Source organism: Streptomyces sp. NPDC015171 (assembly GCF_043079545.1).
In the GTDB taxonomy this organism is placed as follows: Bacteria; Actinomycetota; Actinomycetes; order Streptomycetales; family Streptomycetaceae; genus Streptomyces.
On sequence record NZ_JBIBUO010000003.1, the window covers coordinates 1 to 114,675 of the forward strand.

The window sequence follows — 114,675 nt, forward strand, 5'->3', positions numbered from 1 at the left end:
ACCCCCCCCCCGCGCCCCGGCCCCCTCCCCGCCCCCCCGCCCGGCGGGCCGCCCGCGCGGCGGCGCGGGGGGGGGGGGGGGGGGGGGGGGGGGGGGGGGGGGGGGCCCGGTGGCGCGCGGCATCAGCGGCGCCCCGTCCCCTGCCTAGGCGGAAACCTCGGAGCGGTCCCCGCCCCACAGCGTGTGGAACGAACCGTCCCGGTCCACCCGCCGGTAGGTGTGCGCCCCGAAGAAGTCCCGCTGCCCCTGCGTGAGCGCGGCGGGCAGCCGCTCGGCGCGCAGCGCGTCGTAGTAGGCCAGCGCCGCCGAGAAGCCGGGGACCGGCACGCCCTGGCGGGTCGCGGCGATGACCACCTCGCGCCAGTCGTCCTGCGCCCCGGCGATCTCCCGCGCGAACGTCTCGTCGGACAGCAGGCTCGGCAGGTCGGGCCGGGCGTCGTAGGCGGCCCGGATCCGGTCGAGGAAGGCGGCGCGGATGATGCAGCCGCCCCGCCAGATCGCGGACACGGCGCCGAGGTCGATGTCCCAGTCGTACTCCTCGCTGCCCGCCGCGATCTCGTGGAAGCCCTGGGTGTACGACACGATCTTCGAGGCGTACAGCGCCTGCTCCACCTTGTCGGCGAAGACCGCCGCCTCCGACTCGCTCAGCGCCGCCGGCTTCGGCCCGGCGAGTTCCCGCGAGGCCTCGCGCAGCGCGGCGTGGCCGGACAGCGAACGGGCGAACACCGCCTCGGCGATACCCGACACGGGTACCCCCAGGTCGAGGGCGATCTGGACCGTCCAGCGGCCGGTGCCCTTCTGCTCGGCCTGGTCCACCACCACGTCCACGAACGGCTTGCCGCTGGCCGCGTCCACGTGGGACAGGACCTCGGCGGTGATCTCGATCAGATAGGAGTCGAGGCGGCCCTGGTTCCAGGTGCGGAAGATCTCCGCGATCTCGGCGGGGGAGTATCCGGCGACATCGCGCAGCAGCTGGTACGCCTCGCCGATCAGCTGCATGTCGGCGTACTCGATGCCGTTGTGGACCATCTTCACGAAGTGTCCGGCACCGTCCGGACCCACGTGGGTCACACAGGGAGCGCCGTCCTTCGCCTTCGCCGAGATCTTCTCCAGCATCGGGCCCAGCGACTCGTACGACTCCTTCGGGCCGCCCGGCATGATGCTCGGCCCGTGCAGGGCGCCCTCCTCGCCGCCGGACACACCCATGCCGACGAAGTGGATGCCCTGCTCACGCAGTGCCTTCTCGCGGCGGCGGGTGTCCGCGAAGTGCGCGTTGCCACCGTCGATGATCATGTCGCCGGGCTCCAGCAGCGGGGCGAACTCCTCGATCACCGCGTCCGTCGGACCGCCCGCCTTGACCATGATGACCAGCCGGCGTGGCCGCTCCAGCGCCGCCACGAACTCCTCGGCGGTCTCGGCCGCGATGAAGTCGCCCTCGCCGCCGAACTCCTCCACCAGCGCCTTCGTCCGCGACACCGTACGGTTGTGCACGGCGACCGTGTAACCGTTGCGCGCGAAGTTCCGGGCGAGATTGCGGCCCATGACCGCGAGGCCCGTGACACCGATCTGCGCTGAAGTGCTCATACCGCCTGCTCCCTGGTTGCCTCGTGACTACGGCTCCGTCAGTACGGGTCCCTGCCCATCCTGACGTGCCGCTACGGCGAGCGCACATTCGACCCGCCACGCATGGGTACGCGGCGGGACCGCGTTCCGCCTCAGTCTGCCGCCCTCCTGGATCAAGCAGGGGCCGTTCCCGGCCACTTGACCGATGCGGGAGGCCGATTTCCTGTCTTGTCATGGCCTGTTCGGGGCGCTTACTTTTTCCCCTCCTGACGCATGCCGAGGGGAATTCGGACATGGCCGTACGCGGCCGGCACCGCCGGTACCAGCCGAACAGGATCAACCGCGCCTCACTCACCGTCACGGCTGGCGGTGCCGGCCTCGCGATCCCGCTGGTCGCCGCCGGCACCGCGAACGCCGCCGACGCGGCGACCTGGAACAAGGTCGCCGCCTGCGAGTCCAGCGGCAACTGGAGCATCAACACCGGGAACGGCTACTACGGCGGGCTGCAGTTCACCCGGTCCACCTGGGAGGCGTACGGCGGCACCCGGTACGCGCCGCGCGCCGACCTCGCCACCCGGGCCGAGCAGATCGCCGTCGCCGAGAAGGTCCTGGACGGGCAGGGGCCCGGCGCCTGGCCGGTCTGCTCGGTGCAGGCCGGACTGGGCCGGGGCGGGCCCGGCCCGGACGTGCACCCGGACTCCGGGGCCCCGCGCCCGGCGAAGTCCACCGCCCCGAGATCCGCGTCCGCCAAGGACGTGCAGCCGCAGAGCACCCCGCAGTCCCGTGCGGGCCGGGCCGAGATGTACACCGTGGTCCACGGCGACACCCTCTCCGGCATCGCCGGCGACCAGCGGGTGGCCGGCGGCTGGCGCACGCTGTACGCGGGCAACCGCACGACGATCGGCCCGGACCCCGACCTGATCATGCCCGGCCAGCGGCTCAGCCTGAACGGCCACGCCAAGGCCGCACCGCCCAGGACCGCACCCAAGGCCCCGAAGAAGAAGGCCCCTTCGGAGCACCCCGCCACGCACCACACCCCGGCCCCGGCCCGGCACGCGCGGGTCGCCCCGGTGACCGCCTCCATCGGCACCGGCTACCGCGTGGCGGGCTCCCACTGGTCGAAGGGCTACCACACCGGCGTCGACTTCCTGGTGCCGACCGGCACCTCCGTGAAGGCGGTGGCGGCCGGGCACGTGGTGGCCGCGGGCTGGGGCGGCTCGTACGGCTACCAGGTGGTGCTGCGGCACGCCGACGGCCGGTACACCCAGTACGCCCATCTGTCCGCCATCTCCGTCCGCGTCGGCCAGAGCGTCACCGAGGCCCAGCGCATCGGGCGCTCGGGCTCCACCGGGAACGTCACGGGCCCGCATCTGCACTTCGAGGTGCGCACGGGACCCGGCTTCGGCTCGGACATCGACCCGCTCGCCTACCTCCGGGCCGGCGGCGTCAGGATCTGACGCGCGGCCGGCGCAGGTCCGGCAGCGGCACGTGGAAGCTCACGGACAGCGGAACGTACGACACGGGGAGGGCGGCGGCGGGCGGTTCGGCGCCCGCGCCCGGCCGGGTCCGGGCCGCACCCGGCACGAGCAGCGCCCGCGCCGCGGGTGCCGCCGGTCCGGCGGCGGGGCCCGCGGCCCGGTCCGCCCCCCGTTCCGTTCCGCTGCGCGCGCTCTCGCGCTGCCGCGGCACACCGGGGCGGGTCAGCGTGGCGGCCCGCACCGCCTCGGCGACGACCCACGACGGGGCGGCCGGAAAGACCCCGGTCGGCGAGGCGGCGGCCTGCGGCGGAACCGTCGGCCATGCCTTGGCCGGCGACAGGACAGCCGCGGAGGGAACGGCCGCCGGTGTCCTGAGGGCCGTCAGGAGGAACGGGGAGAAGGCGGCCTGCGGCGGGAGGGCCGGCGCGAAGACGGTTGGCGGCGCGACGGCGGCGGCGGCCTCGGCCACGGGCGCCGCCAGGGGCTCCGCCGGTGCCGCCGCCGGGTCCGGTTCGGCTGCGGCCGGAGCCGTCGTACGCTCCAGCCGCTCCGACGTCAGCATGATCAGGCCGCCCGCCGCCACCACCCCGCAGCCCAGGGCGAGCACGGTGCCCGTGCCGCCGTAGCGGAACGTCTCTCCGAACATCAGGATGCCGACCGCGGCGGCCAGGACCGGATTGACCACCGTCAGCGTGGCCAGCGGGGCGGCGAGGCCGCCGCCCCGGTAGGAGGCCTGGGAGAGCAGGACGCCGGCGGCCGCGAACAGGGCGATCAGCGCGAACGAGGGCAGGTCGCCCAGGTCGATGCCCCGGCTCCAGTCGACGGCGACGGTCTTCGTGAACACCGACGACATGCCGAACGCGATGCCGGAGGCGGTGGCGAGCAGCATGCTGCGCACCGCCGGATGCCGCTGCGCGGCCAGACCCGCGCACATGAGCGCCACCACCGCCCCGCCGGTGACCAGCGCGCTCAGGAGCCGCTGCGCCGCGTCGGGAGAGTGCGCGGAGGAGGAGCCGACCAGGGACAGCAGGCCGGCGAGGCCCACCGTGGCCGTCAGGGCCCCGCGCCAGGCGGTGGCACCGGCCCGGCGGCCGACGCAGAGCGCCGCCATGGGCAGCGCGAAGACGATGGTCAGCGCGCCGAGCGGCTGGACCAGACTGAGCGGTCCGAAGGCCAGCGCCACGACGTGCAGCACACCGCCGAGACCGTTGAGCGCCAGGGCGCCCCACCAGCCGGCGCGGCGCAGCGGGAGGTACGCGCTGTCGGGGGAGGAGATCGCGACCTGCTCCTGCACGATCGCTCCGCCCGCGTAGGCGAGTGCGGAGACGACAGACAGGAGCACGGACATCGCCAGAGCGCTCATCGGCGTCTCCTCGGCGTGCGGCGGACGTCCTGAACCCGGCGCGGCGTACGGTCGGCTGTCATGGTCATCACTCTGCCCGCCCCGGTCCCTCCCGTCGTCGTACCTGAGCACGCAATGCGTCCTACTGCCGATGGAGTACACGGGCCGCGTGATCATCCTTTGGAGGGGTGACTCCGGATGCACACCCGGCCGCTCCCGGCGGCGACGCGCCTGGTAGTAGTGCCTGTCGTGGACCTCGACCCCGAACTCGCCGCACTGCGCCCCCTCGGCGGCTTCTTCGTGCTGCGCACCCTCCCGGACGCGGCCGGTGCCGGCGGCGCCGGTGCCCGGCGGCTCCCGTCCCTCGCGGACGCCTACGCGGGCATGACCTCGGACGTCTGCCCGGATCCGGTCACCGCGCGGGTGACCGCCGTCGCGGAGCGGCTGCGCACCGCCGAGCCGCGGGTCGCCGCCTCCATCGCCCAGCAGGGACTGGCCGCCCGGCTCTGGTCGGCGGCCCTGGGCTGCGCCGTCCTGTACGGCGCGCTGCCCGATCTCGACCCGCGCCTGCTGCGCTGGGACGCCCTCGCCGCCGTCCCCGACGATCTGTGGCTCACCGAGCTGCGCCCGCTGCCCGGGGACGCGGCCACCCTCGCCGACACCGTGCTGCACGGCCATCTGGAGCCCCTGGCGGCGGCCCTGGGGGCCCGCTACGGCGTCGCGGCGGGCCTGTTGCGGGGCAACGCGGGCTCCGCGCTCGCCGCCGCCGCCCGGGAGCTGAGCCGCTGGGCCCGCGCCCATGGCCGTACCGACGTCGCCGCCCGCACCCGCGGCCTCACCGACCGGCTCTTCGCCCACCCGCAGCTGTCCGCCACCGGTGTCCGCACCGGGCCGGCCTTCCGGCGCCGCAGCTGCTGCCTGTACTACCGGGTGCCCGGCGGCGGGCTCTGCGGCGACTGCTGCTTCACGCGCCCGCCGCGCTCTTCCCCGGGCGCCGCATCTGGGTGACCATGGGGGAACCTGCCGCGGATACCAGGGGGTTGTCGGGTGCGAGTGGGACTGCTGACCCGGGAGTACCCCCCGGACGTGTACGGCGGCGCCGGTGTCCATGTGGAGTTCCTCGCCCGCGAGCTGGCCGCCCTGGTGGACCTGGAGGTGCACTGCTGGGGCGAGGGACGCGGCGTCGGCGTCGTACGGCACCGCCCCTGGTCCGCGCTGGACGGCTCCAACGACGCGCTGCGCACCTTCTCCGTGGACCTCGCCGTCGCCGCCGCGCTGGAAGGCCGCGAACTCGTCCACTCCCACACCTGGTACGCCAATCTCGCCGGCCATGTCGCCAAGCTGCTGTACGGCATCCCGCACGTGGTCACGGCCCACTCGCTGGAGCCGCTGCGCCCCTGGAAGGCCGAGCAACTGGGCGGCGGATACGCCCTGTCGGCCTGGGCCGAGCGCTCCGCCGTCGAGGCCGCCGACGCGGTGATCGCCGTCTCGGGCGCCATGCGGGAGGACGTCCTCGCCTGCTACCCGGCGCTGGACCCGGCCCGCGTCCACGTCGTCCACAACGGCATCGACACCCGGCTCTACCGGCCCGACCACGGCACCGACGCGCTCACCCGGCACGGCATCGACCCCGCCCGCCCGTACGTGCTGTTCGTCGGCCGGATCACCCGGCAGAAGGGCGTGCCCCAACTGCTGCGCGCGGTACGGGACATCGACCGCGGCGTGCAGGTGGTGCTGTGCGCGGGAGCGCCCGACACCCCGGAGATCGACCGGGAGTTCCAGGAGCTGTTCGAGGCGGTGCGCCGGGTGCGGGCGGGCGTGTTCTGGATCCCGCAGATGCTGCCGCGCCCGGAGGTCATCCAACTGCTCACCCGTGCGGCCGTGTTCGTCTGCCCCTCGGTGTACGAGCCGCTCGGCATCGTCAACCTGGAGGCGATGGCCTGCGGCACGCCGGTCGTCGCGTCCCGGGTGGGCGGCATTCCCGAGGTCGTCGACGAGGGGCGTACCGGCCTGCTGGTCGACGTGGACGACGCCTTCGAGTCCGGGCTCGCCCGGGCGCTGGACACCGTGCTCGGCGACCCGGACGCGGCCCGGCGGATGGGCGAGGCCGGACGGGAGCGGGCGGTCGGCGAGTTCGGCTGGGACACGGTGGCCCGCCGCACGGCGGGGCTGTACGAGGAGACCCTCAAGCAGGCTTAGCACGGCCCGCTCGGGGCAGCCATGGTTCGACCGGGGTGAGGGGAGCGGCCATGCGGCGTGGAGGACCTTCCGTACTGGGGATCGTGCTGGCGGGCGGCGAGGGCAAGCGTCTGATGCCGCTCACCGCCGACCGCGCCAAACCCGCCGTCACCTTCGGCGGGACGTACCGCCTCGTCGACTTCGTGCTGTCCAACCTCGTCAACGCCGACGTGCTGCGCATCTGTGTGCTGACCCAGTACAAGTCGCACTCGCTGGACCGGCACATCACCACCACCTGGCGGATGTCCAGCCTGCTCGGCAACTACGTCACCCCGGTCCCCGCGCAGCAGCGCCTGGGACCGCGCTGGTACCTGGGCAGCGCCGACGCGATCCTGCAGTCCCTGAACCTCGTCCACGACGAACAGCCCGACTACGTGGCCGTGTTCGGCGCCGATCACGTCTACCGCATGGACCCGCGGCAGATGCTCCGGCAGCACATCGAGGGCGGCGCGGGGGTGACGGTGGCCGGCATCCGGGTGCCCCGTGCGGAGTCCTCCTCGTTCGGGGTGATCACGCCGGGTCCGGACGGCCGCGCCGTGGAGCGGTTCCTGGAGAAGCCCGCCGACCCTCCGGGACTGCCGGACGACCCGGAGCGCGTGTTCGCCTCGATGGGCAACTACGTCTTCACCACCAAGGCCCTGATCGAGGCGCTGCACCGGGACGCCGAGGACGGCGGGTCCGTGCACGACATGGGCGGCTCGATCCTGCCCCAGCTGACCGCGCGCGGCGAGGCCCGGCTGTACGACTTCAGCGACAACCACGTGCCCGGCGAGACCAGCCGCGACCAGGGCTACTGGCGGGACGTGGGCACCCTGGACGCCTACTACGAGGCGCACATGGACCTGATCGCCGAGCGCCCCGCGTTCAACCTCTACAACCGCCAGTGGCCCGTCTACACCCACTCCGGCCAGCTCTCCCCGGCCCGCTTCAACGCGGGCGGCATCGCGAGCGAGTCCATCATCAGCCCGGGCTGCCTGATCCGCGGCCAGGTCACCCGCTCGGTGCTCTCCCCGGGCGTCCGCGTCGACCCCGGCGCCGTCGTCCAGGGCTCGGTCCTGCACGACAACGTCCGCATCGGCCGGGGTGCGGTGGTCCGCGGCGCGGTCCTCGACAAGAACGTGGACGTCCCGCCGGGCGCCACGATCGGCGTCAACCCGGAGCGGGACGCCGAGCTGTACACCGTCTCAAGGGGCGGTGTGATCGCGCTGGGCAAGGGTCAGCGGGTGCCCTGACGGACCCGCCGTCAGCGGCCCCCGCGGCGCGACGCGTCGCACGTCGATCGCGGGGAATGCCCGGGTTCGCACCGTTCGCCGTTCAGGATGCAGGCAACGATGTGCAACCTGCGGAGGTCATCCGACATGAGAGGGACCCGGCGCACAGGGCTGTGCCTGGCCGGGGTGATGGCAGCGTCCGCGCTGATCGCCGCCCCCGCCGCACGCTCCGCCGAGCGGACCGACGGCCACCTCACCGACCTGGTCAACCCGTTCATCGGGAGCCAGAACGAGGGCAACACCTTCCCCGGCGCGGCCGTGCCCTTCGGCATGGTGCAGCTCTCCCCGGACACCGGGCACAGCACCGGCTACGACTACACGCAGAACCGTATCCGCGGCTTCTCCCTGGTCCACCTCTCGGGCGTCGGCTGCCGGATCGGGGGCGACCTGCCCGTGCTGCCCACCACCGGTGACGTCACCCAGACCGACTACGCCCAGTACGCGGCGGCCTTCTCGCACGAGGACGAGGAGGCGAGCCCCGGCTACTACCGGGTCGGCCTCGCCTCCGGCATCCGCGCCGAGCTGACCGCGACCGCCCGCACCGGAGTGCAGCGCTACACCTTCCCGGCCACCGACAAGGCCAATGTCCTGCTGAACGCGGCCCAGGCCCTGCACAAGCCGGTGAGCAGCGCGGTGGAGATCCTGGACGACCGCACCGTGCGCACCGAGGTCACCGGCCACGGCTTCTGCCGGGACACCGGCCCCTACACGGTCTACACGATCACCCGCTTCAGCCGGCCCTTCACCGCCTACGGCACCTGGGACGGCCGGACCGTCACCCCCGGCGCCCGGACCGGACCCGGCGGCGCCTACGTCCGCTTCGACACCACCCGGGACCGCACGGTCGAGGCGACCACCGCCCTGTCGTACGTGGACTCGGGCGGGGCCGCGACCAATCTGCGGGCCGAGGGCGGCCGGTCCTTCGGCGCCGTGCGCCGCCGGGCCCGCGAGGCATGGGAGCACCGGCTCGACGACGTCCGCGTGCAGGGCGGCACCCCCGCGCGCCGCCGGACCTTCTACTCCTCGCTGTACCGGTCGTACCTCGCGCCCAGCATCGGCAGCGACGCCGACGGCCGCTACTTCGGCTGGGACCGCCGCACCCATCGCGCCCGGGGCTTCACCTACTACCAGAACTGGTCCCTGTGGGACACCTACCGCACCCAGGCCCAGCTGCTCGCCCTGCTCGCGCCGCGCGAGGCCCGGGACATGGCCCGTTCGGTGGTCGCGATCGACGAGGACGGCGGGTGGCTGCCCAAGTGGGGCTACGGCCCGGTCGAGACGAACATCATGAGCGGCGACCCGGTCACCCCGTTCCTGACCACCGCCTACCAGTCGGGGCTGCTCAAGGGCTTCGAGGAGCGGGCCTACCGGGCGCTGAGGAAGAACGCCGACGGCGTGCCGCCCGCCGAGAACCCGGGCGTCGGCCGGGAGGCGAACGCCGAGTACCTCGCGCACGGCTTCGCGCCCTACATCAAGGGCCGCCCGTACGCGAAGGCGGGCGACTCCGACTACCACCACGGGGCCTCCGTCACGCTGGAGTACGCGCTCGCCGACGCGATGCTCGCCCAGATGGCGCGCGGTCTCGGGCATCAGGAGGACGCGGACCGCTACGCCGCCCGCTCGCGGAACTACCGGAACGTCTTCGACCCGGCCATCGGCTTCTTCCGCGCCCGCGACGCCTCCGGCGCCTTCACCGGCCCGGCCGACCCGGCCCGCGGCATCGGCTTCCACGAGGGCACGGCCTGGCAGTACCAGTGGCTGGTCCCGCAGGACGTCCCCGGCATGGTCCGGCTGATCGGCGGCACCCGCGCGGCCAACGAGCGCCTCGACACCTTCTTCGCCTACGGCCCGCTGCTCGCCGACCCGGAGAAGACCGCCCGCGAGGTGTGGGTGCACGGCGACCCGTACGGGTACTACAACGCCGCCACCTACAACCCGATGAACGAGCCGGACCTCATCGCCCCCTACACCTACCTCTCCACCGGGCAGCCCTGGAAGACCACGGACGTGGTGCACGCGGCGCTGACCCTGTTCACCGACAGCCCCGCCGGGATGACCGGCAACGACGACCTCGGCACGATGTCCGCCTGGGACGTCCTGTCGTCCATCGGGCTCTTCCCGGTCCAGCCGGGCTACGGCACCTGGGGTCTGACCACCCCGGTCTTCGACCGTGTCGAGCTGGACCTGGACCGGCGGTACTGGCCGAGCGGCGGGCTGACGGTACGGGCGCCCGGCACCTCGGCCACCGACCGCTACGTCCAGGAGGTGCGCGCGGACGGCGCTCCGCACGCCCGTACCTATCTGACGACCGGCGCCCTGCGCTCACTGCGCTCCCTGGCGTTCACGGTCGGCCCGCGCCCGTCGGAGTGGGGTACGTCACCCGAAGCGGCGCCGCCCGTCCTGAAATGACCTCAGCCGCCTCTTGAGCCCCGCCTCTTTCGGCGGGGACGGGACTTAACCTGGCGTTAACTGTACGTAGCCTGATCGTACTTGACCGTAATCAGTTGTCGGCGATTGACTGCTGGTCCACCCGTCTCCGACGCGTGAGGCAAGACCTTGACTTCCGATCTGCTCGCCCCGCTCGACCTGGCCTTCTGGAACATGGAGTCCGACCGGTACCCGATGCACCTCGGCGCGCTCGGTGTCTTCGCCGCGCACTCGCCGACCGCCGGGGCACACGCCGCCGATCTGCTCGCCGCCCGCGCCGCCGCCGTACCCGGCCTGCGCCTGCGCATCCGCGACCTCTGGCAGCCGCTCGCCTTCGGCGGCGCCGCCCGCGAGACCGATCCGGACTTCGACCCGCTGAACCACGTCCGGCTGCACGCCCCCACCGACGACTTCCACGCGGTCGCCGGGCGGCTGATGGAGCGCCCGCTGGAGCGCGGCCGGCCGCCCTGGGAGGCGCATGTGCTGCCCGGCGCCGACGGGGTGTCCTTCGCGGTGCTCTTCAAGTTCCACCACGCCCTGGCCGACGGGCTGCGCGCGCTCAAGCTCGCCGCCGGCGTCCTGGACCCGGTCGACCTGCCCGAGCGCGCGCCCCGCCCCGCCGCGCCGCCGCGCGGCCTGCTCCCCGAGGTGCGCCGGCTGCCCGCCCTGCTCCCCGGCCTGGTCAGGGGCGCGCTGTCCGACGTGGGCCGGGCCCTGGACATCGGGGCCTCGCTCGCCAGGTCCACCCTCGGGATGCGCCCGACCGCCGCGCTGGCCTCCGCGCCCAGCGGCACCCGCCGCACCGCCGGGGTCGTCCTCGACATCGACGATGTGCACCGGGTGCGCAAGAGCGCGGGCGGCACCGTGAACGACGTCCTCATCGCCGTCGTCGCCGGTGCCCTGCGCCGCTGGCTCGACGAGCGCGGCGACGGCAGCACGGGCGTGGCGCCGCGCGCCCTGATCCCCGTCTCCCGGCGCCGCCCGCGTACCGCCCAGCCACCGGGCAACCGGCTCTCCGGCTACCTGATACGGCTCCCGGTGAACGAGCCCGACCCGCTCGGGCGCCTGCACGCCGTGCGCACCGCGATGGTCCGCAACAAGGACGCGGGCGCCGACCGGGGTGCCGGCGCGGTCGCCCTGCTCGCCGACCACGTCCCGGCCCTCGGCCACCGGCTCGGCGGGCCGCTGGTCGGCCAGGCCGCCCGGCTCTGGTTCGACATCCTCGTCACCAGCGTGCCGCTGCCCGGCCTCGGCCTCCGGCTCGGCGGCCACGAGCTGACCGAGGTGTATCCGCTGGCCCCGCTCGCGCCCGGCCAGGCCCTCGCGGTCGCGATCTCGACGTATCGCGGACGGGTCCACTACGGGCTGGTCGCCGACGCCCAGGCCGTGCCGGACCTCGACCGCTTCGCGCACGCGGTGTCGGCCGAGGTCGAGACGCTGCTGTCGGTCTGCGAGTACTGACCGCGCGGACCGCACCGGCTGCCGCCGCCCGGCCGACCGTGGCCCGGTGCGGCTGGGACCGGTGCGGCTGGGACCCGTGGGGCGGATGTGACTCTGGGGGCCGCCGGTGCCGGAGGGGCACGACGGCCTGTCGGTGCCTGCCGGGACCCCTGCGGAACGCGGTTTGGATCCAGGGCCCGGCGCTCCGTAAAATTCCCTGTTCGAGGGCGGGCGCGAGTCGGAGCGCTGCGCGGGTGATCAGGGAAGCGGCAGCGCGATGACGGTGACAGAGGACGGCTCGGCGTCCATGGACGAGATGGTCTACGGGCCCGGTATCGACCCGGAGCGGCTGGCCGTCTGCCTCGGCGTGCTGGCGGAGCTGGACGAGCTGGAGGTGGACCACCCCGACGCGATCAAGGTGCGCCGGGCCACCGCGGGCATCTACCGCACGGTCAAGCAGCGCCGCCGCCAGGAGCGCCGGGCCGCCAAGACCGCCCATGACCGCACGGTCACGGAGACCACCGCGACCGGCTCCGCCGAGCGCATCGACGACGAGACCGAGGGCATCCTGCCCTCCTCCAAGGTCGACTCCGGCCGGATCGCCGGGATACTCCAGCGCCCGCGCTCCTGCTACGTCTGCAAGCAGCGGTATGTCGAGGTCGACTACTTCTACCACCAGCTGTGCCAGAAGTGCGCCGACGAGAACCGCGCCAAGCGGGAGGCGCGGGCCGACCTCACCGGCAAGCGCGCCCTGCTCACCGGCGGCCGGGCCAAGATCGGCATGTACATCGCGCTGCGCCTGCTGCGCGACGGCGCCCACACGACCATCACGACGCGGTTCCCCAAGGACGCCATCCGCCGCTTCAAGGCGATGGACGACTCGGCGGACTGGATGCACCGCCTGGAGGTCGTCGGCATCGACCTGCGCGACCCGGCCCAGGCCGTCGCGCTGGCCGACCAGGTCGCCGAGGCCGGCCCGCTGGACATCCTGATCAACAACGCCACGCAGACCGTGCGCCGGCTGCCCTCCGCCTACGCCGCCCTGGTCGAGGGCGAGAGCGCCCCGCTGCCCGCCGGCGAGCTGCCCGCCCACCAGGTCATCGGCGCCTTCAACTCCGGTGCGGTCGACGGTCTCGCCGCGCTGCCCGTCGGCATCAGCGGCCTGGACGCGCAGGAGGTCGCCGATCTCGCCCTGGTCGCGGGCAACGCCAGCATCGCCCGGCACCTCGACGGCACCGCCATCGACGCGGGCGGCCTGGTCCCCGACGTCGTCGACACCAACACCTGGGTGCAGACGATCGAGCAGATCTCGCCGGTGGAGCTGCTGGAGACCCAGCTGTGCAACTACACGGCGCCGTTCATCCTGATCAGCAAGCTCCGCCCGGCCATGGCCGACGCGGCGCGGAAGGCGGCGAGCGGCCGGGCGTACGTCGTGAACGTCTCCGCCATGGAGGGCGTCTTCAGCCGCGGCTACAAGGGCGCGGGACACCCGAACACCAATGCCGCCAAGGCCGCCATGAACATGGTGACGCGGACCAGCGGCGAGGAGATGTTCCGGAGCGACGGCATCCTCATGACCTCGGTCGACACCGGCTGGATCACCGACGAGCGGCCCCACTACGACAAGCTGCGGCTCGCCGAGGCCGGCTTCCACGCACCCCTCGACCTGGTCGACGGCGCCGCCCGCGTCTACGACCCGGTCGTGCGCGGCGAGGCGGGCGAGGACCTGTACGGCGTCTTCCTGAAGGACTACGCGCCCGGCAAGTGGTGACCCGCCGGACGGGTGACGTCCGGGTCGCGGCGGCAGGCGGCGGCCGGCTCTCAGTCGACCGCGCCGAGCCGCGCGTGGCGGGCCGCCACCAGCTCCAGCACGGTGCGCCAGTCCTCCAGCACGCCCGCGTCGAAGCCGGCCGCGCGACCCTCCTCGTCGGCCTGGCGCAGCCGCAGCATGTCATCGCCGTCGGGATCGGCGTCCCCGCCGGCCAGCCGGAACACCCGCTCTCCCAGCAGCGGGCGCACCGCCTCGGCCGCCCTCCGCGCCCGGGCCCTCTCATCGCCCGGGCTCAGCACCGGCCCGATGCCCCGGACCAGCCCCGCCACCTGGAGCTCCTTGTCGGCGGGCCGCCCGCGGCGCAGCAGCGCCGCGGTCCGCAGCGCGTGCTGGTGCCGGCCGGCGCTCAGCAGATCCATCAGCTCCTCGACGCTGCGCAGCTCCATGCGTCAGTCCTTCCGCGAGACAGCCGTTGCCGCGTCAGCAGACCATGGGCAGGTTGCCTTGCGGCCAACGGCACTTGAACTGAGCCGGGTCCGCGGGCAGCCGTCGAAGCGACTCGAAGAGATGTTCGCCTGAATAGGCCGAGTGGGTGATTCATCTCGTCGCGCGAGTGAGCGTTTTATTTCAAAAAGCCCCATATTAGGGGGTATTGAGGGGCTCAAGGAAGCGTATCGGTTACAGCTTGTTTGCATTCCCTATCGAGCGGATGGCTGCTCATTTGGTTAACCTGGAGCGGACGGACAGCAGTACGGGGTCCCACCCACACCCATCGTCCGTTCTGGGGCGAGCCGGTTGACCACGGCCTGCTCTGGCAGAGGTACCGGCGCCACCGCGTCCGAACTGGCTATGCATCCAGACCCGAGCGGGCGTCGAGCGCCGAAGCGCAGACTGTCCGGTACGCCCCGAGGGTGACCCGACACATAAGGAGTGCGCGGTGACACCGGAGAAGACGAATCGCGAACAGCGCCCCAAGGAACGCACGGAGCGCGGAGGCCGCCGCCCCGGCGAACTCGGCAGCCTCGAAGTGTGGGCCCGGTCCGCCCCGATCCGCCTTGCGGGATACGAGGACGACCTCGCCGAGCCCCACATCCTGCCCAGCGTGGACTGACCCGCGCGGCGGGATCGTCGCGATCGCCAAGCGCATGGGCGTGACGGACCCACGCCCATGCCGACCAGAGAAGCCGCGGCAGGACACCGGCCGCGGCTCCGGCTTTTCCCGGCACCGGATCCGCTGCCGCCGGTCCGCTACCGCCCGTCCGCCATCGGCGCCGTCCGCTGCCACGGGCTCAGCCGCTCCAACTCCTGCGCCACCTCCAGCAGCACGGGCTCCGCACCCGGCCGGCCCACGAGCTGGACCGCGCACGGGGCGCCCGAGGGCAGGGCGCCCACCGGGACGGACATCGCGGGCCAGCCGGTCAGGTTCCATGGCGGGGTGAAGGGCGAATACGCGGTGTTGGCGAGCACGTTGCGCAGCCAGCCGCGTTCGTGCCACGGGCCGGCCTGCGGGGAGCGGCGGGCCAGCGCCGGGGTGAGCAGCACGTCGTACTCGGTGAAGAACGGCGTCAGCCGGGCGCGCAGCCGGTCCCGGGCGGCACCGCCGCGGACCGGGCGCAGGAAGCGGCGGCCGACCGACGCGTGCACCCGGGTCCGGCGGGCCAGCCGCGCCCGGTCCAGGCCCTCGGCGTCCACCGCCGTACCCGCCGTCCAGTGCTGGAGCGCCGTCACGCCGATCGAGAGCGGGTACGGCGGCTCGGCCTGCCGCACCCGGTGCCCGGCCCCGGCCAGCGCCCCGGCCGCCCGCCGCACCGCGTCCGTATACGGCCGGCTCACGCTCACCCCGGCCACCGGGCTGCGCAGGGCGACCGCGATCCTCCGGGGGCCGGGGTCCTCCCGGCGACCGAACTCCGTGTCCGCGAGGACGGCCAGCACGAGCCGCAGATCCTCGACCGTCGTGGCCAGCGGTCCGTTCTCCGACATGCCGAACCAGTCGCCGTTGCCGATCCCGGCCGGCACCACCCCGTGCCCCGGCTTCAGCGTGACCAGCCCGCAGTTCGCCGCCGGGATGCGCAGCGAGCCCATCCCGTCGTTGCCGAGCGCCAGCGGCACCAGCCCCGCGGCCACCGCCGCCGCGCTGCCGCCCGAGGAACCGCCCGCCGTCCGGGACGGATCCCACGGATTGCGGGCGATGCCGTACGGGCCCTCCGTGGTGGCGAAGACGCACAGTTCGGGCACGTTCGTCAGGCCGACGACCACCGCACCGGCCGCCCGCAGCCGGGCCACCGTCACATGATCCTCGGCGGCCGGGGCGTCCGGGGTGGCGGCGGAGCCGGTGCGGCACGACTCGCCGCGCACCGCCAGATTGTCCTTGACCGCCACCGGCACGCCGGCGAGGGGCAGTTCGGCCAGCCCGGCCCGGGAGGCCACCTCGTCGGCCTCGGCGAGCGCCGCCTCCGCCCGGACCTTCCGGAACGCGCCGATCCGGCCGCCGAGCCGCTCGATCCGCGCGAGATGGCCGGCCACCACCTCCCGGGGTGTGACCCGCTTCTCGCGGACGGCGGCGGCGATCTCGGCGGCACTGCGGCCGGCCCAGTCGGTCACGGGCACTCCTCGGCTAGTCGACGGCTCCGCGCCCGCAGGTACACCGACTACTCGCCGGTATGAATCAAGGCGCGTAGGGAGAACTGTGCACGGCGGAGCCCGTCACGTCGAGAACCCGGGTCCGCCCGGACGCCGGTCAATCGATCATCGCGCCAAGTTCCGCCCACCGCCGCCCCGTTGGCGGTCGCGCGGCCACCCCGCCAGCACCACGCACCCGTGACGTGCGGCGGACCTGCGGTGCTCAGGGCGCGGGCACCACGGGCCCGGCGGAAGGGGAGGCCGCCGCGGGGCCGGTGCTGCCCCGGCCCGTCAGACGGGGTACCGGCACACCCGCCGCACGGGCCGGGTCGCCGTCCAGCAGGGCCAGCAGCGCGCGCGCCGCCGTACGGCCGAACTCCGCGCTGTCCCGGGACAGCGCGGACAGCCGCGGTGTGACCATGCGGCACAGCGCCGAGTCCTCCCAGGAGACGACCGACACGTCCTGCGGCACCCGGAAGCCCAGCTCGAAGGCGGCGGCCACGCCGGCCACGGCCATCACGTCGTTGTCGTAGATGAGCGCCGTCGGCGCCGGGGAGCCGCCCAGCACCCGGCGGGTCACCGCGGCTCCCTCCGTGTCGGAGTAGTCCGTGGTCACCGAGCGGACCTCGGTGAGGCCGCGCCGTTCCGCCTCGGCGCGCAGGGTGGCGATCCGGCGCCGGGTGTGGGCCAGGTCGGGCAGGCCGGCGATGTGCACGATCCGCCGGTGGCCGAGGGCCGTCAGCTCGTCCACGACCGAGGCCATCGCACCGGCGTCGTCCGCCCAGACCGTGGACAGACCGGGGCGGCGCACATCGGGTTCGCCGCCGATCACCACGGCGGGCAGGCCGAGTTCGTCCAGCAGCTCGGGCCGGGGATCCGCGGCCCGGGGGTCGGCCACCAGCACGCCGTCCACCCGGTGCTCCGCCCACCAGCGCCGGTACACCGCGCATTCGTCGGCCACGTCCTCGGCCATCTGGAAGAGCAGACCCAGGTGGCGCTCGGCCAGGACCTCCTGGATGCCGGAGACGAGCTGGAGGAAGAACGAGTCGACGCCCAGTGTGTGCGCGGGCCGTGCGAGGACGAGGCCGACCGTCGCGGCGCCCTCGCCGGACAGCGCGCGGGCCGCCGTGCTGGGACGCCAGCCGAGCTGCTCGGCGACCCGGCGGACCCGGGCGCGGGTGGCCTCGGAGACACCGGGGCGGCCGTTGAGCGCGAAGGACACGGCGCTCTCGGAGACTCCGGCACGCCGGGCGATGTCCTTCATCGTGGGCCGGCGGGCGGGGGACCGTCTGGTCGGCACGTTTCTCCCCCTTCCGCAGGGTGCTAGCTAATGCGCTTGAGTGTCAAGACCCTAAAGCGCATTAGCAATTGACCGCAAGTTCTCGGCCAGACCTCTCTGACCTGCACTGATGAAAGACCATTTGCTTTAGTTCAGCCGAATGCATTGACTTCCTCCGAAGGCCCCGGGCAAGGTCGCTGACGCCACCCCGCAGCCCGACACAGCAAGGGAGCCGTGTCACCGTGCCCATGTCCCGCAGAGCCCTCGCCGCCGCTGCCGTCGCCCTCGTCCTGCCGCTGAGCGCCTGCGGCTCGGGCGGTGACGACGGCCCCGCCGCCGACGCCTCAGGCAAGGTGGAGGGCGACATCACCTTCCAGACCTGGAATTTGCGCGCCAACTTCAAGCCGTACTTCGAGGGCCTGATCGCCGGCTTCGAGAAGAAGTACCCGGGCACGAAGGTGAAGTGGATCGACCAGCCCGCCGAGGGATACCCCGACAAACTCAGCGTGGACGCCGGCGGCGGCACCCTGCCCGACGTCGTCAACGTCTCCCCGGACCTGGTCGCCCCGCTGGCCCGGGCCGGCCTCGCCCTCGACCTCGACAAGGCGGCCGGCACGTACAAGCCCGACTATCTGCCGGGCGCCTGGGCCAGCCATCAGATACCGGGCCTGAACGGCACGTACGCCTTCCCCTGGTACCTGAACACCGGCCCGCTCTTCTACAACAAGGCCCTGTTCCGCAAGGCCGGACTCGACCCCGACCAGCCGCCGAGGACGTACGACGACCTCTTCTCCGACGCCCTGAAGATGGCGAAGGACAGCGACGGCAAGGTCGCCACCCTCGCCAACGTGCCCACCATCGAGGACTTCGGCCGCTACGGCGTCCCGCTCATGAACCGGCAGGGCACCGCATTCGCCTTCAACGACGCCAAGGGCGTCGAGCTCCTCACCAGGTACAAGCAGCTGTACGACGCCAAGGCCCTCGATCCGCAGGCGCTGACCGCCACCCCGGAGTCCACCGGGAAGAAGTTCCTCACCGGCGCCGTCGCCATGAACCCCGGCAGCGCCCTGGATCTCGGCAACTTCAAGAAGAACGCGCCGAGCCTGTACCGGGACATCGGCATCACCGACCAGATCACCAGCACGGGGCACGTCAACATGTACGTGATGGGTGTGATGGTCAACTCCCGCACCAAGCACACCCCGGCCGCGGTCGCCTTCGCCCACTTCGTCACCGACGCCCGCAACCAGATGTCCTTCGCCAAGAAGGTCGCCATCTTCCCGAGCACCGCCGGCTCCCTGGACGACCCGTACTTCACCAAGGAGGACGGCACCGACGAGACCCGGGTGCGGGTCGCCGCCGCCAAGTCGCTGAAGAACGCCGTCAACTACACGCCCGTACTGTTCAGCGACCAGATGAAGACCGCGCTGCGCAACGAGGTCGCCAAGGCGCTGCAGGGCAGGCAGAGCCCGAAGACAGCCCTCGACAACGCTGTCAAGGCCGCCGACCGGCTGCTCCAGCAGGGCTGACCCGCCATGGCCGCGCCCTTCCGCATCAAACGCCAGCTGCCCACCAGCCCCTGGCTGTTCGCCGCCCCCGGACTGCTGATCGCCGGCGTCTTCGTGCTCTACCCCTTCGTCTCCACCCTGGTGAACTCCCTCACCGACCGCCGCACCCTGGTCCCCGGCCGCTTCGTGGGCCTCGCCAACTTCCGCGAGCTGCTGCACGACGACATGTTCTGGACCGGCCTGCGCAACAGCACCCTGTACGTGCTGGTCGTCGTACCCGCCCTGGTCGTGCTGCCGCTGCTGCTCGCCCTGCTGGTGCAGAAGAACATCCCGGGGATCACCTTCTTCCGCTCGGCCTTCTACACCCCGGTCGTCGCCTCGATCGTGGTGGTGGGGCTGATCTGGGTGTGGCTGCTGGACGAACGCGGCCTGGTCAACTCGCTGCTGGAGACCGTGGGGATCGGCCGGATCGGGTTCCTCAGCGACCAGTGGCTGCTCCTGCTGAGCGCGATGGCCGTCACGGTGTGGAAGGGCCTCGGCTACTACATGATCATCTATCTCGCCGCGCTGGCGAACGTGCCGCGCGAACTGCACGAGGCCGCCGCCGTGGACGGCGCAGGACCGGTCCGCCGCTTCCTCTCCGTCACCGTGCCCGCCGTGCGCTCCACGATGGTGCTGGTCGCCGCGCTCTCCTCGGTCGCCGCCTTCAAGGTGTTCTCCGAGGTGTACCTGATGGCGGGCCCGAGCGGCGGCCCGGCGGGCGAGGACACCACCCTCGTCATGCTCGTGCAGCGCACCGGCACCGGCCTCACCGGCCGGGTCGGCTACGCCTCCGCCCTCTCCGTCGTCGTGTTCGCCGTCACCGTCGTCCTGATGCTGCTCGTGCTGCGCGCCGACCGCGGGGAGGAGTCATGAGCGTCCTGGAGAAGGCGAGGCCCGCCCGGCCGGCCCCAGCCGACCGGGAGCCGCGCGTCACCGACGAGCACGGGCGCCGGATCCGGGCCGGCGAACTGGCCCTGCGCTACCTGCTGCTGCTGGCCGTGCTGGCGCTCACCGTCGGCCCGTTCCTCTGGCAGCTGTCCACCTCCCTCAAGGGCCCCACCGAGGACATCTACAGCTCACCGCCGCGCTTCCTGCCCGGCCACCCCACCCTGCACAACTACACCCGGGTCGCCGACACCATCCCGGTCTGGGACTACGCCCTGAACTCCCTGAAGGTCGCCGCCGCCAACGTCGTGACCAACTGCGTCGGCTCGGCCCTCGCCGGGTACGCCCTGGCCCGGCTGCGCTACCCCGGGCGGCGCGCGACCACGCTCGTCTTCGTGCTGGCGATGCTCGTGCCCGTCGAGGGCATCGTCATCGCCCAGTTCACCACCATGCGCGAACTCGGCCTGAACAACACGCTCATCGGGGTCGTCCTGCCCGGCGCGATCGGCGCGATGAACGTGCTGCTGATGCGCAACGCCTTCCGCAATCTGCCCTACGAGATCGAGGAGGCGGCCTACGTCGACGGCGCCAACGCCTGGCAGCGCTTCCTGCGCGTCGCGCTGCCCTCGGTGAAGGGCACCCTCGCCGTCGTGGCGATCTTCGCCTTCATGGGCGCCTGGGACGACTTCCTGTGGCCGCTGATCGTGCTCAGCGATCCCTCCAAGTTCACCCTGACCATCGGCCTCAACTACCTGCACGGCACCTTCGCGAACGACGAACGCCTCGTCGCCGCCGGCACCGTGATCGCCGTGGCGCCCCTCATCGTCCTCTTCGCCTGCCTCCAGCGGTACTTCTTCCGCGGCGTCGGCGAGGGCGCGGTCAAGGGCTGAACGACGTCAACCTCTTCCAAGGACGGTCATGTCTCCTGCCGTGCGCTTCGGCGTCAACTACACGCCCAGCGAAGGATGGTTCCACCACTGGCTCGACTTCGACCTCGACCCCGTACGCGCCGACCTCGACGCGATCGCCGCGCTCGGCCTCGACCACATCCGGGTCTTCCCGCTCTGGCCGTACTTCCAGCCCAACCGCACCCTGATCCGCCCGCGCGCCGTCGACCAGCTCGTCGCCCTGGCCGACGCGGCCGCCGAACGCGGACTCGACGTCAACGTGGACGGTCTGCAAGGGCACCTCAGCAGCTTCGACTTCCTGCCCGCCTGGACCCGCACCTGGCACCGCCGCAACCTCTTCACCGACCCGGACGTCACCGCCGGCCAGGCCGCCTATCTGCGCACCCTCGCCGCCGCCCTCGCCGACCGGCCCAACTTCATCGGAATGACCGTCGGCAACGAGGTCAACCAGTTCGCCGCCGGACCCCACCCCGACCCCGACCGCGCCACGCCCGAGGAAGCCGGGCGGTGGCTCATCCGGATGCTCGACGCCTGCGCCGAGGGCGCCCCGGGCCGGCTCCATCTGCACGCCTCCTACGACGCCGCCTGGTACCAGGACGACCAGCCCTTCACCCCCGGCCACTCCGCCCGGCTCGGCGAGATCACCGCCGTGCACTCCTGGGTGTTCAACGGCACCGCCCAGCGCCACGGCCGCGCCTCCGTGCCCGCCGAGCACCACGCCGCCTATCTGGTCGAGCTGAGCAAGGCCTGGGCACAGGAGCCGCACCGGCCCGTGTGGCTCCAGGAGGTCGGCGCCCCCGCGCCCCTGGTGCCCGCCGAGCACGCCGCCGCCTTCGCCGCGGCCACGATCGGGAACGTCCTGGACTGCCCGGACCTGTGGGGCGTCACCTGGTGGTGCTCCCACGACGTCTCCCGCACCCTCGCCGACTTCCCCGCCCTCGAATACTCCCTGGGCCTGCTGACCAACGAACGGCAGCCGAAGGAGATCGCCCGGGTACTCGCCGACGCCGCCCGCGCCACCCCGCACACCCCGGCGGTGCGCACCACGGCCCTCGCCGTCCCCGCCGAGCCCGCCCACCGCTCCCGCTGCGCGCCCGGCGGCGATGTCTTCGACGCCTTCTTCCGGCTCGTCGCCGACGGCGCCCGCCCGGCCACCGTGCTCGACACGCGCGCCGACGACAAGGACCACCTCGCCGCGCGCGGCATCACCGACGTCGTCACTCCCGACCAGGTACTCCCCACCCCCCAAGGAGGCACCCGCTCGTGAACCCCACCAGACGCACCGTCCTGACCGCCGCCGGCACGGCCGCCCTGGCCCCCGCCCTGGCCCCCGCGACGATCGCCGCCGCCGCCGCCCCGCGCGCCGCGGCGGCGACCCCGCCCTACGCCTCGTACTGGTACCCGGACTCGCTGCCCGCCGGCAGCCCCGGCCCCGGCATCACCTGGCGCAGCCTGAAGACCTGGCGCCCGGCCGACGACGCCGACCTCGACTGCAACGCCGCGTCCGTACCGCTCGCCGCCCGCTTCACCCCGACACCGGCGAACACCACCGCCCGCTCCGGACAGGCCCGCGTCCAGGCCCTGGTCTCCTTCGGGCCGACCTCCGCCAACCCCTCCCAGGGCTCGGCCACCGCCGACTACTACGCGCTGACCCACTGGGCGTACCTGGACGAGCTGGTGTTCTGGGGCGGCTCGTCCGGCGAGGGCCTGATCCTCGCGCCGAACGCGCCCGTCGTGGACGCGGCCCACCGGCACGGCGTCCCCGTCCTCGGGAACATCTTCCTGCCCCCGGTGGCCTACGGCGGGCAGCTCCAGTGGACCCGGGACCTGGTGCAGAAGGACGCCGGCGGCCATTACCCGCTCGCCGCGCAACTCGTCGCGGTGGCGGCGGCGTACGGCTTCGACGGCTGGTTCGTGAACGCCGAGACGAGCGGCGGGAACACCGCGCTCGGCACCGCCATGCTGGGCTTCGTCAAGGAGCTGAAGGCGCTCGCCGCGGCCAAGGGGCAGCGGGTGACCTGGTACGACGCGATGACCGTGAACGGCACGGTCAGCTGGCAGGGCGCCCTCGACAGCCAGAACCAGGCGTTCTTCCAGGCCGCCGACGACATGTTCGTGGACTTCCGGTGGAGCACGGGCACCCTGGCGTCGTCCGGCACCAGGGCGGACCAGCTGGGGCGCAGTCGCTACCAGCTGTGGGCGGGCGTCGACGTCGAGTCCGGCGGATCGGGCTCGTCGGTCGACTGGGACGCGATCGTGCCGGCCGGCAAGCCGCACATCGCCTCGATCGGCTTCTACCGGCCCGAGTGGACCCGCAACCACCTGCCCGCCGGCCAGCGCGCCCCCGAGACCTTCCACGCGGCCGACGACCGGTTCTGGACCGGGCGCTCGCTCGACCCGGCGCGGCCCGACGCGAGTGATCCCTGGCGGGCGCCCGCGGTGTCCGTGGCGGACCGCTCCACGGTGACCTCGGTGCCGTTCGCCGGCGTGTTCAACACCGGCCACGGGCTGCGCTGGTACGAGGAGGGGGCCGTCACCTCGGACGCACCCTGGAACCACCTGGGCCTCCAGGACCGGCTGCCGTCGCGGCGGTGGGTGGTCCGCACGGCGGGGACGCGGCCGGCCGTCTCCTTCGACTTCGCCGACGCGTGGCGGGGCGGGAGCAGCGTGCTGGTGGCGGGCGCACTGGACAAGCCGGCGGTGCTCGACCTGTACGCGACCCGGCTGCCGGTCGGGACGGACACGGTGGTCGACCTGACGTACCGGAGCGAGTCCGGGACCGTGAACGTCGAGCTGGCGGTGGCGACCGCGGAACCGAGCGCGCCCGGGGCGACACCGCCGTACACCTATCGGGCTGTGAACCGGGTCGACGGGGCAGCGGCCGGGCGGTCGGACACCGGGGACACCGCCGTGCACTCGGGCAGCGAGAGCCCGCGTGTGAAGTCGGTCAACGGCTGGCAGACGGTGACCGTCCCGCTCACCGGGCTCTCCGGCACCGTCCGCGCCCTCGGCGTGCGGCTCACCGCCACCGCGGGCCCCGTGCGCTGGCGCCTCGGCGGTATCGCCGTCCGCGCCGGCGGCACCCCGCCCGCCCCCGCCGCCCCGACCGGCGCCCGCGTCACCGCGGCCAGTGGCGGCGACCTCCGCCTCGCCTGGAACGCCGCACCCGGCACCGTCCGCCACTACACCCTCCACCGCCTCCTCCCCGACGGCACCCGCCGCTTCCTCGGCGCCACCGGCCAGCGCGCCTACTTCGTCCCCGGGCTGCGGCCCGAACAGGGTGAGACCTCCGCACGGTTCGAAGTGCGTGCCGTGGGGGAGCTCTACAACGCCTCGACCGCCGTGACCGTCACCCACCCCTGGTAATCATCCGGAACCCCACAGGGAGCACCCCGCATGCATGACGACCGCACTCTGGTGGAAGCCCGCCTCAGGCGCGTCCTCGACGAACGCATCCGTCCCGCCGTGTACCCCGAGTCCGTGCCGCTGCGGATCGCGGTGTGGCACGCCCCCGGCGAGCCCGTGCCGGTCGCGGAGGGACTCGCCGCCGAGCCCGAGCCGATCGAGGTGGGCGCCCGGTGGGGTGCTCCCTGGGGCACCAGCTGGTTCCGGGTGACCGGGACCGTGCCCGAGGCGTGGGCCGGACGGACCGTCGAGGCGCTGCTCGACCTGGGCTTCGACGAGAACATGCCCGGATTCCAGTGCGAGGGCCTGGTGTACCGGCCCGACGGCACACCGGTGAAGGGCCTCAACCCGCGCAACCAGTGGGTGCGCATCGGCGCCCCCGTCGCGGGCGGCGAGGAGGTGCGCCTGCACATCGAGGCCGCCTCCAACCCGGTCATCCTGGACTACCACCCCTTCCGGCCCACCTGGCTCGGCGACAAGGACACCGCCGGGCGGGATCCCCAGTACACGCTCACCCGCATGGATCTCGCCGTCTTCGACGAGAGCGTGTGGCAGCTGGTCATGGACCTGGAGGTGCTCGGCGAGCTGATGGCCGAGCTGCCGGCGGACTCGGCGCGACGGCACGACATCCTGCGCGCGGTCGAGCGGGCCCTGGACGCCGTCGACCTCCAGGACGTGAACGGCACGGCCCAGGCGGCCCGGGAGCGGCTCGCCGGGGTGCTGGCCGCCCCCGCGGTGCCCTCCGCGCACCGGATCAGCGCCGTCGGGCACGCGCACATCGACTCGGCCTGGCTGTGGCCGCTGCGCGAGACGGTCCGCAAGGTGGCCCGTACGACGGCCAACATGACCGCGCTGATCGAGGACGAGCCGGAGTTCGTGTTCGCCATGTCCCAGGCCCAGCAGTGGGCCTGGGTGAAGGAGCACCGGCCCGAGGTGTGGGCGCGGGTGAAGAAGGCCGTGGCGGAGGGGCGGTTCGTGCCGGCCGGCGGGATGTGGGTGGAGTCGGACACCAACATGCCGGGCTCGGAGGCGATGGCCCGTCAGTTCGTGCACGGGAAGAGGTTCTTCCTCGACGAGTTCGGCATCGAGAACGAGGAGGCCTGGCTGCCCGACACGTTCGGCTTCGCGGCGGGCCTGCCGCAGATCATCAAGGCGGCCGGTTCCAAGTGGCTGCTGACCCAGAAGATCTCCTGGTCGCAGACGAACAAGTTCCCGCACCACACCTTCCACTGGGAGGGCATCGACGGCACCCGGATCTTCACCCACTTCCCGCCCGTCGACACCTACAACTGCTCGATGCGGGGCAGCGAACTCGCCCACGCGGAGCGCAACTTCAAGGACAAGGGCCGGGCCCGGCACTCGCTCGCGCCCACCGGGTTCGGCGACGGAGGCGGCGGCACGACGCGGGAGATGGTCGCCAAGGCGGCCCGGGTGCGCGACCTCGAAGGCGCCCCGGCCGTGGTCTGGGAGACACCGCGGGCGTTCTTCGAACAGGCCGAGGCCGAGTACGCGCAACCGCCCGTCTGGGTCGGCGAGCTGTACCTCGAACTGCACCGCGCCACCCTCACCAGCCAGGCGAAGACCAAGCAGGGCAACCGGCGCTCCGAGCACCTGCTGCGCGAGGCCGAGCTGTGGGCGGCCACCGCGGCGGTGCGCACCGGATTCCCCTACCCCTACGAGCAGCTGGACCGCATCTGGAAGACGGTCCTGCTGCACCAGTTCCACGACATCCTGCCCGGCTCCTCCATCGCCTGGGTGCACCGCGAGGCCCGCGCGACCTACGCGCGGCTGGCCGGCGAGCTGACCGCGGTCATCGAGGGCGCCCAGCGCGCGCTGGCCGGCGAGGGCACGACCCCGCTGGTCTTCAACGCGGCCCCGCACGCCCGCCACGGCGTCCCGGCCGGCGGTGCCGCCACCCCGGACGCGGTCGCCGGCACCGCGCTCGCGGCCCGCGAGGACGGCGCTTTCACGCTGGACAACGGCCTGCTGCGGATCACCGTCGACGCCCGGGGCCTGGTCGTCTCCGCCTACGACCCCGCGGCGGACCGGGAGTCGGTCGCCCCCGGCGAGGCCGCGAACCTCCTCCAGCTCCACCCCGACTTCCCGAACATGTGGGACGCCTGGGACGTCGACTCCTTCTACCGCAACTCCGTCACCGACCTCACCGACGCCGAGTCGGTCACGGCCGGCCAGGACGGTGCCTCGGTGCGGGTCGTACGGGCCTTCGGCGCCTCCCGGGTCACCCAGGTGCTGTCGCTGCCGCCGGGCGAGCGGCGGCTGCTCATCGACACCGAGGTCGACTGGCACGAGACGGAGAAGTTCCTGAAACTGGCCTTCCCGCTCGATCTGCACGCCGAACGGTACGCGTCCGAGACCCAGTTCGGGCACTTCTTCCGGCCCACCCACACCAACACCTCGTGGGACGCGGCCAAGTTCGAGGCGTGCAACCACCGCTTCCTGCACCTGGAGGAGCCCGGCTGGGGCGTGGCCGTCGTCAACGACTCCACGTACGGCCACGACGTGAGCCGCGCGGTACGCGGTGCGGGCGCTCCCGGTACGACCACCACGGTCCGGGTCTCCCTGCTGCGCGCCCCGCGGTTCCCCGACCCCGAGACCGACCAGGGCGTCCACCGTTTCCGGCACGCCCTGGTCCCGGGTGCCTCGATCGCCGACGCGGTGCGCGAGGGCTGGCGGATCAACCTGCCGGAACGGGCCGCGACCGGGGCCCGCGAGGTGGCACCGCTGGTCACGGTGGACAACGACGCGGTGGTGCTGTCGGCGGTGAAACTCGCCGACGACGCCAGCGGCGATGTGATCGTCCGCTTCCACGAGGCGCACGGCGGCCGGGCCCGGGCGACGCTGACGGCCGGCTTCCCGGTCGCCGACGCCACGGTCACCGATCTGCTGGAACGGCCGGTCGCCGGCGCGGAGCCGCCGGCGCGCGACGCCGGGGGCATCGCCGTACGCCTGCGGCCGTTCGAGCTGATGACCCTCCGGCTCCGCAGGAGCTGACCGCACGGCCGGCACCGCTTCAGGGCAAGGGACACGTCAGGCGTCCTTGAGGCGGGGAGGCTTCACCGTCGGCCACCATGCCGTGGTCCGGGGCCTGTTGGGCATCAGGAACACGGCGGTGGCCGAGGGCTTTCGCCGTGCCCGCCCGGACCGAGGGGCCGCTGTCAGGGCCTGAGGTGCTTGAGGGTGAACTCGGGCAGCGCGTACGGGCCGGCCTGGGGCGAACCCGGGTCGGCCGGTTCGTCCGCGCCGGGAACGCCGCCCGCGTGGCGTTCGGCGTCGTCGACGGGGGAGTAGTCCAGCACCGCCGGGTCGGGGAGTTCCCAGAACCGGCGGGTGTTGCCGGAGACCGCGTACACGGTGGCGAAGCGGGTGGAGGGCGGAGCGGTCAGCGCGGCCCGGACATGACCGACGGTGTCGCGCGGGCTCAGCCAGGTCGCCAGGTGCCGGCGCTCGGTGGGCGCGTCCTCGAAGCTGCCGATGCGCAGGCAGATCACGGACAGACCGAACTTGTCGGCATACAGCCGCCCGAGGGCCTCGACGGCCGCCTTGCTCACACCGTAGAGACCGTCGGGGCGCACCGGCTCGTGCGGAGCCGTGCGATGTCCGGCGGGATAGAAGCCGGTGACGCGGTTGCTGCTGGCCAGCACCACGCGCCCGATGCCCGTGCGGCGGGCCGCCTCCAGGACGTGGTGGGTGCCGAGCACGTTGGCTTCGAGGAGCTGCGGCAGCGGCGCCTCGTCCGGCACACCACCGAGGTGGAGCACGCGGTCCGCGCCGGCGAGGGCCGACTCCACGGCGTCCGCGTCCCGCAGGTCGACGACGTGCACCTCCTCGTTCTCCGTCTCCGCTCGCACCGGTACACGATCGAGCAGGACCAGCCGCGCCACCTCGCCGCGCAGCGCCCTGCGCACCACGGATCCGATGTTCCCCGCGGCACCGGTGACCGCCAGCGTCCCCATCCCCGTCATGTCCCCGCCTCACATGGTCGCGTTCTCCGTCGAGAGGCAGTGCCGGAAGGCCTCCCGGACCGCGGCGGGCAACTCCTCCTTGCCGCCGGCCACGGCATGGGTGAACACGTCCCGCACTTCCCCCTCCGCGACGAGCCGCTCGCCGGCCTGAATCGCGGGCACACGATCGTACTCGCCGTGCCGAGGCGGATGAGGGGCGGCTCGCTGTCCGCCAACCCGTCGAAGCGGGCGCCCTGGCGGCACACGATCCGCGCCTCCGCCACGACGAGGTCCGCCGTACCGATGAGCGAGTGTCAGGCGGGTGCCCGGCCGCCCAGCTGTGCCCGCAGCCACTCCTCCACCTCGCCCACATGGGCCGCTGCCGCCGCCCGCGCCGCCTCCGGATCGCGGGCGGCGAGGGCGCGGTGGATGGCGGCGTGCTCGCGGCGGGTGCGGGCGAAGGCGCCCTCCTCCTGGTAGCCGCGCCAGACGCGGGCGCGGAACGTGCGTGAGGACAGGCCGTCCAGGATGGCCGCCATGGTCTCGTTGCCGGCGGCGGAGGCGATCTCGTGGTGGAAGGCGAGGTCGTGGGCGATGATCTCCTCGGGGTCGTCGGTGGCGTTCATCGCCGCCAAGTGCTTCTCCACGGAGGCGAGTTGCTCGTCCGTGATGCGTGCGGCGGCCAGCGCGGTCGCCGTCGACTCCAGGATCCGGCGCACCTCCAGCAGCTCCACCAGCCGCGGCCCCCGGGACAGGTCGGCGACCACCCCGAAGGTCTCCAGCAGATCGCCTGCCTCCAGCGCGGTGACGTAGATCCCGGAGCCGTGCCGGGCCTCCAGGACCCCGAGGACCGTGAGCGCGCGGATCGCCTCCCGCATCGAGCTGCGCGAGATGCCGAGCCGGGCGGCGAGTTCCCGCTCGGTCGGCAGCCGCTCGCCCGGTTCGAGCCGGCCCTCGGCGATCATCGCCTTGATCTCCTCGATGGCGCGCTGGGGCACCGTGCCCTTCTGCGGGGCTGCCTCGTCCACGCACTCCTCCAGTCACCGGGTGCGTGGCAGTCTAACCAGCCAAGTGGTCGGACCACTACGGCTCGAATCCGCGATTTTCCGCTGCACGAGGGTATTCCGGCGGCAGAGTGGTCTGATAAGTATGCGGTCGTCTGCTCGAAGACGCTCGACCTCGAACCCCCTCGACGAGGAGCCGCGAGATGCCCGCCAGCCCAGTGAGGAAACGCAGCAGGTCCCGGATCACCGGCGCGGCGGCCCTGGCCGTCAGCGCCTCGCTCCTACTCGCCGCCTGCGGCAGCACCAAGGACACCGCGAGCGCGACAAGCGGCGGCACCGGCAAGGTCGGTGTGATCCTGCCGCTGCTGACCTCGCCGTTCTGGCAGTCGTACAACGACTACGTGCCCGAGATGGCCTCGGCCGAGGGCGTCGAGGTGCTGAAGACGGTCAACTCCAACAGCGACCCCTCCCAGCAGATCACCGACATCAACAACGAGCTGAACCAGGGCGTGAGGGGCCTCGTCGTCGCCCCCCTCGACAGCGCCGCCGTCGAGGCGGGCCTCGACCAGGCCGAGCGCAAGGGCGTCCCGGTCGTCGCCGTCGACGTGGCACCCGACAAGGGCAAGGTCGCGATGGTCGTACGGGCGGACAACGTCGCGTACGGCCAGAAGGCCTGCGACTACCTCGGACAGCACGTCACCGGCGGCAAGGTCGTCCAGATCATGGGCGACCTCGCCTCGGTCAACGGCCGGGACCGCTCCGAGGCCTTCCGGACCTGCGTGCGCGAGAAGTACCCCGCGCTCAAGGTCCTGGAGATCCCCGCCAAGTGGGAGTCGGACACCGCGGCCTCCAAGCTCGACACGCTGCTGAACGCCCACCCCGACATCAAGGGCATCTACCTGCAGGCCGGCGGCGTCTACCTGGCGCCCACCCTGCAGACCCTGAAGTCCAAGAACATGCTCAGGACGGCAGGGCACGAGGGCCATATCGCGATCGTCTCCAACGACGGCATCCCGCAGGAGTTCGACGCCATCCGCAAGGGCCAGATCGACGCCACGGTCTCCCAGCCCGCCGACGCCTACGCCAAGTACGGCATGTACTACATCAAGGCCGCGATGGAGGGGAAGACGTTCAAGCCCGGCCCCACCGACCACGACTCCACGATCGTCAGGCTGCCCAGCGGCATCCTGGAGGACCAGCTCCCCGCGCCCCTCGTCACCAAGGACGACGTCGACGACCCGAAGCTGTGGGGCAACACGGTCAAATGAGCACGCCACTCGTTCAAGCAGAGGGGATCGTCAAGCGGTACGGCCCCACCGTCGCCCTCGCCGACGGCCGGCTCACGGTGCTGCCCGGCGAGTCCCACGCCCTGGTCGGCCGCAACGGCGCAGGCAAGTCCACCCTCGTCACCGTCCTCACCGGCCTGCAGGCCGCGGACGCCGGCACCGTCCGCTTCGACGGCGAGCCCGCGCCCCCGCTCGCCGACCGGGACGCCTGGCGCTCCAGGGTCGCCTGCGTGTACCAGAAGCCCACGGTCGTACCGGAGCTGACGGTCGCCGAGAACCTCTTCATCAACCGGCAGCCGCTGCACCGGGGGTTCATCACCTGGCGCGGGCTGCGCCGCCGGGCCGCCGAACTCCTCGACACCTGGGACGTCCGCGTCGACCCCGGGGCGCGCACCGCAGATCTCACCGTCGAGGACCGGCAGATGGTGGAGATCGCCCGGTCGCTCAGCCTCGGCGCCCGGTTCATCGTCCTGGACGAACCGACCGCCCAGCTCGACAAGCGGGAGATCGAGCGGCTGTTCAGCCGGATGCGGGCCCTGCAGGACTCCGGGGTGACCTTCCTGTTCATCTCACACCATCTCCAGGAGGTCTACGAGGTCTGCCAGACCGTCACCGTGCTGCGCGACGCCCGCTGGATCACCACGGCTCCGGTCGCCGACCTGCCCAGGGCGGCCCTGGTGGAGGCCATGGCCGGCGCGTCCCTCACCGAGCACACGGCCACGCGCGCCCCGGTGACCGCCGCCGCCCCGGTCGTGCTCGACGTCCGCGGCCTCACCTCCGCCGCCTACCGGGACATCGACCTCACCGTCCGCCGCGGCGAGGTCGTCGGACTCGCCGGGATCAGCGGCAGCGGCAAGGTCGAGCTGGCCGAGACCCTGGCCGGACTGCGCACCCCGGCCGGCGGAACGGCGCAGCTCGACGGCGACCGGCTGCCGTTCGGCGACGTGCGGGCGGCGCTGGACGCGGGCGTCGGCTGCGTGCCCCGCGACCGGCACGAGCAGGGCCTCGTCCCCGGCATGACCGTCGGCGACAACGCCACCCTGAGCGTCCTGGACCGGCTGGGCCGCTACGGGTTCGTCGGCACCGCCCGCAGAAGCGCCTTCGCCGCCGAGCTGATCGACCGCCTCGGCATCCGCACGGAGGGCCCGGGACAGCCCGTCTGCGACCTGTCGGGCGGCAACGCCCAGAAGGTCGTCATGGCCCGCGCCCTCGCCTCCGACCCCCGCCTGCTCGTCCTGATAAACCCCACGGCGGGCGTCGACGTGAAGTCCAAGGAGTCCCTGCTGGCCCGCGTGGACAGCGCCCGCGAGGACGGCACCGCCGTGCTCGTCGTCTCCGACGAACTCGACGACCTGCGCCGCTGCGACCGCGTCCTCGTCCTCTTCCACGGCCGGATCGTCGCCGAGCACCCGGCGGGCTGGCGCGACCACGAGCTGATCGCCTCCACCGAAGGAGTGGACCATGGCTGACACCAAGGCCCCGCCGCTCGCCCCGCGCCGCGTCCCCGACCAGCGGGCCGCCCGGGCGGTGCTGCTCCGCCGGGCCAGGGAACTCGCCCTCGTGCCCGCCCTGCTGCTGCTCATGGTGCTGGGCGCGGTGGTCAACGACTCGTTCCTGACCGAGCGCAACCTCATCTCCATCCTGGGCGCCTCCGCCGCCCTCGCCATGGTCGTGCTCGCCGAGTCCCTGGTGCTCATCACCGGCAAGTTCGACCTGTCCCTCGAATCGGTCGTCGGCATCGCGCCGGCCGTCGGCGCGCTCCTCGTCCTGCCCGCCGCGCAGTCCGGCTGGGGCGCCGGGTTCCCGGCGCCCCTCGCCCTGCTCGCCGTCCTCGTCGCGGGCGCGGCCGTCGGCGCCTTCAACGGCGTCCTGGTCGTGAAGTTCAAGCTCAACGCGTTCATCGTCACGCTGGCCATGCTGATCGTGCTGCGCGGGCTGCTGGTCGGCGCGACCAAGGGCAAGACCCTGTTCGGCATGCCGGACAGCTTCTCCTCCCTGGCCACCACCACCTTCCTGAGCGTCCCGATGTCGGTGTGGCTCGCCGCCGTCGCCTTCGCCGTCGCCGCAGCCGTGCTCAAGTACCACCGTGTCGGCCGCGCCCTGTACGCCATCGGCGGCAACGCGGACGCCGCCCGCGCCGCCGGCATCCGCGTGGAGCGCGTGATGCTCGGGGTGTTCGTGGTCGCGGGCGTCCTCGCCTCGGTCGGCGGCATCATGCAGACCGGATACGTCGGCGCGATCAGCGCCAACCAGGGCCAGAACATGATCTTCACCGTGTTCGCCGCCGCGGTGATCGGCGGCATCAGCCTGGACGGCGGCAAGGGCACCATGTCCGGCGCCCTGACCGGTGTCCTCCTGCTGGGCGTCGTACAGAACCTGCTCACCCTCGCCCAGGTGCCGTCGTTCTGGATCCAGGCCATCTACGGCGGCATCATCCTCGTCGCCCTCATGATCGCCCGGGTGACGACGGGCCGGGCCCAGGACTGAAGCGCGCGCCACCCACCGCCCCCCGACGGAAAGGACTTCCGTGTCCGAGGCCCCCGCCCGCGTCATCGCGGTCGACACCCACGACATCCGCTTCCCCACCTCGCGCGAGCTGGACGGCTCCGACGCGATGAACCCGGACCCCGACTACTCCGCGGCCTACGTCGTCCTGCGCACCGACGCCGCCGACGGTCTGCGGGGACACGGATTCACCTTCACCATCGGGCGGGGCAACGACGTCCAGGTCGCCGCGATCGACGCCCTGCGGGGCCATGTGCTGGGCCGCGACGCCGAGGAACTCTGCGCCGACCCCGGCTCGCTCTTCCGGGACCTGATCGCCGACAGCCAGCTGCGCTGGCTCGGCCCCGAGAAGGGCGTGATGCACATGGCGATCGGCGCCGTCGTCAACGCCGTCTGGGACCTCGCCGCCCGGCGGGCCGGCAAACCGCTGTGGCAGCTGCTCGCCGACGCCGAACCCGAGTGGCTGGTCCGGCAGATCGACTTCCGGTACCTCACCGACGCCCTCACCCCCGAGGAGGCCCTCGGCCTGCTCCGGCGGGCACGGCACGGGGCCGAGGAACGCCGGGCCCGGCTGCTGGATCGCGGCTACCCCGGCTACACCACCTCCCCGGGCTGGCTCGGCTACGACGACGCCAAGCTCGCCCGGCTCGCCGCCCAGGCCGTCACCGACGGCTTCTCCCAGATCAAACTGAAGGTCGGCGCCGACCTCGCGGACGACATCCGCCGCTGCCGGGTGGCCCGCGCCGCCGTCGGCCCCGGCATACGCCTGGCCGTCGACGCCAACCAGCGCTGGAACGTCGACGAGGCGATCCGCTGGACGCGGGCCCTCGCCGAGTTCGAGCCGTACTGGATCGAGGAACCCACCAGCCCCGACGACGTCCTCGGCCATGCCGCGATCCGCCGCGCCGTCAGCCCCGTGAAGGTCGCCACCGGCGAACACGTGCACAACCGGATCGTGTTCAAACAGATGCTGCAGGCCGGCGCCCTCGACATCGTGCAGATCGACGCGGCCCGCGTCGCCGGGGTCAACGAGAACCTCGCCATCCTGCTCCTCGCCGCCAAGTTCGGCGTCCCCGTCTGCCCGCACGCGGGCGGCGTCGGCCTGTGCGAACTCGTCCAGCACCTCTCGATGTTCGACTACCTGGCCGTCTCCGGCAGCACCGAGGACCGGGTCATCGAGTACGTCGACCACCTCCACGAGCACTTCGTCACCCCGGTCGTCATCCGCGACGGCCACTACACGCCACCCACCGCGCCCGGCTTCTCCGCCGCCATCCGCCCGGAGTCCCTCGCGCGCTACAGCTTCCCCGGCGGCACCTACTGGGCCGCCGACCCCGACACCCGGAAGGGACGGGCCGCATGAACGACTTCGCGGGCCTCAGGGCCCTCGTCACCGGCGGCGCCTCCGGCATCGGCCGGGCCACCGCCGACCTCCTCGCGGCCCGCGGCGCCCGGGTCGCCGTACTCGACCTCGCCCCGGCCGCGGTCGCCGAGCCCCTGCTCGCGGTGCTCGCCGACGTCACCGACGACACCTCGGTGCGCACGGCCGTCACCGAGGCCGCCGAGGCGCTGGGCGGCCTCGACATCCTGGTGAACAACGCGGGCATCGGCGCCCAGGGCACCGTCGAGGACAACGACGACGCCGAGTGGCGGCACGTCTTCGACGTCAACGTCCTCGGCATGGTCCGCACCGCCCGCGCCTGCCTGCCGCACCTGCGCCGCTCCCGGCACGCGGCGATCGTCAACACCTGCTCCATCGCGGCCACCGCCGGCCTGCCGCAGCGCGCCCTGTACAGCGCGACCAAGGGCGCCGTCCAGTCCCTGACCCTCGCCATGGCCGCCGACCACGTCCGCGAGGGCATCCGCGTCAACTGCGTCAATCCCGGTACGGCGGACACCCCGTGGGTCGGCCGGCTGCTGGAGGCGGCCCCGGACCCCGCTGCCGAACGCGCCGCCCTCCAGGCCCGCCAGCCCACCGGACGCCTCGTCGCCGCGAGCGAGGTCGCCGGCGCCATCGCCTACCTGGCCAGCCCCCTGTCCGGCGCCACCACCGGCACCGCGCTCGCCGTCGACGGCGGCATGCAGGGCCTCAGGCTGCGGCCGGCGGCGGACCGGTGACCCGCGCGGCCCGCACCGGTGTGACCCGCCTGGGCCGCAGCGCCGTCGAGGTCACCCCGCTGGGCCTCGGCGCCGCCCCCCTCGGCAACCTCTACACCCCGGTCACCGACGAGCAGGCGCACGCGGCGGTCCACGCCGCCTGGCAGCGCGGCATCCGCTACTTCGACACCGCGCCCCACTACGGCCTCGGCGCCTCCGAACGCCGCCTCGGCGCGGCCCTGCGCGCCTACGACCGCGCCCGGTACACCGTCTCCACCAAGGTCGGCCGCCGCCTCGAACCGGCCGACGGCACCGGCGACGACCTGGCGAACGGCTTCGCCGTACCCGCCGACCAGCGCCGGGTGTGGGACTTCAGCGCCGACGGCGTCCGGCGCACCCTGGAGGCGAGCCTGGCCCGCCTCGGCCTCGACCGCGTGGACGTCGTCTACCTCCACGACCCCGACGACCACGCCGAACAGGCCCTCCGCGAGGGCTACCCGGCCCTGGAGAAGCTCCGCTCGGAAGGTGTCGTGGGCGCGATCGGCGCGGGCATGAACCAGGCGGAGACGCTCACCCGCTTCGTCCGCGACACCGACGTCGACGTGGTGCTCTGCGCGGGCCGCCACACCCTGCTCGACCAGAGCGCGGCAGCCGCCCTGCTGCCCGAGGCGCGGCGGCGGGGCGTGTCGGTGATCGCCGGGGGCGCCTTCAACTCCGGCCTGCTGGCCGATCCGGCGCCGCACTCGACGTACGACTACACCCGCGCCCCCGAGGAACTGCTGCACCGGGCGCTGCGGCTCAAGGAGGTCGCCGAGCGCCACGGCGTCACCCTGCGCGCCGCCGCCCTGGCCTTCGCCGCGGCGCCCCCGGCCGTGGCCAGCGTCCTGGTCGGTGCCCGCAGTGCCGCCGAAGTCCACGACTGCGCCGAGCAGTTCGCGACGCCCGTGCCGGACGCGTTCTGGCGCGAGCTGCGCGACACCGGCCTGCTGCCCCCGCAGGAGCCGTCATGAGAACCGTCCCGCGCACCAGGTCCCGCACGGACCGGACCGCCGCCTCCGGCGCGCGTGCGGACGCGGCCCCGCCCGCCGCCCGGGAGCTGCCGTGACCGTCGACGCCCACCACCACGTCTGGGACCTGGACGTCCGCGACCAGGACTGGATCCAGGGCCCCGGACTCCGGCCGCTGCGCCGCAACTTCACCCTCGCCGACCTGGAACCCGAGGCCCGTGCCGCCGGCGTCGACCGTACCGTCCTCGTCCAGACGGTCACGGCGGCGCAGGAGACCCCGGAGTTCCTCGCGCTGGCCGCCGGGCACGACCTGATCGCCGGTGTGGTCGGCTGGACCGACCTCACCCGCCCCGGCGTCGCCGAGGAACTGGCCCGGCTGCGCGCCCTGCCCGGCGGCTCCCGGCTGAAGGGCATCCGGCACCAGGTGCAGAGCGAACCCGACCCCGAGTGGCTGCTGCGGACCGACGTCCGGCGCGGCCTGGCCGCCGTGGCCGACGCCGGCCTGGTCTACGACCTCGTGGTGCTGCCCCACCAGCTTCCGGCCTGCGCTGCCGCCGCGGCAGCCCTGCCGCAGCTCACCTTCGTCCTCGACCATCTGGGCAAGCCGCCCATCGCCGCCGGGGAGCACGCGTCCTGGGCCGCGGACCTGCGGGCCTTCGCCGCCCTGCCCAACACGGCCGGCAAACTCTCCGGCCTGGTCACCGAGGCGGGCCCGGCCGCCAGGACCCCCGCCGGTCTGCGCCCCTATGTCGACACGGCCCTGGACGCCTTCGGACCCGCCCGGCTGATGGCCGGCTCGGACTGGCCGGTGTGCACGCTGGCCATGACGTACGCCGAAGTCCACGCGCTCACCCGGGAGATGACCGCGGGACTCGGCGAGGCGGAGCGCACCGCCGTGTTCGAGGGCACCGCGACCCGTGTCTACGGCCTCTGAGACCGCTGTCCACGGCCGTCTCGGGGACCGGCGCCCACGGCCTGCGCGACGGGTGCCTACGGCCTGCGCACCGTGCCCGCGAGGCGGGTCGGCGGCAGATACTCGCGCACGTACGTCCGCTCCCAGCACGCCCCCGTCTCCCGCAGCTCCCGCCAGCTCGTGTACCGGTACCGGAACAGGCGGGCCCGGACGTAGCGCGGCGGGGTGCCGGGCGGGAACGGCGAGCGGCCGAGCAGCTTCAGCGTGTCCCGGTCATCCTCCAGCAGGCGCTCCACCAGAGCGCCGAACCACTCCCCGGCGTAGCCGGGCGACAGCGCGGCGAACCACATCAGCCAGTCCAGGCGCAGATGGTAGGGGGCGAACTGGCGCGGCCAGCGCCGGGGATCGCCGGGCTTGCCCTTGAACGCGTACTCCCGCCAGTCCGAGTCCTCGCGCGGTACGGCGTCCAGGGTGCCCTCGACCACCACCTCGTGCCGGACCCGGCTGACGCTGCCGAACGCGCCGTAGGTGTTCACCAGGTGCAGCGGGTCGAAGGACCGGTTCATCACCTGGCGGCGGGAGATCATGTTCATCACCGGGTGGTAGCTCAGGAAGAGCAGCAGCGCGGCGACCGCGAGCACCAGCACCTCGTACCACAGCGGCGCCGGCGGCACGGGCGGCGCGGTCGTGGGCAGCCGGAGCGCGGACAGTGCCAGCACGATGGTGATCCAGTTCAGCCAGGAGAAGTTGCCGGAGAGCACCAGCCACAGCTGGGTGACGATCATCAGGGCGGCGGCGGCCGAGGCGATCGGCTGCGGGGTGAACAGCAGGACCGGCACGACCAGCTGGGTGACGTGGTTGGCGGCGGCCTCCACCCGGTGCAGCGGCCGGGGCAGATGGTGGAAGAACCAGCTCAGCGGGCCCGGCATCGGCTGGGTCTCGTGGTGGTGGTAGAGGCAGGTCAGCTTCCGCCAGCAGGCGTCCCCGCGCAGCTTGATCAGCCCGGCGCCGAACTCCACCCGGAACAGGATCCAGCGCAGCAGGAACAGCACGACGACCGGTGGCGCCACCTCGTCGTTGCCGAGGAACGCGGCCAGGAACCCCGTTTCCAGCAGCAGTGACTCCCAGCCGAAGGCGTACCACGTCTGGCCCACGTTGACGATCGACAGGTACAGCGCCCACGGGACCAGCCACAGCAGGATCCCGGCCCACAGCGGCAGCGCGGAGTCCGCCCCGCCCAGCAGGGCCGCCGACACCGCGCAGCCCGCCCAGGCGCAGCCCGCGAAGAAGCGGTCGGAGTAGCGCAGATGGAACAGGCTCGGGGCACGCCGGAACGGCACCCGGGCGGTGAAGCGGGGGACGGGCAGCATCCCGCGCTCGCCGAGCAGCGCCCGGAACTGCAGGGCCGCCGTCAGGAACGCGACCAGGTACACGGCGGCCAGGGCCCGCTGGAGAACCAGCCGGCTCAGCCAGTCGCCGGGTGCGGTGAACCAGTCCACGGCTTGCGCACGCCCTCCTGCGCGGCGGCACCGGCGCCGCGCTCCTCACGACGTTCCCCGAGTTGCCAGCCAAACCTGTGCAATGCCAACAATAGGGCGTAATCACCCATAGTGATCCGGAGTGTGCGGTGCGGATACCCACCGGAACCATCGTCGTGGCGTACACGCTCTTGGCGGCGTTCCTCGCCACCGGCTGCGCGGGCACCGGCGTGAAGCAGGCCCGGACGGGCGAGATGGTCTACCTGCAGCCCGCGACCGAGCGCGGGCCGGAACCCTTCACCGACTCCACCGTCAACGCCGCCGCCGCGAGGTCCTCCCGTCCCACCACCTCGGCCTCGCCCGGTGAGCCCGAGGCGCCACTGCGTGCGGCCCGCACCCTGTCGGGGGCCACGCCCGGCCTGTACCGCGGCACCCCGCGGGTCGCGGGCTGCGACGTCGAACGGCACGTGGGCTATCTGACGGCGGACGAGGCCAGGGCCGACGCCTTCGCCCGGGTGGCCGGGGTCTCCCGCGCGGAGCTGCCGGGCTATCTGCGCGGCCTGACCCCGGTCGTCCTCGGCGCCGACACACGGGTCTCCAACCACACCTACCGCGACCGGCGGGCCTCCCGCTACCAGGCGGTGCTCCAGGCCGGCACCGCCGTCCTCGTCGACGACCGCGGCGTGCCCCGGGTGCGCTGCGCCTGCGGCAACCCGCTGACTCCGCCCGCGCCGACGCGCGGCGGGGCCGCCGCCCGCGGCACCCCCTGGTCCGGCTACCGGGCGAACGGGGTGGTCGTGGTGACCCCGGCACCCCGGGCCGTCACCAGCATCACGATCGTCGACGAGGAGACCCGTACCTGGACCCGGCGCCGGGTCGGCCCCGACGTCCGCCGCGACCAGGTGGTGCCCGCGCCCCCGGGAGCCACCGCCGTCCCGTCCCCGCCGGGCCCGTCCTCGTCGTCGTCCGCGTCGTCGCCCTCCGCGTCCTCGCCCGGCCAGTCCGCGCCCGTTCCGCCGGAGACGGCTCCGCCGGGCGCCGGTCCGCAGGAGGCCGGCGGCGAGGGTGCCGGTCTGCAGGAGGCCGGCGGCGAGGGTGCCGGTCTGCCGGACGCCGATTCGTCGGACGCCGGTCCGTCGAGTACCAGTCCGTCGAGTACCGGTCTGTCGGGCGCGGGTCTGTCGGGTGCGGGTCGGTTGAGTGCCGGCTTGTCGGGCATCGGTGCGTCGGTCGTAGGGCGTCCGCTCGCAGAGCTGTCGGGTGCGGCCCTGCCGGATGCCGGTGCGTCGGATACCGGCCGGGCCGGCGAGGGCCGCTCGGAACTGTCGGAATCCGGTCCGAGGGAGTCCGGCCCGGCGCGCACCGGTCCGCCGGCCGCAGGGCGCCCGGTCGCAGACCCGTCGGACAGGGACCTGTCGGTCATGGGGTCGCCGGGCGCAGACCCGTCGGACACGGGCCTGTCGGTCATGGGGTCGCCAGGCACGGGATCGCCAGTCACGGACCCGTCGGACACGGGCCTGCCCGGCACCGGGCCGTCGGTCGTCAGCCGGTCGGGTGCCGACCGGCCGGGTGTCGGCCAGATGGACGCGCGTCAGCCGGGCACGGGGCCGCCCGAAGACGTCCCGCCGGTCGGAGCGGGACCGGACCCCCGGCCGCCCCGGACGGACGAGAGCGACCCCGCCGCCGCGGACCGGACCGGCACGCCCCACCCGGACGGCCGTACGCCCCCGGACCGGCGGACCGGCACCCCGGACGACGCCGCCAGTCGCGCCGACCGGCACACGGCGACCCCCGCGGCACCGCCGCGATCCACCGCCCCACCCGCGGCCCCCTCCGAGGCGGTGCCGGGGCAGGAAGGCCGCGTTCCCGGCGCTGCCGGCGGACCCGTGAGCTGACCCCGGGCCCGGCGCCGTACCGGCCGCCGGGCCACGACGGCGGTTCCCGCCGATCAAGCCGATCAAGTCGAAGAATCAGCCGGATCCTGGCAAGGTGGCCCCATGGCCGATCGGGGAGCGAGCGACCTGTCACTCCCGGAGGACTGGCCCGCACACCCGGACCCGATCCTCGCGCTCAACCGCATGGGCAGCTTCGACTGGGACCTGGACACCGGTCTCATGGACATGGACGCCCAGGCCTTCGAGGTGTTCGACCTGCTGCCCGAGGAGTACGACGGGCGCCCGGAATCCCTCACCCCGCGGGTGCCGCCGCCGGAGGCCGCCCGGCTCGACGCGGTGGTCTCCCAGGCCATCAAGGACGGCAGCGAGAACTACGGCGCCTACTTCCGCATCCGCTGCCGCGACGGCGCCATGCGCTGGACCCACACCCAGGGCTACATCCGGCGCGACGGGACCGGCCGCCCGCGCCGGGTCGTCGGCATCGTCCGCGACGCCACCGAGGAACTGGCCGACAGCGCCGCACGCAGCCACAGGGCGGCGCAGGACGAGGCCTTCCGGCAGCAGACCGGCGTCGTCCAGGTCATCTCCGCCGCCCTCGCGCACGCCCGCAGCGTCCAGGACGTGATCGACGTCCTCAAGGACACCCACGGCGTGCGCCACCTGGGCGCGACCAGCCTGGTGATGGGACTGGTGGAGGCGGGCCGGATCCGGCTGGTAGCCGAGGGCCCGGTGGGCAGCTTCGTGCCCGGGACCCGGGTCACCCGGATCGACGAGCCGTACCCGATGAGCGAGGTCGTCCGTACGCTCACCCCCCGGTTCATCGAGTCCCCGGAGGAGTTCGCCGAAGGCTATCCGATCCTCTGGCCGCACATCACCGACCTGAACATCACCTCGGCCGCCTATCTCCCGCTGATCGCCCAGGCCCGCCCCATCGGCGCGATGGGCCTGCTCTACGACGACCGGCGCGGCTTCTCCGCCGAGGAGCGCGCCGTCCTGGTCGCGCTCGGCAGCAGCATCGCGCAGAGCCTCATGCGGGCCATGCTCTACGAGCAGGAGAAGGACCTCGCCCAGGGGCTCCAGCAGGCCATGCTGCCCCGCACCATCCCCAGCGTGCGCGGCGCCGACGTCGCGGTCCGCTACCGCTCGGCGGCCCTCGGCCGGGACATCGGCGGCGACTGGTACGACCTGATCCCGCTGCCCGGCGGCCGGGTCGGCGCGGTCATCGGCGACGTCCAGGGCCACGACACCCACGCGGCGGCCGTCATGGGCCAGCTGCGGATCGTGCTGCGCGCCTACGCCGCCGAGGGCCACACCCCGGCCACCGTGATGGCCCGAGCCTCCGTCTTCCTCCACGAACTCGACACCGACCGGTTCGCCACCTGCCTGTACGCCGAGGCCGACCTGTCCACCGGCGTGGTCCAGGTGGTCCGCGCCGGGCACATCGACCCGCTGGTCCGGGACGCCGACGGCCACTGCGAACGGGTCTGTGTGCCGGGCGGGCTGCCGCTCGGCCTGTCCGCCGAGTTCGGGCGCCTCGAGTATCCCGTCGCCACCCTCGAACTCGACCCCGGCCACACCCTGCTGCTGTGCACCGACGGCCTGGTCGAGCAGCCGGGCACCGACCTGGACGAGGGCATGCGCGGCATCGTCGCGCTCGTCGCCGAGGGGCCCGAGGAGGTGCGCGAACTCGCCGACCGGCTGATCCGGCTGGCCGAGGAACGCGGCGGCGACGACGACGTGGCGCTGCTCCTGCTGCGCCGCCGCAGCCGGGAGGCCACCCGGGCCGGCGGCCGGCTCCAGCAGCATGTGGCGCCCGGCGACCCGGAGGCCCTCACCCAGGCCCGGCACATGATCCGCGCCGCGGTCCGCGCCTGGGGCGCCCGCGACCAGGCCGACGAGATCGAGCTGGTCGCCGACGAGCTGATCACCAACGCCCTGATGCACACCGAGGGATCCGCGATCGTCACCTTGCGCGCCCTGGACGCCGCCGACCGCAGACTGCGCATCGAGGTCGAGGACTCCTCCAGCGCCCTGCCCAGGCGCCGGGACGCGGGCCAGGACGGCGTCTCCGGCCGTGGGCTGCTGCTCGTGGACCTGCTCGCCGGCAGCTGGGGCGTGGAGGCGCGCGGCGGCGGCAAGGCGGTGTGGTGCGAGTTCCGGCTGCCGAGGCCGGAGGACGGCTGACAAGGGCGCGCGTTCGCCTGTGGCCGCCGATACCGGATGGCACCCTGTACGTATGCCGGAACTGCCCGAGGTAGAAGCGCTGACGGACTTCCTCACCGAGCACCTGGTCGGACTGCGCGTGGTGCGGGTGCTGCCCGTGGCCGTCAGCGTCCTGAAGACGTACGACCCTCCGGTCACCGCCGTCGAGGGCGCCGGGGTGACGGCCGTGCACCGGTACGGCAAGTTCCTGGACATCGAGACGGACGGCGGGCTGCACCTGGTGACCCATCTGGCCCGCGCGGGCTGGCTCCACTGGAAGGACCGGCTGCCGGACGGACCGCCCAAGCCGGGCAAGGGCCCGCTCGCCCTGCGCGTGGCACTGGAGACCGGGGAGGGTTTCGACCTGACCGAGGCCGGCACCCAGAAACGGCTCGCCGTGTACGTCGTCCGCGACCCGCACGAGGTACCGGGCATCGCCCGGCTGGGCCCGGACCCGCTCGCCGACGACTTCGACGAGGGCCGTTTCGCCGCCCTGCTGAAGGGCGAACGGCGCCGCCTGAAGGGCGCCCTGCGGGACCAGTCGCTGATCGCGGGCGTCGGCAACGCCTACAGCGACGAGATCCTGCACGCCGCGAAGATGTCCCCGTTCAAGCTCGCCGCCTCCCTCACCCTGGACGAGACCCACCGCCTGTACGAGGCGCTGCGCACCACGCTGACCGAGGCGGTCGAGCGTTCCCGGGGCGTGGCCGCCAGCCGGCTGAAGAAGGAGAAGAAGAGCGGTCTGCGCGTGCACGGACGCACCGGCGAACCCTGCCCGGTCTGCGGCGACACCATCCGCGAGGTCTCCTTCAGCGATTCCTCGCTCCAGTACTGCCCGACCTGCCAGACGGGCGGCAAGCCGCTGGCCGACCGTCGTCTCTCCCGGCTGCTGAAGTGAGCCCGGGGCCCGGTCCCGGGCCGCGCCCGCTCACCGCGGGTCGACCGTGACCAGCAGCTTCCCGTCCGACGTGCGGATCTCGTAGCGGAGGATCTGGTCCGGGTGGAGCGCGGCGGCGCCCAGCGCGGTGGCGGGCCGGCTGCCGTCACCGGCATTGGTCCAGCCGGCGACGACCTGTTCCGTGCCGTCCCGGCCGACCGCGACCAGCCGGCAGGTGTGCGCCCCGGAGGCGTCCTTGACCTCCAGCCGCAGATCGCTGCCCCACTCCCGGTCGGCGGAGGTGACCTGCGCCCACACCCCGGTGTGCGGATCGGTCGCCGCGGTGACGTGGGCCGTCTCGTCCGCATGGCCGGCGAGGGCCACGATGCCGGGACCGGCCACGGCCAGCGCCACCGAGGCGGCCAGGCCGTACAGCAGCCGGCGGCGCCGTGCCCGGTGCCGCTGTGCCAGCTCGCCGAGCAGCCGGTCCAGCAGCCGGGGACCGGGCTGGGCCATGGGGTGCACGAAACGGGGCGTGGACCGGCGGTACAGCAGCAGCTGCCGGGTCGTGGGCCCGAACTCGGTCACGTGTGCCGCGCACCGCGGGCACTCCATGAGGTGGTCCTCGAAGCGGAAGGCCTCCGCCTCGTCCAGCACGCCGAGCGCGTACGCGCCGGCGTCGCGATGCCTTTCCAGGGACCTCATGCCGAATCCTCGTGCCGATGGGTGCGGGTGGGGTTACTCCGTGCTCCCATCCGTACGCAGCCGACAGTCGAATCACTCAAGCCGCACGCAGAATCACGGGAAGAGATTCGGAGCGGCCCGGCCCGCGGATTGGTGTGAATTCCAGGAGATTCAGAAGAGGTGGATCGCCAGGTGCCCGAGGGGCAGCCCGAGCCGCCAGGCCGGGGTCCACACCTTCGGCCCGTCGTCCTCCCCGAACAGCGCACCGCCGCCCGGCACCGCGTCCAGGTCGGGCGCGAGCAGCTCGGTCTCCTCCAGCCAGCGCCAGGCGTCGGCCGCGAGCGCCAGATCGGGGGAGGGAGCACGGGAGCCGGCCGCCCGCTCGGTCAGCTCGGCCATGCGCGACCGCACCCAGTCCTGCCACGGCTGGTCGTAGGCGGTCAGCGACAGCCAGTTCTCCAGCTGGGAGATCACCCGGATGCCGGACAGCTCCCCGTCGGTGTCGGACAGGAAGACGGTCAGCGCCAGCGCGTCCCGGCCCGCCCGGAACTCGAAGGACGTCGGCGGCATCAGATCGCCGGTGCGCAGCAGCTCGTCCGCGATGTACTCGGCGTACAACCAGGCCATGGGGACGGCCAGTTCGCCGCCGCCCGTGCCGTCGGTGCTCTCGTGACCTCTGTGCAGCATCCCGTCCTGCCCTTCCTCCGGTGCGTGCGCGGCGCCCGGGCCCCGTCGGCGTCGACGGCCACCGCCCCCGCCCGGAACGCGGATGAGGACAGCCCATTGCCCTGACGGGGGCTACAGCAAGGCGCTTTACCGAGGTTTGACCTGGCTTCCGGTTTCACCGCAGGTCGCTCGTATAACCCGGAAGGACCCGGCGCAGGGCGCGCAGCGCGTAGTACGCGCGGGATTTCACGGTACCGGCTGGAATCCCCAGGGTCTCGGCCGCCTCCGCCACACTGGCCCCGCGGAAATACACGAGTATCAGCACGTCACGGTGGTCCGGCGTGAGTGTCTTCACAGCCTTCCGGACGTCGAGCATCGCGGCGGCCCGCTCGGCGTGATCGGCGGTCACCCGCGCGTTCTCCGGGACCTCGTCGCCGCTCTCGGGCGGCCGGGCCTGCCGGGCCCGCCGGGCGTCGATCGCGAGCCGCCGGGCCACGGTGAGCAGCCAGGGCCGTACGGAGTCGAAGTCCTCCGCGTGCAGTGCCTCCGGGTGCCGCCAGGCGCGGACCAGGGTCTCCTGGACGAGGTCCTCGGCGCGCTGCCGGTCTCCGTCGCAGAGCCTGAGCAGCAGGGCGAACAGCGGGCCGCCGTGCTCGCGCTGGAGCGCGGCCAGCTCGTGCTCGGCGGTCGTCGTCCCGGGGGTGAGTGAGGTTGCGGCCGTCATGGGCGTATGGCAGCGCAGGGCGAGGCGTGCGGACAGGGTGCGGGACGGCTCGTGCGACGGACGGTCGATCGCGTCGGCGAACGGTCGGACGAGCGGTACGGCTGAGCACCGGACGGGTTAATGACGCCACCTGGGTCGTTTATCCGGCACACCAGCTTCATACCCATATGCCCGTCACGGCTTCGTCTGTATATACGACAAACCTGGGGTGAGCTGATGATCGGACGCAGACAGCAGGTGGCCCTGGCCCTGACCGCCGTCCTAGCGGCAGGGGCGGCCTGCCAGAACCAGAACCGGGAACCCGGCACCCAGGGGCACGCGGCACCCGCCCCGTCCGGCGGGTTCACCCTCGTCGCCTCCGGGGACGTCCTGCCGCACACCTCCGTCATCGAGCGGGCCTCCTTCGACGCGGGCGGCAGCGGCTACGACTTCCGCCCCATGCTCGCCGGCGTCCAGCCGGTCGTCGCCCACGCCGACCTGGCGCTGTGTCACATGGAGACCGTCTACGGCGCCGACGGCGACTACTCCGGCTATCCCGTCTTCAAGTCCCCGCCGGAGGTCGCGGGAGCCCTCGTCGCGACCGGCTACGACGGCTGCTCCACCGCCTCCAACCACGCCCTGGACGACGGCGCGGAGGGCATCCGGCGCACCCTGGACGCCATGGACAAGGCCGGTCTGCGCCACTCCGGCACCGCCCGCAGCGAGGCCGAGGCCCGCTCGGTCAAGCTCTTCCGCGCGGGCGGCGCCAAGGTCGCCCACCTGTCGTACACCTTCGGCACCAACGACAACCCGCTGCCGGACGGCCAGCCCTGGGCGGTCAACCTGATCGACCCGGACCGGATGATCGCCGACGCCCGCGCGGCCCGGCAGGGCGGCGCCGACGTCGTCGTGGTCTCCGTGCACTGGGGCACCGAGTGGCAGGACGAGCCCGACCGGCTCCAGCTCGGCCTCGCCCAGCAGCTCACCGCCTCGGCCTCGGCCAACCGGCCCGACATCGACCTGGTCCTCGGCACCCACGCCCATGTCCCGCAGGCGTACGAGAAGGTCAACGGCACCTGGGTGGTCTACGGGATGGGCGACCAGATCGCCGGCGAGATGTACAACGCCGAGGGCGCCCAGGACCCGCGGGGCAACCAGTCCACCCTCGGCCGCTTCACCTTCGACCCGCCGGCCCGCAAGGGCGAGCCCTGGCGGGTCACCAGGGCCGAGTTCGTCCCGCAGGTGTACGACCTCGACGCCGGCCGGGTCGTCAACCTCAACCGGGCCATCGCCCAGGGCGCCGGTCTCGAAGGGGTCCGCGACCGGATCAGGGACGTGGTCCTCAGCCGCGGAGCCGCCCAGGACGGCCTGGTCATGGGGGAGTGAGCCGATCCCGGTCGGGCCCCGGCGGCCGCTGGGCCAGCGCGGACCGCTTGTAGGAGTAGCCGAAGTAGATCACGCAGCCGAGCGCGAACCACACGGCGAACCGCACCCAGGTCTGCCACTCCAGGAACGTGATCAGCCAGATCGAGAAGACGACACCCAGCGCGGGCACGAACGGCATCCACGGCGTCCGGAAGGAGCGCGGCAGCTCCGGCTGCCGGTAGCGCAGCACGATCACCGCCACGCACACCACCACGAACGCCAGCAGGATGCCGATGTTGGTCAGCTCGGCCGCCTCGCCGATCGGCAGGAACCCGGCGATCAGGGCCGAGGCCACCCCGACGATCCACGTCACGCGGGTGGGCACGTGCCGCGTCGGGTGCGTCTTCGCGAACCACCGGGGCAGCAGCCCGTCGCGCGACATGGAGAACCACACCCGGGTGACACCCAGCATGAACGTGAACATGACCGTGAGGATGCCGATGATCGCCCCCACCGCCACCAGGTTCGCGAGCCCGCTCAGCCCCACCGAGTCGAACGCCGTGGAGAAGCCGCTCTCCGGGTCGATGTCCTTGTAGTTCTGCATGCCGGTCAGCACCAGGCAGGCCCCGACGTACAGCACCATCGAGATGACCAGCGAGTAGATGATGGCCTTCGGCATGTTCCGCTGCGCGTCGCGCGACTCCTCGGCCGCGGTCGACATGGCGTCGTAGCCGAACACGGCGAAGAACACCGTCGCCGCACCGGTGAACGCCCCGCTGAGGCCGAACGGGAAGAACGGGTGGTAGTTCGTGGTGTTGATGTGGAACACGCCCACCCCGATCACCACCAGCACCACCAGCACCTTCAGCACCACCACGGCCGTCTCGAACCGGGCCGCGCTGCGCATGCCCAGGTTGAGCAGCCAGGCGATCAGCAGGCACAGCAGGGCCGCGAACAGGTCGACGCGATGGCCGCCGCCGGTGCCGGGTGCGCCCTGCATCCAGTCGGGCAGGTCGGCGCCCAGGTTCTCGACGAGGAAGCCGAAGTAACCGGAGATCCCGATCGCGACCACGGCCACGATCGCCGTGTACTCCAGCAGCAGGTCCCAGCCGATGAACCAGCCCGCGAACTCGCCCAGCACCGCGTAGCCGTAGGTGTACGCGGAGCCCGCCTTCGGGATCATCCCGGCGAACTCGGCGTACGACAGCGCGGCGCAGGCGCTGGCGACGCCGGCGATCAGGAACGACACCAGCACCGCGGGCCCGGCCTTGCCATTGGCCACCGTGCCGGCCAGTGTGAAGATGCCCGCGCCGATGATGCCGCCCACGCCGATCGCGGTGAGCTGCCAGAGCCCCAGCGACCTGTCCAGGCCGCCGCCCTCGGCGACCTCGGTCTCCTCGATGTGTTCGATGGGTTTGCGGCGGAGAATCCCCTCACCCATTCGGAGCTTGGCCATACGCCTCACCTCTTCGCCGACGGCAAACGGCTGACGGCGGATCATGATGGCTCAGCACGGCACCGCAGGGAAGACGCCACGCACGCCGCCGCCCGGGACACCGGCGCCGGCCACGACCCCGCCGCCCCGCACGCCGCGCCGTGCACGACTCCGCCCCACCCTCCGGCCCGCCGCCCCGCACGCCGCGCCGTGCACGGTCCCGGCCCATCCTCCGGCCCCGGCGCCGCGTGCGGCGTCCGGAACGCCCTCCGGTCGACCGGGTGGTCCCGCAGCGCGGCCGGAGCGCCCCGGTGCCCGGCCCGGCGGGGAGCTGTGAGCCTCGGGCGCGGCCGGGCGGGCCGGGTTCGTGGGGTGTGGGGTACGGGCACGGCGGCGCCGGTGCGGTCTCCCACTCGGGTCTGCGGGCCCCGGCGGCATGTGCGCGGCGTCCGGAACGCCCTCCGGTGGACCGGGTGGTCCCGCAGCGCGGCCGGAGCGCCCCGGTGCCCGGCCCGGCGGGGAGGTGAGTCCCGGGCGCGGGTGGGCCGTGTCCCGGGCAGGGGCGTGCGGACACGCCGACGCCCGGTGCGGCCGGGGACTGCCCCGCTCGGCTCAGCGGATCAGGGCGGCGGGCGCGTGGTGTCCCGTACGGGTCCCCGGCCGTGCCGGGCCGCCCACCGCGCTCACCCCGGGGTGACGTGCCGCTGCCGACGGCCTCGGCCTACGGTACGACCGTCACCGGCCAGCGGCCCGCCTTCACCAGCCGGACCGCCACCGAACCGATGATCCGGTGGCCGGCCTGCTCCGAGGCGCCCACCACCACCGCGTCCGCCTTCAGCTCGTCGGCCGCCTTCACCAGCCCGTTGTAGGGATCGCCGGGGAAGGTGTGGAACTCCCAGCGCACCTCGAATATCCCCTTGACCCGCTCGGCCGCCTCCCGGATCTGCGTGATCAGATCCTCGGCGATCTCGTCGGTCGTCTCCGCCACCGGCGCCCCGAGCGCGGCCCCGGCCGCAAGCACCGGCTGCACGTACACCACGGCCAGCAACGCGTGCTGCCGCCGGGCCAGACCTCCCGCGTAGGCGGCGGCGCGCAGTGAGGAGTCGGAGCCGTCCACACCGACGACGATGACCTTCGGGCCGTCCGTGCCCCGCTCGAACGTGTGCGAGTGCTGTTCGTGCTGTTCCGTCACGGCCCGAGGCTATCGGAATCCGCTGTTCCAGCCCATGCCGGGGGCTCGCTCGACGGGCGAGGCGTGCGGGCCCTTCCTACAGTCGGAACCATGACTGCCACCGCGGAGCCGGCCGGCCGCCGGGGCGTGAGCGGCGCGATACGCCCGCCCGCCGGCGGGCGCCTCGGCTGGGTCCCGGAGGCCTTCGCGACCCTCTTCGCCGCGCTCGGCCTGCTCTGCGCCCTGCTCGCCATCGTCGCCCCGCTGCGCCGCCCGCTGCGCCCGGTCGTCCGCACCCTCGACCTGCTGCTGGTCCCGATCAGCGCCAACCTCGCCTACGCCGTCTTCCTGTTCCTGCTGGCCGGCGCCACCGCCGCCCGCAAGAAGGTCGCCTGGTGGCTGGTCGTCGTCTATCTCGGCCTGCTCGTCCTGACCGACGTGCTGGGCGCGGCCGTCGGCCTGTACACCCAGTCGCTGCCGTCCCTCGTGCTGTGCGCGCTGCTGCTCTCCCTGCTCGTCGTCGCCCGCCGGGAGTTCTACGCCGCCTCCCGCCGCGGCGCCGTGCGTCGGGCGCTCGGCGTGCTGCTGGCCGGCCTTGTCGTGGCCATCCTGCTCGGCTGGGGACTGCTGCTGCTCTTCCCCGGCACGCTCCCGGGGAGCCAGCACCTGGCCTGGGCGGCCGACCGGGTCTGCGGCGGACTGGTCTCCGACAGCTCCTTCGACGGCCGCCCGCCCCGCCAGATCAGCTTCGTACTCGGCCTGCTCGGCGCCCTCGCCCTGCTCAACGCCGCCGCCACGCTCTTCAGGTCCCAGCGCCTGGAAGCCGCCCTGCACGACGACGAGGAGGCCCGCGTACGCGCCCTGCTGGCGGCATACGGCGAGCGGGACTCCCTCGGCTACTTCGCCACCCGGCGCGACAAGGCCGTCGTCTTCTCGCCCAGCGGCAAAGCGGCCGTCGCCTACCGCGTCGAGGCCGGCTGCTGCCTGGCCGGCGGAGACCCCGTCGGCGACCCTGAGGCGTGGCCGCACGCCATCGACGCCTGGCTCGGCATCGCCCGCAGGCACGCCTGGGCGCCCGCCGTGATGGGCGCCTCCGAGGCCGGCGCCCGCGCCTACGCCCGGGCCGGCCTCGGCGCCCTCCAGCTCGGCGACGAGGCGATCCTGCACATCCCGGGCTTCGACCTGGACGGCCGGGACATGCGCGTCACCCGGCAGGCCGTGCACCGGGTCCGCCGGACCGGAGCCGTCTGCCGCATCCGCCGGCACGCCACCCTCACCGAACGGGAGATGGAGGAGATCGTCGGCAAAGCCGACGCCTGGCGGGACACCGAGACCGAGCGCGGCTTCTCCATGGCCCTCGACCGGCTCGGCGACCCCGCCGACGGCGACTGCCTGCTCGTGGAGGCCCTCGGCGAGGACGGCCGGCTCCTCGCGCTGCTCTCCTTCGTGCCCTGGGGCCGCGACGGCGTGTCCCTCGACCTGATGCGCCGTGACCGGGCCGCGCCCAACGGGGTGATGGAGTTCATGGTCGCCGAACTGTGCGCCGCGGCACCGAAACTGGGCGTGCGCCGCGTCTCCCTGAACTTCGCCGTCTTCCGCTCGGTCTTCGAGGAGGGCGCCCGCATCGGCGCCGGACCGGTCCTGAGGCTCTGGCGCCGGCTGCTGCTGTTCGCCTCCCGCTGGTGGCAGCTGGAGGCCCTGTACCGCTCCAACGCCAAGTACCACCCCGAGTGGTACCCGCGCTTCCTCTGCTACGGCGACACCGCCTCCCTCGCCCGCATCGGCCTCGCCTCCGGCATCGCCGAAGGATTCGTCTCCGTACCGTCGATGCGCAAACTCTGGGGAAAGGGGCACCCGGGGAGCGGACGGCGGCCCGCCGCAGGGGCGGTACCGCCGTCCCGGCCGGCGCTCGGCCTCGACGGAGGGGACGAGGCCGGGCCGGCGCCCCCGGACGCGGGCCTGCCCGACCAGGTCCGCGTCCGGTACCGCACCCTCGACCGGCTGCGCGCCCGCGGCACCGACCCCTACCCCGTGGGCACCCCCGCACCCACCCACACCCTCGCCGGCGTACCGCCCGGCGCGGACGTCACCGTGGCCGGACGCGTCATGGCGGTCCGCGACCACGGCGGCATCGTCTTCGCCGTGCTGCGCGACTGGTCGGGCGACCACCAGATCGCCCTCACCCGCGACGGCTCAGGACCGGAACTCGACCGCTTCACCGCCGACATCGACACCGGCGACCACATCACCGTCACCGGCCGCTGCCGGCCCAGCGACCGGGGCGAGCCCACCGTCTTCGCCGCCTCCTGGCAGCTCACCGGCAAATGCCTGCACCCCCTGCCCGACAAGCGCCGCGGCCTCACCGACCCGGAGGCCCGGGTCCGCCGCCGCTATCTGGACCTGATCACGAACCCCGAGGCCCGTGCCGTCGTACGCGCCCGCTCCGCCGCCGTACAAGCCCTGCGCCAGGGCCTGCTGGACCGGGGCTATCTGGAGGTCGAGACCCCGATCCTCCAGCAGATCCACGGCGGCGCCAACGCCCGCCCCTTCACCACCCACATCAACGCCTACGACCTCGACCTGCATCTGCGCATCGCCCCCGAGCTGTACCTCAAGCGGCTGTGCGTCGGCGGCCTGGAGAAGGTCTTCGAACTGGGCCGCACGTTCCGCAACGAAGGCGTCTCCTACAAGCACAACCCCGAGTTCACGATGCTGGAGGCCTACCAGGCGCACGCCGACTACGACGTCATGCTGGACCTCGCCCGCGAGCTGATCCAGGCCGCCGCCACCGCCGCCTTCGGCTCCCCGGTGGCCCGCAAGGACGGCGCGGAGTACGACATCTCCGGGACCTGGCCGGTCAAGACCGTGTACGGGGCGCTCTCCGAGGCGCTCGGGGAGGAGATCGGCCCCGGCACCGAACTGCTGCGCCTGCACCGGCTCTGCGACCGCGCCGGGGTGCCGTACACCGCCGACGACGGGCCCGGTGACGTCGTCCTCGAGATGTACGAGCGGCTGGTCGAGCACCGGACCGCGACACCCACCTTCTACAAGGACTTCCCGACCGAGGTCTCCCCGCTCACCCGGCAGCACCGCACCGACCCGCGGCTGGCCGAACGCTGGGACCTCGTCGCCTTCGGCACCGAACTCGGCACCGCGTACTCGGAGCTGACCGACCCGGTCGAACAGCGCCGCAGGCTCACCCAGCAGTCGCTGCTCGCCGCCGGCGGCGACCCGGAGGCGATGGAGCTGGACGAGGACTTCCTCCAGGCCCTCGCCTACGCCATGCCCCCGACCGGCGGTCTCGGCCTCGGCGTGGACCGGCTCGTCATGTTCCTCACCGGTCTGACGATCCGCGAGACGCTCCCCTTCCCGCTCGTGCGCCGCCGCTGATCCGCCGGCCACTGCGCTGTCCGGGTGCATTCCCGCGGCCCCGCCGGTGTCGTTGCGGTGCGCCGGAGTCCGGCGGGGCGACTGATGAGTCATGCAGAAGGATCAGTTGTTCACACGGCGCCGGATGCTCCTCGCCGGCGGCGCCGCGCTGGGAGCCGCGGGCACCGCCGGAGTCGTCCTGGCGAGCGACACCGGGGAGCCCGTCCGCACCGCCGCGGCACCCGCCGCGGGCCCGCAGGCCCGCCAGGCGCTGGCGCCCTCCGCCTTCCGGCTCCAGCCGGTCACCGGATACGGGCCACCGCGCGCCGCGCCCCGCAAGCTCGAGGTGCGCAAGGAACCCATCCTGCGGATCTCCGGACGCGGCCGGCGCATGATGCTGACCTTCGACGACGGGCCCAACCCCGAGTACACCCCGCACATCCTGGACACCCTGGCCGAGCACGGCGTCCGGGCGATGTTCTTCGTGTGCGGGGAGTGCGTCGCCGGCAACAAGGAACTGCTGGCCCGGATGGCCGAGGCGGGCCACGTCGTCGGCAACCACACCTGGACGCACCCGCTGCTGACGACCCTCGGCCGCAAGCAGATCCGCTCCGAGATGGAACGCACCAGCGACGTCATCGAGGACGCCTACGGCGAGCGCCCGCAGTGGTTCCGCGCACCGTACGGCGCCTGGAACCGGGCCGCCTTCCAGCTGGGCGCGGAGATGGGCATGGAACCGATGGCCTGGACCGTGGACACCACCGACTGGATGGAGCCCGGCACCGCCACCATCATCGACCAGGTGGAGAACGGGGCCGCCCCCGGCGTCGTGGTGCTCTCCCACGACGCCGGGGGCGACCGTACGCAGACCGTCCGCGCGATCCGCGAATGGCTGCCGTATCTGCTGGACTCCGGCTACCACTTCACCGTGCCGGCCCGGCGCGTGTGACCTTCCCCTTCCCGGCCGTCCGGGGCCCCTTCGCCCGCCGGGCCGCGGCGGATCAGCCGACCGCGGTCAGGCGGGCGAAGACGACAACGTTCCCGTCGTAGCCGTTCTGCCGGGAGAAACCGCCGCCGCAGGTGATGACCCGCAGTTCCGGTGTCCCCTTCGAGCCGTACACCCGGTCGCCCGGGAAACTGTTCTTCTCGAACACCTCGACCCCGTAGATCTCGAACACCGCGGTCTTCCCGTCCTGGCGCAGGACCTCGACCTGGTTCCCCTTCTTCAGCGCCCCGAGGCCGTAGAACACCGCGGGGCCCTGCTTGTTGTCGACATGGCCGACGACGACCGCGGTGCCCTTCTCCCCGGGGGAGACGGCGCCGGTGAACCAGCCGGCCAGGCCGGGGTTGTCCGGTGGCGGCGCGGCGACCCAGCCGTCCTCGTCCAGACCGACCTGCACGACGGGCGCGTCCACCTGGATCGCGGGGATCCGGACCCGGCTGACGGGGGAGAAGGGCAGGGAAACAGGCGCGGGGGCGAAGGAGCCCAGGGTGGCACGGCTGTCCGGGGCCGCCGCCGACGCGGGCTGCGGCGGGCCGGTGTCGAACTCGCCCGAACCGTTGCGGATGAGGGCGAGACCGGTCAGCAGGACAAGCGCTATGACGCCCCACGGGGCGCGCTTCCTCCGCCGTTCCTCCTCCTCGGCAAGCTGGAACAGCTTGGACGCAGACATTCGCCTTCCCCTCTCGACCCGGTCGTACCCACGTCCGTCACGCATGGGAAAACGCTAAATCCCGCGCGCGCCACGGGCGACGGGGCGTTCGGCGAACGGGTGGCCCGGCCCATGATCGGTGCGCCATCCGAGTTGCCGTTCCCAGAATTTTTCAAATGGTCTGTGACCTGCGGCAATATCCGATTGTGTGGTTTTCTGCCGGCGTGTCGGATCACCAGGACGGACCATTCTCGACATGCGGGCGTGTTCCGCGCGTCCGACGGTCTATCCGGGAGGTGTTCTCTCGCTGATCCATCCGGGACGGGACCCGGGTGCCTCCCGCGGAGGATCACATGCGCAACCAACGTGCTTTGGCGGTGGCCTGCACCACGGTCGCCGTGCTCGGGCTCGCCGCCCCCGTGGCCGTCGCGGACGGCATGGGCACCGGAGGCGGAACCGGCGGCACCGGCACCGGCAACGGCAATGCCACCGTCGTCGTCCCCGGTACCGGCAACATCGGCACCTTCAGCGGGGGCGGCAACTTCAACGGCAACTTCGGGAACGGCAACTTCAACGGCAACGGGAACTTCAACGGGAACGGGAACTTCAACAACAACGGCCGCGGAGGCAACGGCTTCGGGAACAACAACAACGGCCACGGGGGCAACGGCTTCGGGAACAACAACAACGGCCACGGGGGCAACGGCTTCGGGAACAACGGCCGTGGCGGTGAAGGAGGCCGTGGCGGTGAAGGGGGCCGCGGCGGCGACGGCTTCGGCCGGGGAGACGAATTCGGCCGCGGTGACGGATTCGGCGGAGACGGCTTCGACAACGGCCACAACATCTTCGTCACGCCCGACGTCCTCGCCGCCGGGGGCCGCCTCACCATCATCGTGAACGGCTGCCGGTCCGGCACGGCGAGTTCCGACGCCTTCGGCACCGTCCGGCTCGAACCGTTCCGCGACGACACCGCACGGGGCGTCGCCACCATCGACCACGCCGCCGGCCGCGGCCGCTACGACGTCACGGTCCGCTGTGACGGGCGCACCACGACCCGCCGGGGTGCCTTCTTCGTGCTCGGCGGCGTCAACGGCGGTGTCGGCGGAAGCAGGACCAGCGGTGCGACCCCGACCGACATGGCCATCGGCGGCGGCCTGGTGGCCTCGGCCCTGGTCGGCGGCGGCGGATTCTGGGTGCGCCGCCGGCACGACAAGGGCGTCTGAACCCCGGCCGGCCACCGGGTCCGTACCGCCTGCGGAGCGGACGCACGTCGACAGGCCCTCGCCCCGGTCCCGCACGGGAGCGGGGGCGAAGGCCTGTCGAGCGGAGGACGCAGCTCCGGCCGCCGGGCTATCCGGTGACGCCGGGGAACAGGCTCAGGAACGGTTCTGCGGTCACCGCGATGCCCCGGCTGTACGGCGCGTCGAAGTCCCAGATGAGGAACAGCATGAAGGCGATGGTCGCGGAGAAGAGGCCGGCCAGGACCAGCTCCCGCCCGGTGCGCCTGATCTGCAGGGCGAAGACCATGCCGATGGTGACGAGACCGCCGGTGATCAGCCCCCACCACACGACCGACGGCATGGTGGCGCCGGTGGAGTCGGCGCGCGAGTTGCGTGCCTGGTCGGCGGCGGCCAGCTGGTCCAGCAGCGGCTGGTAGGCCTGCGCCTCGAAGTCGTTCTTCGGCCGGTAGTCGGTGACGTCCTCGCGGACCTTCTGCAGCAGCTCGGTGCCGCGGGCCGTGACCTCCTCCTTGTCCGCCATCGACCGCCACTCGGTGTGCACGACGTAGCCGACGTACGCGTTCACGTCCTCGCGGACCCGGTCACGGACGTCCGGCGGGTAGACCCGGACGCGTTCCGAGATCTCGTGCAGTGCCTGCGCCTCGGACTGCACGTAGTCCTGGGCGGCGTTGCGGGCCTCCCAGACACCCGCGATGGCCAGGCCCAGGACGATGGCGTAGATGACGCCGATCCACATCGTCATGTACTCGATGACGTCCGGGGTCTCGCTGGGATCCTCGTCCTCGGACGCCGTCCGGTGCCTCACCAGCGTGATGATGACCACGACGGCACAGGCGCCCAGCATCGCGAGGACGAGAACAAGCCAATCCGACAACTGGTTCCTCCAGAGGGGAAGGGGCCGGCGCGTCAGCGCGGCCGCAGCGCCGCGACGGCGACGATCGCGGGGACGGTGATGAGCAGGACGTAGGTGACGGGCGAGGTGCGCCCGCGCGTGGGGTGATGGATGGCGTGGGGGTGGTACGCCGGGTAGCTCACCGGGCTCGCGGAGGGCCGCGGGGCGGGCTTGGGCGTCGGCTTGGGCGTGGGTTTCGGCGCCGGGGCCGGTGGGGGAGCCGGAGGCGCGGGAGCGGGCCGGGCGGGCGGCGTCTGCCGGGGCGTGGTCGCCGGCGTCGGACGCGGGGTGGGCCTCGGCCTCGGCGGTGGCGTCGGCTTCGGCGGGGGAGTGGGCTTCGGTGGCGGGGTGGGCTTGGGCGGGGGTGTCGGTTTCGGTGGCGGCGTCGGTTTCGGCGGCGGTGTCGGCGTGGGCGTGGGCGGACACGGCGGCGGGGGCGGCTTGCAGGGCGGGGGCGGCCAGTGGTGGCCGCCGGCCCGGGCCACCGCCACCGCGCCGCCCGGGCCCGCGGAGGCGTACGCGCAGGCGTCGGCCGACGCGGTGCCGGCCGGACCGCCCACCAGCGCCCAGGTCAGCGTCACCAGGGCCAACACCCGTGCGGAGGGCGCGCATCGAGTCACTTCGGGTCCATGCACGACGCAGATCATGAGGTGTCCCGCGCCGCCGCACGCCGTAGTGCGCCGATATTGCTCCGAAAGAGGGAGATAGAGGCATGGCTGGTTTGACGGGCGGAAGAGCCCAAATCAGCACCATGCGTCCCGCTGGGCGCGTCCGCGCGACCGCACGGGTCACGGATTGCGGAAAGAATTTCCGGCCGCCGTTGAACACCGCACCCCCCGCGGTGCGTACCCATGACCGTGCGGCGACGCAGCAGGCGCTGCAATATCCAGGCGATAATGGGGAGTTGACGATGAATACCTCCTGGCGGACCGCCTCACTGGTGGCCACAGCCGCATCGGTGCTGGCGCTGACGACGGCGTGCGGTCAGGACAACACCACCACTCCCGCTTCGGCCGCCCAGAACGTCGGGGCCACGGCGGCGGCCGGCGATTACGGCAACCCGGGCACCGCGACCACGACCGGCGCGGGCAACGGATACGGCGCGGACGGCAGCAAGGGCTCCGCCTCCGCCACCCCGGCCGCCCCGGCGGGCAAGCTCTCCGTGGCCGCCAACCCCGATCTGGGCAATGTGCTGACCGACGGCTCCGGGCTCACCCTCTACCGCTTCGACAAGGACACCGCCAACCCGCCCAAGTCGAACTGCGCCGGCGACTGCGCCACCACCTGGCCGCCGGTCCCCGCGGACGACGCCACCGCCGGCGCGGGCATCGACAAGGCGCTGCTCGGCGAGGTCACCCGTGCCGACGGCAGCAAGCAGCTCACCATCGGCGGCTGGCCCGCCTACCGCTACGTCAAGGACGTCAACGCCGGGGACGTCAACGGCCAGGGTGTGGGCGGCAAGTGGTTCGCACTCGCACCCACCGGCAAGAAGGCCAAGCTGTCCGATCTGCCCGGCCTGTCCGTCCACAAGGACCCCAAGCTCGGCGACATCGTCGTGGACCGCAACGGCATGACGGTCTACCGGTTCATGAAGGACCAGGCCTGGCCCAAGTCCGTCTCCAACTGCGCCGGTGCCTGCCTGGAGAAGTGGCCGGCGGTCGGCCCGGTCGGCGCCGACGACACCAAGGGCGTGAAGAAGAAGGGCCTGATGCCCTTCACCCGCCCCGACGGGGTCAAGCAGATGACCGTCAACTGCTGGCCGATCTACACCTTCTCCGGGGACAAGGCCCCGGGCGACACCAACGGTCAGGGCGTGGGCGGCACATGGTACGCCGTCACGCCCGACGGCAAGCCGGTCGGCGCGTCGGGCGAATAGATCACCTCCCCAGGGTCGATCGCCCCGCCCGCCCCGGCGCGCGGCCGAAGATCCGCCCCCTCCGCACCGCACGGAGGGGGCGGATCGTTGTGTGTGGTGGGAGGCGTACCGCGGCACCGTTGTCACCCAGCGGGGTCGTACGGGCACTTGCCGCAGGCAGTGACCGGGAACGGATGGTCAATTTCCGGTTCGGGTCGCCCGTTTGGCGGGCGATCAGTAGCCTCAGCTCGAACACCGGATCGCCTACACCTGTCCACGCCTTGGAGAGATACATGGAGCGTCCCGCCTGGGCCCCACGGAGCATCGACATCGAGGTGCCGAGCGTCTCGCGGATCTACGACTACTACCTGGGCGGTTCGTACAACTTCGAGGTCGACCGGGAAGCGGCCCGCAAAGCCATGGAGTTCATGCCGGGCCTGCCGAAGATCATGCAGGCCAACCGGGCGTTCATGCGCAGGGCCGTGCGCTTCGCCGCAGGTGAGGGCATCACCCAGTTCCTCGACATCGGCTCCGGCATCCCCACCTTCGGCAGCGTCCACGAGACGGCCGCGTCCGCCGCGCCGGGCGCCCGCGTGGTCTACGTCGACCACGACCCGGTGGCCGTCGCCCACAGCGAGGCGGTGCTGGCGGGCACCGCGGACACCGATGTGATCGCCGCCGATCTCCGCAAGCCCCAGGAGATCCTCGCCAGCCCCCGGCTGGAGCGGCTGATCGACCTGAATCGGCCAGTGGCCCTCCTGCTCGTTGCCATACTGCACTTCGTGGAAGACGCGGACGACCCCTACGGTGCCGTGGCCGAGCTGAGCAAGGCGCTCGCCCCCGGCAGCCTGCTGGTCCTCACCCATGCCTCGTACGAGGGAATCCCGGTGCCCGCCGAGCGGGCCGAGGGCGCGGTGGACGTATACAAGGACATTCGCAACCCGCTGATCATGCGCTCGCGCGAGGAGATCGCGCGGTTCTTCGAGGGGTACGACATGGTGGAACCCGGACTGGTGCAGATGCCGCACTGGCGCCCGGACTCGGCGCCGGAGCACGAGGATCCCTATGCCTTCTCCGGATTCGCCGGCGTGGGGCGTTCGGCGTGAGCGCGGAGCCGGACGGGCCGGAGGACAGACTGCGCAGGCTGACGACGATCTGGGGCCGGGCGGTCTTCCCGGTGACCTCGACGTCGCTGACCCGCACCGAGTTCGAAAATCAACTCCTGCCGCTCGCGCGCCGGTTGAGCGAGCTGCTGCGCACCCGCGGCTTCGACGCGGACGCGGCGAAGGCCGTCGGCGCCGCCCTGGTCGCGGCGCACTGCACCGACCCCGAGGCGCTCACCCGCACCCTGGACTGCGTCGACGCCTATCTGGTCCTGTACTGCGGCGAGGACGGCCCGCAGGACGAACTGCGCATGCGCTCCTCCCGGTTGCAGCACGCGATGGCGGCCGGCTACGCCGAGGCGCTGCGCGAGCGCACCCTCGCCGAGCAGGAGGCCATCGCCCAGGCCGCGTTGCGGGCCCAGGGCGTGGTGGCGCAGGCGCTGCACGCGAGCGAGGCCCGCTTCCGCGCGGTCTTCGAGGGCGCCGCCATAGGGATCGGCATCGCCGACCTCGACGGCAACATCCTCCAGGTCAACGGCGCGCTGCTGCGCATGTTCGGCCTCACCGAGTTCACCCTGCGCGGCCGGCGCGTCCAGGACTGGGTGCACCCGGACGACGCCCCTCAGACCTGGCGGCTCTACGACGAACTCGTCTGCGGCAAGCGTGAGCACTACCACCTGGAGAAGGCGTTCAACCGCCCCGACGGCACGGTGCTGTGGACCAATCTGACGGTCTCCCTGCTGCGGGACGCCGACGGCTCCCCGCAGTACCAGCTGGCCCTCATGGAGGACACCACCGAGCGCCGGCTGCTCAACCTCCGGCTGCGCTACGAGGCCACCCATGACGCCCTCACGGGGCTGCCCAACCGCACCCTTTTCTTCGAGCGGCTGGAGAAGGCCCTGAACGCGGGCGAGGGCCAGCGCTTCGGCCTGTGCTACCTGGACCTGGACGGCTTCAAGACCATCAACGACAGCCTCGGCCACGCGGCGGGCGACCGGCTGCTGGTGGAGGTCGCCGACCGGCTGCAATCGTGCGCGACCGCGCCCGGCGAGATGGTCGCCCGGCTCGGCGGCGACGAGTTCGTGGCCCTGACCACCGGCCCCGGCACCGAGCGCGAGGTCGACGAACTCGCCGAGCGCATCATGAGCGCGCTCGTCACCCCCATCAGTATCGACGGCCGCGACCTGCTGGTCCGCGGCAGCCTCGGCATCGTCGAGGGCCCGGCGGGGGAGCGCACCGCCGCCGAGGTGCTGCGCAGCGCCGACATCACCATGTACCGGGCCAAGTCGGCGGGCGGCAACCGCTTCGAACTCGCCGACCCCGAGGCCGATGCCCGCGCCATCACCCGGCACGGCCTGACCACGGCCCTGCCGACCGCCCTGGAACGCGGTGAGTTCTTCATCGAGTACCAGCCGCTGGTCCACCTCGGTGACGGCAGCGTGCGCGGCGCCGAGGCCCTGGTGCGCTGGCTGCATCCGCAGCACGGCGTCCTCGGCCCCGACCGGTTCATCCCGCTCGCCGAGCACACCGGCCTGATCGTCCCGCTCGGCCGCTGGGTCCTTCAGGAGTCGATCCGCCAGGCCCGCGCCTGGCGGGAACGCTACGGCGACGGGACCACCGCGGGCCCGCTGCGCATCAACGTCAACCTCTCGCCCTGCCAGCTCAGCCATCCCGGGCTGGTCCAGGACACCGTGGAGATCCTCGAACGCGCGGGCGTCGCCCCGGAGGCCCTGTGCCTGGAGGTCACCGAGTCCGCGCTCATCGGTGCCGACGACGACCTGCTCAAACCGCTGCGCCGGCTCGCGGAGATGGGCGTGGACATCGCCCTGGACGACTTCGGCACCGGCTACTCCAACCTCGCCAATCTGCGCCGCCTGCCGGTGAGCATCCTCAAGCTCGACCGCTCCTTCACCCAGGGCATGCAGCAGTTCCCCGCCGACCCCGTGGATCTGAAGATCGTGGAGGGCATCGTCTCGCTGGCCCACAGCCTCGACCTGGGGGTCACGGTGGAGGGCGTGGAGACGGGGGCCCAGGCGGAGCAGCTGCGGATACTGGGCTGCGACACGGCCCAGGGCTGGTACTACGCCCGCCCCGGCCCGCCGGAGCGGCTCCACGACCTGGCGCTGGTGGACGCGACGGGGTGACGCCCGGCGGGAGGGGTGCGGCGCGGCTCCCCGCGGAGCGTGCCGCCCTCACCGCTCCAGCAGCATCCGCTGGAGTTCCCGCGCGGCGCGGGGCGGGGCGACGTCGCTGCGATGTGCGAGTGCGATGGTCCGGTGCAATCCCGGCCGGGCCAGCGCGGTGACCCGCAGTCCGCGGCCGGCCCGGGCGGCCACCATCCGCGGCACCACGGCGACCCCGAGCCCCGCCCGCACGAACCCCAGCACCGCGTCCATCTCGCCGCCCTCCACGGCGAAGTCCGGCTCGAACCCGGCGGAGCGGCACGCGGCGACGGTCAGCTCCCGCAGGTCGTAGCCGTGCCGGAACATCACGAGCCGTTCCCCCTCCAGGTCGGCGATCTCGACCGTCCGCCCGCCGTGCCCGGGCTCCGGCGCCTCCGGCGACGACACCACCACCAGGTCCTCCCGCAGCAGCTCCACGGTCGTCAGCGCGGGCGCCGGCGTCGGCAGCGGCAGCACGACCAGCGCGAGGTCGAGCGCGCCCCGGGCCAGCTCCCGGACCAGGTCGTGCGAGCCGCTCTCCTCGATCAGGAGGCGGATCCCCGGATAGCGGTCGTGGAAGGCCCGCAGCACGTCCGGCAGCAGGCCCGTGCACAGACTCGGCGTCGCCCCCAGCCGCACCCGCCCCCGCCGCAGCTGCACCAGCTCCTGCACCTCGTGCCGGGCGGTGTCCGTGTCGGCCAGGATGCGCCGGGCCAGCGGCAGCAGGGCCTCACCGGCGTCGGTGAGCGTGATGTTGCCCCGGGCGCGCAGGAAGAGATCCGCGCCCAGCTCCCGCTCCAGCGCCTTGATCTGCTGGGACAGCGACGGCTGGGCGACATGGACCAGCTCGGCGGCCCGGGTGAAGTGCCGGGTCTCGGCGACGGCGACGAAATACTGAAGCTGCTGGAACTGCATGGTGTCACGATAGCTTCCGGCTATTGAATCCAGCCGTACCATGTCTTGGACCGATTGCCCCGTTCGGCCCTAGCGTCATGGCCATGGCTCTGGCAACGCGGACGGACCGACGGTCGTCCATGGCGCGCACGATGTGGGACTCCTCCGTCGGCAAGAAGACGGTGATGGCCGTCAGCGGCGTGATCATGCTGCTGTACCTGGTCGCCCATGTCATCGGCAATCTGAAGATCTTCTTCGGCGCGGGCGAGTTCAACCACTACGGGCACTGGCTGCGTACCGTCGGCGAGCCCTTCATGCACTACGAGTGGACGCTCTGGCTGGTCCGGATCGTGCTCGTCGTCGCCGTGGTCGCCCACGCCACGTGCGCCTACCAGCTCAGCCGCCGCGACATCAGGGCCCGCCCCGCCACGTACGTGCACAGGAAGCCGCGGGCGAGCTACGCCACCCGGACCATGCGCTGGGGCGGGATCATCCTCGGCCTGTTCATCGTCTGGCACGTCCTGGACCTGACCACCGGCACCGCGCACAGCGGCGGCTTCCAGGAGGGCCACCCGTACCAGAACGTGGTGGACACCTTCTCCACCTGGTACGGCAACGTCATCTACATCGTCGCGATGCTCGCGCTCGGCCTGCACATCCGGCACGGGTTCTGGAGCGCCGCCCAGACCCTCGGCGTCGGCAGCCGTACCCGCGACCGCGCCCTGAAGACCGTCGCGAACGTCCTCGCGCTGCTGCTCACGGCCGGCTTCATCGCCGTACCCGTGGGCGTCATGACCGGAGTGGTGAGCTGAACATGACCGACTACGCGAACTTCACGACCGGCGAACCGGCCATCGACGGCAAGGCCCCGTCCGGCCCGGTCCACGAGCGCTGGGACACCCGCCGCTTCGAGGCCAGGCTCGTCAACCCCGCCAACCGGCGCAAGCACACGATCATCGTCGTCGGCACCGGCCTGGCCGGCGGTTCCGCGGGCGCCACCCTCGCCGAACAGGGCTACCACGTCGTCCAGTTCTGCTACCAGGACTCCCCGCGCCGTGCCCACTCCATCGCCGCGCAGGGCGGCATCAACGCGGCGAAGAACTACCGCAACGACGGCGACTCCGTCCACCGGCTGTTCTACGACACCGTCAAGGGCGGCGACTTCAGGGCCCGCGAGTCGAACGTGCACCGGCTCGCGCAGATCTCCGTCGAGATCATCGACCAGTGCGTGGCCCAGGGCGTGCCCTTCGCCCGCGAGTACGGCGGCCTGCTCGACACCCGCTCCTTCGGCGGCGTCCAGGTGTCCCGCACCTTCTACGCCCGCGGCCAGACGGGCCAGCAGCTCCTCCTCGGCGCCTACCAGGCGCTGTCCCGGCAGATCGCCGCCGGGAACGTGGAGATGCACCCGCGCACCGAGATGCTCGACCTGATCGTCGTCGACGGCCGGGCCCGCGGCATCGTCGCGCGGGACCTGGTCACCGGGAAGATCGACACGTACTTCGCCGACGCGGTCGTCCTCGCCTCCGGCGGCTACGGCAACGTCTTCTACCTGTCGACCAACGCCATGAACTCCAACGCGACCGCCGTCTGGCGGGCGCACCGGCGCGGCGCCCACTTCGCCAACCCCTGCTTCACCCAGATCCACCCGACCTGCATCCCGCGCACCGGCGACCACCAGTCCAAGCTGACGCTGATGAGCGAGTCGCTGCGCAACGACGGCCGCATCTGGGTGCCCATGGCCAAGGGCGACACCCGTGCGCCGCACCGGATCCCCGAGGACGAGCGCGACTACTACCTGGAGCGCATCTACCCCTCCTTCGGCAATCTGGTCCCGCGGGACATCGCCTCCCGGGCCGCGAAGAACGTCTGCGACGAGGGCAGGGGGGTCGGCCCCGGCGGGCAGGGCGTCTACCTCGACTTCGCGGACGCGATCCAGCGGATGGGCCGCGAGGCGGTCGAGGCCAAGTACGGCAACCTCTTCGACATGTACCAGCGGATCACCGACGAGGATCCGTACGAGGTGCCGATGCGGATCTACCCGGCCGTGCACTACACGATGGGCGGCCTGTGGGTCGACTACGACCTGCAGACCACCGTCCCCGGCCTGTTCGCGATCGGCGAGGCCAACTTCTCCGACCACGGCGCCAACCGGCTCGGCGCCTCCGCGCTGATGCAGGGCCTGGCCGACGGCTACTTCGTGCTGCCGGCCACCATCAACGACTACCTGGCCCGCAACCCGCGCCAGGAGCCGCTCACCGCGGGACACCCCGTCGTGCAGGAGGTGCTGGCCGAGACCGAGGACCGCGTCAACCTGCTGCTCGCGGTGGACGGCGACCGTACCCCGGACTCCTTCCACCGCGAACTCGGCGAGCTGATGTGGGAGTTCTGCGGCATGGCCCGCACCGAGTCGGGACTGCGCAAGGCCCTGGAGCGCATCCCGCAGATCCGCGACGAGTTCTGGCGCCGCATCAAGGTGCCCGGCACCGGCGAGGAGTTCAACCAGTCGCTGGAGAAGGCCAACCGCATCGTCGACTACCTGGAGCTCGCCGAGCTGATGTGCCTCGACGCGCTGCACCGCGAGGAGTCCTGCGGCGGCCATTTCCGCGAGGAGTCCCAGACCCCGGACGGCGAGGCGGCCCGCCGGGACGACGCGTTCTCCTATGCGGCGGCCTGGGAGTTCACCGGCACCGGCCGGGCCCCCGTCCTGCACAAGGAAGACCTGGTCTTCGAGTACGTCCACCCCACCCAGCGGAGCTACGCATGAAGCTCACCCTGCGCGTCTGGCGGCAGCGCGACGCCGGCGCCGACGGAGCGATGTCCACCTACGAGGTGGACGACATCTCGGCCGACATGTCCTTCCTGGAGATGCTGGACGTCCTCAACGAGCAGCTCATCCTCGCCGGCGAGGACCCCGTCGCCTTCGACCACGACTGCCGCGAGGGCATCTGCGGCGCGTGCTCGCTGGTGATCAACGGCGACGCGCACGGGCCGGAGCGCACCACCACCTGCCAGCTGCACATGCGGTCCTTCCGGGACGGCGACACGATCGACATCGAGCCGTGGCGGGCCTCCGCCTTCCCGGTGATCAAGGATCTGGTGGTGGACCGGTCGGCGTTCGACCGGATCATCCAGGCCGGCGGCTATGTCACCGCCCCGACCGGGGCCGCGCCGGAGGCGCACGCCACGCCGGTGCCGAAGGCCGATGCCGACTTCGCCTTCGAACACGCGGAGTGCATCGGATGCGGCGCGTGTGTCGCCGCGTGCCCCAACGGGGCGGCGATGCTCTTCACGTCCGCGAAGGTCAATCATCTGAACGTGCTGCCGCAGGGGGCGCCCGAGCGGGAGACGCGGGTGCTGGACATGGTGGAGCAGATGGACGCCGAGGGCTTCGGCGGCTGCACGCTGGCGGGGGAGTGCGCCACCGCCTGCCCCAAGGGGATCCCGCTGGTGTCCATCACGAGCATGAACCGGGAATGGCTGCGGGCCACGCGCAAGGCGGGCAAGCGCTGAGTGACCGAGTGAACGTTCGCCGAGTGGCGGGCGGGCGGGGCCGGGTAGGTGCTCACCCGGCCCCGTCTGGTCTTCCCCGCCTCGGTACGCTGCGCTCTTCCCCGCCTCGGTACGCTGCGCCCATGATCTTCGGGGGGCAAGGCGGGCCGGCGGTCCCGCGGCGGCAGGCCACCGGCGTCACCGGCTGCGCGCTGCGCGTGACCGGCACCGGTGACGGTTTCCGACCGCACACGCCGTCGGCCGGGACCGGCACGGACCGGTCCGCACCACCGGCTCCTCCGGCCTCATCCTCGCCGTGGACGGCGTAGGGCTGCTCGCCGGCCGCGTGACCGCGGACGCGGCGAAGACCGCCTGACCCCGCCGTTCAAAATCCTTACATCCCCTCTCCTGGCACAGGTCACGTACCGGTCAACCGGCGTCGGAAGAACTGAGACGTCGGGCCGTACGCGACAGGCCCGCCGTCGCCGAACCGGCCCGTGACCAGGAGAGAGCCATGACCGGCGTATCCACCCTCGACCGTCCCCCGCAGCCCGCGGCACCCGCCCGCTACACCGTCACCCTCGCCCGCGACGAGGCCGACGTGCGCGCCGCGCAGCGGCTGCGGCACGACGTCTTCGCCGGCGAGATGGGGGCCCTGCTGGCCACCCCGGAGCCCGGCCACGACGTCGACGCCTTCGACGCCTACTGCGACCACCTCCTCGTCCGGGACACGATGACCGATCAGGTCGTCGGCACCTACCGGCTGCTCCCGCCGGAGCGCGCCGCCGTCGCCGGCCGGCTCTACTCCGAGGGCGAGTTCGACCTCGGCGCGCTCGACGCGATCCGGCCCGGCCTCGTCGAGGTCGGCCGCTCCTGCGTCCACCCCGATCACCGCGACGGCGCCGTCATCGGCCTGATCTGGGCCGGCATAGCCCGGTACATGACCGACCGGGGCCACGAGTGGCTGGCGGGCTGCTGCTCCGTACCGCTCGCCGACGGCGGCGCCCTCGCCACCGGCACCTGGGAGCGGGTCCGCGCCAAGCACCTCGCGCCCGAGGAGTTCCGGGTCAGGCCGCTGCTGCCGTGGACCCCGAACGCCGAGGCCCCGGCCGACCGCACCGAGCTGCCCGCCCTGCTGCGCGGCTATGTCCGGCTCGGCGCCTGGGTGTGCGGCGAGCCCGCGCACGACCCCGATTTCAAAGTCGCCGACCTGTACGTCCTGCTGTCGATGCGCCGGGTCAACCCGCGCTATCTGCGGCACTTCCTCTCGCTCGTCCCGGCCTGATGAGCGTCTGGCTGCCCAGCGCGCCCTGCACCCCGGGCGCGTGCGTCGAACCGGACCGGGCCGCCGCGGCCGTCCCCCGTGCCGTGCTGCGGCTGACCGCGGTCGCGGTCCTGCTGCTGGCCGGGATCGTACTGTCCCCGCTCGGCGGGCGGATCCCCGCCGAGTGGGTCAGGCGCTGGAGCCGGACGCTCGTGCGGGCCATCGGGGTCCAGGTCCGGATCACCGGCACCGCCGCACCGGCCGGAGGGCTGCTGCTGGTCGCCAACCATGTCTCATGGCTGGACATCCCGCTGCTCGCCGCCGTCCGCCCGGCCAGGATGCTCGCCAAGACCGAGGTCAGGCAGTGGCCGCTGGCGGGCGCGCTGGCCGCCCGCGCCGGGGTCCTGTTCATCGACCGGGACCGGCTGCGCGCCCTGCCCGGCACGGTCGCCCGGATATCCGGCGCGCTGAGCGGGGGCGCGGCCGTGACCGCCTTCCCCGAGGGCAGCACCTGGTGCGGACGCGCCCAGGGCCGCTTCCGCCGGGCCGTCTTCCAGGCCGCCCTCGACGCGGGCGTGCCCGTCCAGCCGGTCAGCCTGCGCTACCGCCGGCTGGACGGCGCCCCCGGCACCGCGGCGGCCTTCGTCGGCGAGGACACCCTGCTCGCCTCCCTGTGGCGGGTGGCCAGGACCCGGGGCCTGGTCGCCGAGGTGGAGGTCCGGCCGGTGATCCGGCCCGGCGCCCACCCCGACCGCCGCGGCCTCGCCCACGCGGCCCAGCCGGCCGCCTCAGCGCCCGCCTGGACCCACACGGCCCTGGTGGCGAGCGCGCTAGAGAGGCCGTACGACCAGCCCGGCCAGCCGAAGATAGGCGTGCACGGTGGCCGGACGCAGATCCTTCAGCTCCCAGCGAGCTGACTGCAGCGCCGTGTCGAACGGCACCTGCACCACCTGATCGGGCGGGAGGACGCCCAGCGTCCGGTGCAGATCGTCGGGCAGACCACGGCGGTGCGAGCCGTCGGTCCGGGTGGCCACCACCACCGCCTGGTCCGCCAGGCGGTGCCGGCCGCTCGCCCGCACCCGGTCGAGCGTGTGCGCCGCGGCGTCGAGGAACCATTCGGCGGTGCCGCAGCACACCACCAGCTGGTCCGTCTGGTCCAGGACCACGTCCGCGGTCCGGTCGAGCCGCACCGGCGCCCAGTCGGTCAGCACGCAGGAGTAGTACGGCGCCGTATGGGCCAGCACCCGCAGGTACTCCTGCGCGTGCGCCGAGTTCGGCCCGAAGTGCCCCGCCCGGTGCGCGATCACCTCCAGGCCCGAGGGCAGCCGCGTGGTGAGGGCCCGCACCTCCTCGTACGACGGGCCGAGCGGCAGCGCGGCCAGATCCCGCGGGACGGCCCGGTTGCGGTCGGACGGCAGGAAGAAGCCGAGCGCGCCCTCGGTCGAGGCCCCGTCGAGGGCGAGGACGGGCTCGCCCCGGACGGCGGCCAGCAGGGAGCCGAGGGCGACCGTCGCCGAGGTCCGCCCGCTGTAGTGGAACGCGCCGACCAGTGTCACCCGCCTGCTGTGCGACAGCGGGGCGCGCAGGGCGGCCAGGCGCTCCCGGAACGCGGCGCGGGCCGGACGGAAGCGGGGCAGCGCCGGCAGCAGGTCCGCCGGATCGGCCGGGCCGGACGAGGCCGGCGGGGTGAGCGGCACCGGGCCCGGCGATCGCCCGGTCACCGGAACGGCAGGCCGGCGCCCCTCCGTGTCGTACCGCAGCCGGGCCATGGCGATGTACTTGGCCAGCGCGTCGGCGACCTCGCTCGCGGTGGGACGGCGGGCCTGGTCGTCGTCCAGGCAGCGCAGCACGAGGTGCCGCAGTTTCTCCCAGCCGTCCCCTTGCCACAGGTGCATGCCCTCCGGCAGGTTCGGCACCTCCACGCCCGCCTTGCTGCTGATGAGCTGGAGCATCGCCCCCAGCGCGCGCATGCTGTCCGCGACGGTCGGCGCCGGTCCCGAACCCAGATAGCGGCCGTCGACGGCGTAGTCGGACAGATCGCCGAGCACGATGGTGCGGCGCAGCACGTACACGCTGTCCATGCCGAAGTCGGCGGGCACCAGGCCCGCCGCGTGGCACAGCGCGAGCGCGTTCGCCAGATGCCAGGACAGCAGCAGCCCGCGCACCAGGTCGAAGGGCGCGGTGCCGTGGTCCAGTGAGCGGGCGAACACCTCCGAGAGCCGGGGCGGCTGCCCGTCCGGGGTGTCCCGGTCCTGGACCGGCGTCATCGCCAGCCACGGCGGGGAGTCGTCGAGACCGGTGGCGAGCAGCGCCGGCGCGTACTGGGCCTGGAGCCGCACCAGCACCTCCGCCTCCACCGCGATCAGCTGGGCGTTGGCCGCGGGCAGATCGGGCCGGGGCGCGCGCAGCACCGCCTCGGCGCCCTGCCCGTCCACCCCCCGGTACAGCACCGTACGGCGGCCCCGGCGCCGGTCGCGCAGGGTGAAGGCACCGAGCCGCACCGGGTCGGCACCGGTCAGCGGCTCCCAGTCGTCCGCCGGCTCGGCGCTCCGGGCCGGCGCCGTCCGGGGCAGAGCGGGCACCCGGTCGAACGACACCCCGAACCGGCTGAGCAGCCGGCGCTCGACACTGGTGAACGGCTGATGCGCGCCGGGCAGCTGCGCGGAGCCGTCAGGATGGGCCAGCCAGGCCGGGAAGTCGGGCGAGTTGCCCGCGAGTTCCTCCAGATGGCGGCCGATACGCCGGCTGGTGCGCAGCAGTTCGGCCTGCGGGACCGAGTCCAGGAGGACCGCCTTGGACTCCTCGGAGAAGTCGAACACCCGGTGCTTGGCGGGCAGCGGTCCGGGCACCGGCGCCGGATGCGGCCGGACGAGACCGCCCAGGAACACCTCCGCCAGATGCGAGGTGGTGGCCGGCCAGGGCACCGCCGACCGCACCAGCCGCATCACCGGCACCGACAGCGGGGAGACCGCCGCCAGATGCGCCGCGAGGCGGTACGCCTCCGGGGTCGCCGCGTCCCGGAAGTGCTGGGCGCTGGTCAGGTCCCGGGCGTCGGCCACACTGCCGTACGGGTCGGGGCGGGTCAGCAGCGGCAGCTCCACGGTGGTGCCGGGCGAGGCCAGCAGCCGCGCCCAGTGCCGCAGCGACTCCGGGGTCGGCTCCAGGACGGGCACCGGCACCCCCTCGAAGGCGGACACCTCCGCCGGCAGCACCGGATCACGGACCTCCCAGGCCGCGTTCGCGCCGCCGATCCGCCGGGTCGTCGCTTGCCAGCGCTCCGCCGCGATGCCCGAGGCCTCCCACATGTCCGGCGGCAGCGTCTGCAGCACCGCGACCGGGCCGCGGCAGGCCCACTGGGCCAGCAGCCGGTGCAGGGCACCGGACCGCCAGGCGGCGCCCATGCCGTCACTGACCACGAGCACGAGGGTGCGGCCCGAGGGGTCGTTGACCGTGCTCAGCGGGAGCGAGCCGCTCTGCTGCCGGAACGGCCGGGCGCGCAGACAGGGCTCGCGGGCGCTGCGCGTGTCCAGGCCGAGGACCCGGGTCGTGGCGAAGGCGCCGAGCCGTTCGAGCAGCGTGCGCAGTTCGGCGCCGAGCCGGTGCCACAGCAGCATCGAGAGCCCGTCGTCCACGAGCAGCGCCAGGTTCAGCCAGCGCTCCCGCACCGGCCGCTCCACCACGTCGGGCAGCCGGGTCTCGGCGAGCTGGGCCGCGGTGCGCTCCTCGTCGATCTCCGTGCGGTAGCGGCTGTCAAGGCGGCGCCGCAACGGCCGCAGCGCCCGGCCCAGTTCCAGCTCGTCGGCCAGCGCTTTGTCCTCGGGCACCCGTACCGGCATCGCCCGGCGCGGCTCGGCAGCGGCCGCGGCGAGCCGTACCTCCGGTACCGGAGTCTGCCGGGCCGCCGCGTACAGCGAGGGCGCGGTCAGGTCGGGCAGGTCCGGGTCGTCCGGTTCGGGCGCCGGGCGCCGCGGCGCGGTCCGGCCGGGCGCGGGCCCGGGGTCCGGTGCGGGCCCGGCGGGCGGGGGCGACGGCTCGCGCCGCAGCGGCGCGTCGGCGTCGGCGGGCAGCCGGCGGGCGAGCCACAGCACGTCCAGGACCTGGTCCGCGTCCAGTTCGTGCCCGCAGGCCGACAGCACCCGCAGTGCCTCGGCCAGCCGCTCGCCCCCGACCGCCACGGTCACATCGCCCCGGTGAGCTGGTGCAGCACGGCGTCCAGCAGCCCGTCCGCGTTCAGGTCGACGCCCCCGGTGCGCAGGAACACGGCGTTGAGCAGCTGGTCGGTGGCCAGCTCGCCCAGGGCGCGGCGGCGCAGGAAGGCCTCGATCAGGTCGTCCGCCTCGCCCAGCGCCTCCTCGCCCAGATGCGCGGCGACGATGGTGCGCAGCCGCTCCTCGTCCGGCACCGGCAGTTCGAGCCGCAGGCAGCGGCGCAGGAACGCGGGCGGGAAGTCCCGCTCCCCGTTGCTGGTGATGATCACGACGGGGAACTCGGCGCACTGCACGAGCCCTTGGTGCACCCGGACGGCGCTGCGGTGGTCGGAGGTCTGCACCTCCACGTCGGACGTGCCCTCCGGCAGCCGCACCAGCTCCTTGATCTCGAAGTAGCCCTCCTCGAACACGGTCAGCAGATCGTTGGGCAGGTCCACATCGCCCTTGTCCATCTCGTCGACCAGCAGACAGCGCGGGGCGGCCGAGGCGACCAGGGCCGTACCGAGCGGGCCGAGCCGGATGAACTGGCCGATGGACGGCTCCCCCTCGCCCCGGTCCCGGCTGAGCGTGGTCTCCCGCAGCCGGCCGATGGCGTCGTACACGTACAGCGCGTCCGGCACGGTGGAGCGGCTGGTGACCGACCAGCGCAGCAGGTCGCCCAGGGACAGCTCGTGGGCGACGGCCCGGGCGAGGGACGACTTGCCGGTGCCGGCGGGCCCGGTCACCAGCAGCGGACGGCGCAGATGCAGAGCCGCGTTGACGATGTCGGCGTGCCGGGGGTCGATCACGTACGGCAGCCCCGGGCGGGTCGCGCGGGCCGGGGTGAAGCGCCGCCAGGGCGGGGCGGAGGGGAGGCTGACGGCCCGGGGCACGCCGTCGCCCCGGAACAGGCGCCAGTCCGCGGCGGATGTCATGAGCCCTCCTGGGGTTCGGACAGATGCAGGCGGGGGACGGTACGGTCGGCGTCGGCCCAGGCGAGGACCGGCCGGCCGGGGAACTCGGGTGGATTGGCCAGTGCGTTGGCCCGGTAGCTGTGGACACCGTCGGGCAGCTCCCGGGTGGCGACCCGCGCCATGTGCCGGACGCTGTGCGAGGGACCCTCCTCGCGCCGGTCCCACATCACCACAGGTATGCCCAGCGCCAGGCACGTCTGCACGATGCGGTCCCGGGGCGGACCGGGAGGTACGTCCACGGAGACGCGTACGGTGTCGAGTTGGTTGACGAGCCGGGAGTAGAGGGTGTCCCGGTCCAGGGGTTCGGAGACCACCACGGCGTTGCCCGAGTCCAGGCGGTTCCACCGGGTGCGCCACCGGGAGACGAACCGGCCGTTGCGGCGCAGCAGTTCGGGACAGTGCACGACCAGCGGGAACTCCACGCCGAGCATGCCGGGCAGCAGCTCGGCCGGGTCCCGGACCGCCCACTCGTCCACCGGCAGGTTGAGGCCGCCGCGGTCCACCAGCACCTCCACGAGCGGCGGGCGCTCGTCCTCGGCCGGCGGAGTGAGCGAGTCCAGGACGCGCAGCACCTCGCGCGCCGCCTCCGACGCCGAGTACGTCCGCACGCTCTCCGTGGACACCTGCCGGGGCCCGGTCCCCTCGTCGCACCAGATCCGCAGCCGGTGCCGGTTCCGCCCGGTCTTGGCCACCTGCACCAGGACACGGACCCGGTCGGCCCGGCCGCGCGCGGCCCGCGCCCACTCCTGGGCGTCGTAACGGCGTTCGCCGAGCGCCGACCGGTCGATGCCGAGGCGCCTGGCCACCCCGTCCGCCCAGATCCGAAGCCGCGCCCGCTGGGTGTCGGGGCACAGGGCGCCGACGTACTCCAGCACCCGCAGCAGCGCCGGCACCCGGCGCTCGTCGCCGCTCGCGCGGCCGTCGCCCGGCAGGCCCTCCAGGTGGTCGAGCAGCGCGTCCAGGGTGTCGCCGGCCGGCCGGGCCGCGAGGTGCGGCAGCGCGGCCCGGACCGTCTCGGGGAAGCGCCCCAGCACGGCCGGGGGGATGGTGCGCAGCAGCCCGCGCAGCTTGGTGTACTCCTCGGCGGTCAGCAGCCGGGGCGTGCTCGACAGGGCGCCGGCGGCCAGCACCCGGTCGGCCACCCCCGGATCGTCCCGGCGCAGGATCCCGCTCAGCGCCGCGAGGGCGCGCGGATGCGCCAGCACGAACGCGGCGAACTCCTCGGGGGAGGGCGGCACGACGTCGCTGCCCGGTACGACCCCGCACAGCCGGGCCAGCCTGCGGGCGCAGTCGCCCCGCCCGCTGCCCGAGGGCAGCGCGACCTCGATCGCCTCCACCAGCAGTTCGAAGGCGGGGTCGTCGGGGTCGGCCGGCGGGCGTCCGAAGCCGTCCAGTGCGCCGAGGGGGCGCAGCTCGGCCTCGACGGCCTGCCAGGGGACGGCCCAGCTGCGCCGGATGACGCTCTGGAAGCCCGCGGCGAGCGGCACGCCCGCCCCGTCCTCGGGCATGAAGTGTCCGACGACCAGACCGACCACGGCCTCCTCCTCCCGGCTCCACAGCGGGCTGCCGCTGTAGCCGGGGCCGACGGCCATCCCGGTGGGCTCGCCGTCCAGGTAGGCCAGCGGGCCGTGCAGCGCGGCGACGGTGAGCCGGGCCACGGTGGAGGCGCGGCCGCCGCCGTGCCAGGCGTCCGCCCTGTGGCCGACCGCCATGGCGGCGTGGCGGGGACCGGGCGGGAGGCCCCCGGCCGGGACGTCGACCCGCAGCACGGCGAGATCACCGAACCACTCGGCGCTGCCCGCGCCGACCGGCCCGCCGCCCTGGGCGCGGGGCGGGATCCAGTGCGCCACCCGGGCCGGGTACTGCCTGCTGCCGGGTCTCTCCGGGTCGGGCACCTCGACGGGCACCTCGTCCACGCCCGGCACCCGCGCGTCCAGCATGTCCCTGCCCAGCGCGGCGTTGACGACGTGCGCGCAGGTCAGCACGGTGTCGGGGCCGAGTACGAAGCCGGCCCCCGCCGCCTTGCCGTCCTCGGTGCGCCGGACGCAGACCACGTACCGGGACGGGCTCCGGGCAGCGTCCCACCCGTTCCGGAACCATCCCACGCGTCACACCGCCGGGGAGGTCGCGCCGGTGTCCGGGGCCGGCTTCCAGCTGGCGGTGACGGTGAGATGCGCCTGCCCGGCCGCGCCGACGATCCCGAACTTGAGGTCCTGGCCGACCTGTACACCGAAGGCCACGGTCAGCTCGGTGGGCGGATCGGGCACCGCGGTGGCGGCGCGGTGCACCTCCTCCAGCAGCGGACCGATCGGCCGCAGGGCGCCGCGCAGCGCCTCGGCAGCGAAGGCGGCGACGGCCCGGCCGCCCGCGCCGACCGGTACGGCCCGGCCCATGCCCTCCGGCAGGTCGTCGTCCGGCGGGGCCGGAGCCGGGCCGGTGCGGGCGCCCGTGCCGGGTGTGAGCAGGAACCGGACCGGTGTGCCGTCCGAGAGCGCGAAGTCGGGCGACGCGGAGGAAGTAGCCACGGTCGCATTATCGGCGGCCGGGCCGCGGGGGCCGCCGATAATGCACAACTCGGTTACCACATCGATGCCTTGTGCACGGGATGCCGGGCGGCGCTCAGGGCATGACACGCGCCAGATACGGCGCCGTGGCGCTGCCCTCGGCCCGTGCCACCCGCTCCGGCGGTCCGGCCGCCACGATCCGGCCGCCCCGGTCGCCGCCGCCCGGACCCAGGTCGATCACCCAGTCGGCGCCGGCGACCACCGTCATGTCGTGCTCGACCACGACGACCGTGTGCCCGGCGTCCACCAGGCCGTGCAGCCGCTCCATCAGCACCTCGACATCGGCCGGGTGCAGTCCGGTGGTCGGCTCGTCCAGCAGGTACAGGGTGTGGCCCCGCCGCCCGCGCTGGAGTTCGCTCGCCAGCTTGATGCGCTGCGCCTCCCCGCCGGACAGTTCGGTCGCGGGCTGCCCGAGCCGCAGATAGCCGAGGCCCACGTCGAGCAGCGCGTCGAGGCTGCGGACGGCGGCCGGGGAGTCCGCGAAGAACCCGGCGGCGGCCTCCACGGTCAGGTCCAGCACGTCGGAGATGTTCCGTCCGCGGTACGTCACCCGGAGCGTCTCGGGGTTGTAGCGGGCGCCCCCGCAGTCCGGGCAGGGCGCGTAGGTGCTCGGCAGGAACAGCAGCTCCACACTGACGAACCCCTCGCCCTGACAGGTCTCGCAGCGCCCGCCGGCCACGTTGAAGGAGAACCGGCCGACGCCGTACCCGCGCGCCCTCGCGTCCTCGGTGTCGGCGAACACCTTCCGCACGACGTCGAACAGGCCGGTGTAGGTGGCCAGGTTGGAGCGCGGGGTGCGCCCGATGGGCTTCTGGTCGACCCGGACCAGGCGTCCGACGCCCGGTACCTCCTCGGTCAACGCGCCGATGAGCGTGGACTTCCCGGAGCCGGAGACCCCGGTGACCGCGGTGAACGCGCCGAGCGGGAACCCGGCCGTCACCTCGCGCAGATTGTGCCGGCTCACCGGACCGACGGTCAGCCAGCCGCGCGGCTCCCGGACGGCACGTGCGGGTCCTGGCGACTCGTCGAAGAGGAACGCGGCCGTCGCCGACTCCTCGACCGAGGCCAGCTCCGCCACCGGCCCGCTGTACAGCACCCGTCCGCCGTGCTCGCCCGCGCCCGGCCCCACGTCCACCAGCCAGTCGGCGCCGCGCACCACCTCCAGGTGATGCTCCACGACGAACACCGAGTTGCCCGCGGCCTTCAGCCGGTCCAGTACGGTCAGCAGCGCCTCGGTGTCGGCCGGGTGCAGTCCGGCGGACGGCTCGTCCAGCACGTACACCACGCCGAACAGTCCGGAGCGCAACTGGGTGGCCAGCCGCAGCCGTTGCAGCTCGCCGGCCGACAGGGTGGGCGTGGCCCGGTCCAGGCTGAGGTAGCCGAGGCCGAGTTCGACCACCGGCGCGATCCGGGACTTCAGATCGGCGGTGAGCACCCGGGCGGTCTCGGAGTCGCCGTGGAGCAGTTCCGGGAGGTCGGTCAGCGCCAGCGCGGCCAGTTCGGCGATGGTCCGGCCGCCGAAGGTCACCGCGAGCGCCTCGGGCCGCAGCCGGCTGCCCCCGCAGACCGGGCAGGGCGCGCTGGTCAGGAACCGCTCCGCCTTCGCCCGCAGGGTCGGCGACTTGGTGTCCGAGAACGTCTTCAGGACGTACCGGCGGGCACTCATGTACGTGCCCTGGTACGGCCGTTGGATGCGGTCGGCGTCCCGGACGGGGTGCACGGTGACGACGGGCTGCTCGTCGGTGAACAGGATCCACGCGCGCTGCTCGGCGGGCAGCTCGCGCCAGGGCCGGTCCACGTCGTACCCGAGCGCGTCCAGGATGTCCCGCAGGTTCTTGCCCTGCCAGGCGCCGGGCCAGGCCGCGATCGCACCCTCGCGGACGGACAGCGCGGGGTCCGGGACCAGCAGTTCCTCGGTGGTCTCGTGCACCTGTCCGAGGCCGTGGCACTCCGGGCAGGCGCCGGCCGCCGTGTTCGGCGAGAACGCGTCGGAGTCGAGCCGCTCGGCGCCCGGCGGGTAGGTGCCGGCGCGCGAGAACAGCATGCGCAGCGAGTTGGACAGGTTGGTGACCGTGCCCACGGAGGAGCGCGAGGTGGGGGACGAGCGGCGCTGCTGCAGCGAGACGGCGGGCGGCAGGCCGGTGATCTCACCGACCTTGGGCGCCCCCACTTGGTGGATCAGCCTGCGCGCGTACGGGGCGACCGACTCGAAGTAGCGCCGCTGCGCCTCGGCGTAGACCGTGCCGAACGCCAGGGACGACTTGCCCGAGCCGGAGACGCCGGTGAACACCGCGAGGACGTCCCGGGGGATGTCCACGTCGACGCCTTTGAGGTTGTGCTCGCGGGCGCCGCGTACGCGGACGCAGGGGTCATGGGTGCTGTGCATCGGGGGGAAACTCTAATCGCCCCCAAGTGCTACGGCTGGGGCGGGTTGTCCCGGTCCTGCCGGGTGCCGAACTCGTCCCTCAGCTTGTCCTGGCCGGTGTCGACCTGCGACCTGTACTTGTTCCCCGTGCGCTGGTCGATGTAGTCGCCGCCCTTGTCGGCCATGTCCTCATGGCCCTTGAGCATGCCCTTGATCTTGTCCATGAAGGACATGGCAGCCCTCCTCGTCGCTTGAGGTTTCGCCCTCCCAGGGTCACCGGCCGGGGCCCGGTCCGCATCTTGAACAGGTCACCGGCCGGGCCCGAAGAGCGCGGCGAGCCGCCGGTGGGAATCCAGCAGGGCCGCGCGGTCGTAGGTGCTGGTGGTGACGAGCACCTCGGCGGCCCCCGTCTCCTTCAGCACCGTCTCCAGCTCGTGGGCGACCTCGTCCTCGGTGCCGGCGATGTGCCCGGCGAGCCCGGCGGCGTAAAGGTCCCGCTCCCGCGCGGTCATCGTGCGGGCCTCGACGGCCTCGGCGGGGGCGAGCGGCGGGAACGTGCCGTGGGTGCGGGAGTACGCCATCGACCAGGCCTCGGGCACCAGCAGCCGCCGGGCATCGGCCGCGCTGCCGGCGACCGCGATCGTGCCGGAGATCACGACGTACGGCTCGGCGGCCCAGCGGGAGGGCCGGAACAGGGAGCGGTACTCGTCGATGCCGCGGAGCATCTTGTCCCGGCCGCGCAGATCTCCGATGACCATGGGCAGACCGGCGCGGGCCGCGGTCCGCGCGCCCTCGCCCATGGCCAGCACGAACGGCGGCACCGTGAGGCCCTCCGAGGGCCGGGCGTGCACCCCGGCCGGGGAGCCCACCGTGAACCAGTCCAGCAGCTCGCCGAGGTGCGCCGCGAAGTCGTCGGCGTCGTCCTTGTCCCGGCCGAGTGCCCTGCGCACCCCGTCCGTGAAGCCCACCGAGCGGCCGAGTCCCATGTCGATCCGCCCCGGGAACAGCGCCTCCAGCACCCCGAACTGCTCGGCCACGACCAGCGGCCGGTGGTTGGGCAGCATGACGCCGCCGGTGCCGACCCGGATGGTGCGGGTGGCCCCCGCGACGGCGGCGGCGAGCACGGTCGGTGCGGAGCCGGCGACCCCGGGCACGCCGTGGTGCTCGGACACCCAGAACCGGTGGTAGCCGAGCGCCTCCGCCTCCCGGGCCAGCGCGACGGTGTCGCGCAGCGCCGCGGCGGGAGGGTGGCCCTCGCGGGTGCGGGAGCGGTCGAGGACGGAGAACCGGGTCCGGCTGATCACTGAGCTGCTCACGCAGGGTTCAACGCCCTCGCGGTCCCGGGATTCCCGCCGTCACGACCGGTCGGCGCGCGGGCACGGACCGTGCCGCCGCTTCCGCCCCGCAGGGTCGCCCGGTCGGGAGCGGGTCGTGGGCCGGTGGGGCGCGACGCCTGCCCGGTGACGGCGGGTTCCCGGGCCTTCCCGGCCGTCCGTCGCGTCCGCTCCGCTCAGCCCTCCGGACGCAGCAGCCCGCGCTCGTAGGCCCTGACCAGGTGCTGCGGTACGAGATGCCGGACGCCGTCGACCGTCACGGGGACCAGGGACGGCGTCGCGGCCTTCCACCGGGCGCGGCGGTGACGGGTGTTGCTGCGGGACAGCTTCCGCTTGGGGACTGCCATGGGTTCCTCCTCGGTGTCGGGGGACGGGCACCGAGGACGCTATATGAAAATGGATCCCATTAGCAATTAGGGGAGAGGGGGCCGCGGCCTGGATAGGGTGGCCGGGTGACCGACAGCAGCAAGCGTCCGCTCGCCGTGTTCGACCTCGACAACACGCTTGCCGACACCGCCCACCGCCAGCACTTCCTGGAGGGCAGGCCGCGCGACTGGGCCTCCTTCTTCGCCGCCGCGCCCCAGGACCCGCCGCTCGCCGAGGGCGTGGCGCTGGCGGTGGAGTCCGCCGGCGCGTGCGAGATCGTCTATCTCACCGGCCGTCCCGAGCGGTGCCGCCGGGACACCCTGGCGTGGCTCGCGGCCCAGGGGCTGCCCGAGGGCCGGGTGCACATGCGGGGCAACGCCGACCGCAGGCCGGCGCGGTTCACCAAGCTGGAGATCCTGCGCCGGCTCGCCCGGAACCGTGAGATCCGGGTGCTCGTGGACGACGACGAGCTGGTGTGCGACGACGCGGAGCGCGCCGGGTTCACCGTCGTACGCGCCCGCTGGGCCGCGAAGTCGACGGCGCTGGAAGAGGCGCAGGAGCGGGAAGGGCGCACCTGACGCCGACGGGTCCGAGGCCGACGGGTCCGAAGCCGGCAAGCCCGGCGCCGACGGGGCTGGCGCCGGCGAGGCCGGTCCGCGGGCCGGGGCGGCTCAGGTGCCCTCCTCCAGGCGGAAGCCGACCTTCAGGCACACCTGGTAGTGCTCGACGCGGCCGTCCTCGATCTGGCCGCGGACCTGGGTCACCTCGAACCAGTCCAGGTTGCGCAGGGTCTGGTCGGCACGGGCGATGCCGTTGCGGATGGCCTGGTCGATGCCCTCCTGCGAGGTGCCGACGATCTCGGTGACCCGGTAGGTGTGGTTCGACATGCGGGTGCTCCTCTCGTGTCGCGCCGAACTCCACCGTGCCGTATCCGCGCTCCGTCCGCACGGCGTCGTCCGCCCGCCGCCCGCGGCGCTTGACCTATGCATTGGTCCATACCAAAATCCAGCACACCCGTACGAGCCAAGTGCGCTCGTCCCCCCACGTCGGGTCTCCCACCCCTGTCCCAGCTCCCTTGCCAGACAGAACAGGACCCCTCGTGAGACGTCGTCTGCTCGCCCTCATCTGTGTCACCGGCTCCCTCGTCAGCGCCTGCGGGCTGCTCCCCGGCGACGACGAGCCGAAGACCGTCACCGTGTGGCTGATGAAGGACAGCGCCTCCAAGGAGTTCCTGCAGCGCTTCACCGAGGACTTCGAGCGCACCCACAAGGACCTGCGCCTCGACATCCGCATCCAGGAGTGGACCGGCATCGTCGAGAAGGTCCGCACCGCGCTCAAGGCGGGCTCCGGAAGCGGCCCGGACGTCATCGAGGTCGGCAACACCCAGGTGCCGCTGTACGCCGACGGCGGCCGGCTCGCGGACCTCACCCTGGAGTCGATGCGGGACTGGGGCAAGGAGAAGTGGCTGCCCGGCCTCGCCCAGCCCGGCAAGGACGGCAACAAGCAGTACGGCATCCCCTGGTACGCGGCCAACCGCGTCGTCATCTACCGCAAGGACCTGTTCGAGCAGGCCGGCATCAGCAGCCCGCCGAAGACCCGCGAGGCGTGGCTCGCCGACACCGAGCGGCTGAACTCCGGCGGCAACCAGGGCATCTACCTCGCCGGACAGGACTGGTACACGCTCTCCGGCTTCATCTGGGACGAGGGCGGCGACCTCGCCGAGGAGAAGGACTACGAGTGGCGGGGCGCCCTCGACAGCCCGGCCGCGCTGCGCGGCATGGACTTCTACCGGCGGCTCCAGGCGCTGGGCGAGGGGCCGGCGGACGCGGACGAGGAACACCCGCCGCAGGCCGGGGTGTTCGCCGGCGGCAAGGTCGCGCAGATCGTCGCCGTACCCGGGCTCGCCCAGTCGATCGTCCGGCAGAACCCTGACCTGAAGGACGAGCTCGGCTACTTCCCCGTGCCCGGCCGGACGGCCGAACGGCCCGGCACCGTCTTTACCGGCGGCTCCGACCTCGTCATCCCGCAGAACACCGACGACCAGTTCTCCGCGACCGCCGTCGTCGCCGCGCTCACCGGCGCCAAGTGGGACACCGAACTCGCCCGCACCATGAACTACGTGCCCAACAAGACGACGCTGGCCGGCGCGGTCGCGAGCGAGGAGGGGGTCGCCGCCATGGCCGCGGGAGCGGCGCACGGCCGGGCGACCCCCCACAGCCCTCAGTGGGCCGACGTCGAGGCCGACAACCTGATCAAGGAGTACATGACCCGGGTGCTGGGCGGCGCGGACCCCGCGGTCGAGGCCCGCCGCGCCTCACGGAAGATCACCGAGGCGCTCGCCCCGAACGTGGGCTGAGCCACCGCGTCCGGATCCCCGCCGGCCGGTCGACCGCTCCCGGTCGACCGCTTCCGGCTCACCGCTTCCGGCTCACCGGGCCACGCTCAGCGACAGCGCGAAGCGGTCCTGCGCGTCGGTCCACCAGTGGGTCAGGTCCAGGCCGGCAGCGGCCAGTTCGGCGGTCACGCCCTCCTTCCGGAACTTGGCCGACACCTCGGTGCGCAGCTCCTCGCCCGCCGCGAAGTGCACGGCGAGGTCCAGCGCGGGCACCTTAACGGTCTGGGCGGTACGGGAGCGCAACCGCATCTCGATCCACTCCCGCTCGGTGTTCCACAGGGCCACGTGGTCGAACGCGTCCGGATCGAAGTCGGCGCCCAGCTCACGGTCGACGACGGCCAGCACGTTCTTGTTGAACGCGGCCGTCACCTCGGCCGCGTCGTCGTACGCCCGGACCAGCACCCGCTCGTCCTTGACCAGGTCCGTGCCGAGCAGCAGCCCGTCACCGGGGGCGAGCAGCGCGCGTACGACGGCGAGGAAGGCCGCGCGCTCGGCGGGCAGCAGGTTGCCGATCGTGCCGCCGAGGAAGGCCACCAGCCGGGGCCCGGGGGTGGCGGGCAGGGCCAGCGGGGTGGTGAAGTCGGCGATCAGCGCGTGGACGTCGAGTTCCGGGCGCTCCTCGATCAGAGCACGGCCTGCCTGGGTGAGGGCGCTCTCGCTGACGTCGACCGGGACATAGGCGGCCAGCGAGGTGAGCGCCTGGAGCAGATAGCGGGTCTTCTCCGAGGAGCCCGAGCCCAGTTCGACCAGGGTACGGGCGCCGCTCGCCGCGGCGATCTCACCGGCCCGGGTGGCGAGGATCTCGCGTTCCGCGCGGGTGGGGTAGTACTCGGGCAGCTCCGTGATCTGCTCGAACAGCTCGCTGCCGCGAGCGTCGTAGAACCACTTGGGGGGCAGCCACTTGGGGGTGGCGGTGAGGCCGCTCAGGACGTCGGCGCGCAGCGCGGCCTCCGTCGCGTCCTCGGGGAGTGTGCGGGTGACGTGCAGGGGGCTCAACGGCAGGGCTCCTTCGGTGATGGGGACGCTTCCGCTCGAGCGGAGCCGAGTGTGGGGGAGAGCACCGGATCCTCCAGCGGGGCGAGCAGCACGCCGGCGCGGCTCGCGGTGAGTACGGTGCGGTCGGGGACCTCCTGCCAGCGGGGGTCGTCGTCGTAGGGCTCGGAGGCGACGACCGTGCCGCGGCCGGGCTCCGTGCGGTACCAGAGGGAATCGCCCCAGGTGGTGGCGGCGATCGTGGCCCCGTCGGTCAGCAGCAGGTTCAGACGGGAGGCGGGGGCGGCCCCGCCCATGAGGCGAACCGTTTCGCCCAGGGCCGGGCCGAGATCCTCGCCGCCGCGCAGCCGGTGCAGGACCAGCGCCCACAGGAACGCCGAGTCGTTGCGGGCCTGGAGCGACAGCAGGTCGACCGGGGGCAGCGCGGACACCAGGGGTGCCGCCGCGTCCGGCCAGCCCGCGACGGCGCCGTTGTGGCTGAACAGCCACCGCCCGGCGGCGAACGGCGCCGCCGCGGCCTCGGCGTCCGCCCCCGCGAAGGTCGCGTCCCTGACGGCCGCGAGCACGGCGCCGGAGCGCACCACCCGGGCCAGGTCGGCGAAGGACAGATCCGCCCAGATCGGCCCGGCCCGCCGGTAGCGGGCCGGCACCGGGTCATCCGGCGCGTACCAGCCGACACCGAAACCGTCCGCGTTGACCGTCCCGTACCGCTGCCGCCGCGGCGCCCAGGACTGGCGGAACAGACTGTGCGGGGGCTCCACGAGGAACCGGCCGAGCGGCTCATCGGGGCCCAGATAGGCCAGGTGGCGGCACATCAGACGGCCTCCGAGCGGGCGGTGCGGAACCCGGAGAAGATCTGCCGGCGGACCGGGTAGTCCCAGTTGCGGAAGGTGCCCCGGCAGGCGACCGGGCCCACGGCGAACGAACCGCCGCGCAGCACCTTGTGCTCGGGCCCGAAGAACACCTCCGAGTACTCCTTGTACGGGAACGCCGCGAAGCCCGGGTACGGCAGGAAGTCGCTCGCCGTCCACTCCCACACGTCGCCGATCAGCTGCCGTACGCCGAGTGGTGACGCGCCGGCCGGGTAGCTGCCGGCGGGGGCGGGCCCGAGGTGCCGCTGGCCCAGGTTGGCGTGCTCGGGCGCCGGGTCGGCGTCACCCCAGGGGTAGCGCCGCGAGCGGCCGGTGGCCGGGTCGAAGCGGGCCGCCTTCTCCCACTCCGTCTCGGTGGGCAGCCGCCGCCCGGCCCAGCGGGCGTAGGCGTCCGCCTCGTACCAGCACACGTGCAGCACCGGCTCGTCGGGCGGGACCGGTTCCGTGACGCCGAACCGGCGCCTGAGCCACTGGCCGCCGTCCCGCCGCCAGAACAGCGGGGCCTCGATGGAGTGCTGCCGGACGTGCGCCCAGCCGTCCGGCGCCCACCAGCGCTCGGTGTCGTAGCCGCCGTCCTCGACGAACGCCTGGTACGCCGCGTTCGTCACCGGGGTGGTGTCGATCCAGAAGGGTGCCACCTCCCGCGGGTGCGCCGGGCGTTCGTTGTCCAGCGCCCAGGGCTCGTCCGAGGTGCCCATGGTGAACGGGCCGCCGGGGACCAGGACTTCGGCCGGGCCGGTGTACGGCGCGGCCGGTGCCGGGTCCGGGGCGCTCAGGGCGCGCGGGCCCTTCCTGAGCTGATGGGTGATCAGCATGGTCTCGTCGTGCTGCTGTTCGTGCTGCGCGATCATGCCGAAGGCGAAGCCCGCCTCCGTCAGCCGGGTGCCGTCGAAGTCCGCCGACGCCAGCAGGTCCAGCGCCCGGCCGCGCACCTCGGCCGCGTACTGCCGCGCCTCGGCGGGCGGCAGCAGCGGCAGCGACGGGCGCGCGGCCCGCGGGTGCTCGAAGGCGTCGTACAGGGTGTCGATCTCGGGCCGCATCGGCTCCCGGCCGCCCACCGCCCGCAGCAGCCACTGCTCCTCCTGGTTGCCGATGTGCGCGAGGTCCCAGACCAGCGGGGACATCAGCGGGGAGTGCTGGGCGGTGAGATCCGGTTCGTCGACGCAGCTGGTCAGCAGGGTGGTGCGGTCCCGGGCGTCGACGAGGCAGGCCAGTGCGCGGTCCCGCAGCGCCTCGGTGTCCGTCTCGCTCCGGGACCCGGTCCCGGCGTAGGTGTCGGTGTCGGTCTCGGGGGCGGTCATGTGCGGATGTCCTTCCTCCCGTGCGTGGTGGGGGTGCCCCCGGACGGGCCGGTCCTGGACCTGGGCGGATCCAGCGCGGGCAGCCGGTCCAGCAGATCGTCGGCCGGGACACGGCCCCGGGCGACATAGCGGTCCCGGTACGCCGCCACGGCGTCGTGGACCCTGCCGGTGGCGCCGAGCCGGGGCAGCGCCGCGAGGGCGGCGGCGAAACAGCCGTCGGCGGCCTCGCGCAGCTCCGGGTCGGCGAGCCCGTGCCGGGCCGCGTCGGTCCAGAGCGGGTTGTGCGGGGCGGGCCGGTTCAGCGCCCGTTCGGCGAGGGGTTTCACGATCCGGTAGGCGGCCTCGGTCGCCTCCGGGTCGTCGAACAGGGCGGCCGTCACCGCGAGCGGCACGATCCAGCCGTCCTCGCCCGGCTGTGCGTCGATCATCCGCAGCTCCATGTGGCCACGCGGCCGGACCGGCGGAAACAGGGTGGTGAGGTGGTAGTCGAGGTCCGCCCGGGTGGGCGGCCGGGGCGAGCGGGAGCGGGTCCACTCCCGGAAGGTGAGCCCCCGGGGCACGTCCCAGGGGCCGCTGTCCTGGCGGACGCACATCACCGGGGAGTCCAGCACATGCCGCGCCCAGGCGGCGCGTGGTGTGCCGTTCAGCGGGGGAGCGCCGGCGCGGCCGGCCCCGATCTCCATCCACATCAGCTGGCGGGTGGACTGCCAGCCCGTGGGCCGCCGGCCGAGCAGCGGCGAGTTGGCGAACGCGGCGACCAGGACCGCGCCCAGGTGGTGGGCGAGCCACCAGCGCCGGGTGTGGCCCAGCGGGCCGGACTCCTCGTGGCCGGCGTCCACGCAGACCTGGACGGAGGCCGAGGTGCACATCATGTGACGGCCGGCCGGACCGTTGCGGTCCAGGCAGGCCTCCATGGCGTCGTACCGCGGCTCGTGCAGGAATCTGCGGGGCGCGTGCCAGGGGTCGTGGCCGATGCCGGCGAGGCCGAGACCGTCCTCGGCGAGCACGGCCCGGACGGTGTCCAGGTCGGCGGAGACGGTGTCGACGCACTCCGTGAGGGAGGGGGCGGGCGGAGAACTCAGCTCCAGCTGACCGCCGGGCTCGACGGTGAGCGCCGAGCCCAGGGACACGGCCCGCAACGCCGCGTAGGCCGCTTCCAGTCGTTCGGGGGTGACCGGGAGCTGGGGCAGCTCCAGCGAGTGGACGAGCCACTCCAGCTCGACGCCGATGGTGCGCGGCGGCCCGGTCTTGAAGCAGATGCCCCGGACCAGGGCCTCCACCTCGGCTTCGGTGACGGCGGTGCGGTGCTGGGTACAGTCGCCGCCGTCGCTCTGTGTATCGGACATGTCGGGGTCCTCCTGAGGTTCCACCGTGCCACCGGCCCGGAACGTGGGCCGGGCGGGCACCCGTCCCACCCAAGACCCTCCGGTCCTTTCGCACAAGAGTGCCCACCCGGCCGTCCCGGATGCGTCACTTCCGTTTCTGTGTGTGTTTCCGCACCCGTACGTCTCCGGGTCCGGTCTCCGGGCCGTTCCAGGTGCCTCGGGGCCGTTGCGGGGTGTCTCCAGGCCGTCACGGGCGCGCGAAACTCCGTTGCACCGCCTCCCAGCATCACCCAGGATGCGTGCATGAGCACGACGGGGGAGACCGCGCGGGCCGCGGTCATGGCGTCCACGGGGGTGGCGCCATGAGCGCGCGCCTGCGCGGAATCGCCACGGAGACGGAGCGGATCGTGGCCGCGGGCCGGTACCGGGCGCCGGACGGCCGGGAAGTGCCGCTCGCGGAGGCGATCGAGGCCGCACGGGCGGGGACCCGGATGTTCGGTCCCGCACCGGTGCCGGCGGCATCGGCGCGGGAGGCCGACACGGTCTTCGAGGTCACCGGCGAGAGCAGCCTGGAGGCGGCCCGGCGGCTGGCCGGCGCCCCCGTCGCGGTCCTGAACTTCGCCTCGGCCCGGAACCCGGGCGGCGGCTACCTCAACGGCGCGCAGGCCCAGGAAGAGGCCCTGTGCCGCGGCTCCGCCCTGCACACCTGCCTGCTGACGGCCCGCGCCTTCTACGACCACCACCGCGCCGACCGGGACCCGTTCTACTCCGACCGGGTGATTCACTCCCCGGCCGTCCCCGTCTTCCGCGACGACCGGGGCCGGCTGCTGGCCGAGCCGTACTCCGCGGGCTTCCTGACGGCCGCCGCCCCCAACGCGGGCGTGATCCGGCGTACGGCGCCGGAGCGGGTCGCCGAGCTGCCCGGCGCCCTCGCGGCGCGGGCCGAGCGCGTGCTGGAGACGGCCGCCGCCCAGGGGTACCGGCGGCTGGTGCTCGGCGCCTGGGGCTGCGGTGTCTTCCGCAACGAGCCCGCGCAGGTCGCGGGCGCCTTCCGGGCCGCCCTCGGACCGGGCGGCCGATTCGCGCGCACGTTCGAGCATGTGGTGTTCGGGGTGCTGGACCGGACACCGGAGGCCGCGGTGCGGGAGGCGTTCGTCCGGGCGTTCGCGCAGGACGTGCCCGCCTAGGACGTCCCGCCTACGACGTGCCCGGCGATGCGTGTCGTCGCCTGAAGAGCGGCGGACGGGAAGCTCGGCAGGTGGGAAGCGCGGCTGACCGGAGGCGCGGCGGGCGGGCGGCCATGAGGCGGGCCCGGTGGGCGGCACGGGAGCGGTCAGACCGGTCCCGGCGCGTGCCTCAGGTCCAGCCGTAGCGCTCGTGCAGACGCTGCCGGACCAGATTGAACCGCATCCGGTCCAGTGCGCACGCCTCCCGGCGCATGCCCGCATCGTGCAGCCGCAGCACCCGGTCCACAGCCACCCAGGAGTCCCGGCCCGACCGGTCCCAGGGCCCGCTGCCGATCGCGACCCACTCCCGGTCGCCGTCGTGCCGCTTGCTGGAGAGCTGCACGGCGAGCAGGGTGCCGGCCGCCTCGCGGGCCACGACCAGCACGGGCCGGTCCTTGCCCCGGCCGTCGTTCTCCTCGAACGGCACCCAGGTCCACACGACCTCCCCGGGGTCCGGGTCGCCGTCGTGGGCCGGGGAGTACTCGGTGCGCACCCGGCCGACCTCGCGCGGGTCGGCCTCGGTGGTGGCATGGGGGCCGTACCGGCCGGGGACGTTCTCTTCGGTAGTCGTGCTCACGCAGGCACCCTAGTGGCCGGTGCAACTCGTCCGCGCACCGCGTCCGTTACCGGCCCCGGGCCCGGCTCCTGGAACTCCTCGCCGAACCGGGACCCGCCCATGCCGCCGCGGCGAACCCGGCCCCCGGCCCGTGCGCGATCGCCGGCTCGTGCACGCGCACGGCCGGGGCCCCGGAGAGGGACCCCGGCCGCACGGTGACCGGTCCAGCTCAGCCCTCCTGATCCACCGCCACCTGCTGGCGCGGCGGGGTCACTCCGTTGAGCGTGGGCGAACCGCCGTTCACGGCATGCTCGTTGTCGCCCATGGAGGCGAGCAGCTTGCGGGCGAGACCCAGGCCGGTGCCGCCCATGGTGAGCGCCTTGGCGAACATCTCACCCATGCCGTCGGCGCCGTTGAGCAGCACCATGTTGTCGACGTTGCCGAAGGCGGACGCCCCGGCCTGGACGATCTCCGGCCACTTCTCGGCGAGTTGCTGGGCGACGACGGCCTCCTGGTTCTCCGCGAGGGCCGCGGCACGTGCCTTGATCGCCTCGGCCTCCGCCAGGCCCTGGGCCCGGGTCGAGGCGGCCTCGGCCAGACCCTTCGCCTGCGCGGCGGCGGCCTGTGCCTCGCCGGTGGCCCGGGTGGCGGCGGCGGTCGCCGCACCCCGGGTCTTGGTCGCCTCGGCCTCGGCTCCCGCCGCGGCCTTCACCCGGGTCGCCTCGGCCGCGGCGGCCAGCTCCGTCTCCTTCGCCTTGGCCTGGGCCGCCGAGATCCGCGCGTCACGCTCGGCCTCGGCCAGCGTCCGGGTCTCGTAGGCCCTGGCGTCCGCCGGCTTGCGGACGTCCGCCTGGAGCTGCTGCTCACGCCGGTGCGCCTCCAGTTCGGCGACCCGCGTCTCCTGGACGACGACCTCCTGCCGGGACGCGGCAGCCGCGAGCGGACCGGCCTGCTCGGCCTTGGCCGCCGCCTTGTCCCGCTCGGCCTGGTAGCCGGCCTGGAGGATCTCGCTGTCCCGGGTGGCCTCCGCCATCCGCGCGAACGACTGCTGTTCGGCCTCGGTGGCCAGCCGGTTCGCCTCCGCCTGGGCGATGCGCGCGTCCCGCTGCACCGCCGCGGCGTGCGGCATCGCCAGGTTCTGGATGTACCCGGTCGGGTCCTCGATCTCATGGATCTGCAGCGAGTCCACGATCAGACCGAGCTTCTCCATCTCCGTACCGCAGGCCGCCCGGGTCTGCCCGGTCAGCTTCTCCCGGTCGCGGATCATGTCCTCGACCGTCAACCCGCCCACGATGGACCGCAGATGACCGGCGAAGACGTTGTGCACCCGCTCCGCCATCAGCCGCTGCTGGTCCAGGAAACGGCGGGCCGCGTTCGCGATCGACACGAAGTCGTCGCCCACCTTGAAGATGACCACGCCCCGCACCTTCAGCGGAATGCCCTGGTGCGTCACACAGTCCACGTGCAGCTCGGTCTCGTTCAGGTCCAGCGAGAGCTTGCGCACCGCCTGCACCCCGGGCAGCACGAGCGTGCCGCGCCCGGTGACGATGCGGAAGCCCATACCCTCCTCAAGGCCCTCGGTACGGTGCTTGGACCCGGAGATGACGAGCGCCTCGTTCGGCTCCGCCACCCGCCACATCAACTTGAACAGACCGATCAGGACGAGAACGGCAACGACGACCGCCCCCGCAACGACGCCGACCATCATCGGCATACGCCCCCTTTGCATGGTGCCCGTTCGGCACCGAACGAAGGGAGTGTGCGCCCATCGGCGACCCGGGTGAAGTCACTGACGCATCCTTGTTGCAATCTTGACGCATCCCGCTCTCACCTGGGCCGGAGCGGGCTCAACTGTCGTACACCGCCATGACGTAGACGGTCCGCGGCGGCAGGTACTCCACCACCGTCACCACCGTTCCGGTCGTGATCCGGGCGCTGCCGTCGGCCGGGTGCGCGAGGAAGTGCTCCGCGCCGCCGCGCACCCGCACCATCACCTCGCCGACCAGACCGGGACCGACCGTTCCCGTCACCCGCCCCATCAGCCCGACCATCGACGCGTCGTCCATGGCCATAGGGTACGGGCGGAACGCCGTCACCCGGCCGGTGTGTCCGCCTCCGCTTCCGTCCGCCGCGGCGGCCACCGCTCGTGCCAGCGCAGTTCCGCCTCCAGCTGCGCCGCCAGGGACACCAGGAGCGGCTCGCTGTGGGCGGGCCCGAGCAACTGCGCGCCGACCGGGAGTCCGCCCGCGAACCCCGCGGGCACGTTCACGCCCGGCCAGCCCAGCACGTTCCACGGCCACGCGTAGGGGCAGGCGGCGATGATCGCACGGTCCGTGGCCAGCCCGCGGAGCCCGTACAGGGCGCCGATCCGGGGCGGGGGCGCGGCCGTCGTCGGCGCCAGGATCACGTCGTACGACCCGAAGAACGCGCCGATCCGCCGGTGCAGCACCGCCTCGGCCCGCCGGGCCGCGCGCAGCGGCGCCCCGCCGAGCAGCCGGCCGAGCCGGGCCGCGCCCCGGGTGCGCGGATCGAGCAGCGCGGGGTCGGGGGCCTCGCTGACGTGCTCGGCGATCCCGGCGGTGGCGCGCGGCACGAACGTCAGCCCGATCTGCCCGTACGGCGGATCGGCCTCCTCGACGACATGCCCCAACCCGGCCAGCCGCTCGGCGAGTTCGAGGACCCGGACGCGGATCTCCCCGTCGAGCCTGGCGGGTACGGCGGTGAACGGCGGCTTCAGCGACAGGGCGATGCGCAGCCGGCCCGGGTCCCGGCCGACCGCGTCCGCCACCGTCAGCGCGGGCGGCCGGTGCGGATCCCGGTCGTGGTTGCCGCTGGCCGCGTCGAGCAGCAGGGCGGCGTCGGCGACCGAACGGGCGAGGGTGCCGTTGACCGTGATGCCCTGGAAGGACTCGCCGCGCGGCCAGGTGGAGATACGGCCGCGCTGCGGTTTGATGCCGATCAGATGGGTCCAGGAGGCCGGGATACGCACCGAGCCCGCCCCGTCGGAGCCGAGCGCGGCCGGGACGAGCCCGGCGGCGACGGCGGCGGCCGAACCGCCGGAGGAACCGCCCGGTGTGTGCCCGGTGTCCCAGGGGTTGCGGGTCTCGCCGAACGCCGGGCCCTCGGTGAACGGCCACTGCCCCAGCTCACAGGTGTTGGTCTTGCCGACGATCACCGCCCCGGCCGTGCGCAGCCGCCGTACCGCCTCGCCGTCGGCCGCCGCCGGCGGAAAGTCACCCCGGCAGCCGAACGCGGTCGGCTCGCCCGCCACGTCCATGTCGTCCTTGACCGCCACCGGCACCCCGAGCAGCGGGCGCCGCGCACCGGCGGCCAGCTCCCGGTCGGCGGCGTCCGCCTCCGCGAGCGCCGCCTCGGCGCGCACGATCCGGAAGGCGTTCAGTGTGGGCTGCGCGGCCTCGATCCGGGCCAGGGTCCGCTCCACCAGCGCACGGGCGGTCACCTCCCCGTCGGCCAGGGCGCGTCGGGTCTCCGCGAGGCCTGCGGCACGGTCGGGCGTCATGGGCAGAGCACCTCCGGGAGGCTCCGGACACGGTCTCTACCGAACGGTAACGTCCGAACGCGGGCGGCGTACGGTTTTCGTACAGGCGTCTCGGGGGCGTCGGCGCGGGAACCACCCGGCCGGCAGCCGCGGCGGCCACCCCGCCGGGCCGCGGGGCCGTCCCGCCGGCCCCGGCGCGGCCAGGACCCCGACGAGGGCGCGGACCCCGGCCCGGCCGCACCGCGCGCAGACGCGGACGCCGAGCCGCGGGCCGGCGCCGCCGCCCGGATAGGCGCAGGTCATGCGGGCGGTGTCGAGGCGGCCGCGGACGCTCGCGCCGACGGCGTGGACGCGCGCCCGGGCGGCGACCGTACCGGGCCGCATGCCGACGTCCGGCAGCAGCGTGCCCGCCCCGAGCGCGACCAGTCCGCCGGTGCCGGCGGGCCCGCCGAGCGCCGGGACGGGGGCGGAACCGGCCGCCACCAGGAAGCGGACCGCGTTCACCCGGTCGGGGCCGCGGCCGGTCCACCGGCCGGCCGGCGAACGACGTGACGGCCGTGGTGACCGCGTTGCCCGGCGCGAGCAGCCCGGTCGCGGCCGGGCCGAACCCGTACACCGGCCCCGGCCGGCAGCAGCGCGGGACGGTCCACGCGGCGGAGGAGCCGGCGGGCACCGTCGCCTGGTACCAGCAGGAGGGCGCGGCGCCGGTTCCGTTCGGGGCAGCCGGGTGGGTGCGGCGAGCGGCGAGCGGCGGCGGTACGACGGTCCTTTCGGCGGAGGCGTGTCGGGGAACGCGCGGGCGGGCGGCGCCGCCACGGCCAGGGTGAGCGGGGCCGCGAGGAGGCGGGGCGCCCGCCGGCCCGGCAGGCTGCCGGGGGCGCCGCCGGCCGTACGGGACAGCGGCATGCCCGCGAGGGCGTCGCCGGGCAGCGCTACGCCGATTCCCGGGGGCCGGCCCGGCAGCGAGCGGTTCCGCCGGGCGGGGCGACGGCCCGCGGGAAGCGGACGGCTAAGGGCCGGAGCCGTGGCGGCTCCGGCCCTTGGGGGACCCGGTGGGTCAGGCAGCGGCGCCCACGTTGCCGTGCAGCCGGGCCACGACCTCGGTCAGCTGGGCGGCGACCTCGGTGTCGTCGACCGGGTGGGTCTCGGCGAAGCGGGTCAGGGAGCCCGGGATGGACAGCTTGATGTCCTCGATCACCTTGCCGCCGGCGATGCCCACGGCCTTGCGGGTGTCGTCCTGGGCCCACACGCCGCCGTACTGGCCGAAGGCGGTGCCGATCACGGCGACGGGCTTGCCGCCGAAGGCGCCGGAGCCGTACGGGCGGGACAGCCAGTCGATGGCGTTCTTCAGGACGGCCGGGATGGTGCCGTTGTACTCGGGGGAGAACAGGAGGAAGGCGTCGGCGCCCTGGGCGGCCTCGCGCAGCTTCGCGGCGGCCGCCGGGACGCTGCCCTCGACGTCGATGTCCTCGTTGTAGAACGGAACGTCCGCGAGGCCCTCGAACAGCACGACCTCGGCGCCCTCCGGGGCGAGCTTCACGGCCGCTTCGGCGAGCTGGCGGTTGTGCGAACCGGCGCGGAGGCTGCCGACGAGCGCGAGTATGCGAACAGACATGAGAACTCCAAGGGAGGATGTAAAACGCACTGTCTCGATCCGGACCGAGGTCCGTTTAACTTGTATCACCCTAAACGGACCGTGGTCCAGTTTCCTTCCCGATGCTTTACGCTGTCTTCATGTCCCGTCCCCTGCCATCCTTCCCGGAGTCTCAAGAGCCCTTCGAAGCACACCAGTTGCTGGAGTTCGGCCCGGCCCCCGACGAACCGGGGCTGCGTGCCGACGCGGCCCGGAACCGAGCCCGGCTGCTGGAGGCCGCCGCCCGGCTGATCGCGGAGCACGGGGTGGCCGGAGTCACCATGGAGGCGGTGGCAGCGGCGGCCGAGGTCGGCAAGGGCACCGTGTTCCGCCGCTTCGGCGACCGCACCGGGCTGCTGATGGCCCTGCTCGACCATTCGGCCAAGCAACTCCAGGCGGACTTCCTCGGCGGGCCCCCGCCGCTCGGCCCCGGGGCACCGCCCCTGGAGCGGCTGCGGGCGTTCGGCGTCGCGGTGCTGTACCGCTCGGCCGAGCAGCTGGATCTGCACCTGGCCGCGCAGCCGGAGGCGACCCGTCGCTACTCCCACCCCGCGACCGGCTCGCTGCGCACCCACGTCACGATGCTGCTCCGCCAGATCGTGCCCGGCGCCGACTGCGACCTCCTGTCCCACACCCTGCTGGCCTCACTGGACCCCGCCCTGATCCACCACCTGACCCGCCAGTGCGGGATGCCCATGGAACGACTCGAGACCGGCTGGCTGGACCTGGTCGCCCGGGTGACGCGGACGGAGCGGGCCGGGTAGAGGGGGCGCGAGTCAGGGCCGGGGCCGGGGCGGCTACCGCCGAGGTTTGGTGGGGGTGGCCCGGTGCGCGGTGGGCTTGGTCCGCGGCCCTGCTCTGCGGCTCGGCGTGGCGACCGGTGGCCCGAGCGCCGTGGTCGACGACCCGGCTCGCGTGCGGCGGCGTCGAGTCGGCGGCAACCGAACCACCAGGGCAAGCTGCGCGCCGGTCGCCCGGCCGGTACCGCTGGCCGGGATCGCCGACGCCGCACGCAACGCCGAGCACCGGTCACCAGCCATCGGCCATCCGTCAGGCGGTGACCGCCGGCAGAGTGCGCCGGGTCGGCCGGTCGCCGGGCTGAGCCGTGTCCCCGGTCCGAGCGTGTCGGAGGTTCCCTCCCCGGGATCTCTCCTGCCGGGAGCCCGGCCGGGGCTCGGCGACCGGTGGGCTGGTCGGGTGGACCGTTCCGCTGAGGCGACCGGCGACCGGTCGGCGATCGGCTACCGGCGATCGGCAACCGGCAGCCGATGCCCCGGTCTGCGCGTGGCAGCCCCGGTGGCGCCCTGTCAGTCGTCCTGGTTCGTGAACATGTCGAGCAAGCCCTGCGGCGCGTCCGCGCGGAACAGCAGTTCCTGGCTGCGGGCCGAGTCCGCGGCGGACGCCTCGGCCCGCGGGAACATCCGGGCCTCGTAGGCGGCCAGCGCGGCCTCGGTGTCGCCGGGGTGCGCGGCCAGCGCGAGGCCCAGCTCGGCGCCGTCGAGCAGGGCCAGGTTGGCGCCCTCGCCGGCGAACGGGGACATCAGATGGGCGGCGTCCCCGAGCAGGGTGACCCCGGGCACCGGGTCCCAGCGGTGGCCGACCGGCAGGGCGTGGATCCGGCGCGGCACCAGCGGCCCGTCCGCGTCCGCGAGCAGCGCCCGCAGCCGCTCGTCCCAGCCGTCGAACTCCTTCAGCACGGCCGTCCTGGCCGCCTCGGTGTCGGTGAAGTCGATGCCGTCGAGCCAGTCCTCCGGCGCCGTCACCGCGACGTACACATGCAGACTGCCGTCCGTCTCCCGGTGGGCGAGGAAGCCGCGGCCCGGACCGAGCGCGAAGAACATGCCGCCGCCGACCACCTCCGCGCTCACCGGATGCCTGACGTCCGCGGCCGTCAGGTCCGCCTCCACGAACGACACGCCCGTGTACGCGGGCCGCGCCGCGGAGAGCAGCGGGCGCACCCGAGACCAGGCGCCGTCCGCGCCGACCAGGACGTCCGTGGTGAACTCGGAGCCGTCCGCGAGCGTCACCCCGTGCCGGCCGCCGCCCAGCGGGTGCGCGCCGGTGACCTTGGCGCCCCAGCGGACCGTACCCGCGGACAGGGAGCCGAGCAGCAACTCGCGCAGCTCGCCCCGGTCTATCTCGGGACGCCCGAGGGAGCCGTCGTCGGACTCGGCCAGCCGGAGCGTGCCGTCCCGGTCGAGGACCCGCATGGCCTGGCCGCCGGGGTGGACGCGGGCCAGGAACTCCGCGTGCAGACCGGCGGCCCGCAGCGCCTCCTGGCCGGAGTCGTCGTGGATGTCGAGCATGCCGCCCTGGGTCCGGGCGCCGGCGGACGCCTCCAGGTCGAACAGTGCGGCCTCGATGCCGTGCACCTGGAGCACACGGGCGAGGGCGAGCCCGCCGAGGCCCGCGCCGACGACGGCGACGGGGTGGTGGGGGAGGGGCGTGGTGGTCATGGGGCCTCCTGGCCTTCGGTCGGTACGGTGGTCCGCTCGATGCCGTTGATCAGGGTCTGGAAGGCCCACGACAGGCGGGCCTCGGGTGAGCCGGACAGCAGCACGCCGGCACCGGCGGCGATGTGCGGATGGGTGGCGGCGGGCACCTCGCGCAGGGCGCGGGCCACCGCCTGCCAGGCGTCCGGGGACTCGTCCCCGGCGTGCTCGGCGGCGGTGGAGGTGGCGTGCTGCAACAGCAGGTCCACGCCCCACGCGGCCTGGGCCTGCGGCACCCCGCCCGACCGGAGCAGGTCGAGAAGGGTCTCGATCAGGCGCAGGTAGTGCGGGCCGCTCGGCCGTGCGGTCAGCGCCGAACGGGCCAGCGACGGATGCGCCAGCAGCATCGCGGTGTACTCGGTGAGCACCCGCTCCAGCCGCTCCCGCCAGCTGCCCTCGGCCGGTGCGGGGCCGATGGTGCCGAGCAGCTCGTCCAGGACGGCGGCGTGCAGCTCGTCGGTGTTGCGGACGTACACGTAGAGCGAGGCGGGGCCGGTGTCGAGCTCCTGAGCGAGGCGGCGCATCGTCACCTTGCGGAGCCCTTCCGCCCGCAGGATCGCGACGGCGGCGGCGACGATGCCCTCCCGGGTCAGGGCGGGCTTGGCGGGGCGCTCACGGCGTGAGCGGGGGGCGGCGGTCATGTCTCCAGGGTAACGAACATGTTCGTTGCGAACAAGTTCGACATGAACGCGTTCGTCGATGGATAGCACCCATGGGCATGGGCGGTGATATGGGCATGGACATCGCGTTCGTGCCGGGATGCGCGGGTGCCGACTTCGTCGAACCATGAACCACGACGCCCCGCCCGCTTCCGGCCTGCGCCCCTCTGCCAAGATGCGGTCTGTCATGGTGCAGATACCGAACACGCCCACGAGTGCGGACGTGGCCCGCCTGGCCGGCGTCTCACGCGCGACCGTCTCCTACGTCCTGAACAACACCAGCGCCGTACGGATCAGCGAAGCGACCCGCCGACGCGTGCACGAGGCCGCCCGGGAACTGGGCTACGTCCCGCACGCCGCCGCCCGCAGCCTGCGCGCCGGGCACAGCCGCATCGTCGTGATGCCCGCCCCGGCCATCCCGGTGGGCCACCTCTACAGCAGGTTCCTGAGCGAACTCCAGTGGGCGCTCGGCCGGCTGGAGTACACCGTCGTCCAGTACGGCAGCGTCGGCCTCCAGGGCGACGAAGCCGCCCGCGCGTGGGCCGAGTTGCGGCCGGTCGCCGTGCTGGTGCCGGGCGCGGGACTCGGCCCCCAGGGCGTCGCCGTCCTCAAGCGCTCGGGCGCCCGCGCCGTGGTCACCCTCGGCCCCTGCCGCATCGAGGGGGCGCACGCCCTGCTGATGGATCACGAAGCCGTCGGCCGCTGCGCGGGCGCCCATCTCTACGAGCGGGGCCGGCGCCGGATCGGTGTGGTCGTGCCCGGGGAACCGGGCCTGGAGGACTACGCGCGGCCCCGGCTCGCCGGCGTACGCGAGGCGATGCGCGGCACGGACGCCACCGTGACGGAGCTGCCGCTCCCCTACACCGAGCGGGCCGCGGCCGAACTGGCCGCCGGCTGGGCGGCGTCGGGCCTGGACGCGGTGTTCGCCTACAACGACGAGTACGCGATGCTGCTGATGCGCGCCCTGCAGGACGAGGGCGTGCGGATCCCCGAGGACGTCGCCGTGATCGGGGCCGACGACCTGATGCTCGGCAGACTGCTGCGGCCCCGGCTCAGCACGGTCCACATCGAGCTGCCCTCGGGCCGTGAACTCGCCGAACTGGTCGACCGCGCGGTGCGCGACCCGGGCGCCGAGCCCGAGGTGCACACCGTGCTGGGGGCCTCGGTGGTGCGGCGCGAGTCCAGCTGACCCGGCGCCGCGCCGGTCACGTCACCGCCTCGGCCCCCGCACGCGTTACTGCTGCTCCTGGCCCTGCTGCTGGCCCTGCTCCTGGGTGGCGATGTTCTTGCGGACCTCGTCCATGTCCAGGTTGCGGGCCTGGTCGATGAGGTCGGCGAAGACCTGCGCGGGCAGGGCACCCGGCTGGGCGAAGACCGCGACCTTGTCACGGATGATCATCAGCGTCGGGATCGACTGGATGGCGAACGCCGCCGCCAGCTCCGGCTGCGCCTCGGTGTCCACCTTGCCGAACACCAGGTCGGGGTTGTCCGCCGCGGCCTTCTCGTAGACGGGCGCGAACTGCCGGCACGGGGGGCACCACTCGGCCCAGAAGTCGATCAGGACGAACTCGTTCTGATCGACCAACTGGTCGAAGTTCTCCTTGGTCAGCTCCACGGTGCTGCTCATGGCGTGAGTCCCTCTTCCTGGTGTGGGGGTGTGCCGACGGCGCCAACACCGCCGCCGGGCTCCCTATTCCATCCGCTCCGTCCGGGGCGGGTGTGTCCCCACCGTGCACCCGTGTGTTCCGCGCGCGTACCCATGTGGCCAGGGCGCACACCACCCACCAGACTGACCCCATGACGGAAACGGAATCCATCGCGTACGACGTCGTGGTGATCGGGGGCGGGCCCGTGGGGGAGAACGTCGCCGACCGCACCCGCGCGGCCGGCCTCACCACCGCGGTCGTGGAGAGCGAACTGGTCGGCGGCGAGTGCTCGTACTGGGCCTGCATGCCCAGCAAGGCCCTGCTCAGGCCGGTCATCGCCCAGTCCGACGCGCGGCGCCTGCCCGGCCTGAGCCAGGACGTCCGAGGTCCCCTCGACACCCCCGCCGTCCTGGCCCGCCGGGACTACTTCACCTCGAACTGGCAGGACGAGGGGCAGGTCCGCTGGCTCGACGGCATCGGCGCCGACCTGTACCGGGGCCAGGGCCGCCTCGCCGGCCCCCGCACGGTGACGGTCACCGGCTCCGACGGCACCGTGACCACGCTGACCGCCCGGCACGCCGTGGCCGTCAGCACCGGCACCCGCGCCCAGCTGCCCGACCTGCCCGGCCTCGCCGAGGTCAAGCCGTGGACCAGCCGTGAGGCCACCAGCGCCAAGGCCGCCCCCGGCCGGCTGATCGTCGTCGGCGGCGGTGTCGTCGCCACCGAGATGGCCACCGCCTGGCAGGCCCTCGGCTCCCGGGTCACCCTGCTGGTGCGCGGCAAGGGCCTGCTGAACCGCATGGAGCCGTTCGCCGGGGAGCTGGTCGCCGAGGCACTCGCCGATGCAGGCGTCGACGTCCGCACCGGCACCTCCCTGGAGTCCGTCACCCGCGAGAACGGCACGGTCGTGGCCGTCACCGCGACGGGCGACCGGATCGAGGCCGACGAGATCCTCTTCGCCACCGGCCGTGTCCCGCACACCGACGACGTCGGCCTGGAGACCGTCGGCCTGGAACCCGGCTCCTGGCTGGACGTCGACGACAGCCTGCGCGTCACCGGCACCGACTGGCTGTACGGGGTCGGCGACGTCAACCACCGCGCCCTCCTCACCCACCAGGGCAAGTACCAGGCCCGTGTCGCCGGCGCCGCGATCGCCGCCCGTGCGGCCGGCAGCACCCTGCGGGACGAGCCCTGGGGCGCGTACGCGGCCACCGCCGACCACGACGCCGTACCGCAGGTCGTCTTCACCGAACCGGAGGCGGCCGCCGTCGGCCTCTCGCTCGCCGAGGCGGAACAGGCCGGCCACCGCGTGCGCGCCGTCGACGTGGAGTTCTCCTCCGTCGCGGGCGCCGGCCTGTACGGCGACGGCTACAAGGGCCGCGCCCGCATGGTCGTGGACCTGGACGAGGAGATCCTGCGCGGGGTCACTTTCGTGGGCCCCGGGGTCGGCGAACTCGTCCACTCGGCCACCATCGCGGTCGTGGGCCGCGTCCCGGTCGGCCGGCTCTGGCACGCCGTCCCCTCGTACCCGACGCTGAGCGAGGTGTGGCTGCGGCTGCTGGAGGCGTACCGGGACAACTGACCGGACAATGAGCCGGACAACTGGGCGGCGGGTCAGGGGAGTTCGAACCCCAGGGCGTCGGCCGCCGCCTCCGGTGCCGGCTGGGCCCACAGGGCCGCCACCGCCTCGTTGGTCGACAGCGAGCGCAGCTCGGCGCGGTCCAGGTACAGGGTGCCGTCGAGGTGGTCCGTCTCGTGCTGGACGATCCGGGCGGGCCAGCCGGTGACCACCTCGTCCAGCGCGCGGCCGTGCTCGTCCGCGCCGCGCAGCCGCACCTCGGCGTGCCGGGCCACCACCGCCTGCCAGCCCGGCACGCTCAGGCAGCCCTCGAAGAACGCGGCCCGGGCGGTCCCGACCGGCTCGTACACCGGGTTGACCAGCACTCGGAACGGCTGCGGGAACCGGCCCCGGGCCACGGCCACCTCCTCGGGCACCGGCGCCGGGTCCTCGATGACCGCGATCCGCAGCCCCACGCCCACCTGGGGCGCGGCAAGCCCGACACCGGGGGCCGCGTGCATGGTGACGCGCAGGGCCTCGACGAACCTGGCCAGCAGCGCGGGGCCGAGCTGACCGTCGTACGGCTCGGTGCCGCGCCGCAGCACGGGCCGGCCGGCCGCGACGATGGGCAGCGGTCCGCCGGCGGCGAGGAGTTCCTCGACCCGCTCGGCGAGCGGTGAGTCTTCACGGGGAGGTGCCATCGCGTCAGGATGCCACGCCCCCGGGCCGCCCTGTGCGGCACTCGTCACCAACACCCCGGGGAACCCGGCCCTTTCGCGGTCCGGCGACCGGACCGCCCCCGGCGCGGGCGCCGCGTCCGTGCCGGGCCCGCGCCGCCGTCGCGGTGCCCGGCCGGTTCGTGCCGCCGCCCGGCATCCCGCCGGCCGCCTTCGTCACCGCCGGCTCCGGCCGTCGGCTCCCGCCGCCCCCGGCTTCCGCGGTGAGACCGCCCCCTGGCTCGGGCGCCGCGCCTGCGGGCGGCCCGGCGGTGTGAAGTAGCGTGGGGCGGTACGTGCCCGAGCGGCGCGCGGGCCGAAGGGCTCGCGGCACCGGCAGCGGCGGCCCCGGAGGCGAACCGAGCCGGCGGCGGGCCGGCCGAACAGAGCGGAAGAGGAGTCGGGAGATGGCGCGGGAGGGCGGCCGGGCCCGGCGGCGCGGGCAGGGCGAACTGGAGGGCCAGGTCCTCGGCGCGCTGCGGGACGCGGACGGGCCGGTCACCGCGGCCTGGGTGCGGCAGCGCCTCGGCGGCGACCTCGCCTACACCACCGTCGTCACCATCCTGACCCGGCTGCTCGCCAAGGACGTCGTCGCCCGCGAACGCCAGGGCCGGTCCTTCCTGTGGACGCCGACGGCCGACGTGGCCCGGCTCGCCGCGCTGCGCATGCGCCGGCTGCTGGACGGCGAGCTGGACCGCGAGGCGGTGCTGGCCAGCTTCGTCACCGCGCTGCCGCCGGGCGACGAACAAGTGCTGCGGGCCCTGCTCGACATCCCGGGCGCGGACGCCGGCGGTACGGAAGACTGACCGCACATGGGGCTCTTCGTCTTCCTGCCGCTGGTGCTGCCGCTGTCCGCGTGGCCCGTCGCCCGGCTCGCCGAGACGCGGCTGCACCCGCGCACCGCCACCCGGCTGCTCACCGCGGTCGCCGTCGTCATGGCCGTGTGCAGCACGCTGTGCCTGGCCCTGCTCATGGTGGTCGGCACCGCGCAGCTGCCCGGCAATCCGCTGCCGGACGGCTGGTCCGACCCGGAGGTGCGGGCCGCCGTCCCGCACGACGAGGTGGCGGGCCGGCTCGCCATCCCCGCGCTCGCCGTGGTCGCCGTCGCCTGCGCCCGCACCCTGTGGCGGCACCGCTCCGTCACCCGCCGTGCCCGCCGGGCGCTGGCCGGGGTGCGGGGACCCGCGGTGGCGGTCCTGCCCGACAGCACGCCGTACGCGTACGCCCTGCCCGGCGTCCGGGGCCGGGGCCGCGGCCGGATCGTCGTCACCACGGCGCTGCTGGCCGGGCTCGCCCCCGCCGAGCGGCGTGCCCTGTTCGCCCATGAGCGCGCCCATCTGAGCGCCCGTCACCACCGTCATCTGCTGGCCGCGCACCTGGCCGCCCGCGCCAACCCGTTCCTGCGTCCGCTGCGCACCGCCGTCGTCTACACGGCCGAGCGGTGGGCGGACGAGGAGGCGGCGCGCGTGGTCGGCGACCGGCGCACGGTCGCCCGTGCCATCGGCAAGGCGGCCCTGCTGTCCCCGGGCACCCCGGCGCCGACCCTGGCCGCGCTGGCGGCGACCGGCCCCGTGCCGCGCCGGGTGGCCGCGCTGCTGGGACCCGCCCCCGTGGCCCGTCCCTGGCCGCCGGCGTTCACCGCGGTCGGCCTCGCCGCCTGGGGAGCCGCCGCCGGGGCGCTGGTGTCCGCGATGTCGTCGGCGAACTCGGCGGTCTCCCTCTTCCTGATCCTGCACGCGGCGACACCCCTGTGACCCGCGGGGCGTGTGACCCCGGACATGCCGGGGGCCCGGCCCCCGACGGGGAACCGGGCCCGGGACGTGCGCCTCACTCCTGCGGGAAGTCGCCCGCGAGCGCCGAGGCGATCCTCAGATGCCGCTCCGCCTCCTCGTGCCGGGACTGCCGTTCGAGCGTGCGGCCCAGCATCAGCCGGGCGTAGTGCTCCACCGGGTCCCGCTCCAGGACGGCGCGCAGTTCGGCCTCGGCGCGGCGCAGCTGGGCCGAGTGGTAGTAGGAGCGCGCCAGCAGCATCCGGGGCCCCGTCTGCTCCGGCACCTCCTCGACCAGTCCGGCCAGCACCCGCGCCGCACTCGCGTAGTCCTTCGCGTCGAAGAACCGCTGCGCGCGCTCCCAGCGCTCGGCGGCGGTGCCGTGGTCGTAGTACGTGGTCCCCACCTGCGTCGTCTCCCCTTGCGTCTCCACTCGTGACCTCCTTCGACGGACACAACGGAACGCAGTTGTTGAATATTCCACTACTTGGGGGAGGGTGGGTCGAGCGGCATGTCGAGCGGGGTGTCGAGCAGGGCGGTCAGGTCCCGGGTGAACTCCCGGGCGCGCGGGCTGCCGGGGCCGCCGAGGGGCGCGAGCAGGCGGCCCAGCAGCCCCTGGACGACGTCGATCGCCTTCCGGGTGGTCTCGCGGCCCTGCTCGGTGAGCGCGAGCTGGACCGCGCGCGGGTCGTCCGGGTCCCGGGTGCGCTCGACGAGGCCGGCCGACTCCAGGGCGCGGGCCAGCTTGGAGACGTAGAGGGCCTCGAGGCCGGTGTGGTCGGCGAGGCGGCGCTGGCTGGGGCGCAGGCCGGAGCGCTGCATGCCGTACAGCGAGGCCACCAGGGAGTACTGTGCGTGGGTCAGGCCGAGCGGTGCCACCGCGCGGTCGACGGCGACCCGCCACTTCATCGACAGTCGCCACACCAGGAAACCGGGCGTGCCCTCTTCGGTAACCCTGCTCATAGCAATTAAGGTACATGGCTACTATCTGGTCGCGAAACCGGGCCTGACCTCGCTCGCCGAGTCGAAAGCGATCGAAATGTGTCACTCGTACCGGGCAAACGGCTGAAACGCCATAACTTGTGTGGTTTCGCCGCCGTTTCACGGGGTGCGGGTGAGCGCCCGCTACGTGTCTGGAAGGGCAGGGACCCATGAAGCGGGTTACCCGAAACACTGTGATCGCCGTTGCCGCCGTCTCCGGTGCGATGGCCATGGCGGGGACGGCGTACGCCGACTCCGCAGCCGACGGCTCCGTGAGCAACTCGCCGGGGGTGCTCTCCGGCAACGGCATCCAGCTGCCGGTGCACATCCCGCTGAACGTGTGCGGGAACACCGTGGACGTCGTGGGGCTGCTCAACCCCGCCATGGGCAACAGCTGCGCCAACGTGGGCGGCCACGCCGGCGGCAAGGGCGCCTCGTCCACGGCGGGCGGGGCCACGGCCAAGGAGGAGGTGCACGACTCGCCGGGCCTCATCTCCGGCAACGGCATCCAGCTGCCGGTCGATCTGCCGCTGAACATCAGCGGCAACACGGCGAACCTGGTGGGCATCGGCAACCCCGTCTTCGGCAACCAGTCCGTCAACACCTCGACGGACGTTCCCGAGACGCCGCCCGTGAAGGTCACCCCGCCGGTGCACTCCGAGCCGCCGGCCAAGCCGCACCAGCCGGCCAAGGCCCACGCCGTGCCGAAGCCGGACCCGGTCGTCGTGCCGCCGCGGGAGCCGGTCGGCACCCTCGCGAACACCGGTGCCGACGCGACCTGGACGGTGGCCGCCGCGAGCCTGGCGTCGCTGATGGGCGGAGCCGTGCTGTACCGGCGCTTCCGCCCGGGCGGGACCGGCCGGTAGGACCGGTGCGGGCCGCCCCGGCCGGCGTCCGAGGGGCGGCCCTTCCGAGGCCCGGAACGCCTTTGTTCCCGCCGCGGTCACGGCCCGGGGCGCCACGGGCCATGACCCCGCGCGATCACCAGCCGGTGAACAGCAGGTGGTTCAGCAGGAGCGCGAGCACGGCCTGCGCGACGAGCCAGGCGCGCTGACGAGGCAGCAGCGCGCCTGCCGCCAGCAGCCACATCGCGAAGGGCAGCCAGATGCGTTCCGTCTCCGCCTTGCTCATCCCGGACACATCCGCGATCAGCAGGGCGAGCAGCGCCGCCCCGACCAGCAGCGCCAGCCGGGCCTGTGCCGGGGGAGTCGTACGGCGGCGGGCGAGCACCGCTCCGGCCCGCCGCAGCCCGGCCGCCGTGGCCGGCCCGGTCATCAGTACCGTGCAGGCCAGGTTGGCCCACACCCAGTAGCCGTAGGGCCGGGTCCCGCCGACGCCCTCGTAATAGCGCGTGACCAGCAGCCGGTACGCCTCCCACCAGTCGAACCCGGCGAGCGTGAACACCAGCGGGACGACCGCCGCACCGGCCAGGAACAGGGCGAGCAGCACCGGTCGTTCACGGACCCGGCGCCGGCCCGCCACCAGTACGGCCAACCCGATCAGCGCGAAGAGCGTGAGGCCGTAGGAGAGGTAGCAGGTCAGGCCGAACAGCAGTCCGCTGCCGGCCGCCCAGGCCACCGAGCGCCCGGTGACCGCGAGGGCCAGCAGCGCCACGAACCACGCGGCGACCGCGGCGAAGTACCCGTCGGCCGAGGCACCCACCCACACCGCGGCCGGCGCCAGCACCAGGAACGGCGCCGCCCGCCGGGCCAGCCGCTCGTCGGCCAGCGCCCGCACCGTCACCAGCACCGCCGCACAGGCGGTCGTCCCGACGGTGATGCACCAGGCACCGGCCCAGCCGCCGCCCCCCAGGCCGATCCGGTCCAGGAGCACGAAGGTGACGGTGGCCGCCGGCGGATGCCCGGCGATGTGCGCGGGCCAGCGCTCGGGCGAGGCGCTCACGATGTGGTGGGTGAAGTCGCGCAGGGCGGCCGGAATGTCGTGGAAGCGGCCGATGACGGTGAGGTACTCGTTGCGGGTGGTGAGCCGGCCGGCCACGCCCCGCTGCCAGCCGTCGACCAGCGCCAGCGACCACGTCCAGGCCAGCGCCGTGGCCCAGGCCGCGAGGAGCAGCCCCCGCCACGGCAGCCGAGCGGCGACGGACGGCCCGTAGGCCGCCACGGCGACCGCCACCACGACGGCGGCCGGCGTGCCCGGCCCCACATGCGGGTCCCAGTCGGCGAACAGCGGCGGCCAGTGCACGAACAGGGTGCGGTAGGTGTCCTGGATGTGCCGGCCGACGAGCACGGCGACGAGGACGAGCAGGGCGGCGGCGAGGGCGGCACAGAGATCGGCGCGCAGACCGGGGTACCGGTCGCGGAGGGAAGGCTGGGTCACACCGGAACGCTAGGGCGGCGACCGGGTGAAGAGGTGGACCGGCGGCCCGACGTCAGCGTTTCGTCATGGGTCGCGACCCCGATCCGGGCGTCCCCGCGGCCTACCGTCGGATCATGCGAGACGACGACCCCCGGCTCCCCTCCTCACCCGCTTTCTGGCGCAGCCCGCTGCGCGGCTCCTGGTTCACCTCGGTCCTCGGCATCGTGCTGCTCGTCGGCGTCACGGTGCTCTTCGTGACGGGCCTGGTGTCGTACGCCGCCTACAACCCGGACCTGTCACCGGTGAACGACCAGACCCCGGACAAGGGGATCCTCGGCTTCTACCTCTTCTCCTGGCCGACGAACCCGTCCTGGCTGTACCGGGCCACCCAGGGCCTGCACGTCACCCTCGGCATCACCCTCATCCCGGTCCTGCTGGCCAAGCTGTGGTCGGTGGTGCCGCGGCTCTTCACCCTGCCCCCGGCCCGCTCGCTCGCCCACGCCCTGGAGCGGCTCTCCCTGCTGCTGCTGGTCGGCGGCGGGCTGTTCGAGTTCACGACCGGCGTCCTCAACGTCCAGCTCGACTACGTCTTCCCCGGCTCCTTCTACCCGCTGCACTTCTACGGCGCCTGGGTGTTCTTCGCCGCGTTCGCGGCCCACGCGGCACTCAAGCTGCCGACGGCCGTCCGCGCGATCCGGGGCCGCAGCCAGAACGGGCCGGAGACCGGACTGGCCGCGCCCCGGCCCGACCGGCCCACCGTCTCCCGGCGCGGGGCGCTGTGGTTCGTCGGGGGCGCCTCGCTGCTGCTCCTCGTCACGACCGCGGGACAGAGCATCGGCGGCGCGCTGCGGCGCACCGCGCTCCTCGCCCCGCACGGCGGACGCGACCCGGGCGGCGGCCCCAACGGCTTCCAGATCAACAAGACGGCCGCGTACGCCGGCATCGACGCCAAGGAGACCGGAGCGGACGCCTGGCGGCTCGTCGTCACCGGGCGCACCGGAACGGTCCGCCTCAGCCGCGCCGAACTGCTCCGGATGCCGCAGCACAGCTCGGCCCTGCCCATCGCCTGCGTCGAGGGCTGGTCGACGGCGGACCAGTGGTGGCGCGGGGTGCGGCTCGGCGACCTCGCGGCACTCGTCGGCCACGACGGCGACCCGCCGGACGTGCTCGTGGAGTCCCTCCAGCGGCACGGCGCCTTCCGCCGCGCGGCCCTGCGCGCCAACCAGGTGGCCGATCCCCGGTCCCTGCTCGCCCTGGCCGTCAACGGCGAGGACCTGTCCCCCGACCACGGCTACCCGGCCCGGATCATCGTGCCCGCGGCCCCCGGTGTGCTGAACACCAAGTGGGTGGCCCGGCTGACCTTCGGAGACCTGTGATGCACCCGCGCCTGCCGCGCCTGCGGCGTCCCACGAGCCTGCCGCGGCCGCCGCGCCTTCCGCTCGGCAGCCCCTTCCAGATCCTCCTGCTCGCCTGCTCGTTCGCGCTCGCCGGCTATGCCGGGGTACGGCTCTTCGCGGGCGACTGGCTGGGCGTCGCGCTGTGGGTGGTGGGCGCGGCCCTGCTGCACGACCTCGTGCTGGTGCCCCTGTACTCGCTCGCGGACCGTGCGGTCGTGCGGGGCCTCGGCGGCACCGGACGCCGGGAGTGGACGATGTACGTCCGCGTCCCGGCCGCCCTGTCCGGGCTGCTGCTGCTCGTCTGGTTCCCGCTGATCAGCGGGATGGTGGACGCGCGCTACCGGTCAGCGACCGGCCTGTCCGCCGGCGGCTACCCGGCCCGCTGGCTGCTGATCAGCGCCGTGCTGTTCGGCGGCTCGGCGCTGCTCCTGGCCCTGCGGCTGCGCAGGGCCACGAAGCGCCGCCCGCCCGCCGTCCACTGACCGGCCGGCCGCCATCCGGCACCCCGGCCCGTGTACCGCAGCAGGGCCGGGGTGCCGAGCCGCGCCCACGGGAACGCCGCGTCGCCGCCCGTGCCCGCCTCCGTGCCGGCGACGACCTGCACCTCGGACCGCTCGTCGACGTCCACCGCCGCCGTCTCCGCGATCAGCAGCCCGCCGGGGACGAGGAGCCCGGCCACCCGGTCCAGCAGGGCGTGCGGGTCGCCGCCGATGCCGATGTTGCCGTCCATGAGCAGCACGGTGTCCCAGCGTCCCTCGCCGGGCAGCGGCTCGAACACCGAGCGGCGCAGGGCCTGGCCGCCGTACCGCACGGTGTGGTCGACGGCGGCCTCGCTGACATCGATACCGAGGACGGTGCGGCCCCGGGCGGCGAGTTCCGCCACCAGCCGGCCGGGTCCGCAGCCGACGTCGAGCACGGCGCCCTCGCAGCGGTCCAGTACCGCCTGGTCGACCGGGTCCGCGCGGGCGCACCACCGCTCGACCTCCAGCGGCAGCAGCCAGCCGTCGGCGCGGCGCAGGAACAGCGGACCGCGCCCGGTGCGCAGGGCGGTGGCATAAGGGTCGGCCCCGGCCCAGGCGACGGCCGGCGAGGTGCTCATCGCCGGGTCCCGCGGTCCGAGTGTGCGGCGCAGGCCGCGAGGCGGGCGGCGAACCCTCCGTGCGGCGCGAGCCGGGCCACCGCCGTCGCGTCGGCGGCGGTGTCCACGTCGCGCAGCCGGGGCAGATCACGCACCCGCAGCCCGGCGGCCACCAGCCGGTGCCGCTGGACGGCGCCGGTCAGCGGCGTCGACATGGGCACGCCCCGCAGCAGGGCCGGATCGGGCTCGGCCAGACCCAGCGCCCAGAAGCCGCCGTCCTCCGCCGGGCCGAAACAGGCGTCGTACCCGGCGAAGTCCACGGTGAGCAGCTCCGGCGTCACCTGCGGGGTGTCCATGCCGATGAGCAGGGCCGGACCGGTACAGCGCGCGAAGGCGTCGGCGAGCCGTTCGTCCAGACCGCCCGCGCACTGCGGTACGACGTCGAAGCCGGGCGGCAGCCAGGGCCCGGGGGCCCCGTCGAGCACCAGGACCCGCCGGGCGGCGGGGGTGGCCGCCACGGCCCGCAGGGTGTCGGCGAGCGCCGCCTCGGCGAGCGAGGCCGCCTCGGCGGGGGTGAAGGGCGGGCTGAGCCGCGTCTTGACCCGCCCCGGCACCGGTTCCTTGGCGATGACGAGCACAGTGGTCACGACGCCGCCCTCCCGCCCGCCGGAGGCTCGGCCAGGACATGGCTCATGTCCCGCACCGCCTGCCAGGTGCCCCGCCAGGTGCCCGTCACCTTCGAGGCGCCGGTGCGCGGCAGATAGGGCACGTCGTGCTCGGTGATCCGCCAGCCCGCGTCGGCCGCGCGCACCACCATCTGCAGCGGATAGCCGCTGCGCCGGTCGCTGAGCCCGAGCGCGAGCAGCGGTTCCCGGCGGGCGGCGCGCAGCGGGCCCAGGTCGTGCAGCCGCAGTCCGGTGCGGCGGCGCAGCAGCCGCGCGAGCGCGAAGTTTCCGGCCCGGGCGTGCGCGGGCCAGGCGCCGAGGCCCCGCGCCCGGCGCCGGCCAAGGACCAGGTCGGCCTCGCCGTCGAGGACTTCACGCACGAACGGCACGAGGAGCGAGGGGTCGAGGGAGGCGTCGCAGTCGCAGAAGCAGACGATGTCGGCGGTGGCGGCGGTCAGCCCGGCGTGGCAGGCGGCACCGAAGCCGCGCCGCGTCTCGTGGACGACGGTCGCGCCGAGCGAGCGGGCGATGTCCGCCGAGCCGTCGGTGGAGCCGTTGTCCACCACGAGGGCACGCCAGCCCGCCGGGATCCGGGCGAGCACCCAGGGGAGGGCCGCGGCCTCGTCGAGGCAGGGCAGCACCACGTCCACGCACGCCGGTGAGGAAGGGTTCGAGGGGGTCACGACGCTCACCCTACGAAGCGGAACCCGACATAACGGACTCCGGCTCCTTACGAAACGCGGACGTCGCGGGCAGCGCCCGGCCCCGGACGAGACACCCGCGAAGCTCCGGTGCGAGGCTGGGGGCATGCAGCAGCCGCACGTGCCGACCAGGGGCGGAACCGGGGACGGGACAGCCCCCGGCACCGCCGCGCCCGCACCCGCTCCCGCCTCCGGCGCCGCCCGCGTCCTGGTCGTCGACGACGACGCGACCGTCGCCGAGGTCGTCGCCGGATACCTCGGCCGCGCGGGCTACCTCGTCGACCGGGCCGACGACGGCCCCACCGCCCTCGCCCGCGCCGCCGCCCACTGGCCGGACCTGGTGGTGCTCGATCTGATGCTGCCCGGCATGGACGGCCTGGAGGTCTGCCGGAGGCTGCGCGCACGGGCCCCCGTGCCCGTCGTCATGCTCACCGCCCGCGGCGACGAGGACGACCGCATCCTCGGTCTCGAGGTCGGCGCCGACGACTACGTCACCAAGCCGTTCAGCCCCCGCGAACTGGTCCTGCGGGTGCAGTCGGTGCTCCGCCGCACCCGGCCCGGCGCCGACAGCGGACCGCTGGCCGCGGCCGGCCTCACGGTCGACCCCGCCGCCCGCCGCGCCACCAAGGACGACGTCGAACTCGCCCTCACCCTCCGCGAGTTCGATCTCCTCGCGTTCTTCCTGCGGCACCCCGGCCGGGCGTACAGCCGCGAGGACCTGATGCGCGAGGTGTGGGGCTGGGACTTCGGCGACCTCTCCACCGTGACGGTGCACGTGCGCCGGCTGCGCGGCAAGGTCGAGGACGACCCGGCCCGGCCGCGGCTGATCCAGACGGTGTGGGGCGTCGGCTACCGCTTCGACCCGAGCGGCCGGGAAGAGGTGGCCTGACATGCGCGACACCCTGCTGATCGTCCTGTACGCCTTCGCCGGGGCCGCCGGCACGGGCCTCGCGGGAGCCGCCGCGCTGCGGCTGCTGCGGCGCCGCTCGCTCACCGTGTCCCTCGCCGTGGTCGCCTCGGTCGGCGTGGGCGGTGTGCTCGCGGGCACCCTCGCGGTCGCCTGGGCGATGTTCCTGTCCTCGCACGACCTGAAGGTGGTGACGACGGTCGTCGCGATGGCGGCCGTGGTCTCCCTGGTGACCGCACTGATACTGGGCCGCTGGGTCGTCGCCCGCAGTCGTGAACTCGCCCTGGCGGCACGCTCGTTCGGGGAGGGCGGCGACTTCGCCGCCCCCGCGGCGCCGGCCACCGCCGAACTGGCCGAGGTGAGCCGCGAGCTGGCGGCCACCAGCGCGAAACTCGCCGAATCCCGTGAGCGCGAACGCATGCTGGAGACCTCGCGCCGGGAACTCGTCGCCTGGATATCGCACGATCTGCGCACCCCGCTCGCCGGACTGCGCGCCATGGCGGAGGCCCTGGAAGACGGGGTCGCCGACGACCCCGACCGCTATCTGAAGCAGATCCGCACCGAGGTGGAGCGCCTCAACGGCATGGTCGGCGACCTCTTCGAGCTGTCCCGCATCCACGCCGGCACCCTGCCCCTGACCCCGTCCCGGATCTCCCTCTACGACCTCGTCGACGACGCCCTCGCCGGCGCCGACCCGCTCGCCCGCGCCCATGGCGTACGGCTGGTCGGCGACCTGGTGGAGCCGGTCCCGGTGGAGGTCGACGCCAAGGAGATGAGCCGGGTCCTGGGCAATCTCCTGGTCAACGCGATCCGCCGGACGCCGGCCGACGGCACGGTCGCCGTCGCCGCCGGGCGCTCGTCCGACGGGGTGGTCCTCTCCGTCACGGACGGCTGCGGCGGCATCCCGGACGAGGACCTCTCCCGGGTCTTCGACACCGGCTGGCGCGGCACCCACGCCCGCACCCCGCCGGCCGGCGCCGGCCTCGGCCTCGCCATCGTGCGCGGCATCGTCGAGGCCCACCAGGGCCGGGCCACGGTCCGCAACATCCCCGGCGGCTGCCGCTTCGAGGTCACCTTGCCGACAGCGCCGTAGGGCGGCAGGGCAGACGGCGCCACGGCCGACGGTGACACCGTCGGCCGCGGTAGCGCAGGCGCGGCGGTGCGGGCCGAGGCGGTGCGGGTCGCGGCGCTGTAGTCGGGGTGCGCGCGGGCGCGTGACCGGGAGGGCGCGGCTCGCGGGGGGGGCGAGGTGGGCGGGGCGGGGCGGTTCTGCGGAGCCCCGGCACCGGAGGCCGGACCGTTCGCGGCCGGCTTCCTTGAGGGCTGGGCGCCTCGGGGGGCCTGTGGGGGTTGGCTCGGCCGCAATGCAGGCACACGGTCGTGGGGGCACCGAGGCCGGGGCGCGCATGGGCGGGTGTGCGGGGGTCGGTTGGCCGGGAGCGACTGGGCCGGGTGTCCCGGAGGCCGGGTTACCGGCGGGGCCGGTCTGCCGGGCGGCGGCTCACCCGCACGCAGGTGCGCACGGAGGACGGCTCGGGCAGGGGCCGGCTGGTTCGGACGCGGGTTGACCGGGGTCGGCCGAGCGGGAATCGGCCGACCCCGAGGCCGGGGTCACGCGTCCGTCGCGAACTCGTGCATCCCCTCCGCGAAGCCGACCTCCGGTTTCCAGCCCAGTTCGGCCCGGAGCCGGGAGGAGTCGGCCGTGATGTGCCGTACGTCCCCCAGCCGGTACTCCCCGGTGACGACCGGGGCGGGCCCGCCGTGGGCGCCGGCCAGCGCGCGGGCCATCTCCCCGACGGTGTGCGGATCGCCGCTGCCGGTGTTGTACGCGGTGAGCGCGCCGCCGGCCGACCCGGCCTCCAGCGCCACCGCGTTGGCCGCGGCCACGTCCCGCACATGCACGAAGTCCCGGCGCTGCCGCCCGTCCTCGAACACCCGGGGCGCCTCACCACGGGCGAGCGCGGACCGGAAGAAGGAGGCCACACCGGCGTAGGGGGTGTCGCGGGGCATCCGGGGCCCGTACACGTTGTGATAGCGCAGCGACACCGCCGACCCGCCCGTCGACCTCGCCCAGGCGGCGGCCAGATGCTCCTGCGCCAGCTTGGTCGTGGCGTACACGTTGCGCGGATCGACCGGCGCGTCCTCGCCGACGAGACCGGGGGAGAGTTCGGCGCCGCACGCCGGGCACCGCGGCTCGAACCGCCCCGCGTCCAGATCGGCGACGGCGCGCGGCCCCGGCCGCACGACTCCGTCGCGCGGGCACACGTACCGCCCCTCCCCGTACACGACCATCGAACCGGCCAGCACGAGATGCCGTACGCCCGCGTCGGCCATGCCGGAGAGCAGCACGGCGGTCCCCAGGTCGTTGCGGGAGACGTACTCCGCCGCGTCCCCGAATCCCACCCCGAGGCCGACCATGGCGGCCTGGTGGCAGACGGCGTCCACGCCGGCCACCGCCCGGGCGACCGCCGCCGGATCGCGGACGTCGTCGCCGGGATCCGTACGCACGTCGAACACGACCGCCTCGTGGCCGCGCGCCGTCAGCGCCGCGACGACATGAGAGCCGATGAAACCGGCACCGCCGGTGACCAGTACACGCATACGCCCACGCTAGGCCCGCCGGGGCGGCGGACGACGGGGCCGCGCCCGTACGTCACGACTCCGTAAGACGGTCTCCACGCCCCGGGTCCGGCACACCCGCGCCCGGTCCGCTCACCGCGGCGTCACCGGCCGGGGTGTAGGCCGGCAGTTCCGTGTGGCCCTCGGACCAGTGGTTGACCCATCCGCAATTCCCGCACGCGTAGCGGCCGTTGACCCCGGAGATCTCCGTGCCGCAGCGTCCGCAGCCCGTCGTCGTGATCTCCTGGCCTTCGAGGAACGCCGCCGCGGAAGTCGCGGTCGCCGCGTCCGTCGCTGCTGAGGTGCGCTTGCGTGTCCCGGTCACCCGACCGAGCCTATCCGGTGGGGAGCAGCGGGGTCCGGCGCCCGGCGGTGTGACAAGACGGACTGATCAGCCTATGCAGTGAAACAAGCGGAATGCCGGTTTCGCGGGATATCGGCCCGCCGAGTATGTCCCTTGTGCCGTTGTCAGCAGCGCGGAAGGGGACGTACGTGGCCGACAGCTTGGCCGAGCAGGTGAGGAAGGCCGCCGGGGCGATCCGGCTCGTGACGCCGGCGGGGACACGGGCGGCACCGCCGGCGCCCGCGGCCGACGAGGAGTGGCGGCTGCCGCGCGGCAGCGCCCGCGTGTACTACGGGCACGGCGACCGGGCCATGGTCCGGCCGGTCGTCCTGACCGACGGGTTCGACCTCGGGCCGACCGACTTCGACCGGTTCTGGGACAGGCTGGAGAACGGCCGGTACCCGTTCGTCAGCCGTCTCCGGGCCCGGCGACGCACCCTGGTCCTCGTCGGGTTCGACGAGCGCGCCGACTCGATCCTCGACAACGCCGAGACGGCGACCGCCGCGATCCTGCGGACCCTCGCCGAGCAGACGGACGGCGCCGGACTGCTCGTGGGCGGCTTCGGTATGGGCGGCCTGGTCACCCGGTACGCGCTGGCGAGGCTGGAGGCGCAGCGCATCGACCACCGGACCGGCGTCCACCTGTCCTTCGACACCCCGCACCGGGGCGCGTGGCTGCCGATCGGGCTGCAGGCCTTCGCGCACCACGTCGCCGGGGCCGACGACACCTTCCGGCGGCAGATCGGAAGCCCGGCCGCCCAGCAGATGCTCTGGCGGTACCTGGACGGCGTGGACGGCACGCCGAAGGAGAGCCCGCTGCGCACGGAGTTCACCGAGCGGCTCCGGCAGGTCGGCGGATGGCCCCGCATCCCGCGGCTGCTCGGGGTGGCCAGCGGACGCGGCGACGGCGTGGGCAACGGCGTCCGGGCCGGGGAGAAGACGCTGAGCTGCGCCGGGCCGCTCTTCGACGGCACCTGCTTCCTCGCCCAGGCGCAGGGGAGCCCGGCTGAGGTGGCGGTGCTGAACGGCGTCCTCGGCGGCCCGCTCCCGACCACCACCGCCGGCCTGCCCGAACTGGACGGAGCACCCGGCGGAACCCTCGAATCGTTCGGCGTCCTCGGCGACGCGCTCGCCGCCTCCGGCGAGGCCGTCGGCATCGCCGCCCGGGCCGCGTGCTTCGTACCGTCCGTCAGCGCGGTCGCCCTCCGCGACCTGGACCGGCAGGAGGACGTGCACGCGAGCGTCGACGACCTGCCCCCGGACGAATCCGAGCTGGACGACTACCTGCTCTCCACCAACAACGAACCGCACGCCGCCATGACCGCCGAACTCGCCGAGTGGATCCTCGACCGGCTCCCCGGCTGAACGGCCGACGGAGACCATCCGCCGAACCGGCCGAACCGGCCACACTCCGTGGAGTTCGGCTCCCCCTAGGGGAACACGGACGGCGCCGCGTGGACCGGCCCCTGCCCGGAAGGGCGGGGGCCGGTCGGCCCCTCAGGGGTACGCGACCACCGTCGACGGAGTGGTGGAGGTGCCGGACGTCGGCGCCCCCGTCTCGTTGATCACGTGCTCGTACTGGCCGTTGCCGCCGAGCGAGACCACCAGCAGGCCGTGGAACTTCACCCCGGACCGGTTCGGCGCGGCGAAGCCGTGGTGCTGCACGATCGACGGGTTCACGTTGTAGTAGCAGTAACTGCCCAGACCCCAGCCCTCGTGCGCGGTGACGTTGTCGCCGACCTTGTACGCGGCATAGCCCTTGACGGAGCCGTTCTGGACGGCGGCCTGGTTCGGGGCGTCGTACGCCTTCTCGTTCTGGAAGAAGATCGTGCGCCCCCGCTGGCCGTTCCACTGCACGTCGTACTTGTTGAAGTGCTCCACGAACAGGCCCG

100 protein-coding genes (1 of these 100 only partly in view) are annotated in these 114,675 nt (G+C 73.7%); 50 read left to right on the forward strand and 50 right to left on the reverse strand.

The window, feature by feature from the left end; genetic code table 11:
- Window positions 1-144: 144 nt before the first annotated feature.
- Complete coding sequence (gene gndA, locus ACF073_RS08410) at window positions 145-1,584, reverse strand: NADP-dependent phosphogluconate dehydrogenase (RefSeq protein WP_392067729.1); 1,440 nt, start codon at window positions 1,582-1,584, stop codon at window positions 145-147.
- A 272-nt stretch (window positions 1,585-1,856) separates the two neighbouring features.
- Between gndA and ACF073_RS08415 the strand changes: the two genes are divergently transcribed.
- On the forward strand, window positions 1,857-3,020 hold the full coding sequence (locus ACF073_RS08415) for a transglycosylase family protein (RefSeq protein WP_392067730.1): 1,164 nt from the start codon (window positions 1,857-1,859) through the stop codon (window positions 3,018-3,020).
- On the opposite strand, the gene ACF073_RS08420 is transcribed toward ACF073_RS08415, so the two are convergent.
- Window positions 3,010-4,404, reverse strand: a complete 1,395-nt coding sequence (locus tag ACF073_RS08420; RefSeq protein ID WP_392067731.1) for a DMT family transporter — start codon at window positions 4,402-4,404, stop codon at window positions 3,010-3,012. The two genes, ACF073_RS08415 and ACF073_RS08420, sit on opposite strands and share 11 nt — an antisense overlap.
- Window positions 4,405-4,632: 228 nt before the next feature.
- On the opposite strand from ACF073_RS08420, the gene ACF073_RS08425 reads away from it, so the two are divergent.
- The 6 genes from ACF073_RS08425 to ACF073_RS08450 all read left to right on the forward strand — a co-directional run bounded on the left by ACF073_RS08425 (window position 4,633) and on the right by ACF073_RS08450 (window position 13,530).
- Complete coding sequence (locus tag ACF073_RS08425; protein WP_392067733.1) at window positions 4,633-5,391, forward strand: (2Fe-2S)-binding protein; 759 nt, start codon at window positions 4,633-4,635, stop codon at window positions 5,389-5,391.
- Between the two features lie 39 nt (window positions 5,392-5,430).
- On the forward strand, window positions 5,431-6,582 hold the full coding sequence (glgA, locus tag ACF073_RS08430) for a glycogen synthase (RefSeq protein WP_392067734.1): 1,152 nt from the start codon (window positions 5,431-5,433) through the stop codon (window positions 6,580-6,582).
- Between the two features lie 50 nt (window positions 6,583-6,632).
- Complete coding sequence (glgC, locus tag ACF073_RS08435; protein ID WP_392067735.1) at window positions 6,633-7,853, forward strand: glucose-1-phosphate adenylyltransferase; 1,221 nt, start codon at window positions 6,633-6,635, stop codon at window positions 7,851-7,853.
- 126 nt (window positions 7,854-7,979) lie between these two features.
- The gene (locus tag ACF073_RS08440; protein WP_392067736.1) at window positions 7,980-10,301 is read left to right on the forward strand and encodes a GH92 family glycosyl hydrolase; all 2,322 of its coding nucleotides are present in this window, start codon (window positions 7,980-7,982) and stop codon (window positions 10,299-10,301) included.
- A 147-nt stretch (window positions 10,302-10,448) separates the two neighbouring features.
- Window positions 10,449-11,780, forward strand: coding sequence for a wax ester/triacylglycerol synthase family O-acyltransferase (locus tag ACF073_RS08445; protein WP_392067737.1), 1,332 nt, complete (start codon window positions 10,449-10,451; stop codon window positions 11,778-11,780).
- A 256-nt stretch (window positions 11,781-12,036) separates the two neighbouring features.
- Window positions 12,037-13,530: an SDR family NAD(P)-dependent oxidoreductase gene (locus tag ACF073_RS08450; RefSeq protein WP_392067738.1), complete on the forward strand. Its 1,494-nt coding sequence runs from the start codon at window positions 12,037-12,039 to the stop codon at window positions 13,528-13,530.
- A 50-nt stretch (window positions 13,531-13,580) separates the two neighbouring features.
- On the opposite strand, the gene ACF073_RS08455 is transcribed toward ACF073_RS08450, so the two are convergent.
- Window positions 13,581-13,976, reverse strand: coding sequence for a hypothetical protein (locus ACF073_RS08455; protein ID WP_392067739.1), 396 nt, complete (start codon window positions 13,974-13,976; stop codon window positions 13,581-13,583).
- Between the two features lie 491 nt (window positions 13,977-14,467).
- Here ACF073_RS08455 and ACF073_RS08460 point away from each other — a divergent pair, with 491 nt between their 5' ends.
- On the forward strand, window positions 14,468-14,641 hold the full coding sequence (locus ACF073_RS08460) for a hypothetical protein (RefSeq protein ID WP_392067740.1): 174 nt from the start codon (window positions 14,468-14,470) through the stop codon (window positions 14,639-14,641).
- Between the two features lie 137 nt (window positions 14,642-14,778).
- Here ACF073_RS08460 and ACF073_RS08465 read toward each other — a convergent pair whose 3' ends face one another.
- Window positions 14,779-16,131, reverse strand: coding sequence for an amidase (locus ACF073_RS08465; RefSeq protein ID WP_392067741.1), 1,353 nt, complete (start codon window positions 16,129-16,131; stop codon window positions 14,779-14,781).
- A 241-nt stretch (window positions 16,132-16,372) separates the two neighbouring features.
- The gene (locus tag ACF073_RS08470; RefSeq protein WP_392067742.1) at window positions 16,373-17,449 is read right to left on the reverse strand and encodes a LacI family DNA-binding transcriptional regulator; all 1,077 of its coding nucleotides are present in this window, start codon (window positions 17,447-17,449) and stop codon (window positions 16,373-16,375) included.
- 221 nt (window positions 17,450-17,670) lie between these two features.
- On the opposite strand from ACF073_RS08470, the gene ACF073_RS08475 reads away from it, so the two are divergent.
- The 6 genes from ACF073_RS08475 to ACF073_RS08500 are packed head-to-tail and all read left to right on the forward strand — an operon-like array spanning window position 17,671 to window position 27,188.
- Entirely contained in the window at window positions 17,671-18,957 is a 1,287-nt protein-coding gene (locus tag ACF073_RS08475) for an ABC transporter substrate-binding protein (protein ID WP_392067744.1), read from the forward strand.
- A gap of 6 nt (window positions 18,958-18,963) precedes the next feature.
- Entirely contained in the window at window positions 18,964-19,851 is an 888-nt protein-coding gene (locus tag ACF073_RS08480; RefSeq protein WP_392067746.1) for a carbohydrate ABC transporter permease, read from the forward strand.
- The gene (locus ACF073_RS08485) at window positions 19,848-20,753 is read left to right on the forward strand and encodes a carbohydrate ABC transporter permease (RefSeq protein ID WP_392067747.1); all 906 of its coding nucleotides are present in this window, start codon (window positions 19,848-19,850) and stop codon (window positions 20,751-20,753) included. Before ACF073_RS08480 ends, ACF073_RS08485 begins: the two co-directional genes overlap by 4 nt.
- A gap of 28 nt (window positions 20,754-20,781) precedes the next feature.
- The gene (locus tag ACF073_RS08490) at window positions 20,782-22,038 is read left to right on the forward strand and encodes a glycosyl hydrolase (protein ID WP_392067748.1); all 1,257 of its coding nucleotides are present in this window, start codon (window positions 20,782-20,784) and stop codon (window positions 22,036-22,038) included.
- A complete protein-coding gene (locus ACF073_RS08495) occupies window positions 22,035-24,137 on the forward strand; it encodes an endo-beta-N-acetylglucosaminidase (RefSeq protein ID WP_392067750.1) in 2,103 nt (700 codons plus the stop codon). Before ACF073_RS08490 ends, ACF073_RS08495 begins: the two co-directional genes overlap by 4 nt.
- 30 nt (window positions 24,138-24,167) lie before the next feature.
- Window positions 24,168-27,188: an alpha-mannosidase gene (locus ACF073_RS08500; protein ID WP_392067751.1), complete on the forward strand. Its 3,021-nt coding sequence runs from the start codon at window positions 24,168-24,170 to the stop codon at window positions 27,186-27,188.
- A 164-nt stretch (window positions 27,189-27,352) separates the two neighbouring features.
- On the opposite strand, the gene ACF073_RS08505 is transcribed toward ACF073_RS08500, so the two are convergent.
- The 3 genes from ACF073_RS08505 to ACF073_RS08515 all read right to left on the reverse strand — a co-directional run bounded on the left by ACF073_RS08505 (window position 27,353) and on the right by ACF073_RS08515 (window position 29,166).
- The gene (locus ACF073_RS08505; RefSeq protein WP_392067753.1) at window positions 27,353-28,159 is read right to left on the reverse strand and encodes an NAD-dependent epimerase/dehydratase family protein; all 807 of its coding nucleotides are present in this window, start codon (window positions 28,157-28,159) and stop codon (window positions 27,353-27,355) included.
- A 9-nt stretch (window positions 28,160-28,168) separates the two neighbouring features.
- Window positions 28,169-28,321 (reverse strand): hypothetical protein, encoded by a 153-nt coding sequence (locus ACF073_RS08510; protein ID WP_392067755.1) that lies wholly within the window; start codon window positions 28,319-28,321, stop codon window positions 28,169-28,171.
- Between the two features lie 131 nt (window positions 28,322-28,452).
- The gene (locus ACF073_RS08515; RefSeq protein WP_392067756.1) at window positions 28,453-29,166 is read right to left on the reverse strand and encodes a FadR/GntR family transcriptional regulator; all 714 of its coding nucleotides are present in this window, start codon (window positions 29,164-29,166) and stop codon (window positions 28,453-28,455) included.
- Window positions 29,167-29,345: 179 nt separating this feature from the next.
- Here ACF073_RS08515 and ACF073_RS08520 point away from each other — a divergent pair, with 179 nt between their 5' ends.
- The 7 genes from ACF073_RS08520 (at window position 29,346) to ACF073_RS08550 (ending at window position 36,971) form a co-directional block, all read left to right on the forward strand.
- Window positions 29,346-30,410 (forward strand): sugar ABC transporter substrate-binding protein, encoded by a 1,065-nt coding sequence (locus ACF073_RS08520; RefSeq protein WP_392067757.1) that lies wholly within the window; start codon window positions 29,346-29,348, stop codon window positions 30,408-30,410.
- Complete coding sequence (locus ACF073_RS08525) at window positions 30,407-31,897, forward strand: sugar ABC transporter ATP-binding protein (protein WP_392067759.1); 1,491 nt, start codon at window positions 30,407-30,409, stop codon at window positions 31,895-31,897. The genes ACF073_RS08520 and ACF073_RS08525 overlap by 4 nt, the downstream gene beginning before the upstream one ends.
- Window positions 31,890-32,915, forward strand: coding sequence for an ABC transporter permease (locus ACF073_RS08530; RefSeq protein WP_392067760.1), 1,026 nt, complete (start codon window positions 31,890-31,892; stop codon window positions 32,913-32,915). Before ACF073_RS08525 ends, ACF073_RS08530 begins: the two co-directional genes overlap by 8 nt.
- Before the next feature lie 40 nt (window positions 32,916-32,955).
- Window positions 32,956-34,296, forward strand: coding sequence for an L-fuconate dehydratase (locus tag ACF073_RS08535; RefSeq protein ID WP_392067761.1), 1,341 nt, complete (start codon window positions 32,956-32,958; stop codon window positions 34,294-34,296).
- Entirely contained in the window at window positions 34,293-35,051 is a 759-nt protein-coding gene (locus ACF073_RS08540) for an SDR family NAD(P)-dependent oxidoreductase (protein WP_392067762.1), read from the forward strand. Before ACF073_RS08535 ends, ACF073_RS08540 begins: the two co-directional genes overlap by 4 nt.
- A 20-nt stretch (window positions 35,052-35,071) precedes the next feature.
- Window positions 35,072-36,040, forward strand: a complete 969-nt coding sequence (locus tag ACF073_RS08545; protein ID WP_392068883.1) for an aldo/keto reductase — start codon at window positions 35,072-35,074, stop codon at window positions 36,038-36,040.
- 91 nt (window positions 36,041-36,131) lie between these two features.
- Window positions 36,132-36,971 carry an amidohydrolase family protein gene (locus tag ACF073_RS08550; protein WP_392067764.1) on the forward strand — a complete coding sequence of 280 codons (840 nt, stop codon included), beginning with the start codon at window positions 36,132-36,134 and terminating at the stop codon, window positions 36,969-36,971.
- Window positions 36,972-37,027: 56 nt separating this feature from the next.
- Here ACF073_RS08550 and ACF073_RS08555 read toward each other — a convergent pair whose 3' ends face one another.
- Window positions 37,028-38,449: a lipase maturation factor family protein gene (locus ACF073_RS08555; RefSeq protein WP_392067765.1), complete on the reverse strand. Its 1,422-nt coding sequence runs from the start codon at window positions 38,447-38,449 to the stop codon at window positions 37,028-37,030.
- A 128-nt stretch (window positions 38,450-38,577) separates the two neighbouring features.
- On the opposite strand from ACF073_RS08555, the gene ACF073_RS08560 reads away from it, so the two are divergent.
- The 3 genes from ACF073_RS08560 (at window position 38,578) to ACF073_RS08570 (ending at window position 43,423) form a co-directional block, all read left to right on the forward strand.
- Entirely contained in the window at window positions 38,578-40,323 is a 1,746-nt protein-coding gene (locus ACF073_RS08560; RefSeq protein WP_392067766.1) for a DUF6777 domain-containing protein, read from the forward strand.
- Window positions 40,324-40,425: 102 nt separating this feature from the next.
- A complete protein-coding gene (locus ACF073_RS08565; protein WP_392067768.1) occupies window positions 40,426-42,507 on the forward strand; it encodes a SpoIIE family protein phosphatase in 2,082 nt (693 codons plus the stop codon).
- Between the two features lie 52 nt (window positions 42,508-42,559).
- Window positions 42,560-43,423, forward strand: coding sequence for an Fpg/Nei family DNA glycosylase (locus ACF073_RS08570; protein ID WP_392067769.1), 864 nt, complete (start codon window positions 42,560-42,562; stop codon window positions 43,421-43,423).
- Window positions 43,424-43,453: 30 nt separating this feature from the next.
- Here ACF073_RS08570 and ACF073_RS08575 read toward each other — a convergent pair whose 3' ends face one another.
- The 3 genes from ACF073_RS08575 to ACF073_RS08585 all read right to left on the reverse strand — a co-directional run bounded on the left by ACF073_RS08575 (window position 43,454) and on the right by ACF073_RS08585 (window position 45,476).
- The gene (locus tag ACF073_RS08575) at window positions 43,454-44,107 is read right to left on the reverse strand and encodes a zf-HC2 domain-containing protein (protein WP_392067771.1); all 654 of its coding nucleotides are present in this window, start codon (window positions 44,105-44,107) and stop codon (window positions 43,454-43,456) included.
- 150 nt (window positions 44,108-44,257) lie between these two features.
- The gene (locus ACF073_RS08580) at window positions 44,258-44,773 is read right to left on the reverse strand and encodes a hypothetical protein (protein WP_392067772.1); all 516 of its coding nucleotides are present in this window, start codon (window positions 44,771-44,773) and stop codon (window positions 44,258-44,260) included.
- Window positions 44,774-44,927: 154 nt separating this feature from the next.
- The gene (locus ACF073_RS08585) at window positions 44,928-45,476 is read right to left on the reverse strand and encodes a sigma-70 family RNA polymerase sigma factor (RefSeq protein ID WP_392067773.1); all 549 of its coding nucleotides are present in this window, start codon (window positions 45,474-45,476) and stop codon (window positions 44,928-44,930) included.
- Between the two features lie 216 nt (window positions 45,477-45,692).
- Between ACF073_RS08585 and ACF073_RS08590 the strand changes: the two genes are divergently transcribed.
- Window positions 45,693-46,841, forward strand: a complete 1,149-nt coding sequence (locus ACF073_RS08590) for a CapA family protein (RefSeq protein WP_392067774.1) — start codon at window positions 45,693-45,695, stop codon at window positions 46,839-46,841.
- Here the strand turns inward: ACF073_RS08590 and ACF073_RS08595 are convergent.
- A complete protein-coding gene (locus ACF073_RS08595; protein ID WP_392067775.1) occupies window positions 46,828-48,276 on the reverse strand; it encodes an amino acid permease in 1,449 nt (482 codons plus the stop codon). The genes ACF073_RS08590 and ACF073_RS08595 overlap by 14 nt on opposite strands.
- A 700-nt stretch (window positions 48,277-48,976) precedes the next feature.
- Window positions 48,977-49,447, reverse strand: coding sequence for a universal stress protein (locus ACF073_RS08600; RefSeq protein ID WP_392067776.1), 471 nt, complete (start codon window positions 49,445-49,447; stop codon window positions 48,977-48,979).
- 90 nt (window positions 49,448-49,537) lie between these two features.
- On the opposite strand from ACF073_RS08600, the gene lysX reads away from it, so the two are divergent.
- Both lysX and ACF073_RS08610 read left to right on the forward strand, forming a co-directional pair.
- Window positions 49,538-52,816, forward strand: coding sequence for a bifunctional lysylphosphatidylglycerol synthetase/lysine--tRNA ligase LysX (lysX, locus tag ACF073_RS08605; protein ID WP_392067778.1), 3,279 nt, complete (start codon window positions 49,538-49,540; stop codon window positions 52,814-52,816).
- 91 nt (window positions 52,817-52,907) lie between these two features.
- A complete protein-coding gene (locus ACF073_RS08610; RefSeq protein WP_392067779.1) occupies window positions 52,908-53,744 on the forward strand; it encodes a polysaccharide deacetylase family protein in 837 nt (278 codons plus the stop codon).
- A gap of 52 nt (window positions 53,745-53,796) precedes the next feature.
- Here ACF073_RS08610 and ACF073_RS08615 read toward each other — a convergent pair whose 3' ends face one another.
- A complete protein-coding gene (locus tag ACF073_RS08615) occupies window positions 53,797-54,468 on the reverse strand; it encodes a class F sortase (RefSeq protein ID WP_392067780.1) in 672 nt (223 codons plus the stop codon).
- Between the two features lie 332 nt (window positions 54,469-54,800).
- Here ACF073_RS08615 and ACF073_RS08620 point away from each other — a divergent pair, with 332 nt between their 5' ends.
- Complete coding sequence (locus ACF073_RS08620; RefSeq protein WP_392067781.1) at window positions 54,801-55,670, forward strand: hypothetical protein; 870 nt, start codon at window positions 54,801-54,803, stop codon at window positions 55,668-55,670.
- Window positions 55,671-55,797: 127 nt separating this feature from the next.
- On the opposite strand, the gene ACF073_RS08625 is transcribed toward ACF073_RS08620, so the two are convergent.
- Entirely contained in the window at window positions 55,798-56,562 is a 765-nt protein-coding gene (locus ACF073_RS08625) for a hypothetical protein (protein WP_392067782.1), read from the reverse strand.
- A gap of 32 nt (window positions 56,563-56,594) precedes the next feature.
- Window positions 56,595-56,723 (reverse strand): hypothetical protein, encoded by a 129-nt coding sequence (locus ACF073_RS08630; RefSeq protein WP_392067784.1) that lies wholly within the window; start codon window positions 56,721-56,723, stop codon window positions 56,595-56,597.
- Window positions 56,724-57,490: 767 nt separating this feature from the next.
- Between ACF073_RS08630 and ACF073_RS08635 the strand changes: the two genes are divergently transcribed.
- The 3 genes from ACF073_RS08635 to ACF073_RS08645 all read left to right on the forward strand — a co-directional run bounded on the left by ACF073_RS08635 (window position 57,491) and on the right by ACF073_RS08645 (window position 61,682).
- Window positions 57,491-58,456, forward strand: coding sequence for an SCO0930 family lipoprotein (locus ACF073_RS08635; RefSeq protein ID WP_392068885.1), 966 nt, complete (start codon window positions 57,491-57,493; stop codon window positions 58,454-58,456).
- 272 nt (window positions 58,457-58,728) lie between these two features.
- Window positions 58,729-59,541, forward strand: a complete 813-nt coding sequence (locus ACF073_RS08640; RefSeq protein WP_392067785.1) for an SAM-dependent methyltransferase — start codon at window positions 58,729-58,731, stop codon at window positions 59,539-59,541.
- Window positions 59,538-61,682, forward strand: coding sequence for a putative bifunctional diguanylate cyclase/phosphodiesterase (locus ACF073_RS08645; RefSeq protein ID WP_392067786.1), 2,145 nt, complete (start codon window positions 59,538-59,540; stop codon window positions 61,680-61,682). Before ACF073_RS08640 ends, ACF073_RS08645 begins: the two co-directional genes overlap by 4 nt.
- Window positions 61,683-61,730: 48 nt before the next feature.
- Here ACF073_RS08645 and ACF073_RS08650 read toward each other — a convergent pair whose 3' ends face one another.
- Entirely contained in the window at window positions 61,731-62,615 is an 885-nt protein-coding gene (locus ACF073_RS08650) for a LysR family transcriptional regulator (protein ID WP_392067788.1), read from the reverse strand.
- Window positions 62,616-62,734: 119 nt separating this feature from the next.
- Here ACF073_RS08650 and ACF073_RS08655 point away from each other — a divergent pair, with 119 nt between their 5' ends.
- The 5 genes from ACF073_RS08655 to ACF073_RS08675 all read left to right on the forward strand — a co-directional run bounded on the left by ACF073_RS08655 (window position 62,735) and on the right by ACF073_RS08675 (window position 68,264).
- The gene (locus ACF073_RS08655; protein WP_392068886.1) at window positions 62,735-63,406 is read left to right on the forward strand and encodes a succinate dehydrogenase; all 672 of its coding nucleotides are present in this window, start codon (window positions 62,735-62,737) and stop codon (window positions 63,404-63,406) included.
- Between the two features lie 2 nt (window positions 63,407-63,408).
- A complete protein-coding gene (locus ACF073_RS08660) occupies window positions 63,409-65,358 on the forward strand; it encodes a fumarate reductase/succinate dehydrogenase flavoprotein subunit (protein ID WP_392067789.1) in 1,950 nt (649 codons plus the stop codon).
- The gene (locus ACF073_RS08665; protein ID WP_392067790.1) at window positions 65,355-66,104 is read left to right on the forward strand and encodes a succinate dehydrogenase/fumarate reductase iron-sulfur subunit; all 750 of its coding nucleotides are present in this window, start codon (window positions 65,355-65,357) and stop codon (window positions 66,102-66,104) included. Before ACF073_RS08660 ends, ACF073_RS08665 begins: the two co-directional genes overlap by 4 nt.
- Before the next feature lie 493 nt (window positions 66,105-66,597).
- Window positions 66,598-67,368, forward strand: a complete 771-nt coding sequence (locus tag ACF073_RS08670) for a GNAT family N-acetyltransferase (RefSeq protein WP_392067791.1) — start codon at window positions 66,598-66,600, stop codon at window positions 67,366-67,368.
- A complete protein-coding gene (locus ACF073_RS08675; RefSeq protein WP_392067793.1) occupies window positions 67,368-68,264 on the forward strand; it encodes a lysophospholipid acyltransferase family protein in 897 nt (298 codons plus the stop codon). The genes ACF073_RS08670 and ACF073_RS08675 overlap by 1 nt, the downstream gene beginning before the upstream one ends.
- Here the strand turns inward: ACF073_RS08675 and ACF073_RS08680 are convergent.
- The 8 genes from ACF073_RS08680 to rpmF all read right to left on the reverse strand — a co-directional run bounded on the left by ACF073_RS08680 (window position 68,178) and on the right by rpmF (window position 79,118).
- Window positions 68,178-71,528, reverse strand: a complete 3,351-nt coding sequence (locus tag ACF073_RS08680) for an SAV_2336 N-terminal domain-related protein (protein WP_392067794.1) — start codon at window positions 71,526-71,528, stop codon at window positions 68,178-68,180. The two genes, ACF073_RS08675 and ACF073_RS08680, sit on opposite strands and share 87 nt — an antisense overlap.
- Window positions 71,525-72,469 carry an AAA family ATPase gene (locus ACF073_RS08685; protein WP_392067796.1) on the reverse strand — a complete coding sequence of 315 codons (945 nt, stop codon included), beginning with the start codon at window positions 72,467-72,469 and terminating at the stop codon, window positions 71,525-71,527. Before ACF073_RS08685 ends, ACF073_RS08680 begins: the two co-directional genes overlap by 4 nt.
- Window positions 72,466-74,613 carry a trypsin-like peptidase domain-containing protein gene (locus tag ACF073_RS08690; protein WP_392067797.1) on the reverse strand — a complete coding sequence of 716 codons (2,148 nt, stop codon included), beginning with the start codon at window positions 74,611-74,613 and terminating at the stop codon, window positions 72,466-72,468. Before ACF073_RS08690 ends, ACF073_RS08685 begins: the two co-directional genes overlap by 4 nt.
- Before the next feature lie 3 nt (window positions 74,614-74,616).
- Complete coding sequence (locus ACF073_RS08695) at window positions 74,617-75,033, reverse strand: CU044_2847 family protein (RefSeq protein ID WP_392067798.1); 417 nt, start codon at window positions 75,031-75,033, stop codon at window positions 74,617-74,619.
- A gap of 94 nt (window positions 75,034-75,127) precedes the next feature.
- Window positions 75,128-77,458 (reverse strand): ATP-binding cassette domain-containing protein, encoded by a 2,331-nt coding sequence (locus ACF073_RS08700; RefSeq protein WP_392067800.1) that lies wholly within the window; start codon window positions 77,456-77,458, stop codon window positions 75,128-75,130.
- A 29-nt stretch (window positions 77,459-77,487) separates the two neighbouring features.
- Window positions 77,488-77,670: an antitoxin gene (locus ACF073_RS08705; RefSeq protein WP_392067801.1), complete on the reverse strand. Its 183-nt coding sequence runs from the start codon at window positions 77,668-77,670 to the stop codon at window positions 77,488-77,490.
- A gap of 75 nt (window positions 77,671-77,745) precedes the next feature.
- Window positions 77,746-78,753, reverse strand: coding sequence for an LLM class flavin-dependent oxidoreductase (locus ACF073_RS08710; RefSeq protein WP_392067803.1), 1,008 nt, complete (start codon window positions 78,751-78,753; stop codon window positions 77,746-77,748).
- A 194-nt stretch (window positions 78,754-78,947) separates the two neighbouring features.
- On the reverse strand, window positions 78,948-79,118 hold the full coding sequence (rpmF, locus tag ACF073_RS08715; RefSeq protein ID WP_392067804.1) for a 50S ribosomal protein L32: 171 nt from the start codon (window positions 79,116-79,118) through the stop codon (window positions 78,948-78,950).
- 105 nt (window positions 79,119-79,223) lie between these two features.
- Between rpmF and ACF073_RS08720 the strand changes: the two genes are divergently transcribed.
- Entirely contained in the window at window positions 79,224-79,715 is a 492-nt protein-coding gene (locus ACF073_RS08720; RefSeq protein WP_392067805.1) for a hypothetical protein, read from the forward strand.
- 93 nt (window positions 79,716-79,808) lie between these two features.
- Here the strand turns inward: ACF073_RS08720 and ACF073_RS08725 are convergent, their stop codons facing one another.
- Window positions 79,809-80,024 (reverse strand): dodecin, encoded by a 216-nt coding sequence (locus ACF073_RS08725; protein ID WP_392067806.1) that lies wholly within the window; start codon window positions 80,022-80,024, stop codon window positions 79,809-79,811.
- Window positions 80,025-80,236: 212 nt separating this feature from the next.
- On the opposite strand from ACF073_RS08725, the gene ACF073_RS08730 reads away from it, so the two are divergent.
- Window positions 80,237-81,493 carry an extracellular solute-binding protein gene (locus ACF073_RS08730; RefSeq protein WP_392067807.1) on the forward strand — a complete coding sequence of 419 codons (1,257 nt, stop codon included), beginning with the start codon at window positions 80,237-80,239 and terminating at the stop codon, window positions 81,491-81,493.
- Between the two features lie 72 nt (window positions 81,494-81,565).
- Here the strand turns inward: ACF073_RS08730 and egtD are convergent, their stop codons facing one another.
- From egtD to egtA, 4 genes are read right to left on the reverse strand one after another with little or no spacing between them, the layout of a single operon-like run.
- On the reverse strand, window positions 81,566-82,528 hold the full coding sequence (egtD, locus tag ACF073_RS08735; protein ID WP_392067808.1) for an L-histidine N(alpha)-methyltransferase: 963 nt from the start codon (window positions 82,526-82,528) through the stop codon (window positions 81,566-81,568).
- Complete coding sequence (gene egtC, locus ACF073_RS08740) at window positions 82,525-83,340, reverse strand: ergothioneine biosynthesis protein EgtC (protein WP_392067809.1); 816 nt, start codon at window positions 83,338-83,340, stop codon at window positions 82,525-82,527. The genes egtD and egtC overlap by 4 nt, the downstream gene beginning before the upstream one ends.
- Window positions 83,340-84,698 (reverse strand): ergothioneine biosynthesis protein EgtB, encoded by a 1,359-nt coding sequence (egtB, locus tag ACF073_RS08745; protein WP_392067810.1) that lies wholly within the window; start codon window positions 84,696-84,698, stop codon window positions 83,340-83,342. The genes egtC and egtB overlap by 1 nt, the downstream gene beginning before the upstream one ends.
- On the reverse strand, window positions 84,695-86,044 hold the full coding sequence (gene egtA, locus ACF073_RS08750; protein ID WP_392067811.1) for an ergothioneine biosynthesis glutamate--cysteine ligase EgtA: 1,350 nt from the start codon (window positions 86,042-86,044) through the stop codon (window positions 84,695-84,697). Before egtA ends, egtB begins: the two co-directional genes overlap by 4 nt.
- Before the next feature lie 341 nt (window positions 86,045-86,385).
- Here egtA and ACF073_RS08755 point away from each other — a divergent pair, with 341 nt between their 5' ends.
- Window positions 86,386-87,210: a TIGR02452 family protein gene (locus tag ACF073_RS08755; protein ID WP_392067812.1), complete on the forward strand. Its 825-nt coding sequence runs from the start codon at window positions 86,386-86,388 to the stop codon at window positions 87,208-87,210.
- Between the two features lie 169 nt (window positions 87,211-87,379).
- Here ACF073_RS08755 and ACF073_RS08760 read toward each other — a convergent pair whose 3' ends face one another.
- From ACF073_RS08760 to ACF073_RS08785, 6 genes are all read right to left on the reverse strand, one after another.
- Window positions 87,380-87,826, reverse strand: a complete 447-nt coding sequence (locus tag ACF073_RS08760; protein ID WP_392067813.1) for a type II toxin-antitoxin system PemK/MazF family toxin — start codon at window positions 87,824-87,826, stop codon at window positions 87,380-87,382.
- Between the two features lie 208 nt (window positions 87,827-88,034).
- The gene (locus ACF073_RS08765; protein WP_392067814.1) at window positions 88,035-89,519 is read right to left on the reverse strand and encodes an SPFH domain-containing protein; all 1,485 of its coding nucleotides are present in this window, start codon (window positions 89,517-89,519) and stop codon (window positions 88,035-88,037) included.
- Window positions 89,520-89,652: 133 nt separating this feature from the next.
- Window positions 89,653-89,877 (reverse strand): hypothetical protein, encoded by a 225-nt coding sequence (locus ACF073_RS08770; RefSeq protein WP_392067815.1) that lies wholly within the window; start codon window positions 89,875-89,877, stop codon window positions 89,653-89,655.
- 20 nt (window positions 89,878-89,897) lie between these two features.
- Window positions 89,898-91,325 carry an amidase gene (locus ACF073_RS08775; RefSeq protein WP_392067816.1) on the reverse strand — a complete coding sequence of 476 codons (1,428 nt, stop codon included), beginning with the start codon at window positions 91,323-91,325 and terminating at the stop codon, window positions 89,898-89,900.
- Between the two features lie 36 nt (window positions 91,326-91,361).
- Window positions 91,362-91,808 (reverse strand): hypothetical protein, encoded by a 447-nt coding sequence (locus tag ACF073_RS08780; protein ID WP_392067817.1) that lies wholly within the window; start codon window positions 91,806-91,808, stop codon window positions 91,362-91,364.
- Between the two features lie 553 nt (window positions 91,809-92,361).
- A complete protein-coding gene (locus ACF073_RS08785; RefSeq protein ID WP_392067818.1) occupies window positions 92,362-92,919 on the reverse strand; it encodes an NAD(P)H-dependent oxidoreductase in 558 nt (185 codons plus the stop codon).
- Between the two features lie 101 nt (window positions 92,920-93,020).
- Here ACF073_RS08785 and ACF073_RS08790 point away from each other — a divergent pair, with 101 nt between their 5' ends.
- Entirely contained in the window at window positions 93,021-93,701 is a 681-nt protein-coding gene (locus ACF073_RS08790) for a TetR/AcrR family transcriptional regulator (protein ID WP_392067819.1), read from the forward strand.
- A 543-nt stretch (window positions 93,702-94,244) separates the two neighbouring features.
- Here ACF073_RS08790 and ACF073_RS08795 read toward each other — a convergent pair.
- Together ACF073_RS08795 and ACF073_RS08800 are read right to left on the reverse strand one after the other, a co-directional pair.
- Window positions 94,245-95,393 carry an FAD-dependent oxidoreductase gene (locus ACF073_RS08795; RefSeq protein WP_392067820.1) on the reverse strand — a complete coding sequence of 383 codons (1,149 nt, stop codon included), beginning with the start codon at window positions 95,391-95,393 and terminating at the stop codon, window positions 94,245-94,247.
- Window positions 95,390-96,070: a TetR/AcrR family transcriptional regulator gene (locus ACF073_RS08800; RefSeq protein ID WP_392067821.1), complete on the reverse strand. Its 681-nt coding sequence runs from the start codon at window positions 96,068-96,070 to the stop codon at window positions 95,390-95,392. Before ACF073_RS08800 ends, ACF073_RS08795 begins: the two co-directional genes overlap by 4 nt.
- A gap of 193 nt (window positions 96,071-96,263) precedes the next feature.
- On the opposite strand from ACF073_RS08800, the gene ACF073_RS08805 reads away from it, so the two are divergent.
- Complete coding sequence (locus tag ACF073_RS08805; protein ID WP_392068888.1) at window positions 96,264-97,277, forward strand: LacI family DNA-binding transcriptional regulator; 1,014 nt, start codon at window positions 96,264-96,266, stop codon at window positions 97,275-97,277.
- 45 nt (window positions 97,278-97,322) lie between these two features.
- On the opposite strand, the gene ACF073_RS08810 is transcribed toward ACF073_RS08805, so the two are convergent.
- Complete coding sequence (locus ACF073_RS08810) at window positions 97,323-97,715, reverse strand: thioredoxin family protein (RefSeq protein ID WP_392067822.1); 393 nt, start codon at window positions 97,713-97,715, stop codon at window positions 97,323-97,325.
- 170 nt (window positions 97,716-97,885) lie between these two features.
- Here ACF073_RS08810 and ACF073_RS08815 point away from each other — a divergent pair, with 170 nt between their 5' ends.
- Window positions 97,886-99,316 carry a dihydrolipoyl dehydrogenase family protein gene (locus tag ACF073_RS08815; protein ID WP_392067823.1) on the forward strand — a complete coding sequence of 477 codons (1,431 nt, stop codon included), beginning with the start codon at window positions 97,886-97,888 and terminating at the stop codon, window positions 99,314-99,316.
- A 32-nt stretch (window positions 99,317-99,348) separates the two neighbouring features.
- On the opposite strand, the gene ACF073_RS08820 is transcribed toward ACF073_RS08815, so the two are convergent.
- Window positions 99,349-99,993, reverse strand: a complete 645-nt coding sequence (locus tag ACF073_RS08820) for a peptide deformylase (protein ID WP_392067824.1) — start codon at window positions 99,991-99,993, stop codon at window positions 99,349-99,351.
- A 422-nt stretch (window positions 99,994-100,415) separates the two neighbouring features.
- On the opposite strand from ACF073_RS08820, the gene ACF073_RS08825 reads away from it, so the two are divergent.
- On the forward strand, window positions 100,416-100,814 hold the full coding sequence (locus ACF073_RS08825) for a BlaI/MecI/CopY family transcriptional regulator (RefSeq protein WP_392067825.1): 399 nt from the start codon (window positions 100,416-100,418) through the stop codon (window positions 100,812-100,814).
- 6 nt (window positions 100,815-100,820) lie between these two features.
- On the forward strand, window positions 100,821-101,762 hold the full coding sequence (locus ACF073_RS08830) for a M48 family metalloprotease (RefSeq protein ID WP_392067826.1): 942 nt from the start codon (window positions 100,821-100,823) through the stop codon (window positions 101,760-101,762).
- A 73-nt stretch (window positions 101,763-101,835) separates the two neighbouring features.
- On the opposite strand, the gene ACF073_RS08835 is transcribed toward ACF073_RS08830, so the two are convergent.
- Window positions 101,836-102,183 (reverse strand): tetratricopeptide repeat protein, encoded by a 348-nt coding sequence (locus tag ACF073_RS08835; RefSeq protein WP_392068890.1) that lies wholly within the window; start codon window positions 102,181-102,183, stop codon window positions 101,836-101,838.
- Window positions 102,184-102,260: 77 nt separating this feature from the next.
- Window positions 102,261-102,740: a MarR family winged helix-turn-helix transcriptional regulator gene (locus ACF073_RS08840; protein ID WP_392067827.1), complete on the reverse strand. Its 480-nt coding sequence runs from the start codon at window positions 102,738-102,740 to the stop codon at window positions 102,261-102,263.
- A gap of 212 nt (window positions 102,741-102,952) precedes the next feature.
- Between ACF073_RS08840 and ACF073_RS08845 the strand changes: the two genes are divergently transcribed.
- Complete coding sequence (locus ACF073_RS08845) at window positions 102,953-103,624, forward strand: chaplin (protein ID WP_392067828.1); 672 nt, start codon at window positions 102,953-102,955, stop codon at window positions 103,622-103,624.
- Between the two features lie 115 nt (window positions 103,625-103,739).
- On the opposite strand, the gene ACF073_RS08850 is transcribed toward ACF073_RS08845, so the two are convergent.
- Window positions 103,740-105,095, reverse strand: coding sequence for a hypothetical protein (locus ACF073_RS08850; protein WP_392067829.1), 1,356 nt, complete (start codon window positions 105,093-105,095; stop codon window positions 103,740-103,742).
- Window positions 105,096-105,208: 113 nt separating this feature from the next.
- On the opposite strand from ACF073_RS08850, the gene ACF073_RS08855 reads away from it, so the two are divergent.
- Window positions 105,209-106,450 (forward strand): molybdopterin-dependent oxidoreductase, encoded by a 1,242-nt coding sequence (locus ACF073_RS08855; protein ID WP_392067830.1) that lies wholly within the window; start codon window positions 105,209-105,211, stop codon window positions 106,448-106,450.
- Complete coding sequence (locus ACF073_RS08860; protein WP_392067831.1) at window positions 106,450-106,953, forward strand: hypothetical protein; 504 nt, start codon at window positions 106,450-106,452, stop codon at window positions 106,951-106,953. Before ACF073_RS08855 ends, ACF073_RS08860 begins: the two co-directional genes overlap by 1 nt.
- On the opposite strand, the gene ACF073_RS08865 is transcribed toward ACF073_RS08860, so the two are convergent.
- From ACF073_RS08865 to ACF073_RS08875, 3 genes are read right to left on the reverse strand one after another with little or no spacing between them, the layout of a single operon-like run.
- Window positions 106,842-107,570 carry a class I SAM-dependent methyltransferase gene (locus ACF073_RS08865; RefSeq protein ID WP_392067832.1) on the reverse strand — a complete coding sequence of 243 codons (729 nt, stop codon included), beginning with the start codon at window positions 107,568-107,570 and terminating at the stop codon, window positions 106,842-106,844. The two genes, ACF073_RS08860 and ACF073_RS08865, sit on opposite strands and share 112 nt — an antisense overlap.
- Window positions 107,567-108,196: a DUF2064 domain-containing protein gene (locus tag ACF073_RS08870; RefSeq protein WP_392067833.1), complete on the reverse strand. Its 630-nt coding sequence runs from the start codon at window positions 108,194-108,196 to the stop codon at window positions 107,567-107,569. Before ACF073_RS08870 ends, ACF073_RS08865 begins: the two co-directional genes overlap by 4 nt.
- The gene (locus ACF073_RS08875; protein WP_392067834.1) at window positions 108,193-108,906 is read right to left on the reverse strand and encodes a glycosyltransferase family 2 protein; all 714 of its coding nucleotides are present in this window, start codon (window positions 108,904-108,906) and stop codon (window positions 108,193-108,195) included. Before ACF073_RS08875 ends, ACF073_RS08870 begins: the two co-directional genes overlap by 4 nt.
- Window positions 108,907-109,021: 115 nt before the next feature.
- On the opposite strand from ACF073_RS08875, the gene ACF073_RS08880 reads away from it, so the two are divergent.
- Both ACF073_RS08880 and ACF073_RS08885 read left to right on the forward strand, forming a co-directional pair.
- On the forward strand, window positions 109,022-109,804 hold the full coding sequence (locus ACF073_RS08880) for a response regulator transcription factor (protein ID WP_392067835.1): 783 nt from the start codon (window positions 109,022-109,024) through the stop codon (window positions 109,802-109,804).
- A gap of 1 nt (window position 109,805) precedes the next feature.
- Window positions 109,806-110,915, forward strand: coding sequence for a sensor histidine kinase (locus ACF073_RS08885; RefSeq protein ID WP_392067836.1), 1,110 nt, complete (start codon window positions 109,806-109,808; stop codon window positions 110,913-110,915).
- A gap of 518 nt (window positions 110,916-111,433) precedes the next feature.
- On the opposite strand, the gene ACF073_RS08890 is transcribed toward ACF073_RS08885, so the two are convergent.
- On the reverse strand, window positions 111,434-112,423 hold the full coding sequence (locus tag ACF073_RS08890; RefSeq protein WP_392067837.1) for an NAD-dependent epimerase/dehydratase family protein: 990 nt from the start codon (window positions 112,421-112,423) through the stop codon (window positions 111,434-111,436).
- Window positions 112,424-112,475: 52 nt separating this feature from the next.
- Window positions 112,476-112,766 (reverse strand): hypothetical protein, encoded by a 291-nt coding sequence (locus ACF073_RS08895; protein ID WP_392067838.1) that lies wholly within the window; start codon window positions 112,764-112,766, stop codon window positions 112,476-112,478.
- 167 nt (window positions 112,767-112,933) lie between these two features.
- Here ACF073_RS08895 and ACF073_RS08900 point away from each other — a divergent pair, with 167 nt between their 5' ends.
- Window positions 112,934-114,148 carry an esterase/lipase family protein gene (locus ACF073_RS08900; RefSeq protein WP_392067839.1) on the forward strand — a complete coding sequence of 405 codons (1,215 nt, stop codon included), beginning with the start codon at window positions 112,934-112,936 and terminating at the stop codon, window positions 114,146-114,148.
- A 132-nt stretch (window positions 114,149-114,280) separates the two neighbouring features.
- On the opposite strand, the gene ACF073_RS08905 is transcribed toward ACF073_RS08900, so the two are convergent.
- A protein-coding gene (locus ACF073_RS08905; RefSeq protein ID WP_392067840.1) for a coagulation factor 5/8 type domain-containing protein crosses the window boundary here: on the reverse strand, window positions 114,281-114,675 show its final stretch. Its footprint extends 1,441 nt past the window's final position; 395 of the gene's 1,836 nt are visible here — the last part of the coding sequence; its start codon lies off the right edge, out of view; the stop codon is at window positions 114,281-114,283.

Bases quoted from the DNA above. Each gene is read 5' to 3' on its own strand.
- gndA (WP_392067729.1), bottom strand. From the start codon at position 1,584: ATGAGCACTTCAGCGCAGATCGGTGTCACGGGCCTCGCGGTCATGGGC.
- ACF073_RS08415 (WP_392067730.1), top strand. From the start codon at position 1,857: ATGGCCGTACGCGGCCGGCACCGCCGGTACCAGCCGAACAGGATCAAC.
- ACF073_RS08420 (WP_392067731.1), bottom strand. From the start codon at position 4,404: ATGAGCGCTCTGGCGATGTCCGTGCTCCTGTCTGTCGTCTCCGCACTC.
- glgC (WP_392067735.1), top strand. From the start codon at position 6,633: ATGCGGCGTGGAGGACCTTCCGTACTGGGGATCGTGCTGGCGGGCGGC.
- ACF073_RS08440 (WP_392067736.1), top strand. From the start codon at position 7,980: ATGAGAGGGACCCGGCGCACAGGGCTGTGCCTGGCCGGGGTGATGGCA.
- ACF073_RS08450 (WP_392067738.1), top strand. From the start codon at position 12,037: ATGACGGTGACAGAGGACGGCTCGGCGTCCATGGACGAGATGGTCTAC.
- ACF073_RS08455 (WP_392067739.1), bottom strand. From the start codon at position 13,976: ATGGAGCTGCGCAGCGTCGAGGAGCTGATGGATCTGCTGAGCGCCGGC.
- ACF073_RS08480 (WP_392067746.1), top strand. From the start codon at position 18,964: ATGGCCGCGCCCTTCCGCATCAAACGCCAGCTGCCCACCAGCCCCTGG.
- ACF073_RS08485 (WP_392067747.1), top strand. From the start codon at position 19,848: ATGAGCGTCCTGGAGAAGGCGAGGCCCGCCCGGCCGGCCCCAGCCGAC.
- ACF073_RS08490 (WP_392067748.1), top strand. From the start codon at position 20,782: ATGTCTCCTGCCGTGCGCTTCGGCGTCAACTACACGCCCAGCGAAGGA.
- ACF073_RS08500 (WP_392067751.1), top strand. From the start codon at position 24,168: ATGCATGACGACCGCACTCTGGTGGAAGCCCGCCTCAGGCGCGTCCTC.
- ACF073_RS08505 (WP_392067753.1), bottom strand. From the start codon at position 28,159: ATGACGGGGATGGGGACGCTGGCGGTCACCGGTGCCGCGGGGAACATC.
- ACF073_RS08520 (WP_392067757.1), top strand. From the start codon at position 29,346: ATGCCCGCCAGCCCAGTGAGGAAACGCAGCAGGTCCCGGATCACCGGC.
- ACF073_RS08525 (WP_392067759.1), top strand. From the start codon at position 30,407: ATGAGCACGCCACTCGTTCAAGCAGAGGGGATCGTCAAGCGGTACGGC.
- ACF073_RS08530 (WP_392067760.1), top strand. From the start codon at position 31,890: ATGGCTGACACCAAGGCCCCGCCGCTCGCCCCGCGCCGCGTCCCCGAC.
- ACF073_RS08540 (WP_392067762.1), top strand. From the start codon at position 34,293: ATGAACGACTTCGCGGGCCTCAGGGCCCTCGTCACCGGCGGCGCCTCC.
- ACF073_RS08565 (WP_392067768.1), top strand. From the start codon at position 40,426: ATGGCCGATCGGGGAGCGAGCGACCTGTCACTCCCGGAGGACTGGCCC.
- ACF073_RS08570 (WP_392067769.1), top strand. From the start codon at position 42,560: ATGCCGGAACTGCCCGAGGTAGAAGCGCTGACGGACTTCCTCACCGAG.
- ACF073_RS08575 (WP_392067771.1), bottom strand. From the start codon at position 44,107: ATGAGGTCCCTGGAAAGGCATCGCGACGCCGGCGCGTACGCGCTCGGC.
- ACF073_RS08580 (WP_392067772.1), bottom strand. From the start codon at position 44,773: ATGCTGCACAGAGGTCACGAGAGCACCGACGGCACGGGCGGCGGCGAA.
- ACF073_RS08585 (WP_392067773.1), bottom strand. From the start codon at position 45,476: ATGACGGCCGCAACCTCACTCACCCCCGGGACGACGACCGCCGAGCAC.
- ACF073_RS08590 (WP_392067774.1), top strand. From the start codon at position 45,693: ATGATCGGACGCAGACAGCAGGTGGCCCTGGCCCTGACCGCCGTCCTA.
- ACF073_RS08595 (WP_392067775.1), bottom strand. From the start codon at position 48,276: ATGGCCAAGCTCCGAATGGGTGAGGGGATTCTCCGCCGCAAACCCATC.
- lysX (WP_392067778.1), top strand. From the start codon at position 49,538: ATGACTGCCACCGCGGAGCCGGCCGGCCGCCGGGGCGTGAGCGGCGCG.
- ACF073_RS08610 (WP_392067779.1), top strand. From the start codon at position 52,908: ATGCAGAAGGATCAGTTGTTCACACGGCGCCGGATGCTCCTCGCCGGC.
- ACF073_RS08615 (WP_392067780.1), bottom strand. From the start codon at position 54,468: ATGTCTGCGTCCAAGCTGTTCCAGCTTGCCGAGGAGGAGGAACGGCGG.
- ACF073_RS08620 (WP_392067781.1), top strand. From the start codon at position 54,801: ATGCGCAACCAACGTGCTTTGGCGGTGGCCTGCACCACGGTCGCCGTG.
- ACF073_RS08635 (WP_392068885.1), top strand. From the start codon at position 57,491: ATGAATACCTCCTGGCGGACCGCCTCACTGGTGGCCACAGCCGCATCG.
- ACF073_RS08640 (WP_392067785.1), top strand. From the start codon at position 58,729: ATGGAGCGTCCCGCCTGGGCCCCACGGAGCATCGACATCGAGGTGCCG.
- ACF073_RS08650 (WP_392067788.1), bottom strand. From the start codon at position 62,615: ATGCAGTTCCAGCAGCTTCAGTATTTCGTCGCCGTCGCCGAGACCCGG.
- ACF073_RS08655 (WP_392068886.1), top strand. From the start codon at position 62,735: ATGGCGCGCACGATGTGGGACTCCTCCGTCGGCAAGAAGACGGTGATG.
- ACF073_RS08660 (WP_392067789.1), top strand. From the start codon at position 63,409: ATGACCGACTACGCGAACTTCACGACCGGCGAACCGGCCATCGACGGC.
- ACF073_RS08665 (WP_392067790.1), top strand. From the start codon at position 65,355: ATGAAGCTCACCCTGCGCGTCTGGCGGCAGCGCGACGCCGGCGCCGAC.
- ACF073_RS08670 (WP_392067791.1), top strand. From the start codon at position 66,598: ATGACCGGCGTATCCACCCTCGACCGTCCCCCGCAGCCCGCGGCACCC.
- ACF073_RS08675 (WP_392067793.1), top strand. From the start codon at position 67,368: ATGAGCGTCTGGCTGCCCAGCGCGCCCTGCACCCCGGGCGCGTGCGTC.
- ACF073_RS08685 (WP_392067796.1), bottom strand. From the start codon at position 72,469: ATGACATCCGCCGCGGACTGGCGCCTGTTCCGGGGCGACGGCGTGCCC.
- ACF073_RS08700 (WP_392067800.1), bottom strand. From the start codon at position 77,458: ATGCACAGCACCCATGACCCCTGCGTCCGCGTACGCGGCGCCCGCGAG.
- ACF073_RS08705 (WP_392067801.1), bottom strand. From the start codon at position 77,670: ATGTCCTTCATGGACAAGATCAAGGGCATGCTCAAGGGCCATGAGGAC.
- rpmF (WP_392067804.1), bottom strand. From the start codon at position 79,118: ATGGCAGTCCCCAAGCGGAAGCTGTCCCGCAGCAACACCCGTCACCGC.
- ACF073_RS08725 (WP_392067806.1), bottom strand. From the start codon at position 80,024: ATGTCGAACCACACCTACCGGGTCACCGAGATCGTCGGCACCTCGCAG.
- egtC (WP_392067809.1), bottom strand. From the start codon at position 83,340: ATGTGCCGCCACCTGGCCTATCTGGGCCCCGATGAGCCGCTCGGCCGG.
- egtB (WP_392067810.1), bottom strand. From the start codon at position 84,698: ATGACCGCCCCCGAGACCGACACCGACACCTACGCCGGGACCGGGTCC.
- egtA (WP_392067811.1), bottom strand. From the start codon at position 86,044: ATGTCCGATACACAGAGCGACGGCGGCGACTGTACCCAGCACCGCACC.
- ACF073_RS08755 (WP_392067812.1), top strand. From the start codon at position 86,386: ATGAGCGCGCGCCTGCGCGGAATCGCCACGGAGACGGAGCGGATCGTG.
- ACF073_RS08765 (WP_392067814.1), bottom strand. From the start codon at position 89,519: ATGCCGATGATGGTCGGCGTCGTTGCGGGGGCGGTCGTCGTTGCCGTT.
- ACF073_RS08770 (WP_392067815.1), bottom strand. From the start codon at position 89,877: ATGGCCATGGACGACGCGTCGATGGTCGGGCTGATGGGGCGGGTGACG.
- ACF073_RS08775 (WP_392067816.1), bottom strand. From the start codon at position 91,325: ATGACGCCCGACCGTGCCGCAGGCCTCGCGGAGACCCGACGCGCCCTG.
- ACF073_RS08785 (WP_392067818.1), bottom strand. From the start codon at position 92,919: ATGTCTGTTCGCATACTCGCGCTCGTCGGCAGCCTCCGCGCCGGTTCG.
- ACF073_RS08790 (WP_392067819.1), top strand. From the start codon at position 93,021: ATGCTTTACGCTGTCTTCATGTCCCGTCCCCTGCCATCCTTCCCGGAG.
- ACF073_RS08795 (WP_392067820.1), bottom strand. From the start codon at position 95,393: ATGACCACCACGCCCCTCCCCCACCACCCCGTCGCCGTCGTCGGCGCG.
- ACF073_RS08800 (WP_392067821.1), bottom strand. From the start codon at position 96,070: ATGACCGCCGCCCCCCGCTCACGCCGTGAGCGCCCCGCCAAGCCCGCC.
- ACF073_RS08805 (WP_392068888.1), top strand. From the start codon at position 96,264: ATGCGGTCTGTCATGGTGCAGATACCGAACACGCCCACGAGTGCGGAC.
- ACF073_RS08810 (WP_392067822.1), bottom strand. From the start codon at position 97,715: ATGAGCAGCACCGTGGAGCTGACCAAGGAGAACTTCGACCAGTTGGTC.
- ACF073_RS08815 (WP_392067823.1), top strand. From the start codon at position 97,886: ATGACGGAAACGGAATCCATCGCGTACGACGTCGTGGTGATCGGGGGC.
- ACF073_RS08820 (WP_392067824.1), bottom strand. From the start codon at position 99,993: ATGGCACCTCCCCGTGAAGACTCACCGCTCGCCGAGCGGGTCGAGGAA.
- ACF073_RS08825 (WP_392067825.1), top strand. From the start codon at position 100,416: ATGGCGCGGGAGGGCGGCCGGGCCCGGCGGCGCGGGCAGGGCGAACTG.
- ACF073_RS08830 (WP_392067826.1), top strand. From the start codon at position 100,821: ATGGGGCTCTTCGTCTTCCTGCCGCTGGTGCTGCCGCTGTCCGCGTGG.
- ACF073_RS08840 (WP_392067827.1), bottom strand. From the start codon at position 102,740: ATGAGCAGGGTTACCGAAGAGGGCACGCCCGGTTTCCTGGTGTGGCGA.
- ACF073_RS08855 (WP_392067830.1), top strand. From the start codon at position 105,209: ATGCGAGACGACGACCCCCGGCTCCCCTCCTCACCCGCTTTCTGGCGC.
- ACF073_RS08860 (WP_392067831.1), top strand. From the start codon at position 106,450: ATGCACCCGCGCCTGCCGCGCCTGCGGCGTCCCACGAGCCTGCCGCGG.
- ACF073_RS08865 (WP_392067832.1), bottom strand. From the start codon at position 107,570: ATGAGCACCTCGCCGGCCGTCGCCTGGGCCGGGGCCGACCCTTATGCC.
- ACF073_RS08880 (WP_392067835.1), top strand. From the start codon at position 109,022: ATGCAGCAGCCGCACGTGCCGACCAGGGGCGGAACCGGGGACGGGACA.
- ACF073_RS08885 (WP_392067836.1), top strand. From the start codon at position 109,806: ATGCGCGACACCCTGCTGATCGTCCTGTACGCCTTCGCCGGGGCCGCC.
- ACF073_RS08890 (WP_392067837.1), bottom strand. From the start codon at position 112,423: ATGCGTGTACTGGTCACCGGCGGTGCCGGTTTCATCGGCTCTCATGTC.